We start from the raw sequence: 115,343 nt of genomic DNA on the forward strand, positions 1-115,343 counted from the left end.
GATTCCGGCTCAAGGCCGGAATGACGGGGGTTTTATGTTGCGCTAAAAAGCACAAAGCCCTTGCGATACCCCCTCAGCCGTAAACCCTGAGCGGCTCCTCAAAACCCTCATCTTCCGCCGTGGCGGCCGGCATCACGGCCTCGCATTTGCGCCAGCCGATCTTGCCCTTCAGCCGCTGATGCACGTCGTCGCCAATCGGCACCACCAGCACCCTGTTCGGGTCCACCGGTCCCGGAAAATCGAGCGCCGCATAAGCGACCTTCTCGAAACCGAGCGGCATGTAATAGGGCGGATCGCCGATCAGGATCACCGCTTCGGAGCCCTTCCGCCGGGCGGCGGCAATGGCGATCCGGACGAGCTCCCGGCCGATGCCCTTGTTCTTGTGCGAGGGCCGAACCGCAAGCGGCCCGAGCATATGGCCCTTCACCCCGCCCGCCAGAACCGGCGTCATGCGCACCGAAGCAATGGTTTCGCCATCGTCGGCGCAGACAAAGGACAGCGACCGGTCATGCGGCCCCTGCTCGCGGATGCGCGCTGCCGCACGGGTGTGCCGGCCGGGACCGAATGCTTCTTCGTTGATGACGTCGATGATGGCGTCGTGCGACGCGTCCTCGGTGAGGTAGACAAGATCGTGCTTGGACATGAAGAGACCGAAACTTCCAGAATGCGGATGCGACAATAGATGACGGCTGCGCCGGTAAGGGCGTTCAGGAGCGTCAGCGTCGTCGGAGCATCCGTGGTTCGATCATAGTCAGCAATTTCCTCAGATTTGTGAAAATTGCAGTTATCAGGAAAATTCCCACCCGTCCAGAACAAATCTCTGCGCTATCCCATTCAGTTTCCACAGGACCGGAAACGCATTGTTCAACGCCTTGCGGGTTCGCGGGAGAGTGCAGAACGGTTAGGATCGCTCAAAAGGAAACAATCAAGGAGATCGTCATGGGCATGCTGGTGGAAGGCGTATGGAAAGACGTCTGGTATGACACCAAGGAAACCAAGGGGCACTTCAAGCGCAGCGCCTCGCAATTCCGCAACTGGATCGCAGCGGATGGCGCACCCGGCCCTTCCGGAGAAGGCGGGTTCGAGGCCGAAAAGGATCGTTACCACCTCTATGTCTCTTTCGCCTGCCCTTGGGCGCACCGCACCCTGATTTTCCGCAAGCTGAAAAAGCTGGAGGACCTGATTTCCGTCTCCGTCGTCGATCCGCTGATGCTGGAAAACGGCTGGGAATTCAAGCCTGAGGGTGAGCGCACGCCGGGCGCGACCGAGGATCACCTCTTCGGCTCCTCCACACTCTGGCAGGTCTACACCAGGGCGGACCCCAAATATTCGGGGCGAGTCACCGTTCCCGTCCTGTGGGACAAAAAACGCGGCACCATCGTCTCTAATGAATCGGCGGAAATCATCCGCATGTTCAATTCCGCCTTCAACGATCTCACCGGCTCGCAGGCCGATTATTATCCCGAAGCGCTGCGCGCCGAGATCGATGCACTGAACGACGTGATCTACGACACTGTCAATAACGGCGTCTACAAGGCCGGTTTCGCCACCACGCAGGATGCTTATCAACAGAATGCCGTGAAGGTGTTCGAAACGCTGGATATGCTGGAGGACCGCCTGAAGGACCGGCGTTTCCTGTTCGGTTCAGAACAGACGGAAGCGGACTGGCGCCTGTTCACGACGATGGTGCGGTTCGACCCCGTCTATGTCGGCCATTTCAAATGCAATATCCGCCGCATTCACGACTATCCGCATCTGACGGGTTATTTGCGCGATCTTTACCAGACGCCCGGCGTGCCAGACACGGTGGATATGCGCCACATCAAGGAGCATTATTACCGCAGCCACCGCACCATCAACCCGACCGGCATCGTGCCCGTCGGCCCGGAACTGGACCTGACAATGGCCCATGGCCGCGAGGCGCTCTCCTGACGGAGAGCCGCCGCCGTTACCAGTGGTCGGCGAGCGCCGCTTCGCCGGCAAGTTCGGCAAGGCGACGGCGGGTGGCGGCCGTCACCCCTTCCGGCAGCTCCGACAGGTCGAAAAAGCCGCTTTCGGCAATTTCATGATCGGGATTTTTCGGTTTGGTCTGGGTGACATCAAGCCGGTACAGCGCCACGTGGTCGCGATTGCTGCCTTCCAGATTGAGATAGACATGGAAAAGCTCCGGCCTGGAGGCCGCTTCGAGATTGCCTTCCTCGCGGATTTCCTTGTGCAGCGCCATCAGCAGGGTTTCGCCACGTTCTACCCCGCCGCCTGGCAGATACCAGCCCGGAAGATAGGTGTGCCGCACGAGAAAAATCCTGCCCTTTTCATCGAAACAGGCCGCACGCACGCCAAGGGTTGCGCCGCGCGTGAACAGAAAAACGAAATGCAGAAAGCGGATGAAGACACGCATATGGAACGGACGGGCCTGCCGCCCGGTTGTTTCGTCATTCACCCTGGTTTCTCCCCGCCTGCCGGCTTTTATTGGACGCGCGGCATATCATAGGTTATCTCTGCCGCCATGTTCAAACTTGCGCATATTTCAGACGTCCATTTGGGGCCACTGCCAAAACTCACTTTCCGGGAACTTGCATCCAAGCGTATCACCGGTTTTGTCAACTGGCACCGCAACCGCCGCAAGCATCTCTTCACCGATACGCTGGAAAAACTGCTCGACGATCTGGAGACAAAGTCACCGGATCATCTGGCTATTACCGGCGATCTCGTCAATCTTGCGACCGGCATTGAAATCCGCGCCGCCGCCGACTGGCTGGAGGAAGTGGGCGATCCCGAAAAAACCTCCGTCGTTCCCGGCAATCACGACGCCTATGTGTCCGGCGCGCACGACAAGGCCATGCAGGCCTGGTACCCTTATGTGCGTGGCGATGGCGATCCGCTGGAATGGGACGACGACCGCAAGATTTTTCCCTATATGCGCGTGCGCGGCCCGGTCGCACTGATCGGCTGCTCCACCTCGATTGCGACGCCGCCCTTTTCGGCAACCGGCTACTTCGGCAACAGGCAGGCCCGCGCCACGGCGGAGCTTTTGAAAAAAGCCGGGGAACAGGGGCTATTCCGCGTGGTGATGATCCATCATCCGCCGATCCGGGGCGCCGCCCCCACCCACAAGCGCATGATCGGCATCCGCCGTTTCGCTGCGGCGCTGGGCGTCGGCGGAGCGGAACTCGTGCTGCATGGCCATACCCATCTCAACACGGTTTACTGGCTGAACACCCACCACGGGGAAGACCATATCCCGGTCGTGGGCATTTCCTCCGCCAGCCAGGGACCGGGCGGTGAAAAACCGCGCGCGGCCTATAATCTCTTCCATATTTCCGGTGGCCCCGGCACCTGGAATGTCGCCTGTGAGCGCCACAGCCTCAATGAGACGGGAACGGGTGTGGCGCTGGAGGATGTGCGGGTGTTTTATGAAAACGGGCGGCCGCTGGGGTTTTCGCTGCTGGGGGAGTAGAGTCCGGGGCGGTGGGTGGAGTTCACCCCCCTCAAACCAAGCTTACTTCGCCCGCTCTTCCAGCACCCGATTGGCCGCCGAAACAATCGCCTCCAGCGACGCCGCCACGATATTCGTATTGACGCCTGCCCCGAACAGCTTGCCGCCCGGATGCTCCATCTCGACATAGGCGATGGCCGAAGCGTTCGAGCCATGCTGCAGCGAATGCTCGGAATAGTCATTCACCGACAGGTCGATGCCGAGATAGACCGACAGCGCATTGATGAACCCGTCGATCGGACCGGTGCCCTTGCCCTCGATACGCTTCACCTCGCCATTATCGGTGATTTCGGCAGCCACGATGCGCACGCCCTTGAAATCGCCCGCCGGATAGGTGTGGTGATCGACGAACTTGATGCGCGCATTCGGCTGCGTCACGTAACGCTCGATAAAGCGCTCGTAGATGCGCTTGGCCGGCAGTTCCACGCCCTCTTCATCGGTGATGCGCTGGATATCCTCGCGGAATTCCACCTGCAGGTTGCGCGGCAGGTTGATGCCGTAATCCTGCTGCAGAATATAGGCGATGCCGCCCTTGCCGGATTGCGAGTTGATGCGGATGATCGCCTCATAGGAGCGGCCGACATCCTTCGGGTCGATCGGCAGATAGGGCACTTCCCAGACGGGATGGTTGGCGACCTTGATCGCCTTCATGCCCTTGTTGATCGCATCCTGATGCGAGCCGGAGAAGGCGGTGTAGACCAGTTCGCCGACATAAGGGTGGCGCTCGGGGATCGTCATCTCGTTGGAATATTCGTAGACATCCTTGATGCGCTCGATATCGCGGCAATCCAGTTCAGGGTCCACACCCTGCGTATACATGTTCAGCGCCAGCGTCACTACGTCGACGTTACCCGTGCGTTCGCCATTGCCGAACAACGTGCCTTCGACGCGGTCAGCACCCGCCATCAGGCCCAGCTCGGTCGCCGCAATGCCCGTGCCGCGGTCATTATGCGGATGCAGGGAGATGATGACGTTTTCACGATTGTCGATGTTGCGGCACATCCATTCGATCTGGTCGGCATAGATGTTCGGTGTCGCCATTTCCACCGTCGACGGCAGGTTCAGGATCAGCTTGTTGTCGGCCGTCGGTTTCACCACCTCGACCACGGCGTTGCAGATTTCCAGCGCCACTTCCAGCTCGGTGCCGGTAAAGCTCTCAGGCGAATATTCGAAGCGGTAGCCGCCGCCGGCCTTCGCCGCCATGTCGGTGATCATCTTGGCCGCATCGACGGCAATCTGCTTGATGCCGTGCACATCCTTGCCGAACACCACGCGGCGCTGCAATTCCGAGGTGGAATTGTAGAAATGGATGATCGGCTTGTTGGCGCCCTGCAGCGCCTCGAAGGTGCGGGTGATCAGCTCCGGGCGGCACTGCACCAGCACCTGCAGGGAAACATCGTCAGGCACATTGCCCTCTTCCACGCACCAGCGGGCGAAATCGAAGTCCGTCTGCGAGGCGGAAGGGAAACCGATCTCGATTTCCTTGAAGCCCATTTCGAGCAGCAGCTTGAACATGCGGGCCTTGCGGTCGTGACCCATGGGGTTGACCAGCGACTGGTTGCCGTCGCGCAGGTCCACCGAACACCAGATCGGGGCCTTGTCGATGGTCTTGCCCGGCCATGTGCGGTCGGGGATATTGATGGTCGGGTAAGGGCGATACTTCACGCTCGCGTCAGCCATGCCCTTGGAAATATTAGTGATCTTGCCGTCCATTTCGCTTCCTCCTTGCGCAGTCCGCGGGCGTCTTTCGCCATCGGCGGATGCGCGACCCTTCAGGGCCTAAATCCAGTATAAAATGAGATTTCGAGATGAGGAGCGTTTGCACCAGCGGGCTTTCGGCCGCCGGGCGCTCCTCACTGGACCCGGCAACCGCGTGTAAGGTCGAGGCTAAGAAGCGAGAGTGCACCGCACGGCGAGGCCTTCGCAGAAATCTGCGCGCTCATGCCAAAAATGGTTGCGATGCTGTTGCTCATGGCGATGTGTATAAACAGCGGCCGGCGGTCTGACAAGTGATCTTGTGCTGTGCGCCGGTTATTTTCCCGGCCTGCCGCTCTCCAGCCTTTCGGCGATCCATTCAGCCATCAGGGATTGACGTGTCCTTCCAAGGCGCGCCGCTTCCGCATCCACTCTCCGCAAAAGCTTTTCAGGCAGATCGATATCGACATGCACCATTTCCAGTCCAGGACGGCTTGCCTTGGACCAGTCGAGATAATCGTCGATGTCTTCACCGTCGTCGAATTTCCTGTCAAATTCTTCAGCGCTGATCGTCTTCATAACGCTGCCTTTCCTTGTCTCTGGAACGCCTGACGGAGATGATACGCAACCGGTCATTTCTGTAAGTATAAATGGCGCTCCAGCACTTTCCGCGTAACTGGGCGACCATAATATACCGCTCTTCCGACGTGGTTTCGAGAGGAACGACGAGTCTTTTCTCGTCCAGCCAAAGCGCTCTTGCCTCGACGAAATCTATTCCGTGTTTGTCTTTGTTACTTTCACTTTTGGTGGGATCGAATTCGAAATCCATAAATAATATTTCTTTAAAACAATAAGCTCCCTATCTAACCACGCTTGACCACCCGCTGCAACGCCATCATCAGCCCCCCACCGATCAAGCCCCAGAAGGCTCCGGAAATGCCGCCGAAGGAAAGGCCGGAGGCCGTGATGAGGAAAGTGATGGCCGCCGCCTCACGGGTTTCCGGCTCCCTGAAGGCTGCGACCGCAGAGCCGGAAAAGGCGCCGACCAGTGCCAGCCCCGCCACCGCCTGGATGAGAATGGGCGGCGCCAGCGCCACGAAGGCGGTGACCACGCCCGCCAACAGGCCGAAAATAATATAGCCGACACCGCCGATGATCGCCGCCCAGTAACGCCTCTTTGGATCAGGATGGGCGTCCTCGCCCGCGCACATGGCCGCCGTAATCGCCGCTAGATTGACGGCATGGCCGCCAAAGGGTGCGGAAAGCAGCGAGAAAAAGCCGGTCGAAGCGAAAAGCGGCCCGGGCTGCGGATCGTAATGATTGACCTTCAGCACCGCGATGCCGGGAATATTCTGCGAGGCCATGGTGACGATGAAGAGCGGCAGCGCGATAGAAACAACCGCGTGGAGACTGAAGACGGGCGTTACCCATTCCATTGGCGGCGTCAGCGATTGCGCCACGCTGTCCAGTGCACCCGCCGGAATTTCGACGCCGAAAATCATCACCAGCACGAAGGCGGCAAGGGCGGCGGGCACGGCGAACAGCCGTTTAAAGGCTCCCACCACGATCCAGGCGAGGATGATGGGCAATCCGAGCGCCGGGTTGAAGCCTATCGCCTTGATCGGCGCGAAACACAGACCGATGATGACGCCGGAGAGCATGGCATTGGCAAGCGGCGCGGGAATGGAGGCGACCGCCTTTCCCAGCGGCCTGAACAGGCCGGCGATGATGATCAAAATGGCGCAGATGATGAACCCGCCGACGGCCGCCGAAAAGCCGCCCTCAATGACGCCGGTGGTCGCAAGCAACGCCGCACCCGGCGTCGACCATGCGATGCTGATGGGTAGCCGGGTGGCGGCGGAGAGAATAATGGCGCAAAGCCCCATCGCCACCGAAAGCGCCATCAGCCCCGACGCCGCCTCGAAATCCGTCGCACCGACAGCTTTCAGGCCCTGCAGCACGACGGCGAAGGAGCTGGCGAAACCGACAAAGGCGGTGAGGCAGCCCATGAACAGGCTCTGGACGGAAAAATCTTTCAGCATGAAGCACTCTGCGGCCTGCGGCCTGTCGCAAACAACCGCAGCGGTCCGCATTGGCGACAGGCAGAAACAAAACTGAAGCGTGACGCGCGAATCCGGGGATGGCGACACGCTTTGGATGAAGCGTGATTATATTCAGGATCAAAAAAGACGCGGCTTGGCAAGATGAGCCGCCAGACTTCAGGTACGGCGGCATGGAAAACGTCATCAAAGTTTAGCGGCACGGCGCTAATCCTCCCTGCGTCACAACCGGTCATCCGCCACAAGAGGGACCCTCGCCATGCTCCGCATCGTCACTATCGTCGCCTGCTGTTTTGCGGCTCTGCCGGCAGCGGCCCAGACCCCGCCGCCGCCGGCCTTTCTCGGCCAGATCGTCGTTCCATCGGGCCTCTCCATCGATGGCGTCACCTTCGGCGGCATTTCCGACCTCGCCTTTGACAGCGAAACCGGGCGTTATCTCGCAATTTCCGATGACCGCGTGGAAAAAGGGCCGGCCCGTTATTACGAGCTGGAGCTGGCCGTGACGGAAGGCGCCGCCACGCTCAACATCGCCGCCACGCACGAATTGAAGGACGAGACCGGCGCTGCTTTTGCGCCGAAGGGCATCGATGCGGAAGGCATCGCGCTCGACCGCAAGGGCGGCAAGCTCTACTGGTCCTCCGAACGCGACCTGAAGAACCAGCCGGCGCTCTACGTCTCGGGTCTCGACGGCAGCAATGTGAAGCGGCTGGAACTGCCAAACGCCTATCTCGTCGATGACGCCAAGACCAGGGGCGTTCAGAACAACCTCGCTTTCGAAGGCCTGACGCTGATGCCCGGTCGGCTGATCGCCGCCACCGAAAATGCGCTCACCCAGGACGGCCCCAAGGCGACCCCGCAGGCGGGCAGCCCGGCCCGTATCCTCGTCATCGACACGGCGACGCTGAAACCGGTCGCCGAGCATGTCTATGTCACCGAGCCTATCTCGAAGACGCCGACGGCCGCCGAGCCGAAATATAACGACAACGGCCTTTCCGCCATCGCGGCCCTGCCGGATGGCCGTTTCGTCGCTGTCGAGCGCAATTTCGCCTCCGGCGTCGGCAATCACATCCGCTTCTTCATCGCCGACATGTCCCGCGCCGACAATATTCTCGGCAAGGACAAGATCGATCCCGCATCCGTGGCCGCCGTATCCAAATCGGCCTGGTTTGAAATCAACGAAGGCGATTTCGGTCTCGATATCGACAATATCGAAAGCTTCGCCTTCGGCCCGGTGGTGGATGGCAAGCAGCTCTTCGTCATCGCTTCCGATGACAATTTCAACACGGGCAAGCAGTTCACCCAGTTTGCGGCATTCGCAATTCCCGCCAATCTGGGTCAGTGAAATCCGCATGAAGCAGAATGCCGGCTCTGGACCATGTCCGGGCCGGCATCGGCAATCTTGCCTTCACCAGCGGAGCAGACGTGAACCGGCAAAAGCGCCGATGATGCCGGTCACCAAGATGCCCAGCGAGTACCAGATCAACACGAAAGCCATGCCGTTTTCGGTGCAGAACCACGAATAGACCCACGCCCCGGCCGCACCCGCGGCGATGCCCGCGGCAAAACCCGCAAGCGTGGGATCAGCGGGAGCCGAACGCTTGAGAGCCGCGAAATTTGCGATAAACAGCGGCAGCGCGAAAGCAACGATCAAAAACGGGCAATGCAGCGCCGACGATCCGATAATGAGGGTCCTGTAGGTGCCAGGCACGGCAAATCCAAGCTGGACGAGCGCGATGACCGCCATGGCGACAAAAATCACCGCAAGCCACGCAAACAGGCCACCCCTGTCGCCCTCCGGCCGCGCAAGACGCATGACGGCAAAAAATGCGGCCACGGCCAGCAGGGTATTATAGGCGGATTTGACCCAGAAACCCGGCTCGGTCATGGCGTCATTCATATCGCTGCGAAGCCCCAGAATGACGACCATCAGCAGCAGCGAAACGCCGAGCGCGGGCAAGGCCACGAACGCCAGCCTCCGCTCCAGCGCAAAAGCTCGTACGGGTTTCAGATCGCCCGCCAGTTGATCGATGATGTCTTCCGTCTTCCTCACGTGTCCCCCCGCAACTTTGCCGCCAGGACTTTCAGCGTTCTGTGAATACCGACCCTCGCCGCAAGCTCGGTCTGGCCGGATTTTTGCGCCGCTTCGGCAATTGAGTGACCTTCGAGCTTCACCCTTCGAATGAGATCCCGTTGCCGTTCCGGCAACTCATCAAGCAGCCGCTCCACATCCATGCGGGCCGTGACCGCATCGACGGACGGTTCCGCCTCCAGCGTTTCATCGAGTTCCACTTCCGCCAGCAGGCGCGCACCCCGACCCCGATAGTGATCGATGAGCTTGTAGCGCGCTATCGAAAAGAACCAGGCCGTGAAGGGTCGCGCACGGTCATAGGTCTCCCGCTTGGCGTGAAGCGACAACAGGGTTTCCTGCACAAGATCTTCGACATCGCCTCTGGCGGCGGCAGCCATGCGCCGGCCGTAATAGGCGATCAGCAGCCGTCTCAGGGCATGAAGCAAATGCCTGTAGGCGCCTTCGTCCCCATCGAGGGAACGCAGCATCAGCATTTTCAGTGTTTCTTCCGAAGGGCTGCCTGTCATCGTCACTATCGGGTTATTCGCAATCGGCAGGATATTGTTACATAGTGGCTTTAAAAAAATCTCGTCCGAACTTGTCGTCACAAGCGCGTGAAGATGTAACAGCCGGCCGTTCCCGGCCGAATGGACAATCGTGAGCCCCGGCACGATGCCGGCGGACATTCAACGACGTCCAGAGGAGACCCTTCATGACCCGCATTTTCACCGCCATTGCCGCCGCTTCCCTTCTGTCCGCTCTTTCCTTCGCAGGCATCGCCCATTCCGACAGCATGAAAACCGATACGATGAAGAAGGATACCATGCATAACGACACCATGAAGACGGAGACAATGAAAAAGGATGGCATGTCCATGGCCGGCAAGAAGGCCAGCAAGAAGGATTGCATGGACAAGGCCGGCATGGAAATGGACAAGATGAAAAAGGCCGACATGATGAAGGCCTGCGACATGATGAAGTAACACCGGCCTGAAAGGAAAAAGCCCGCACCGGTTTTCACCGATACGGGCTTTCTCAACTGAAAAATCGAAAAGTCAGAGTTCCGACTGGCTCTCGACGATCTTGCCGACGAGGCCGTAATCCTTGGCCTCTTCCGCGCCGAGCCAGTAATCGCGATCGATATCCTTGGCGATCTTTTCTTCGCTCTGGCCGGTGGCCTTGGAGAAGATTTTGATCAGGCGCTGGTTCATCTTGATGATTTCGCGCGCCTGGATTTCGATGTCGGACGCCATGCCGCGCGTACCGCCGGAGGGTTGGTGCAGCAGGAAGCGGGTGTTCGGCAGGCAGAGGCGGCGTTCCTTTGGCACCGAAACGTAAATCAGCGCGCCGGCGGAAGCGACCCAGCCCGTGCCGATGATATAGACCTTCGGCTTGATGAACTTGATCATGTCGTGGATGGAATCACCCGATTCGACATGGCCGCCCGGCGAATTGACGTAAACGCGAATGTCATCGTCGCTGGCGGCGGCGAGAGCCACGAGCTGCGTGCAGACCTTCTGCGCCAGTTCCTGCGTGATGCCACCATAGATGAAGATCGAACGCGACTTGAAAAGATTCGCTTCCGTTTCCTTGCCGATCGGCAGTTCCTTGCTCTTGTCGTCTTCGTCTTCGTTCATCAACGGCTCTCTCCAGCAAAATTCGTGCATGCCCTTCGGACATAGTGCGACTTGTTACGTAAGGCAATGAGAGAAAAAGGCAAGGTTTGCCCGCCAACAATAAACAGCACCCCCGGCAGATGACGCATGGACAGCTAGTCGGCCTTCGCGATATCGTTGACGCCTCATTGCAGCGCCGCCTGCCACGGGAAGCCCCAAGATTCCGTTGCGGACGGCCATAATTTAAAGAGGGAACCATGCTGAAAAGACTAAGCCTCACTGCCGCCGCACTGGGCGTTACCGCCCTGCCCGCTTTCGCCCATCTGAACCCGGAAGAACACGGCTCCTTCATGGCCGGTGTCTCCCACCCCTTCTTTGGTGCGGACCACATTCTGGCGATGGTGGCCGTCGGCATCTGGGCCTCGCAGATCGCCGTGGCGCAGGGCGACCGCAAGGCCCTGTGGATCGTGCCTTCTGCCTTCGTCGGCACCATGGCCGCCGGCTTCCTGATGGCGGTTTACGGCATCGGGCTTCCCTTCGTTGAACCGGCCATTCTCGCCTCCGTCATCGGTCTCGGCCTGCTCGTTGCCATGGCGGCAAGGCTTCCGACAGCAGCCGCTGCTGCCGTGGTCGGCGCTTTCGCCCTTTTCCACGGCCACGCCCATGGCGGGGAACTCGGCAGCGCTGGCGCATGGCAATTCGGCATCGGCTTCATGATCGCCACCGCCATCCTGCATGCGGCCGGCATCGCGCTCGGCCTCGGCATTGCCCGTTTCGGTTCGGTAGCCAGCCGCACGGTTGGCGCGTTGACGGCGATTGCGGGTCTCTCGCTCGCCTTCGGCGGTTGACGATCATTACCGAAATTTAAAATTCGGACCGCTTTGAAAAGCCGGAATTGAGGCCTACCTCCTTATCGTGGATTTTCGCTTCACGGTAAGGAGGCATCATATGTCACCGGAAGAAAGCCAGCTTCTCAAGGCCCTGTTCGACAGGACCAGAACCGCATCCGCCAGCCCGCGTGACCGCGAGGCGGAAACATTGATCGCAGACGCCGTGCGCGATCAGCCCGCAGCCCCCTATTATCTCGCCCAGGCGGTGATCGTTCAGGAAAAGGGTCTGGAGGCGGCGGCAGCCCATATCAAGCAGCTCGAAGACCGTATCCACGCGCTGGAAAGCGGCAACGGCGCCCCGCAGGGCGGCTTTCTGAGTTCTATCTTCGGCACCGGCCAGTCACAGCCGCCAGCGCCGACACCCGCCCCTGCCCCGCAAACCTCATGGCGCAACGATACCGCCGGCCAGACGGCCGGTCCCTGGGGATCGCCCGCCGATCAGCAATCCGGCGGCCCCTGGAGCCAGCAGCCCGGCGCATTCGGGCGTTCTTCCGGCGGTGGTTTTCTGCAGGGTGCGCTTGGGACCGCTGCGGGTGTCGCCGGCGGCATGTTGCTCGCCAATTCGCTGAGCGGTATTTTCGGCAGCCACATGTCGTCGCTCGGCCTTGGCTCGCCCTTCGGCGGTGGCAATGCCGCGGGTAACGCGCCTGTCGAGGAAACCGTCATCAATAATTATTACGGCGACAACGCCAGCCCCCAGAACAACGACGACGACGATATCCAGCAGGCCGATGACGACAGCGCCGACGACGCGGATTTCGATTCAGGCGACGACGGTTCGTTCGCCTGAACCTTTAATCTCGTAGAAGCCGGATCAGCCGCGACCGCGATAGGTGGGAACGCCCTGATCCGGCAGCCATACGCCCTCGGGCGCCGGTCCGGTCTGCCAGAAGACGTCGATCGGAATGCCGCCGCGCGGATACCAGTAAGCGCCGATGCGCAGCCATTTCGGCTGTAACAGGTCCACCAGCCGCCTGGCGATATAGACCGAGCAATCCTCGTGGAATGCACCGTGGTTGCGGAAGGATTGCAGGAACAGCTTCAGCGACTTTGATTCCACCAGAAAATCGCCCGGAATATAGTCGATGACGATATGGGCGAAATCCGGCTGGCCGGTCATCGGGCAAAGCGAGGTGAATTCGGGTGCGGTGAAGCGCACCACGTAATCGGTGCCGGCATTGCCGTTCGGCACCTTTTCGAGAACGGCCTTTTCCGGGCTCTCTGGCGTATCGACCTTCGTGCCCAGCTGCGACAGGCCGGAAACATCCGTCACGGACATGGAAAACTCCTGTTTTTCAAACAATCACTTTGACGCCATGCGCCTTTTCGCCTTCCGGCTCGACGTGAATGGCAAGGCTGGCGCCCGGTATGACGTCCCTTATGGCATCTTCAAGGCGGTCGCAAATATCATGCGCCTCGCGCACCGTCATGACAGCTGGAACCACGACGTGAAAATCGATGAAGGCGGCCGAGCCGGCCCGGCGTGTCCTCAGATCGTGTACGCCAATGACGCCGCCGCAATGTTCGGCGATGGCCTTCTTGATCGCCTCGTCCTCTTCCGGCTCCACGGCCCGGTCCATCAGCCCGCCAAGCGAATGCAGAATGACCTTGGATCCCTGGAACAGGATGTTGATGGCCACCAGGATGGCGAGCAGCGGATCGAGAATGGCATAACCCGTCAGCAGCGCCAGAACGAGGCCGACGAGAACGCCTGCCGAGGTCACGACATCGGACATGATGTGATGGCCGTCAGCGGCCAGCGCCGGTGAGGCGTGTCTTTTGCCGACACGGATCAGGATCGTCGCCCAGATGGCGTTGATGACGCCCGCCGCCGCATTGATGGCAAGACCAAGGGCCGGCGCTTCCGGCAGCCTCGGGTTGAAAAGACCGCCCCAGGCCTCCTGCACGATCAGCAGCGCGGCAACGACGATCAGCACACCCTCCACGACGGCGGAAATATATTCCGCCTTGTGGTGGCCGAACTGGTGGTCGTCATCGGCGGGCTTCTGCGCGTAACGAATGACGAAATAGGCGATGAAGGCCGCGACCACGTTGACGGTCGATTCCAGACCGTCGGATAAAAGCGCGACCGAGCCCGTGACCCACCAGGCCACGAGCTTGAGGCCCAGCACGCCGAAAGAAAGCGGAATGCTCCAGAATGCCAGTTTGCGGACCAGCGCCCCGGCCTGCATATTGCCTTCACTGTTCATTTTTGCCCCCGTGCGGATGCGAACGAATTGCATGACCGATTGCCAAAACGCACGAACCGCGCGCACGGGGTCTCCGTGCGCGCGGTTCGCTGTTTGCGCGTTCTATCGTTCAAACGGAGAACAAGGTCAAGGGCCTTGCGCACAGGCCCAAAACATCACTCTTCGCTTTTCTGCTCGCAGAAACGAATGCGGTTGCCGAACGGATCGGTCACTTCCATCACATCGCCCCATGGCAGTTCTTCAACACCCGGCTTCAAGAAGCGATAGTCTTTCGCCGCCAGTTCCTGTTGATAGGCGTGAACGCCGTGCATGGTGGCGAAGATGTTGGAGCCCGGCGTCGCATCGCCGTGATGGCCGCTGAGGTGAAGCCCCATTCCGGCCCGTGAAACCTGCATGTAAAGCGGGAAATTATCGCCGAAGCGATGTTCCCAGTCGATCTCGAAACCGAGAAAATCGACATAGAACTCCCGCGCCTTGGCCTCGTCGAAGATTCTGACGATCGGGAATATCCGCCCGAAGCCGATGTCTCCAACAGTCTGTTTCCCGGCATCGCCCATACTGCCCCAACCCCTTTTCCGTCCGTAAAACGATACCGGCCGCACGAGGTGCGGCCGGTAGGATCAGCTTATTCGGCTGCGACGATCTTGCCGTCCTGCCACTTGAACAGCGAGAAGGCCTGCGAGGTCAGGTCGCCGTTTTCGCCGTAGGTCACCTTGCCGATTGCGGTCGGGAAAGCGTCGCCGCTTTTCAGGGCCGTGGCGACCGCTTCGGAATCCTTGGCGCTTCCGGCCTTCTCGATGCCGGCCTTCAGCACTTCGACGGCAGCGTAAGCATTGAGCGTGAAGGCTTCCGCCGGAATGTTGGCGGCTTTCAGCGCTTCGGCAGCGGCCCTGGAATCGTCGTTCTTCAGCGCGTCGGAAGCGTTGGTGAAGATCGTGCCTTCGCCAGCCTGCGAACCGATGTTCCAGAACTCGCTGTTCGACAGGCCGTCACCGCCGATGACGGCAGCCTTGGAGCCGATATCCTTCAGCTGGCGCACCAGAAGACCCGCTTCCGGATGGTAACCGCCGAAATAGACGATGTCGGCATTGTCGGACTTCAGACGGGCCGTCAGCGCGCCGAGATCCTTTTCGCCGGGTGTCAGCGCATCGTAGAGAACTTCGGTCACGCCGCCGGCATTCAGCGTGGTCTTGAAGGCGTCCGCCAGACCTTTGCCGTAGGCGCCCTTGTCGTGAATGATGGCGACCTTCTTGTCCTTGAGGTTGGCGAGAACATATTTCGCCGCAACCTCGGCCTGCTGGTCGTCACGACCGCAGGTACGGAAAACGTTGGCAAGGCCACGGTTGGTCAGGCCCGGCGCGGTCGCCGTCGGCGTCACCATCAGCACGCCGTTTTCGGCAAAAACATCCGATGCCGGAATGGCGACGCCGGACGTCACCGGACCGACGACGAAGTGGATGCCTTCGGCAACCAGCTGGTTGGCCGCGGAAACGCCCTGCTTCGGCTCACCGCCGTCATCGGCAAGCTTCAGCACGACCTGTTCGCCGAGGATGCCGCCCTTCTTGTTGATTTCATTGACTGCCGTCTGGGCGCCGTTCTTCACCTGGTCGCCATAGGCGGCGACAGGACCGGTGAGCGGCGCAATCAGGCCGATGACGATCTCGGCATGAGCAAGGGGTGCGAATGCGAAGGACGCTGCAAGCGTCACGCTGGTCAATGTCTTCAGTTTCATCCTGGTGTCTCCTTAAAGGGGGTCGCGGGACCCGGTGAGCGCCATGGGCGCCGACCGAATGAAACTATCGGACGCCTCCCGGCGAAAACTCGTTCCATTTTTGAATTCCGAGCCTTCCACTCAACTCATACGGAAGGTTTGATGATTTATGCAAGTCACTTTGCTGGATTAGCTCTATTCGCGGTAAATCAATCGCCGGATCGGCAGTGATTGCGCCGCCTGAATGGACGCATCGACCTTCCGTAAACGCTTGGCGTTTGGCCGCCGCTGGAGGATAATACGCCATGATCGCAGCAGATGAAGAATTTCTGACGGGCCTGCCCGTCTTCCGGCATTTTGAAGACGTGGCCGACCCGGCGCTTTATCGCGCCCTGCCGCCGGGATGGGGGCTGGCCATCGCCGATATCATCGATTCGACCTCGGCAATCGGCACCGGCCGCTACAAGGCCGTCAACATGGCCGGTGCGGCGGTCATATCGGGCGTATCGAACAGCCTCGGACGTCACGACCTGCCCTTCGTTTTCGGTGGCGATGGCGCCGCCGTCGCGGTGCCACCACAGGGGCTGTCTGTCGCACGCACCGCGCTTTCGAATGTGCAGCGCTGGGTGAAGGACGATCTCGATCTTGCCATGCGCGTGGCGCTGGTTCCCGTCGAGGATATTCGTGAGAATGGCTTCGATATTCGTGTCGCGCGCTTTCAGGCGAGCGAGGATGTTTCCTACGCCATGTTTTCGGGCGGCGGCAACAGTTGGGCGGAAGCGAGGATGAAGGAGGGGCAATATGCCCTGCCCGCAGCCGAAACGGGCGAGCGCCCCGATCTCACCGGTCTTTCATGCCGCTGGAACCCCATTCCGGCCACCCATGGCAAGGTGGTGTCGATCATCGCCGTGCCGGGGCCGTCGCGGGACATGCCGGCATTTCGCCAACTGGTCGTCGATCTTGTCGATCTGGCCGAACAGGACGCAAGACACGGCCACCCCGTGCCGGAAGATGGGCCGAAACTCGGTTTCGTGCGCGAGGGTCTCGGCCTCGAAGCCCGTGCCGGCGCTGCCTATCACGATGTCTGGGGCAAGATGCGCCGCTCGTTTCGCATTCTCGGCGAATCCCTGCTCGTCAATCTCTTGAGCGTGACGGGGCTCTCGTTCGGACCGTTCAATGCGATACGCTACCGGCGTTCGGTCGCGAGCAATACGGATTTCAGGAAATTCGATGACGGCCTGAAGATGACGGTGGATATCGACGCCGCACGGCTCGAAAAAATCCGCGCGCGGCTGGAACAGGGCCGCCTCTCGGGAAGCTGTTATTACGGCCTGCACGAACAGGATGCCGCATTGATGACCTGTATCGTTCCGTCTCCGCTTTCGAGAGACCATATGCATTTCGTGGATGGTGCCGACGGCGGATATGCGGCTGCGGCAAGCCGTCTCAAGCAGCAGATGCAGACTACCGCGCCGGCCTGAAAACCGCGCCAATACGCAGCCCTGATTCCTGTACCGGATGCACCCGCAGCGAAGGCCCCTGAAAAGAAAAACCGGCGTCGTGCGCCGGTTTCAATCGAGTGATGCTGCCGGGCCTTAACAGGGCCTTGGGATCACGCAGCGGTCTTGCTGCTCTTCTGCGCCTGGCAGTAAATTTCCTCGAGGGAGGCGAGGATCTTTTTCACGGATTCAGAATTGCTGGAATAGTAGATGGTCTGCGCATCCCGTCGTGTCTTCACCAGCCGCTGGGCACGCAATTTCGAAAGATGCTGCGAGAGAGCGGACTGGCTGAGACCAACCTGTGAAGCGAGAACACCAACCGGCACTTCCGTATCCACCAGCGTGCACAAGATCATCAGGCGCTTGGGATTCGCCATGGCTGAGAGCAAGTCTGCAGCGGCGATGCTATGTTCCGACAGAGATTGGTTATCCATACGCTCAAGTCTCCTGATGACAGTCGAAAAAGACGGTCATGGTGGCTATTATAGGTGTTCCAAAAGGTGTTTTTATAATTCAGTCGATACGTTGTATATACCTAAATCTTGCTTATATCGTGTCCCTTTCAAAGACTATTCTTCACCGGTTATTTACTTAAAATATTGTGACCAAATTATCAGCTTTTTGCCTGTTTTTTGTCAATTTGATGATAAACATATGTATTAGCGGCAGTATTTATAAGCAATAAACGATCAAAAGTTGAGCGCCGAAATCTTGTTACCCAATGCCGGATTTTGAGGCTGCAATCTATTACCACCTTAAATTTAGCAGCGAGCTAAAGAATCTAGATTAACTTTGCGCAATTTTCTCTAAGTTTGCAATATGATTTTTATTAGTAATTATTTTCATGCATAACTTGTGATATCAAAAATATTCTTTGCTACCGTGGGAAGGTATAACTTGCTCCGCAAAGATCATCTGGAAACAGAAAAAGGGCCCTCCATGGAAGGCCCTTTCTTTTTCAGACAGGCGAATCACTATTTTCTGCGGTGACGCGTCAGCCCCGCCACGACTTCATCGGCGGAAATCGTGCCGACGATCGCACCGTTGTCGACGACGCCGATCGCGCCGGAATGTTTTGACAGCGCATCGAGAATATCGATCAGCGGCGATGACGGGCGGGCGGTGGCGGCGACTGTCATCTGCCCGTTGCGTTCGTCCACCCCGCGCTTCATCACATCGGCGGCCGTCAGCATGGAGATCGGGTTCATGTTCTGCACGAAATCCGCGACATAGGGCGTGGCTGGCTGCTTGACGATCTGCTGCGGCGTTCCGCACTGGATGATGCGTCCACCCTCCATCATGGCGATGCGGTTGCCGATGCGGAAGGCCTCGTCCAGATCGTGGCTGACGAAGAGAATCGTTTTCTTCAGCCGGCTCTGGAACTCCAGAAGCTCGTCCTGCAGGCGGCTTCTGATGAGAGGGTCGAGCGCCGAGAACGGTTCGTCCATCAACAGGATCGGCGCGCCGGTGGCAAAGGCTCTCGCCAGCCCCACACGCTGCTGCATGCCGCCGGAAAGCTCTCCCACCTTGCGGTCAGCCCAGGCGGAGAGATTGACCAGTTCAAGCTGCTCGGCCACCATGCGCTTGCGCTCGGCTTCCGGCACGCCGGAAAGCTCAAGCCCGAAGCCGACATTATCGGCCACATTGCGCCAGGGCAGAAGGCCGAATTGCTGGAAGACCATGGAGACCGTGTGCATGCGCAGGTCGCGCAGCGCTTTCGCCGTCGAGCGATAGGGATCGACATAGCCGGTTTTGGTCTTCACGCCGACATTGCCACGCACCACGGGCGCAAGCCCGTTGACGGCCCTGAGCAGGGTCGACTTGCCCGAACCGGAAAGCCCCATGAGCACGAGTATCTCGCCCTCGCTGACCGAGAGCGAGGCATTGGCGACACCGAGAACCAGTCCGGTTTCGGCGTTGATCTCGTCACGCGTGCTACCCTTGTCGATCAGCGGCAGCGCCGCATCGGGCCGGTCGCCGAAAACGATATCGACATTTCCGAAGATGATGGCGTCACTCATAGATCATCCTCCGCGCCGGGAAGGCGGAAAAGCCGGTCGAGAACGATCGCCAGTATGACGATGCACAGTCCCGCTTCGAAGCCCATGGCGATGTTGACGGTGTTCAGGGCGCGCACCACGGGTACGCCGAGACCATTGGCGCCGACGAGGGCGGAAATGACCACCATCGACAGCGACAGCATGATCGTCTGGGTAAGGCCAGCCATGATCTGCGGCGCGGCGAAGGGAAGCTCCACCTTTCGTAATACTTGCGACGGCGTCGCGCCAAAGGCGACGGCCGCCTCCACCAGCGCCGGCGGCGTCGACACGATGCCGAGGCGAGTGAGCCGCACGGGAGCCGGAATAGCGAAGATGACGGTGGCGATGAGCCCCGGAACCATGCCGAGACCGAACAGCACCAGCGCCGGGATGAGATAAACGAAGGTGGGGATGGTCTGCATCAGGTCCAGCACCGGGCGCATGCCGGCATAGATCCATTTGCGCCGCGCCGCCAATATGCCGAGCGGTATGCCGATGATCATGCACACGGCGCTGGCGGCGATGACGAGCGCCAGCGTTTCTGTCGTCGCCTTCCAGTAGCCCAGATTGATGATGAGCAGCAGGCCGAGCGCCGTGAAGACCGGCATGCCGACGGAGCGGCGCGTCCAGGCGGAAAGCGCCGTCAGGATGGCCACGATGATGAGCGGATGCGGCGCCTGCAGCACATAAAGCAGGGCGTTGATGACGCTTTGGAAAATGAAGGAAAGCCAATCGAAGAAAAAAGCGAGATTGCCGGTCAGCCAGTCAATGGCCTCCTTGGCATATCGGCCGACGGGCAGGCGGTTTTCAGGAGCGCTGAGCCATTCCACGGTAAGAAAAGACCTTTCGTGAACTAAAACAATTCCGGCAAAAGTGCAGAGCGGTTTTGCGTCCGGAATTGCGCAGACAACAAAGAAATAGAGCATCGTCATCCCGTTTCACCGGGATTGCTCCAATGCAGAAATGACGGCCGGCAGCGAAACTGCCGGACGCGGTGCTGGCGCATGACCTTCAATGTCTGAAAATTCACAGGCAAGGTCATGCATGGGCATCGTTATTTCCCGCTGATCCGGCCTGCCGCGCAGGCCGGATGCAGTCATGCATCGTCTTGCGGCTTAGAGGCCGAGAGCCTTCTTGGCGGCAGGCAGGGCGTCGGCGCTGCCGTCCTTGGTCTTGACGTTGGCGAGCCAGGGCTCGATCGCCGTCGGATTGGCCTTCAGCCAGGCGGTTGCAGCCGCCTCGCCCTCAAGGCCGTCATTCAGGATCTTGCCCATGATCTCGTTTTCCATGGGCAGGGAAAATTGCAGGTTCTTGAGGAAGGCGCCGACATTCGGGCACTCCTCGACGTAACCCTTGCGGACATTGGTATGGATCGTCGCGCCGCCGAGATTGGGGCCGAAGACCTCGTCGCCGCCGGTCAGATAGGTCAGCTTGAAATTCGCATTCATGGGATGCGGTTCCCAGCCGAGGAAGACGATGGGCTCACCGGATTTTTCAGCGCGGGCCACCTGGGAGAGCATGCCCTGTTCGGACGACTCGACCACCTCGAATGACTTCAGACCGAAACTGTCCTTGGCCACCATGTCGAGAATCAGGCGATTGCCGTCATTGCCCGGCTCGATGCCATAGATCTTGCCGCCGAGATCGGCGCTGTGGGCGGCGATGTCCTTGAAATCCTTGATGCCGAGTTCGGCGCCCTTGGCGTTGGTCGCCAGCGTGTATTTCGCGCCGGTCAGGTTTTCCCGCAGCGTCTCCACGGATTTGTCTTCGCGGTAGGGCGCGATATCGCCTTCCATGGTCGGCATCCAGTTGCCGAGGAAGACGTCGATGTCCTTGTTTTTCAGGGATGTGTAGGTAACGGGTACGGAGAGAAGCTTGACGTCGGTTTCATAGCCAAGGCTTTTCAGAAGCACGGTGGCGGTGGCCGTCGTGGCGGTGATGTCGGTCCAGCCCACATCGGAAAAGCGCACTGTGCCACAGCTTGCCGGTTCCGCAGCACCGGCCGCACTGAACGTCATGGAGGAGATTGCTGCGGCCAAGGCCAGACAGCGGCTTCTATTTGCAAACATATGGCTTGCTCCCTGTTTTTTCGTTCCCTTGCCATTATCAATATCTGCCGGACACAATCAACTCGCGCGCATTTGCGTGCTTTGGCGCACCGTTTGCGACAAAATCGTGAAAATCACCGGGTTTTAACGCCCGAATGCGACAAACAGTCCGGTTGCGGAAATCTGTGTTTTTCCCACTGCGGCACTTTTCAATCCGCTTCTTCGCCGTCAAAAGACGCTGGCTGCAGCATCGGCATAAACAAGAATCGGCTCCGTGAGTCGCGGTGTGCCGCTTCAACAGGTTGGAGCATTGTTAAGAAGCGTCCGAAGGACGCAAGGGCGCTCCGGGAGTGGATAATGGCAAAACTCTATTTCAATTATTCGGCGATGAACGCCGGCAAATCGACCATGCTGCTGCAGGCATCCTACAATTATCAGGAGCGCGGCATGCGCACACTGATCTTCACGGCCGCCTTTGACGACCGGGCTGGCGTCGGCCGTGTCGCCTCGCGCATCGGCCTCTCCTCCGACGCCCTGACCTTCGATGACAATACCGACCTGTTCGCCGAGGTATCGGCCCTCACTGCCGAAGCGCCGGTCGCCTGCGTTTTCATCGATGAAGCCAACTTTCTCTCCGAACACCATGTCTGGCAGCTTGCCGACATTGTCGACAGGCTGAACATCCCGGTCATGACCTATGGCCTGCGCACGGATTTTCAGGGAAAGCTTTTTCCCGCTTCGAAAGAACTGCTTGCCATTGCCGACGAGCTTCGCGAAATCCGCACCATCTGCCATTGCGGCCGCAAGGCGACGATGGTGGCCCGCTTCGACAATGAAGGAAAGGTCGTGACGGAAGGCGCGCAGATCGATGTCGGCGGCAACGAGAAATATGTTTCCTTCTGCCGCCGCCACTGGGTGGAGACGTTCAAGGGCGAGTGAACATCTGCGTCCGGTTGCCGCATTTGATTTTCCGCAAAGATGGCTCCCCCGCTCCTGGGCTAAGACGACGGCGACACATTCGCGTGGATGTGCTTTCTCTCAGGAGCAAAACTATGCAGAACAGAACTGCCAAATTCGCCGGCCTCGCCATTCTCGCAGGTCTTTTCGCCTTTCCCGCCCTTGCTGCCGAAATCGAAGTGAAGATGCTCAACAAGGGCAGCGACGGTCAGGCGATGGTCTTCGAGCCCGCAACCGTCAAGGCCGCCGTCGGCGACGTCATCACCTTCGTCCCGGTCGACAAGGGCCATGATGCGGCAGCCGTGAAGGACATGATCCCCGAGGGTGTCGCAGACTTCAAGGGCAAGATGAACGAGACGGTGAAGTTGACGGTCGAGAAGGAAGGCGCCTACGTCGTCAAATGCACACCGCATCTGGGCATGGGCATGATCGCGCTCGTTGTCGTCGGCGATGCCGCGCCGGCCAATCTGGACGCCGTCAAGAACGGCAAACTGCCGAAAAAGGCACGCGACCGGCTGAACGACGAGATCGCCAAGCTCGGCCTCTAGGCGCATATCCCTTCGGTTCCGCGGCGGCTGTTGCTCCACAATCGGTGTGGAAAGCCACAATGGCCGGCGCGGACCGCAGGTTGAGAAAAGTTTCGCAATCATGTTGTATCCCGGTTGACCGGGACATATCTGGAAGACAGTAAATGACCGCGGTTTATACGAAGCGCCGAAGGGCGCGGGCGGGCCGCGTGTTTTTCTTCCGGCGTCCAGCCCCACGGGCAGAGGAGACTATGACGACATGATCGACCGGATCACCGCTTTGATTCAGGCAGCCTTCAGCGCCATCGGCAGGGCCGCCGGTCTTCTCGTCGCCTGGCTTCTGTGGCCCTTCATGGCCGCCCATGGCTGGTACAGCGGCCGCAACTGGCTCATCAAGGGTCCGATTGCCCTCATCGTCATTCTTCTTGCCGGCTTTTACGGATATTTCATCTGGCAAACCCAGGTCTGGACGAATTTCGACCCGGATTACGTCGCGCGCTACAAGCTTGAAGAGCGCACCGTGCCTGCCGGGCAGGAATTGCCCGCCGCCGCCCCGGCGGGTGGCGCAACGGGTGCCGCCGCAAACACATCCGCGCCGGTCTGCCAGCGTTCGGCCATCGTCGACGCGGCCGCCGATCTCACCGATTTCAACGTCAACCAGAACGCATGGATTTCCTCCATGCTGCTCTATCGTCTCGGCCTTTTCGGTATGGACTGGGACAGCACGCCGTTTCTGGACAACAAGGCGTCTTTCCAGCGCGGCGTAAACCAGGCCGTGCGCCGCACCTCGGTGGAACTGGTGGATACGCTCGGCCGCGTGCGCGGAACCTCCGGCATCAACAACAATCTCCAGGAAGCGCGCGGGAACATGCAGTTCAGCGAATATTCCTGGTATTTCGGTCTCGATCCTTTCGGCCCGAAGACGCCGACGCCGGCCTATTATCGCGCCGCCATCCGCAGCTTCCAGGCCTTCAACGGCGAGCTTGCCGCCTGCAAGGCCGTCTTCGATACCCGCGCCGACAACCTCATCCAGTTCATCGACCGTATCGCCGGCGATATCGGCTCCACGTCTGCAATTCTGCGCGAGCGTTCGGAAAACTATAATGGCGGCTGGTTCGATACGCGCGCCGACGACCGCTTCTGGTTCGCCTATGGCCAGCTCTACGGCTATTACGGCGTGCTTTCCGCCGCCGGATCGGACTTCGCACAGGTCATCCGCGAGCGTAACCTGACCAACCTGTGGAACGACACGCTGTTGCAGACCCGCGCAGCCCTGCGCATCCAGCCGGCGATCATTTCCAATGGTGAGGAAAGCGGCTGGATCATGCCCTCGCACCTCGCCACCATGGGATTTTACGTTTTGCGGGTTCGCTCGAATCTCGTCGAGCTTCGCTCGGTTCTCGACCGGTAAGGCGAGGCCTGCCGAAAACGACAGGATCGATCAGTCTATCAGGCCAAGGCGTATCGTCTTGGCCACGAGCTGGGTGCGGTTGACGCAGTCGAGCTTGCGGATGGCGTTGTTCATATAGGCATTGACGGTATGTTCCGAGATGGACAGAAGCTCGGCGATCTCCACGGAGGTCTTTCCCTGCGCCGTCCAGCGCACCACATCGAGTTCCCGCTTCGTCAACGGCGATGGACCTTTTGAGTTGGTGCGGCAAAGCCGGTCATAAACCTCCAGAGCATGCAGCACGATCATGCCCAGCTCGTTGAGCGCGGCTTGCGGCAGGATATCGCGATCGCCTGCGAAATTCATCAGATGCCGGTTGCCGTACATGCCATGCACCGGCACCATCAGACCGGCCGTAATGCCCATGCTGCTCAGCGAGGCCGCCGCATCCACCAGCGGTCCGCAGGCAATATCCGGATCCTGCAGCGACCAATATTGCGGCATCATCGATGACGCGCCGCGCTTGATGACGGGACAGTCCCCAAGTGCGCCGTCCCTGGTCATCGCATTCACGACCCAGATGGGCAGGCTGCTTTCGACAACCGTCGGCAAGGCATAGGCATTCTGTCCGCCGGGCAACCGCAAAAGGGTCACATAGGCGTAACCGAAGGCGCGCATCACTTCCCGCAGCGCCTCCAGCCATTGGGATTTGTCGGCCGCAGCCGACAGATCGTCGCAAAGTCTGGCCTGACGCTCCGTCTTCACCATTCACGCACCCTCGACACGCCGGGACGCAGCGCCCGGAGCGAGAAACATGCGGCATGGCCAGAACGGGGTTGCGACCTTCATATCGGCTGGACCATCCTGATCAAAGCACCGGCTTTTCGGATTTGTCCTTCGGCTTGGCCATCAGTTTTTCCAGGAAACCGAGCATGACCGCCGAGACGACAAAAGCCAGATGAATGATGGTGAACCACATCAGCTTGCTGTCCGAATATTGACTGGCATTGAGGAAGATTTGCAGCAGGTGGATCGATGAGATCGCCACGATCGACGACGCGACCTTGATTTTCAGGCTGCCGGAATCGAGCTTGCCCAGAAAGGAAACCTCGGCATCGGCATCGTCGAAGCGGCTGACGAAGTTCTCGTAACCGGAAATCATCACCATGACGATCAGGCTGGCGACCAGCGCCGCATCGATCAGACCCAGCATGGCGAGGATCATGTCCGCTTCGTCGTAGGTGAAAACGTTCTTCGCAACTTTCAGAAACTTGAGCGCGAAGGAAAACGCATAAACCGCCAGTGCCGCGACGAGCCCGAGATAAAAAACGACGAGCAGCCAGCGGCTGGAGAGGATGATCCGCTCGACGAGCAGTTCAAGAGACTTCATTTCCGTATCCGATTAATAATCTGTTTATTGTTGGGGCATGGTTTGTTTCGCCATGTAAACTGGCTGCGAATATCCTAGCAAGCGGCAATGTCGGGACTTTGACCGTACCGTGGCGTTTTCACACCCCATTTGCCAGTGACGTTCGAGAGCGGATAAGCGTCATATTTTTGCAACATACTGTTATGCTTTAAAACATGATGCTAAAAGTCATATATAATATGTTGACAGTTATCGTCATGTTTTTTAGTCCTCGCTTATCGGCTCGCCCGTAACAATCAAAACAGTTTCAGCCGCGGCGGCAAGCGCGGCGTGCTTTCGCACGCCGTGGCCCATTCGCGCGCCTACCTGGGGGTACTTAATGTCCATTTCGCGCACGCATTCCGCGCTGCTTCTGTGCACTGCCATCTCTCTTCTGCCGCTTGCCGGCCCCGCGCTGGCACAGGATGCCGCGTCGCAGGCGGACGGCGCCACCACGCTTGAAAGGATCGTCGTCAAGGGCAAGCGCGTCAAAAGCGCCAATGCCGCCGCCGACACGCCGCTGGCGAGCCAGACCACGGCGGAAGACATCCGCAAGAAGGATATCGGCAGCATCAAGGACCTCGGCAACAGCACGGAGCCGGGCGTCGATTACGTCGATGCCAAGCCCGGCCGGCCCGGCGGCCTGTTCATTCGCGGCCTCGGCGGCGCACGCGTCGTCACTTTGATCGACAATATTCCCGTTCCTTACTTCAACAATTTCGCCCGTCAGGGTCAGGCAACCACCACCCTCAGCGACACAAGCTCGAGCTTCGATTTTTCCTCGCTCTCGACGGTCGATGTGGTGCGCGGCGCAGATTCCAGCCGTATCGGCTCCGGTGCTCTCGGCGGCGCGCTGGTGCTGCGCACGCTCGAGCCGGAAGACCTGATCGGCGAAGGCAGGGACTGGGGCGGCGTGGCCAAGACCACCTATGACAGCGAAGACAGAAGCGTGGGCGGATCGCTCGCCGTCGCCAAGAAGATCGAGAATACCTCGGTCCTGTTCCAGGGCTCCTACAAGCGCGGCAACGAGACGGACAACAAGGGCACGGCGGATGTCTACGGAACGCGCCGCACCAAGCCCAATCCCGCCGACACCTATGAAAGCAACCTGATGTTCAAGATCCGTCAGGATCTTGAAGGCGGTCACCGCATCGGGCTGACGGCCGAGCGTTATTCGCTGAGAAACCGCAGCGACATGAAGACCCTGCAGGGCGTCAGCGTTTCGGGCTCGACCTACCGGATCGGCGATTACCGGGGCTACGAGGATACCGAGCGCGATCGCGTATCGCTCGACTACGAATACGAAGCGCCCTCGACCGACGGCTTCATCGATGCCGCCAATCTATCGCTATACTGGACGCGTCTTTCCAAGGAATCCGGCGCCGGTGACCGCCTGACCAACAATTCGCTCTATATTCGCGAAGACAGCATGCGCAACAGCGCATTCGGCATCGTCGGCGGACTTGAATCCGGCTTCGAGCTTGGCGGCGTGCAGCATACGGTTCGTTTCGGCGGCAACGCCATGACGACCGATTTCAGCCAGGAGCTTTACGCCAACACGGCCGGCGTGACGTCTTCTTCCCAGTCCGACATGCCTGACGTGAGCGGCAAGAGCCTCGGTCTTTATCTCGATGACGAAATCGCCTTCGGCAACGGCTTCCGCCTGACCCCCGGCCTGCGCTTCGATTCCTATGACTACGACCCGGACGGCTCGGTTTCCAGCAATGGCGGCTACAGAACCTTCGGCCTGCCGACAGGCAACAGCGGCTCGCGCTTCTCGCCGAAGCTTCTCGCGACCTATGACGTCACACCGGAACTGCAGCTCTTCGCGCAATGGTCGATGGCCTATCGCGCCCCGACGATCAACGAACTGTACCTGAACTTCTCCAACATCAGCTCCGGTTACGCGGTGGTCGGTAATTCCTCCCTCAACCCCGAGACCAGCAACGGTTTCGAAATCGGCGCGAACTACGCCTCCGGCGACCTCACGGGAAGCCTGACGCTGTTCCACAACAAGTACAAGAACTTCATCGAGCAGTACACGACCTCGACGACGCTCTTCCCCGGCTTCGGCGGCAGGGGCAACGGATCGCTCTTCACCTATCGCAACCGTAACAACGTCGAAATCTCCGGTGTCGAAGCCAAGGTCCGCAAGGACCTCGCAAACGGCTTCTTCGCCCATGCTTCGCTCGCTTACGCCTATGGCAAGGACACCGACACCAACGAATTCATTCGCACGGTCGCGCCCTTCAAGTCCGTCGTCGGCATCGGCTACGAGCAGGACGTCTGGGGCACGGAATTTACCGGTGTCTTCTCCTCCGGCATGCGTGACGACAGGGTGGCCAACACCTTCGACGCCCCCGGCTATGGCGTATTCAACCTGACGGGCTGGTGGGAACCGGAACAGACCAAGGGCCTGCGCATTCAGGCTGGCATCTACAATCTGTTCGACAGGAAATACTGGAATGCCGTCGGCGTTCGCGACGTGAACCCGAATTCCGTCAGCACCGTCAACCAGCCGGTGGACTTCTATACGGAAGCCGGACGCACCTTCAAAATCTCTCTGACCCAGAAATTCTAAAACCGGGCAGAAACATCATCTCCAGTCGGGGCGGCCTTCGGGTCGCCCCTTTTTTATTACCGGCAATAGAGATAATCGCCCTTGCGCTCCAGCACGTCGAGATGCAGGTGATCCTGATGGGTGGCGTCGCTGCCGGGCGAAAGAACCGTGCGGAAGAACAGGCAGGCGGCGGCGGTAATCGTGCGCTGGAAAGCGCCTTCCGGCGTTCCGTCCTCACCCCGCGGCTTCATAACAAGCGGTTCGCCCTTATCGAAGGCGATCGTGGAAATATCGACGGCATTGCCCTTGGCATGTTCGGAAATCTTGCCGTTTTCCGCGCTGTTGCGGTTGCGGCAGATATAGGTCGAGGCATTGGCGATGGCCGTCACCTTCTTTTCCGGCAGCGCAAGGGCCGCCGCCGGCAGCATCATCTCCTTTGTCCAGCGGGAAAGCGCGAGCGCAGTTTCGCAACGCATGGTGCCCGATGGTTCCAGCTTGATGCCGGGCAGAACCACGGAAAGCTCGACAGGCGCTTCGATGCCGCAGCCCTGCTCCGCATCGCGGATCGGTTCAAGCTGCTTGAACTCGGCGCCGATATCCTTCAACGCGCCAAGGCATGCCTGAAGCGCGGCCGGGTCTTCCGGCCTCACCGGCTCGGGCGGCTTCTCATCCGGTTTTGCAGCGTCAACGTCCGGTTTCCGTGGTTCGCCCTCCTCTTTGCCCTCACCCGCCTTATCCTCGACGCCTTTCTTGCTGTCATCGGACCCCTTGTCTGCCGGCGTCTTGCCGTCATCCGGTTTCCCCTCTTCCGGGACCTGCGGTTTCGGGGCCGGTTTCGGCGCTTCCGTCGGACTTTGCGGCGGCTCGTCCGATGGCTTTTCCGAGGGGGTGGCGGATTGCGTCTCGCCCGGTTTCGGTTGCGGCACCGGCACCTGCGCCGGCGGTTCAGAGGCGGAAATCAATGCGAGGGTGGTTACCAGAAGACACAGGCGATGAAGCATTTTTCGGGGCACTCCTGACCGTTTCGGCAGGAGTGCAACGCCGCGACGGCCCGTAAGGTTCATTCCCTCACCGAAATCCGCTTGCCAAGGCGGATCGTGCGCGCTAACAATTTTCCCATGAACATCGTGTCTAAGAACATTGCTAACTGGTGGTGGGGCAGCTTTTCGCGGCCTTGACCAGTCATGTCTTCAGACAAAGTCCAAGCCGCCCGAATTTTCAGGCGGCTTTTTTGTTATTTTGCCGCCTGTCATCGGGCTTGAACAACAGAAAGCATGCGCGCAAAAGTGCTTGACGGTTTTGCGATAACGACATGCGAAAAAACGAGTACGAAAGAAATGGTAACGATCATTCAGGATGACGGCGCGGAAACCTACGAGACGAAGGGCGGCATCAAGGTCAGCCGAAAGCGTCGGCCCGCCGATTACGCCAGCGCCATCGATAATTATATCGAAAAGCTCGCTTCCCATCGCGGCGCGGTTTTTTCGTCCAACTATGAATATCCGGGCCGTTACACCCGCTGGGATACGGCCATCGTCGATCCACCGCTCGGCATTTCCTGTTTCGGCCGCAAGATGTGGATCGAGGCCTATAATGGCCGCGGCGAAGTGCTGCTTTCCTTCATCACCGAAAAGCTGAAGGCGACGCCAGATCTCACGCTTGGCGCTTCCACCACGCGCCGTCTCGATCTGACCGTCAACGAACCGGACCGCGTTTTCACCGAAGAAGAACGTTCGAAAATCCCGACCGTCTTCACGGCGCTGCGTGCCATCGTCGACCTCTTTTATTCGAATGCGGATTCGGCCATCGGCCTGTTCGGCGCCTTCGGTTACGATCTCGCCTTCCAGTTCGACGCGATCAAGCTGTCGCTTTCGCGCCCGGAAGACCAGCGCGACATGGTGCTGTTTCTGCCCGACGAAATCCTCGTCGTCGACCACTATTCCGCCAAGGCCTGGATCGACCGCTACGATTTCGAAAAGGGCGGCGTGACGACGGACGGCAAGTCCTCCGACATTGCGCCCGATCCCTTCAAGACCACGGACACGATCCCGCCGAAGGGCGATCACCGTCCCGGTGAATATTCCGAACTGGTGGTGAAGGCCAAGGAAAGCTTCCGCCGCGGCGATCTGTTCGAGGTCGTTCCCGGCCAGAAATTCATGGAGCGTTGCGAGAGCAATCCGTCGGCGATTTCGCGCCGCCTGAAGGCGATCAATCCCTCGCCCTATTCCTTCTTCATCAATCTCGGCCATCAGGAATATCTGGTCGGCGCTTCGCCGGAAATGTTCGTGCGCGTCTCCGGCCGCCGCATCGAGACCTGCCCGATTTCCGGCACCATCAAGCGTGGCGACGATCCGATTGCCGATAGCGAGCAGATCCTGAAATTGCTCAACTCGAAGAAGGACGAATCCGAACTCACCATGTGCTCGGATGTGGACCGTAACGACAAGAGCCGCGTCTGCGAGCCGGGTTCGGTGAAGGTTATCGGCCGCCGCCAGATCGAGATGTATTCGCGCCTCATCCACACGGTGGACCACATTGAAGGCCGCCTGCGCGATGACATGGACGCCTTTGACGGCTTCCTCAGCCACGCCTGGGCCGTCACCGTCACCGGTGCACCGAAGCTGTGGGCCATGCGCTTCATCGAAGGCCATGAGAAGAGCCCGCGCGCCTGGTATGGCGGCGCAATCGGCATGGTCGGTTTCAACGGTGACATGAATACGGGGCTGACGCTGCGCACCATCCGCATCAAGGACGGCATTGCCGAGGTGCGTGCGGGTGCAACGCTGCTCAACGATTCCAATCCGCAGGAAGAAGAAGCCGAAACCGAACTGAAGGCCTCCGCCATGATCGCCGCCATTCGCGATGCCAAAGGCACCAACGCCGCTTCCACCAAGCGCGACGCCGCCAAGGTGGGCACCGGTGTGAAGATCCTGCTTGTCGACCACGAAGACAGTTTCGTGCACACGCTGGCGAATTATTTCCGCCAGACGGGCGCGACCGTCTCCACCGTCAGAACGCCGGTTGCGGCAGAAGTGTTCGATCGCTTCCAGCCCGATCTCGTCGTGCTCTCTCCCGGACCGGGCAGCCCGACGGATTTCGACTGCAAGGCGACGATCAAGGCCGCCCGCGCCCGCGAATTGCCGATCTTCGGTGTCTGCCTCGGCCTTCAGGCACTGGCGGAAGCCTATGGCGGCGAACTTCGCCAGCTTGCGGTGCCGATGCACGGCAAGCCCTCACGCATCCGCGTGCTGGAACCGGGTCTCGTCTTCTCTGGTCTCGGCAAGGAAGTGACCGTTGGCCGTTACCACTCGATCTTCGCCGACCCCTCCACCCTTCCGCGTGATTTCATCATCACGGCGGAAAGCGAGGACGGCACGATCATGGGCATCGAACACGCCAAGGAACCGGTGGCCGCCGTTCAGTTCCACCCGGAATCGATCATGACGCTCGGCCAGGACGCCGGCATGCGCATGATCGAAAATGTCGTGGTGCACCTGACCCGCAAGGCGAAGACGAAGGCGGCATGATGGCTGCTGCCGACGCCATCAACATCGAACCCATCCGGGCGGAGCACGTTGAAAGCTTTCACCGTGCTCTCGATGCGGTGTCGCGTGAGCGGAAATATCTGAGCTTCCTGGAGGCGCCGCCGCTCGATTCGGTCCGCACCTTCGTTCTCGACATGATCGAAAACGACCATCCGCAATTCGTGGCGATTGCGGATGGCAAGGTGATCGGCTGGTGCGATATTCGCCGTGAGAGCAGGCCCACCCATGCCCATCGCGGCACGCTCGGCATGGGCATCCTGCCGGCCTATCGCGACAAGGGGCTGGGTGGACGGCTGATGCGGCAGACGCTCGATGCCGCCCGTCAATGCGGGCTGCATCGTGTCGAACTCAGCGTGCATGCGGACAATGCCAGGGCAATCGCGCTTTATGAAAAGATCGGTTTTGTGCATGAAGGCCGGGGCCGTGACACCGTTCTGATCGACGGGCGTTACATCGACAGCCTGAACATGGCGATCATCTTCGGCAACTAACCCCTCGGCAGCGAGGCGGAAATGCACAGCGCGAATTTCTTCAACAGCTGCATGTCGAAATGCCCTTCCCGCCGCAGCATCCAGGTCAGCGCGTCATTCGCCGTCCACGGCTTCTTGTAGGGCCTGACCGAGGTGATGGCGTCATAGACGTCGCAAATCGCCGCGATACGCGCATAGAGGCTGATCTGGCTGCCCGCACGGCCGCTCGGATAACCGCCGCCATCCATCCGCTCATGATGATTGAAGCAGACATCGAGCACCATCTCCGGCATCTGCGCGTTGCGCGACAATATATCCCGGCCGAATGCGGGATGGAGATTGATGATTTCCCGCTCGCTGGCGCTCAACCCTTCCGCCTTGTTGAGGATCGATGAGGGGATCTCCACCTTGCCGATATCATGCAGCAACCCGCTGATGCCGAGCAGATTGACCATTCCCCTGTCGAGCCCGAGATAATTACCGAAGAGGATCATCAGCCCGCTGACGGAGACCGAGTGCACGAAGGTCGTCTCATCTTTCGATTTCAGGCGGGTGACGCCGATGAAAATCGCGGGTTCGACTGCACGGCATCGGAAATCTTGCCGGCCGCCGCAGCCATGCCCTTCAGCGAAACAATGCCGCCGTCTTCTGCAGCAGCAAAGGTCTCGGCAATCGTATCGGCGGCCGAGCGTACGGCATGGGTGACGGCGGCGACGGTTTCCGGGCAATTGCCCGGTTGCGGCGAAACGGCCGCAGAACGCGCGCTGCCTTCGGTATCGTATCCCTTGGCCGTGTTGATGACGATGCTTTCGGCGCCGCTTGATTTCAATTGACGCATTAATTCCTCGTGCCGCAAAAGAAAGCGGTGCCGTTTTAAAAATCCCTGGTTCGAAAGCGTTCCTTCGACCGCTTCGATAAACATGCCAATCGTCAGTTGCTGGGTGGAAATTCGTTTGAGCATCAGATGCTTTTATTTTCCTTCCCGGGAATGATAACCTGAAACCGTAATTCGTAAAAATGTCGGCACGCAACCGGCTAAACTATAAAGGTGAAGTCAAGCCTTCCCAACCCTGCCTAAACTTGCACCTTGAAAGATTAGATAACACAAATATGAAAATTTTTTACTCTTGATATATTTAAAACTCAAAGAATCAATCCGAATAGACCAAGAAACAACCATAGAATGTAAATAGTGAAAATTCTCGCATACGACGTAAATCAGGAGCCGAAGAAACCCGCATGAATTCCAGACTTGAAACGCGCATCGATCAGGGTACGGGCCGTGAACCGGCGGATATGGTTCTCAAGGGCGGACGCTTCTTCGACCTCGTCACCGGAGAACTCGTCGCTTCGGATATCGCCATCTGTGGCGACACCATCGTCGGCACCTGCGAGAACTACAAGGGGCGACAGGAAATCGACATTTCCGGAAAGATCGTCGTTCCGGGTTTCATCGATACGCATCTCCATATCGAATCGTCGCTGGTGACACCGCACGAATTCGACCGCTGCGTTTTGCCCTATGGCGTTACCACCGCCATTTGCGACCCGCATGAGATCGCCAATGTTCTGGGCGTTGAGGGGCTTCGGTTCTTCCTCGACAGCGCCATGGAAACCATCATGGACATCCGGGTGCAGCTCTCCTCCTGCGTGCCCGCCACCCATCTGGAAACCGCCGGCGCCGATCTGCCCATTGAAAAGCTGCTGCCGTTTCGCGATCATCCAAAGGTCATCGGGCTTGCCGAATTCATGAATTTTCCGGGCGTCATCCACAAGGATCCGGTGTGCATGGCGAAGCTCGAGGCCTTTCAGGGCCAGCATATCGACGGGCATGCACCGCTTCTCTCCGGCACGGCGCTGAACGGCTATCTCGCCGCCGGCATCCGCACCGAACATGAATGCACGAGCGCGACTGAAGCGCTGGAGAAAATCCGCAAGGGCATGCATATTCTGGTGCGTGAAGGCTCGGTCTCGAAGGACCTGCACGCCCTGATGCCGATCATCACCGAGCGCCTGTCGCCCTATCTGGCCCTCTGCACGGATGATCGCAACCCGCTCGACATCGCTGAACAGGGCCATCTCGACTATATGATCCGTACCGCGATCGCCAGCGGCGTGGAACCGCTCGCCATCTACCGCGCCGCCTCCATTTCCGCCGCAAAAGCCTTCGGCCTGCGCGACCGCGGCCTTGTCGCACCGGGCTGGCGCGCCGATCTTGTGGTCATCGACAGCCTGCAGAACTGCAAGGCCAGCATGGTGCTTTCCGGCGGCCGGATCGTCGATGACGCCCTTTTTGCCACGCGTAAACCGGTCGCACCCGTCGGCCTCGACAGCGTCAAGGCAAGACCCGTGCTCGCTTCCCATTTCGGCGTGCCGGTCACGGAGGGCGAAAGCCCTGTCATGGGCGTGCTTCCCGGCAAGATCATTACCGAGCACCGCCGCTACAGGCTGCCGACGGATGGCAACCAGACCACCGTCGATCTTGCGAACGACATCATCAAGGTCGCCGTCATCGAACGCCACGGCAAGAACGGCAACCATGCCAACGGTTTCGTTCAGGGCTTCGGCCTGAAAAAGGGCGCCATCGCCTCCACCGTCGGCCATGACAGCCACAATATCTGCGTCGTTGGCGTGAGCGAGGACGACATGGCGCTGGCCGCCAACCGGCTCGGCGAAATCAAGGGCGGCTTCGTGGTGGTGGAAGACGGCAGGGTGACGGGCGAGATCGCTTTGCCCGTCGCCGGGCTGATGAGCCTCGAACCCTATGAGACCGTTCGCGATACGCTGCACACGCTTAGAAAAGCAGCCTATGCGCTCGGCACGACGCTGGAAGAACCCTTCCTGCAGGTCGCCTTCCTGCCCCTGCCCGTCATCCCGCATCTGAAGATTTCCGATATGGGCATGGTGGATGTGGACCGGTTTGCGCTGATCTGACGGTGGCTTGCCGACCGGAGGCAGTGGAAAACACTCAATCCGCGTTTTGAGGCCGCGAGAGCGGCCTCATGCTTTCGTCTCCGAAGGCCAGGTGACGTAATAATATTTGCCCGCGACCCGGCCAAAATAGGCGTGTTTTCCCGTCGCCTTGTCGACATAGCTGCCGCTTCCATCCTTGGAAAGCTCGCCGTCTTCGCTGCGCTTCAGCTGCGTGTTGAGGAAATCCACCCAGTTGGTCTTGGCAATGTCAGTGGCTGTCGTCGGCTTGGCGTTTTTCTGGTTCGGATCCCACGCATTGATCGTTTTGCCCTGGGTGGGGTTCGAAACCTGCAGGGCCCCACGCTCGAGAGCACTCATCATCGACCGGGCGCGCAGATATTGCGCCGGATCGTCCCCCGCCAGGGAAAGCTTGGCCCTCAGATTCCGCATGAAGGCGGGCGATGCGATATAATCGGCTGACGAGGTTTTGGGGGCTGGTTTCGGTGTTGATGCGCGGGCCGCCGATTGTCCGGAAAGGAAGACCTCTCGGATGGATGGAAGGGCGGCCTTAGCTTTGGCGCGTGGCGAAGTGGAATTCGCGGTATTGGGCTGATTGAAATTCTTGATTGAAACGGACATGACAATCCCTGCTTCACTTTATGGGTGGAGACCGAAAAATCTGTAGGTTTCAATGATTAATACTGGAAGCTTGCCCAAAACTCGCCAACAGCGAAGTAAATATGAAAAAATTACTGAGAAATATTTATTATTACGAATATACGTAAGTTTTAATCGTGAATTAATTCAAAATTTAATACATTATAAATTCATCAATACTTAAATAGCACTATTCAACATCCAAGACGCGATCATGGCGCCGCATTTGATCGGCGAAAGGCGCCCGCGAAGACTGACATCATCCACTGGCTGAACAATGCCGAGAGGTCATGAACCCAAAGGCAGAGACTTGCGAAAATAAACCACCCGCTGCGTTTCCTCAAATCCCAGCGCCGCATGCATGCGGTGTGAATCGACATTGGAAATATCGGCATCGGAAGCAAGTTCGCTCACACCCTTGCTCGTCGCCCAATGGGTTACTTCGGCAATCAATGCAGCCGCAACGCCCTGTTTGCGAAAGGCCTCCTCCACATAAACGCCTTCGAGAAACGCCACGGGCGAGGTGTCGCATCCATTGACATAATCATGCCGCAGGCTGGCTTCGGCGAAACCGATGGCCATGCCCGCCGGATCATAGGCAATAAATCCAACCTCATTGTCGGAGACGTCCTGCAATTCCGCCCGGTGTTCGGCGGGTGAAGCATCCGGCCACAAGCGGTGCCGCAGGAGGGACCACTCACCGAGCGATGCTTCACCAGCCGTCTCGATGGCAAATTGCGCGCTCATGCAACGAGCCCGCAAAACACATCCAGCCCCTCGAGCTTCACGATACCCGCATCGAATAACGGTGCGAAACCCGGCATCGGCAGTATATCGGTGACCCGCATGGCCTTCGGTATAGGGAATTCCACCGCCTCACGGGTGAGGTTGAAAACGAAGAGCAGTTTTTCATCGCCCTTCTGGCGCGTGAAGGCCAGCACATCGAGATTGGTCTTGATAAAATGCATATCACCATCGCGCAGCGCGCCGTGACCTTTTCGGAACGACAAAACCGCACGATAATGGTTCAGAACCGAGTCCGGCTTGCGCTCCTGCGCATCCACAGCCTGCATGGCATGGACATAGGGCACCGGCAGCCAGGGCTTTTCAGCACTGGAAAAACCGGCATTCGGCTTGCCTGTCTCCCACACCATCGGCGTGCGGCATCCGTCACGCCCCTTGAAGGCGGGCCAGAAGCGGATGCCGTAGGGATCGCGCAGATCCTCGAAGGCAAGTTCCGCCTCGGTCAGACCCAGTTCCTCGCCCTGATAGAGACATATGGAACCGCGCAGACTGGCAAGAACGCAGATGGCAAGCTTCGCCACCCGCACCTGCTCCTCCGCACTTTCGGAAAAACGGCTGAGGTGGCGCACCACATCGTGATTGGAAAAGGCCCAGCATACCCAGCCATCCGTCACCACCTTGCCGAAGGTCTCGACCGAGGCGCGCAGATGCTTCGCGCTGAAATCCGGCCCCAGCAGGTCGAAAGTGTAGCACATGTTGAGCTTGTCGTTGCCGGACGTATAGGCCGCCACCGTCTTCAGCGACCGCGCCCCGTCTCCCACCTCGCCCACCGTGGCGCGGCCCTCGTAGTCGTCGAGCAGCGCGCGAAAACGCTTAAGGAAGGCCACGTTTTCCGGCCGCGTCTTGTCGTAGAGATGGTCCTGCATACCATAGGGATTGACGTCGGAGGCATCGAGACCGAAACTTTCCTCGTCGAAAAGCGGCGGGTTGTCGCGCAAAAGCTTGTCATGGAAATAATGGTTGACGGTATCGAGCCGGAAACCGTCCACCCCGCGATCCAGCCAGAAACGCACGGTTTCGAGGAGCGCATCCTGAACCTCGCGATTGTGGAAATTGAGATCCGGCTGCGAGGCGAGGAAGCTGTGCATGTAATATTGCTTGCGCACGCCGTCCCATTCCCATGCCGGGCCGCCGAACACGGAAAGCCAGTTGGTGGGTGCCGTGCCATCCGGCTTCGGGTTGGCCCAGACATACCAGTCGGCCTTGCTGTTGGTGCGGCTCGCCCGGCTGTCCACGAACCAGGGATGCTGGTCCGAAGTATGCGAGATGACCTGATCGATGATGACCTTCAGCCCCAGCCGGTGCGCCTCCGCCATCAGCGCGTCGAAATCGGCAAGCGTGCCGAACATCGGATCGACATTGCAATAATCGGAAACGTCATACCCCATATCGGCCATTGGCGAGGTGAAGAAGGGCGAGAGCCAGATGCCGTCGACACCGAGCGAGGCGATATAGGGCAGGCGTTTCGTTACCCCGGCAAGATCGCCGTAACCGTCGCCGGTCGTATCCTGAAACGAACGCGGATAGACCTGATAGATCACCGCTCCCTTCCACCAGTCCGATTGCGCTTGGGGTTTGTGGACCGGGGCATGGGTTAGCGGCATGGGCGATCTCCTGATGGTGGCCGGCGCATGTCTCCCAAAAGTGTGACGCGGTTTTGGGAAAGAGACATGCGTAAAAAAGAGACACGGCGCTTTCGCGATTCGAAGAAAAGCGAAAGCGCCGTGGCACGAGAATATAAAGCCGTCGCGGCCGCGTAAACCGGAACTTCGCACATGCACAAACGGCCATAACCGCCCTTGTCAGCGGCGCGCACTCGTCGTAAGCCGCATGGCTGGAAAAAACGGGAGGATGACGGCGTGGGCGGACGGTTTCTGTCGATTGGCGAATGCATGGTGGAACTGTCGCAGGCCGGCAACGGTCTGCTGCGCAAGGGTTTTGCCGGCGATACGTTCAATACCGCATGGTATGCCCGGGCCTGCCTGCCAGGCGACTGGTCGGTCGATTATTTCACCGCGCTTGGCGACGATCCTCTCTCTGAAGACATGCTCACCTTCATCGCCGATGCCGGCATCGGCACCGAAAAAATCCGCCGCATCAAGGGCGGCACACCCGGCCTTTACCTCATCAACCTGAAGGACGGCGAGCGCACCTTCAGCTACTGGCGCAATGCCGCCGCCGCAAGGCAGCTGGCCGCCGATGCGGATCATCTGCGCAGGACGGTGGAAAGCGCTGATGTCGTCTATTTCTCCGGCATCACGCTCGCCATTCTCGCCTCCGCCCATGATGTCGATACGTTCCTTGCCGAACTGCGCCGCGCCAAGGCGGCGGGCAAGCTGGTGGTCTTCGACCCCAACATCCGCCCGCGCCTGTGGGCGGACAGGGATACGATGCTTGAGACCATCTCCAACGGCGCACGCGCCGCAACGCTTGTCATGCCGAGCTTCGATGACGAGGCGAGCCATTTCGGCGATGTCTCCGTGGAAGCGACCATCGACCGCTACCGTTCGCTTGGCGTCGAAAACATCGTCGTGAAAGACGGCGCCAAGGGTGCGACGCTCGATTTCGGCGGCAGTCGCAGTCACGCCCCGGCGGTGAAGGCCGTGGACGTGGTGGATACGACAAGCGCCGGCGACAGCTTCAACGGCGCTTTCCTCGCCCGTTATGTGACAGGCAGTTCGCCGGAGGAAGCGGCCACCTTCGCGGCAAGGGCGGCCGCAACCGTCATCGGTCACCACGGCGCGCTGATCAGCCCCGAGCTGCTGCCGCTGGTGGGATAACGTTCAGCCAAACTGGGCGATCACGGATTTTCGCGGGTAGGCTACCCCGCCCTCCCTCATTCCTGTGCTTGTCACAGGAATCCAGCCGACGCGCGTCTGCGCGGCGGGAAGAGTCTTTTCAGCTCAAGGACTTGGGCTGGCTGGATCCCTGTGACAGGCACAGGGATGAGGATAGAAGAAAACATTGCGGACAACCGCAAACTTCAAATGTACCGCGCTGATACCGATAATTACGTCACCCGCCGTGTGCCTTGAAGCTAGACACAGAGGCCGCTTCCCCGCCGTCACACACCCTGACATGATCCTGTAACACGCACGCCGCATATACGGGCAGAAGCCGGGCAATGGGGATTCGCCCGCGCGCAGATGAGCAGGATCAGTGTTTCATGACGAGAATCACGATTGTCACAGATGCCTGGCACCCGCAGGTCAACGGCGTGGTTCGCTCCATAGAAAACACCAATACCGAACTCGCGCGGCTCGGCGTCGATGTGCGCATGGTCACGCCGCAGAGTTTTTACAGCATCCCCTGCCCCACCTATCCGGAAATCCGCCTTTCGGTTGCCGGTTATCGCCGTGTGGCGGCGGAGATCGAAAAAAGCCAGCCTTCCTTCGTGCATATTGCGACGGAAGGGCCGCTGGGTTTCATGGCGCGGCGCTGGTGCGTGAAGAACCGCATGCGTTTTTCCACCAGCTATCACACCCGCTTTCCCGAATATGTGGCGGCGCGTTTCCCTGTGCCGGAAAGCTGGCTTTATGCCTTCGTGCGCTGGTTCCACAATGGCGGCAACACCTGCATGGTGGCGACGCCGAGCCTTGAGACCGAACTGGAAGCGCGCGGCGTGCGCAACCTGAAGCGCTGGAGCCGCGGCATCGACGCCGAGCTTTTCCATCCCCGCCCGAAAGCAAAGCTGCCTTTCGACCTGCCGCGCCCGATCTTCATGACGGTGGGACGTGTGGCGGTGGAGAAGAACCTGCCGGAATTTCTGGAACTGGACCTGCCGGGTTCGAAGGTCGTCATCGGCGACGGCCCCGCCCGCCATGAATTGCAGGAGAAATATCCGAACGTTTTGTTCACCGGCGTCAAGACCGGTGAGGAACTGGCCGATGCCTATGCGCAGGCCGATGTCTTCGTTTTCCCCTCGAAGACCGATACGTTCGGCAACACCATTCTGGAGGCGCTGGCAAGCGGCGTGCCCGTGGCCGCCTTCCCCGTCACCGGACCGATCGATATTCTCGGCGGCAACCCGGCAGCCGGTGCGCTGGACGACAATCTTCGCGATGCCTGTCTCGCGGCGCTTCATTGTTCGCCGCAGGAGGCGCTGGCGCTTTCCAGAAGCTACAGCTGGGAAAAAGCCTCGCGGCAATTCCTCGACAATGTCATTCACGCGGCGGGAAAATCCCTGCCGCTGCTGTCGCGTTCTCAACTTGCATGAGGCCGATCCCCGAGATTCTGTTCGGGAACGGTGGACGAAACGAAGCGGGAATGTCACAAGGCAATCAGGACGCGACTGCCGTTATTTTTAGAACGGGGTCGGGCTGCTGATTGACGTCAGGCGGCTGCCGCGAGAACACGCTGGCCGTCCTCTGTTTCCGGACGATACCGCCATTTTCAGATACCGCTTCAGGATAAGGGCAGAAGCTCTTTCTGCTGGGCTGCGCACCATTGATTGATTTTCTCGATGATGTCCTTTGCAGCAATCGGCAGGGCGCTGTTGGGTATGACAGCCACCGTCCCGTGGAAAACCAGCACCAGGCTGTCCGGCGGCGTGAGTGCGAGATGGTAGCGCGCCCAGCTCAGCTGCACGGTGTCCAGTCTTGTGACCTGCTTGTAACCCTCGGGTCCTATCTCGACCTCCGTGTGAGGCGAATACATCCGATCATTGGCAATATTCCAATGTGCCAGGACCTCGTAATAGGATTTCATCTCCTTTCTCGAGCCCCGCGCGATAATGAACCATATGGCGAGGGCCACAAACGGTGCGGGTGCAAACACCCAATAACCGACCACAGGCCAGACGCCCGGAAACCACGGCAGGCTTAAGGAATAGATGAAACCGGCAGCAAGTCCCGCAAACGAGGATAGATGCGCTCTGGCCGAGGCAAAATGGCGCTTCCACGACTTGTCGAAAATCATGCTGTAATTTTCATAGGCCTGATGTTGATAGCCGTGGACATACTCAGGCACATGTTTCGGATCGGGCGTGAAGCTTATTGAAATGGTGTCATCGGCCATAGGAACACGTCACTCCCGTCGCTGTTGAAGCCCAGTCTGCGTAGCAACATTGGCCTTATAAATCAAAAGACCTTTTGCTGGCAAAACCTTCGGGATCGACACTGCGCGGCGTAGTCTGCCTTCACCATGCTCCGGTGAGCATCTGGCCGGAAAGAGGCGCGGTCCGCGCCTTGCCGTCGCGATCCGTTACCGAAAGCGATGCGGCCATCTGTTTCGGCGACTTGCGGAACCAGTTGGCGGCAACGCTCGCCATATCGCCGATCATCGCCTGCCTGTGCCAGTCGGCAAAGCGCTTGGCCGTGGCTTCGGGTTCGGAGCGATAGAAGAAATCGCCGGATTGTCCGAGATCGTTGATGGATGCCGCCATGGCGGCAAGCGGCCGCTGGAACATTTTCGCCGGCACGGAAAGCCCATCGGCGCCTTCCGAAAATGCCGGCGCCATGAAATCGATGGCCCAGCCATCGGCCTCCACCCAGCAGTGGAAGTTCTCGCCCGCACCCGTCACATAACCGTCTTCGCGGTGATCGGCGAATAGCAGCACGGTTCCACCGAAATTATAGGCCGCAAGCCCGCCCTTCGGCACCGCCTTCACCTTGTAATGCTGCTGCAGGATGAATGCGCCGAAGGTGCTGAAATACATGGAGGCCGAGGCGGGATCGGCATTCTGGCTGATGAGCAGGCTGTTGATGACGCGGTAAATCCGGTGATAGTCGGTCTGCTTGATCAGCATGGTCTTTTACTCTTCAAAACCGTGAAATTGGGACGAGCGGGTGCCCCTTGTTTCTTCTCCCCGAGGGGGAGAAGTCCGCGGCAGCGGGATGAGGGGGCAAGGCCAACGATATGCGGAGAGGTTGCCCCCTCATCTGACCCTTCGGGCCATCTTCTCCCCGGCGGGGAGAAGAAACAGGCCGCGACGCCCTGCGTCAGATCATCGCCGCTTCTTCGCCTTGCTCTCGAACGGATTGTCAGACCCACGATAATGCACACGGATCGGCACGCCCGGCATGTCGAAATCCTTGCGCAGACCGTTCACCAGATAACGCGTATAGCTTTCCGGAATAGCTTCCGGCCGCGTGCAGGAAATCATGAAGGCCGGCGGGCGGGCCTTTACCTGCGTCATATATTTCAGCTTCAGGCGGCGGCCGGAAACGGCCGGCGGCGGATGCTGAGTCGTCTGCGAATCCAGCCAGCGGTTGAGGCGGGCGGTGGAGATGCGGCGGTTCCAGACCTTGTCGGTATCGATGATATTCTGCATCAGCCGGTCGAGACCATAACCCGTCTGGCCAGAAATCGGCACGGCGCGAATGCCGCGCGCCTGCGGCAGCAGCCGCTCGGTCTTCTCGCGCAGATCGGCCAGATAGGCCTGCGGGTCTTCCACCAGATCCCATTTGTTGAAAGCGAGCACGGCAGCGCGGCCTTCGCGAATGACGAGGTCGACCAGCTGCAAATCCTGCTTTTCGAAGGGAATGGTGCTGTCGAACACGATCACCACGGTTTCCGCAAAACGGATCGAGCGCAGCGAATCCGCCACCGAGAGCTTTTCCAGCTTCTCCGTCACCTTGGCCTTGCGGCGCATGCCGGCCGTGTCGAACATCTTGATGGTCCGGCCGCGCCAGTCCCATTCGACCGAAATACTGTCGCGGGTAATGCCGGCTTCCGGGCCGGTCAGCAGCCGGTCTTCACCGAGAAAACGGTTGATCAGCGTCGACTTGCCCGCATTCGGCCGGCCGATAATGGCGACGCGCAGCGGCTTGGTCTCGTCATAAACCGGCTCTTCGTCTTCTTCGTCCTCGCTGCCCGGCTCGCTGCGCGGCAGAACGATATCCGTCTCTGCCTCATCCACTTCAGGCGGGAAAGCGACGTCTTCGCCGATTGCCTCGACAATGGCGTCGCGCAGGTCGATCATGCCCTGGCCGTGTTCGGCCGAGATCGGGCAAGGGTCACCGAGGCCGAGCGTGAAGGCGTCGTAGAAACCGGCATCGGAACCGCGCGCTTCGGACTTGTTGGCCACCAGCACCACCGGCTTGCCACGACGGCGCAGCATTTCGCCCAGCGTCTCGTCAGCGGGCGTCAGGCCGGCCTTGGCGTCGACGACGAACAGCGTCACATCGGCTTCGTCGATTGCCGCTTCCGTCTGCGCCCACATGCGGCCCTGAAGCGTTTCCGGTCCGGATTGCTCCAGACCGGCGGTATCGATGATGGTGAAACGCAGGTCGACCAGCTTCGCCTCGCCAGGGCGGCGGTCGCGGGTCACACCCGGCGTATCGTCCACCAGCGCCAGCTTCTTTCCGACAAGACGGTTGAAAAGCGTGGACTTGCCGACATTGGGGCGCCCGACTATGGCGACGGTGAAGCTCATTGATCCTGGTTCCTTGAAGCACGTCTGCCCAAAACGTTACCTGTTTTGGGCAAAGGACATGCGTAAAATAATGAGTTGGATCGCTTTGGCAATGCGGAGAATGCCGGCGCGATCCTGCGTGGCGCAGCGGCGTTAGGCAGCCTTGCCCGAAGCGGTGATGTTGTCGAGCATGATCTGTGCGCGGTTCGTCACATTGCGCGGTGCCTGCGCGTCGCCGACGATCTGCTCGAACCATTGTTTGGCCTTGACGAAATCGCCGGCCTTGTAGGCGGCAAGGCCCAAGGCCTCACGGGCCGACGCCCGCATGGTCTGGCCCTCGGCGCTCAGCGGCTCGGCCAGTGCAACGACCTGATCATAGGTGCCGTTATCCACCAGCAGCCAGGCCGCGCGCACCTTGGCGGTATCGCGGAAGACCTGCGGTGCAGATGTGTCGTTGCCGATGGCGGTGAAGGCGGCGATGGCGCCGGCCGCATCGCCCTTCTGCGACAGCAGCGTGGCCGAGCGGAACTTCGCCAGAACCGGATAATTGCCATGACCGGAGGTTTCGAGATCGGCAAAGGCCTTCAGCGCCTCATCCGTCTTGTTGTCCGAAGCGAGCTTCAGCGCCGCAAGGAACTGGTCGCCGGAATTGGAAGCGCGGCTGGTGTTCCAGTATTCGTAGATACCGGCGCCAGCGGCGCCCAGAACCACGAGAACGGCCGCACCCACGACTACGATACCGTAACGGCCCCAGAAGCGCGACAGCTGCTCGGAGCGGATCTGCTCGTTCACTTCGCGGATAAAGGTATCATTTTCGTTTGCCATCAAATTCTCCGTTACCCGCGCGGAGATCGTCGCCGATCCATCCGTTCGCGGACATACCAAGCCGCTTACCCGGGTCAGCAAAAGCCAGACCGACCGGGTCATGGTCGGCCTTCTAGCCTATTTTGCCTGATATGTAAGGGGGAAACGTTGATTTCCTACAGGACGATGGGCTGAACGCCGATCAACCATTCGTGCAGTTTCAGGATGAATGCACCCCACAGAACGATGCCGCCGACAATGGCCACCAGATCGTAGCGGCTTGAAACGAAGTCCCGGACCACTTTTTCGCCCGCTCGTTCCCGGCGCTTCAGCGAAATCCGCATCACCACGCCCCAGGCAAGGAACGATGCGAAAAGAAGGATCGAAGACGTCTCGCCATTGGCAAGAAGATGCGCAAGCGCCCAGATCTTGACCGAAAGGATGAGCGGATGTTTCGTCTTCGTCGCGATGTGGCCAGCCGGGATGAGGCTGGCGATAAGACAGATCATCGCCGGCAGCATCAGGGTTACGGCGATATGGCTCATCCAGACCGGAGGATACCACAACATTCCGGTTTCCTGCCGCGCTTCACCGAAGGCATAGATGACGAGGCCGAGGGTGATGAGGCTGACGAGCGAATAGACGCCCTTGAAAGGCCCCTCCCCCATCGTCGCGACCATCCGCGCGCGAAATTGCGGTGCGACCACCTTCAAAAGATGCGTCAGCAGGAACAAGGCAAGACAGAGTGCGAGAAAAAGCATGGAACACGGTCCCCCGGTGGAACGAAGCGGCCCTATCACCGCAAGCTGCAACAGGAATTAGGCCGAAAGTCACGAAAACGCCAGACTATTCAAAGCTTCGCCTTATTCCACCCGCAAAAGGCCACGGTGTTTCATATGACGGATAACTGATGTTTCGCTCACTTGCCGCCTTTTCCCTGTCGCTTCTCGCCGCCCTTCCCGCTTTTGCCGAAGAGGCTGAGAAGCCGAAGCAGCTCGTCATCGTGTCCTTCGACGGTGCGGGCGACAATTCGCTGTGGGAAAGAAGCCGGGCGACGGGCAAGCAAGTCGGCGCGCATTTCACCTATTTCCTGGCCTGCACGCTGGTGATGGACAGGAAGACCAGCGCCAAGACCTATCAGGGACCCGGCCAGAAGGCGGGTCGTTCCAATGTCGGTTTCGGCCAGTCGCCGGAAGAGGTGGAGGCAAGGCTCAGAAACATCTGGGCGGCCTATCGCGAAGGTCACGAGATCGGCAACCACACCTGCGGCCATTTCGATGGCGGGCAATGGACCGCCGAACAATGGGACGGCGAATTCACCACCTTCACCAGCACGCTGGAAAATGCCTGGCAAATGATCGGCAAGAAGGGCGAGGAGCCCGAAGGCTGGCGCGAGATGGTGAAAAAGATCGATGGTTTTCGCGCGCCCTATCTCTCGCAGGGGCCGGCGCTGACCGAAGCGCAGAAAAAGCACCGTTTCGTTTATGACGCCACCAGCATCACCAAGGGACCGGAATGGCCGGTGGAGCGCGACGGCATAGAGCATTTCGGCCTGCCGCTCATTCCGGAAGGTCCGGGCAACCGCCCGATCATCGCCATGGACTACAATCTCTTCATCCGCCACTCCATCGGCGTCGAGACGCCGGATCGTTCGAAGGAATTCGAGGAGCGCGCCTATACGGCCTTCCGCAATGCATTCGACAGGCAATATAATGGCGAGCGCATTCCGCTACAGATGGGCTTTCACTTCGTGAAGATGAATGGCGGCGCCTATTGGAACGCCTATGAGCGGCTGCTGCGCGAAGTCTGCGGCAGGCAGGATGTTGCCTGTGTAAGCTATGCCGAGGCGATGCCGATGATCGAGGCGCGGAAGAAACAGAAGACCGAGGGGTAAACTTCCTCATACTCTCCTGTTCGTGACAAAGGTCGAACACCCCTCCTCCGTCATGCCGGGCTTGACCCGGCATCCAGCCACGGCGCGTCTGCGCCGTGAGAAGAGTCTCTTGCGATCAAGGACTTGATCGCGCTGGACCCCGGATCTAGTCCGGGGTGACGGGTGCGGATGAGGCAGTTCACCAAACAGACCGTCTCCATAGGACGTGCTCAAGACCTGAAGGCGGCCAATCGACCGCCTTTTTTCAGGGCTTGTTAGCCGCCAGCTCGCCGGCCTCCGCTTCGCGCTGAAGATAGCGCTCGTCAATATCCGGCAAGGGCTTGTCGTCAATCGCGGCCTCGAAGGCCACAAGACGTTTATGGATGGACAGCAGCTCGATGATCGTTGTCCAGGAATTGACCAGATACTGGAACGAATTGCTGACCTGACCGAAGGCCGTGGCGATCTGCTGGTAGATACCGTAGGTGATCTTGCCCGCCACGATGGTCGGAACGAGCATCAGAAGCAGGAACACCGCATCGGCCTGAATGTAGAAATACCGTGCGACGTTGAAATAGAGATAGTGCCAATACATGCGGAAATAGTTTTTCCGCACATTGGAATAAAGCTCCTTGACTGTCGGCGGCTGGGCACGGTCGGCGTGGTCCTCGCCATAGACGAGTTCCTTGCGGTAGGCGGCTTCCACACGCTGGTTGCGGAAGTTCAGGCCGGGCAGCTTGATGCCGACTGTCGCCAGAAGGACCGTGCCGAAGATAGACCAGACAATCGCCAGCCAGAACAACGCATGCGGCACTTCGCCCAAGATCGGCAATTCGGAGACATAAGACGACAGCGCAAACAGGATCGGCAGGAAGACGACGAGCGTCATTACCGAATTGATGAGCGTAATACCCAACCCCTCAAGCGTTGAGGAGAACCGCATCGTATCTTCCTGAACGCGCTGGGAAGCACCTTCGATGTGGCGCAGCTTTTCCCATTTGGACATGTAGAAGTCGTTCATCGCGGTGCGCCAGCGGAAGATATAATGGCTGGTGAAGAAATCCGTCAGGATCGAAACCGCCATGCTGAGAAAGGCGATCTTGGCGAAGACGATCTGGAGGCTGTAAAAATCCCAGACTTCGATGCCCGGCTGTTTCGACAGGGCATTTTGCAAAAGGTCGCCGAAAGGCCGCCGGAAATTGTTGATGACGACGGAAATCTGAACGCCGAAATAGGTCACCGCGATAATCAGCAGCGATCCCCAGATGGACCAGAATTTCCAGGGATGATCCTTGGCGATAACGGTCCACACGCCGCCGAACGCCGCCAGACACAATGCCAGATAGGCGTAAAAGAACAGGTTAGCCGGGACCAGGAAGTAGCTGAGATCGTAGGGTTCCTGTTCAGGCATTACATAGCCCCAAGACCGACCTAACCCTTCAACGATGAAGTACCATCCGAGAATGGCGAAAAAAGCCCAGATAATGGCCGACGTGAAGAAGATTTTCGGTTTGGGAAAAAAGGAATGAAACACGTTTCGAACTCACGCGCGTTTGAAATCAGCCATTATTGGCGAAGCACTAGATGGCCCGAACCTAGGGCAGAAATTTGTGCACAGCAACGGAGAAGCGACGACCTTAACAAGATGTAAGGCGCAGATCGTGGCGCGATCCCCGCAAAACAGCGTGAATTCGGACCGGTCAGGACGCCGTCAAAGACTTAACGCCGTTGCTCCGTGGCAAGCACCGGCAACATCAGAACAATACTGACGACAAGCACGGCGGAAGCGAGAATGCTGGGCGCGGTAAAACTTCCCGTCACCTCGGCAATCCAGCCGGCGGCGAGTGGCCCAACGATCTGGCCCGTGCCGAAAGCGGCCGCCATCAGCGCAAAGGCGCGACGCGGGCTCGGCCCGGCAAATTCCCGGCCGAGCTGCAGGCCATAAGCGGTGATGACCATGAAGGTCAGCCCGAGAAGCAGGCCTCCGGCGAGAACACCCGGCACCGGCGGCAGCATGACGGAAGCGAAAACACCGACGGCTTCGACGGCAAGAACGATGACGAAGGCGCGTTTCAGCCCCTGCGATTTCAAGACCGGTTTCCAGAGGAAAAGCGAAATGGCGGCGGCGCAGCCGGTGATGAACCAGGCCAGAAACTCCACGAAAGCACCGGCGGCGGCCATGCGGGCGATTGCCACGATGAAGGTGGCGGTGATGACGTAACCGAAACCGAAAAGCCCATAGGCCAGTGTCGTCAGGAAGAGCGGCCGCGTCCAGTGGAGCGGCGGCTCCGCCACAGAGGATGCATGTCGCGGCGGGCCTGGGGGCAGCACCCGCCAGACGAGAATGAATGTGATGAAGGAAAAGACAGCGCCTGCAATCCACTCCTCCCGCCATGAGGAACCGCCGCCGTCAAAAACGACGCCGATCAGATAGACCGCAAGCGAGGAGATCGCGATGCCCGCACCGACACCGCCATAATGCAGCGCCTGAATGCTATCCCTGCCCGCCTTGACGGCATGGCCGATAACGATTTGCGAGGTGAAGATCATGGTGAGCGCGCTGGCGACCCCGGCCAGAAACCGGATGACGGTGAAGGCCGCGACGGAGTTGAAAGCCGCCATGGCAAGCAACAATGCCCCGGTGGAAAACAGGCCGCAAAGCGCCACCGGCCGTTCCCGCCCCGAACCCCATGAATAGGCCGCTAGAACCGCCCCGGCCAGATAACCGGCGAAGTTACCCGCCGCCACGATCCCCGCATCCCCCGCCGAAAGCGGAACATCCGCCATCATGCCCGGCAGAATGGGGGTGAAGGAAAAACGGCCGAAACCCATGGCGGAGGCCATCATCAGCGCCCCGGAAAATCCAAGTGCGGTCAGATGTTTGGCGGAAAGTGGCTTGTCGATGCTCATGCATGGCTTATCGCAACGGGGCGGATAAGGGACAAGCGAGTTATTTTGATCGGCGTTATAAGCGGTCGTTATCTGTCATGAATGTTCGGATGTTGCCGCTTGTTCTTCTCCCCGCCGGGGAGAAGGTGGCCCGAAGGGTCGGATGAGGAGGCTAGCTCTCCGAATATCTCTACCGTAGCCCCCTCATCCCGCTGCCGCGGACTTCTCCCCCTCGGGGAGAAGAAACAAGGGGCGCCCGCTCGCCTCACTCAGGGGCCAAGACGAGGCAATGGACGTTTGTAACTTGCCCTTGATGAACGGAACTCAGTCCCCGCCCCTCACTCAGCCAGCGTCAGCACCAGCGGCCCGTTCTTCGTCGCAACCACGGTGTGCTCATACTGCACCGTCGGCGCACTCGGATCGCTATAGAGCGTCCATGGATCGTCGTCGCCGTCTTCGGCCCAATAGGCGCCCGTCGAGAGAAACGGCTCGACGGTAAACACCATGCCTTCCTGCATGATGCGCCGCTCGTCCTTGTCCGGCCAGGTCGCCAGTTCCTTCGGCTCCTCGTGCAGCGAGCGGCCGATACCGTGGCTGGCGAGATTGGTGATCAGCGTATAGCGGTTCTTCTTGGCGAAAGCACCGATGGCATTGCCGATATCGGCAAAAGGCCTGCCGGTTTTCACCTGCTGCAGGCCCGTCCACATGGCGCGCTTGCCATCGCGGCAGAGGCGCTCGATTTCCTTCTTCACCGGTGGCACGGCGAAAGACGAGCCGGTATCGCCGAAAAAGCCGTTCTTCGCCGCCGAGACATCGATATTGACGAGATCGCCCGCCTTGATGATGCGGGGACCCGGAATGCCGTGGGCCACTTCCTCGTTGACGCTGATGCAGGTCGCGCCGGGAAACTTGTAGCAGAATTCCGGCGCCGATTGCGCGCCGTTATCCTCCAGCACCTTGCGGCCGATGGCATCCAGCTCGGCCGTGGTGATGCCGGGTTCCAGCGCGTCCGCCATGGTCTGCATCGCGACGGCGCACAAACGGCCGATATCCTTCAGCAGAACCAGTTCTTCTTCGGTGGAAATGACCATGTCTCTGTCCGTCGTTCTGTATGGCGGGTCTCAAAACGCCCGCCTTGGCAATCATCAGGCCGTGGCTTTCACCGGATCGGCGCTCCCCGTCAATTCTTTTCTGACGATCGGGGCGACTTTCGTACCATAAAGCTCGATGCCGCGCATGATCTGATCGTGCGGCATCAGGCCGATGGCCATCTGCAGCAGGAAGCGGTCATTCCTGAAAACGCCATGCGCCTTGATGATCTTTTCCGCCACCAGTTCCGGCTCGCCAAGGAAGAGATTGCCCTCCGGCCCGCGCGCGGCGTCGAAATGCGCGCGGTTCGTCGGCCCCCAGCCACGCTCGCGGCCGATGCGGTTCATCACCTCCGCCTGCGGTCCGTAAAACTGGTCCGCCGCCTTGTCGGTGGTGTCGGCAATGAAGCCGTGCACATTGATGCTGGTGCGCAGCTTGGTCTTTTCCTGCCCGGCGCGGCGCGCAGCCTCATGATAGAGATCGAACAGCGGCGCAAAGCGGCGATATTCGCCGCCGATGATGGCAAGCGCCACCGGCAGACCCATGGCGCCTGCCCGCGCCACCGATTGCGGCGTGCCACCGACGGCGATCCACACCGGCAGACGCTCCTGCAGCGGCCGCGGATAAACGCCGCGCCCGTTAATGGCAGGATGCTTGGTGCCGGACCAGGTGACGATTTCCTGCTCCCGCAGCGCCAAAAGCAGATCGAGCTTTTCGGCGAAGAGCACGTCGTAATCCTCAAGATCGTAACCGAACAGAGGGTAGGATTCGATGAAGGAACCGCGCCCGGCCATGATTTCGGCGCGGCCGTTCGACAGGAGATCGACGGTCGAAAACTGCTGGAACACCCGCACCGGATCGTCCGAACTCAAAACCGAAACGGCGCTCGTCAGGCGGATATTCTTCGTCTTCACCGCCGCCGCCGCGAGAACGGTGGAGGGCGAGGAGACGACATAATCCGGACGGTGATGCTCCCCGAGGCCAAAGACATCGAGCCCGACCTGATCGGCAAGCTCGATCTCTTCGATGAGTTCGCGCAGCCGGCGCGCGCCTTCCGGCCCACGGCCATCGGCGGGGTTGGGATTGACATCCGCGAATGTGTAAAGACCGAGTTCCATAGATGATACCTCTGTTTGCTTGCCTCAGAGATAGGGACGGAAGCCCCCGCAGGCAAATGCAGAATCTGGCGCAAAATCTGGATGCTTAGCTTCGAAAAAATGGATGGGCGCGGCCTGTTTCACTGCGCAACCGAGCTCCCCTTAAATGGCGCCCGAAATGGCGATTGCCAGCCCGCCCCCTTTGGGCATACCTTGCTTAAACATGTGCGAAGTAATGCAAAAAGGGGAAAGCATGCATCGGACAGTTATCGTGACGGGCTCTACAAGCGGTATCGGCCTTGCGATTGCGCAGCGATTTGCGCGGGAGGGCGCCAATATTGTGCTGAACGGTTTCGGCGATGAGGACGAGATCGAAAAATTGCGCCTTTTGCTGGAAGCGGAAAGCGGCGGGCGCGTGCTTTATCACCCCGCGGATATGACGAAACCGGACGAGATCGCCGATCTCATCAATTCCGCCAACGAAAAACTCGGCTCTGTGGATGTGCTCGTCAACAATGCCGGCATCCAGCATATCGCGCCCATCGAGGAATTTCCGCCGGAAAAATGGGACTGGATCATCGCCATCAATCTGACCAGTTCCTTCCATACCATGCGCGCGGCGATACCGCTGATGAAGAAGGCCGGCAAAGGCCGTATCATCAACATCGCATCCGCCCACGGTCTCGTCGCCTCGCCGTTCAAATCGGCCTATGTGGCGGCCAAGCACGGCATCATGGGCCTGACGAAGACGGCGGCGCTCGAGCTGGCGCAGACCGGGGTTACCGTCAACGCCATCTGTCCGGGTTATGTGCTCACACCGCTCGTCGAAAAGCAGATACCGGAAATGGCGAAGGTGCGCGGCATCAGCGAAGAGGCGGTGAAGAACGACGTGATGCTGGAACTGCAGGCAACCAAGCAGTTCGTCACCGTCGATGACGTGGCCGCCGCCGCACTGTTTCTGGCAAGCGATGCCGCAAGCAACATCACCGGCACCCATATTTCCGTGGATGGCGGCTGGACGGCGCAATAATTGCCGAACTTTCTTTCCGTTTTGGAAACAATGAATTGCCAAAACGGAAATCGATATACGCCTGCGGGCGTGCATATGATGCGCAGGGATAATGACAAGAAATCGGCTCGGCAGCCGGTCAAAAAAGCAGGGCATTGCATGAACGACGCGATCAGCTTCATCCTCAACAGCGAAACCATGTCGCTGAAGGATTTCGGACCGACAGACACGCTTCTCGATTATCTCCGCATCAGCAAGCGGTTGACCGGGACCAAGGAAGGCTGCGCCGAAGGCGATTGCGGCGCCTGCACGGTGCTGGTCGGGCGGCTGCTGGATGGCTCGCTGCGTTATGAAAGCGTCAATGCCTGCATCCGCTTTTTAGGCTCGCTGCACGGCACCCATATCGTGACGGTCGAACATCTGGCCGCGCGCGACGGTACGCTACACCCCGTGCAGCAGGCGATGGTGGATTTCCACGGTTCGCAATGCGGTTTCTGCACGCCGGGCTTCATCATGTCGCTTTACGGCCTCTGGCTTGCCAGTGAAAACCCCGGCCGCGCCGACATTGAAAAGGCGCTGCAAGGCAATCTCTGTCGATGCACGGGTTATGAGCCGATCGTGCGCGCCGCCGAAAAGATCGCCGCCGCGCGCCCGAGCGCGCTGTTCGACCCGCTGCAACGGGACCGCACCGATATCATGGCAAGGCTCTGGGCGATCCGCGCCAATGAAACGATCACCGTTACCCACGGCGAGGACCGCACCATCATTCCAGCGACACTGGCCGAACTGACCGAGATTTACGCTGCTGAACCGAAGGCGACCATCGTGGCCGGTTCCACCGATGTCGGCCTGTGGGTGACGAAGCAGATGCGGGCGCTGAACCCGGTCATCTTCATCAACAATCTCGGGGATCTGCAAACCATCACCGTGGATGAGGACGGCGTGACACTCGGCGCCGGCGTCACCTACAGCCAGGCCTTCAAGACCATTGCGGAACATTTCCCGCCGCTTGCCCGGCTGTTCGACCGCCTCGGCGGCGAGCAGGTGCGCAATATGGGCACCATCGGCGGCAATATCGCCAACGGTTCGCCCATCGGCGATACGCCACCGGCGCTGATCGCGCTCGGGGCGACGCTGACCTTGCGTTCGTCCTCCGGCAACCGCAGCCTGCCGCTGGAAAGCTATTTCATCGACTATGGCAAACAGGACCGGCTGAGCGGCGAATTCGTCGAAAAGCTCTTCATTCCGTTCCGGAAGCCGGAAAGCCTCTACGCCGTCTATAAGATTTCCAAGCGCCGCGACGAGGATATTTCCGCGCTCTGCGGCGCCTTCAACCTGACGCTCGATGCCGATGGCGCGGTCGACGACATCCGCATCGCCTTCGGCGGCATGGCTGGCACGCCCAAACGCGCCGCGCATCTGGAGGCAGCCCTACTCGGCAAGCCCTGGCGCCAAGAAACGATCGATGCGGCGCGCGATGTGCTGGACGAGGACTTTACCCCGCTGACCGACTGGCGGGCGACTGCCGAATATCGGCAACTGACGGCCAAGAACCTGCTGACGCGATTTTTCCTCAAGACTTCGGGGCAAAAGCAGGAACTCAGCCGTTTCTCGCTGGAGGAGGCGTGATGATGGCGATGGCGACACCCGCACCCTCCCTCATTCCTGTGCTTGTCACAGGAATCCAGCCGACGCGCGTCTGCGCGGCGAAAGACTCTTTTCAGCCCAAAGACTTGGGCTGGCTGGATTCCTGTGACAAGCACAGGAATGAGGGACTATTATCGCTGTCATATGCCGTAATTCACCAAGGAGGAGCTTGAACCATGGACACCACAAGCTTCGACAAGACCAAGACAGAAATCGACGGCCCGATGCACGCTTCGCTCCGGCACGATTCCGCCCATAAGCATGTGACGGGCAGCGCCGAATATATCGACGATATTCCCGAACCCGCCGGACTGATCCACGGCGCTCTCGGCCTTGCTGACCGGGCACATGCCGAAATCGTCTCGATGGACCTCTCGGAAGTGGAAAAAACACCCGGCGTGCTCTGGGTCATGGTTGCCAAGGACGTGCCCGGCGAAAACGACATCTCTTCCGGCGGCCGTCACGACGAGCCGCTGCTTGCCGAAACCAAGGTGGAATTCCACGGCCAGCCGATCTTCGCGGTTTTTGCCGAAACCCGCGATATCGCCAGAAAGGCGGCCCGCAAGGCGAAGATCACCTATAAGGACCTGCCGCATTTCACCGATATCGACACGGCGATTGAAAATGGCGGCGCGCTGGTCATCGACCCCATGACGCTGAAACGCGGCGATGCCAAGCTGGAAATGGATGTCGCGCCCCGCCGCCTCACCGGCACCATGCGGATCGGCGGACAGGAACACTTTTATCTCGAAAGCCACATCGCCATGGCCGTGCCGGGCGAGGATGACGAGGTAACGCTGTGGAGCTCCACCCAGCATCCGAGCGAAATCCAGCACATTGTCAGCCATATGCTTCAGGTGCCGTCCAATGCCGTCACCGTGCAGGTACGCCGCATGGGCGGCGGTTTCGGCGGCAAGGAAACGCAGGGCAACCAGTTCGCCGCCCTCTGCGCCATCGCCGCCAAGAAGCTGAACCGGGCCGTGAAAATCCGCCCCGACCGCGACGAGGACATGACCGCCACCGGCAAGCGCCATGATTTCCGTGTCGATTACGAGTTGGGTTTCGATGAGGAAGGCCGCATCCACGCCGTCGACGCCACCTATGCCGCCCGCTGCGGCTTTTCCTCCGATCTCTCCGGTCCGGTCACGGATCGCGCGCTGTTCCATGCGGATTCCAGCTATTTCTACCCGCATGTGCATCTCACCTCGCGGCCGTTGAAAACCCATACGGTTTCCAACACCGCCTTTCGCGGTTTCGGCGGCCCGCAGGGCATGCTGGGCGCGGAACGTTTCATCGAGGAAATCGCCTATGCGGTGGGCAAGGACCCACTCGATATCCGCAAACTGAATTTCTACGGCGACACCGGCTCTGGCCGCACCACGACGCCCTATCATCAGGAGGTCGAGGACAACATCATCGCCCGCGTTGTCGAGGAGCTGGAGACGTCAAGCGACTATCGCGCGCGACGTGAGGCGATCATCGAGTTCAACAAAACGAGCCCGATCATCCGCAAGGGCATCGCGCTCACGCCCGTCAAATTCGGCATCTCCTTCACCATGACCGCCTTTAATCAGGCGGGTGCACTGGTGCATATCTATAATGACGGCTCCATCCACCTGAACCATGGCGGTACCGAAATGGGCCAGGGCCTTTACACCAAGGTGGCGCAGGTGGTGGCCGATGCCTTCCAGGTGGATATCGGCCGGGTGAAAATCACCGCAACGACCACCGGCAAGGTGCCGAACACCTCGGCCACCGCCGCCTCCTCCGGCACTGACCTTAACGGCATGGCGGCCTATGACGCCGCCCGCCAGATCCGCGAGCGGCTGGTCAAATTCGCCGCCGAGAACTGGAATGTGCCGGAAGAGGAAATCGTCTTCCTGCCGAACCGGGTGCGCATCGGCCTTGAGGAAATCGCCTTCAATGACTTCATCAAAAAGGCCTATTTCGCCCGCGTGCAGCTTTCTGCCGCCGGTTTTTACAAGACGCCGAAAATCCACTGGGATCGCGCCGCCGGCCGTGGCACGCCGTTTTATTATTTCGCCTATGGTGCGGCCTGCTCGGAAGTGTCGATCGACACGCTCACCGGCGAATATATGATGGAGCGCACCGATATCCTCCACGATGTCGGCAAGTCGCTGAACCCGGCCATCGATATCGGCCAGGTGGAAGGCGCCTTCGTGCAGGGCATGGGCTGGCTGACGACCGAGGAATTATGGTGGGACGGCAAGGGGCGGTTGCGCACCCACGCGCCCTCCACCTACAAAATCCCGCTCGCCTCCGACCGGCCGAAGAGTTTCAACGTCAAGCTGGCGGAATGGGCGGAAAATGCCGAACCCACCATTGGCCGCTCCAAGGCCGTGGGCGAACCGCCCTTCATGCTGGCGATCTCTGTTCTCGAAGCCCTCTCCATGGCCGTCGCCTCCGTCGCCGATTATAAGGTTTGCCCGCGCCTTGACGCGCCGGCAACGCCGGAGCGGGTTCTGATGGCGGTGGAACGGCTGAAGAAGGTGTGAGAGGGAGGTTTCCATGCGGCCAAGCCCCCTCATCCGGCCCTTCGGGCCACCTTCTCCCCGGCGGGGAGAAGAAATCTGCCGCACCGTCGCGGCAATTCAAAAGTGTTGCGGTCGTAGTGCGGAGCTTGCGGGAACTTTCTTCTCCCCGCCGGGGAGAAGGTGGCCCGAAGGGCCGGATGAGGGGGCCAGCGTCAATGCCTGACACCTCCCTGCCCTCTTTCCTCACCCGCTCCCCCGCCACGATCCTCGTGGAAATCGAGGCCGTGAAAGGGTCCTCCCCGCGTGAGGCAGGAACCTTCATGCTGGTCTCGCAAGACGGCCTGTGGGAAACCATTGGCGGCGGGCAATTCGAATATATGGCCATAGACCACGCCCGGGCGATGCTGCGGAGCGGTTCTACCGAAGACCGCATGGATATTCCGCTTGGCCCGGAAATCGGCCAGTGCTGCGGCGGCCGCACCCTGCTCCGGTTCCGGCTGATAACGGCGGAAATCGCGGCAGCGCTGGAGGCGAGACTAAAGGGCGAGGCCGAGCAACAGCCCTCCGTCTTCATTTTTGGGGCGGGCCATGTCGGCAAGGCGCTGGCCGAGGCGCTGTCGCTGCTGCCCCTGACGCTGACAGTGGTGGAAACCCGGGAAAACGAGCTGCACGATCTTCCAGTGAACATCGCATCCGTGCTGACCCCCATGCCGGAGGCGCTCGTCGCGAAAATTCCTGCAAACGGGGCTGCCATCATCGTCACCCACGATCACGCGCTCGATTTCCTCATCGCGAAGGAAGCGCTTGCCCGCGACGATCTCGCCTATGTCGGCATGATCGGCTCGAAGACCAAACGCTCCACCTTCGCCCATTGGCTGGAGCGGGAAGGAGAGCCCATGTCCCGCCTTGCAAAGCTCATCCTGCCCATCGGCGGCAACAGCGTCAGGGACAAGCGGCCTGCGATCATAGCGGCCCTTGTGGCAGCCGAGTTGTTGCAAGCATTTTCCGCTGCCGAAATCCGTCGCAGCGAAAATCGACACGGCCATCCTCAAGGCCAAGATCACGCCTGAGCCCGTCCGGCAGGCTTTCATCCGCCAGATTGTCCGGTGCAAGGCTTTCAAGGGTAAACCGTTCCGCTGTCCGCAGGCCCGCACGCAGGCGGGACCACGCGCGCAAGAGTGCTGTGCGCATGTTCGTCTCCATTCAAAAATGTCAGAAGCTCAGTTGATGAATTGAGCTAAAAATGCTCTGTTTTCCGGAGAAAAACCAATGAAACCTTCGGCAATTGGCATAAAGAGAACTTATCCATGAAAATGTCCCGCCAGTTTCCCCTGAACGCCCTGCGGGTGTTCGAAGCTGCCGCAAGGCATCTGAGCTTCACCAAGGCCGGCGAAGAACTGGGCATGACCCAGACGGCGGTGAGCTATCAGGTGAAACTGCTGGAGGAGAATATCGGCGAGCCGCTCTTCATCAGAAAGGCGCGGCAGGTCTCGCTGACCGAGGCCGGGCAGAAACTCGCGCCGAAAGTCGCGGAAGCCTTCAACAATCTGCGGGAGGCCGTCGACAATGTGCGCGACACATCCGATGCGACCCTGACAATCCATTCCACCGCTACCTTCGCCTCACGCTGGCTTTCGCGGCATCTGGGTGCTTTCCAGCTTGAACATCCCTCGATTGCCGTGCGGCTCGACACATCAAGCGCTTTGATCGATTTTTCCCAGTCGGACTGCGATGTCGCCATTCGCTGGAGCAAAGATAATGGCAAAGGGCTGATCTACCATCAATTGCTGCGCGGCGTTTATACGCCGATGCTGCATCCGGGCCTTGCCGAAAGCATCGGCGGATTGCACAAACCGGAAGACCTGCTGCGCCTGCGCATCATCGATCCCGGCGATATCTGGTGGAGCCAATGGTTTCGGGAAGTGGGTGTTGAAAATCCCGGCCTCGACCGTTATCCCCGCAGCCGCCTCAATGTGCAGGCCTTCGAAGCCGCCGCAGCAATCGCCAGCCAGGGGGTGGCCATGCTCACCCCTGAACTCTATGCCGATGAGATTGCGCTCGGCCGCCTTTATCAACCCTTCGAGCACCTTAGCAGCGAAGGAAAGAACTATTGGCTGGTCTACCCCGAAAACCGCAGGAACATTCGCAAGATAAGGCTGTTCCGCGACTGGATATTGAAGCGGATCGAGGAAAGCCGGCCGCAGCAACTGCCTCAAAACCCCATGTCCGGCGCATAAAAACAGCGTGGCGTGTCCTCATCCGGAAACAGGCAGAGATGATATTCGCCATCCTCGGATCGTCTTGCCTCGCGCTGCGACCAGTTGAAGACATGGCGTCGGGTGACCATGCGGTGATCGCCGGGTGCGAGCGAGACCTCGTAACCGTCAGGCGTGACACGAACACTGCGCGTGGGAATCATCTGGCAGTCGCCGGTTTCGGCGTCGCCATTGCAGCAATAGCTTTCATATTTGAACCCCTTGTGGGATTCATGGGCAAGCGCGGTGGCGCTGAACGCCAGAGAGAAGAAGAGGACCGTCAGAACAAGGCGCATCGGCATGGTCTCCGTTGAAACAACGGCGGCTGCCGGAAGATCATTGCGTCCCTTTATTCAAATTTCACATCAACACCCACCCGGACACAACGGCACCGGGAACTGCGATACCTGCCCCCTGATCTGCCCCCACCCAGGGTTCGCAGCGCCCGCTTTCGGAAGAACCGCCAGCGAAACATGTCATGGAAGCCCTGCGCATCGGCGTAAAACCGGAATGGATTTCCGGCAAGGCGCCCCGCAGGACTTCGCAGCCTTATATTTTAGCACATCGGCAGACTGCACAAAGGATAATAGCTGAGTCGCGTTAGCCAGCTAAGCACAAACTATGCGACAGGAATGCGCGGCTGCAACTTTACCGGGCCAACCCACATACACGGGCGAACTGAAACGAGATTGAGGACACAAAGGCGTCAGATTGTGAACAATCACCTCCTGCCCTCTGCTTTTCCCTTTCCTAAAGGTCAAATTTCTCGCAAGGTGCGCTGCACAAGGATCAGGGGAACCGCATGTACGAATACGCCATTGCGTGGGAATGGATGGCCTTTGCCGTCCGCTGGCTCCACGTCATCACCGCCATCGCCTGGATCGGCTCATCCTTTTATTTCATCGCGCTCGATCTCGGGCTGGTCAAACGGCCGCATCTGCCGCCGGGGGCCTATGGCGAGGAATGGCAGGTGCATGGCGGCGGCTTTTACCACATCCAAAAATATCTGGTCGCGCCTGCCCAGATGCCCGAGCACCTGACATGGTTCAAATGGGAAAGCTACGTCACCTGGTTGTCCGGCTTCGCCATGCTCTGCATCGTTTATTATGGCGGCGCGGATCTCTTCCTCATCGACCATTCCGTGCTGGCGCTCACCCAGTTCCAAGCCATCTGTCTGTCGCTCGCTTCGCTTGCCATCGGCTGGCTGTTTTACGATTTCCTCTGCAAATCGCCGCTCGGCAACAATACCTGGGGCCTGATGATCGTGCTTTACGTCGCGCTGGTGGCGATGGCATGGGGTTATAGCCAAGTCTTCACCGGCCGCGCCGCCTTCCTGCATCTCGGCGCCTTTACCGCCACCATCATGTCGGCGAATGTGTTTTTCATCATCATCCCGAACCAGAAGATCGTCGTCGCAGACCTGATCGCCGGGCGCACGCCGGACCCGAAATATGGCCGCATCGCCAAGCAGCGCTCGCTGCACAACAACTACCTGACGCTGCCAGTCATCTTCTTCATGCTGTCGAACCATTATCCGCTGGCCTTTGCCACGCAGTTTAACTGGATCATCGCAGCGCTGGTCTTCCTGATGGGCGTCACCATTCGCCACTGGTTCAACACCACCCATGCCCGTAAGGGGAAACCCACATGGACCTGGCTGCTGACCGCCCTCATCTTCATCGTCATCATGTGGCTTTCCACCGTGCCGAAGGTGCTGACCGGCGAAGAAGAACAGAAGGCAGCGACGCTTTCGCCGATGCAGCAGCAATTCGTCGCCGACGCCCATTTCGCCAAGGCGCGCGATGTGGTTCAGGGCCGCTGTTCCATGTGCCATGCAGCCGAACCTGTGTGGGAAGGCGTGCCCTTCACGCCAAAATCCGTGAAGCTCGAAACCGACGAACAGATCGCCGCCCATGCGCGTGAAATCTATTTGCAAGCCGGGCGCAGCCATGCCATGCCTCCCGGCAACATCACCGCCATCACTCCGGATGAGCGCAAGCTGCTGACCGCATGGTACGAAAGCGCGGTTTCCGGGGCAGGAAAAGCCGAAGGAAATACTGAATGAGCATGGTTCTGCTGCGTGGCCGCCTGCTGAGCTTCCGCCGCGCGCCGCTCGCAATCGACGATACGCAAAGCTATCTCTATATCGAAGACGGTGGCCTGCTGATCGAAGACGGCCGGATCGCCGCCATCGGCGAATACGCCGATATCCGCAGACAAGCGCCCGAAGACATCGAGGAAAAGGACCACCGGCCCCATCTCATCGTGCCGGGCCTCATCGACATGCACCTGCATTTCCCGCAGATGCAGGTTATCGGCTCCTATGCCGCCAACCTGCTGGAATGGCTGAACACCTATACTTTCCCGGAAGAATGCCGTTTCGTCGAAAGCGCCCATGCTGAGCGCATCGCCACGCATTTCTACGACGAGCTTCTGCGCCACGGCACCACCACGGCCGCCGCCTATTGCTCCGTGCACAAGACCTCCGCCGACGCCTTCTTTGCTGAGGCCATGAAGCGCAACATGCTGATGGTGGGCGGCAAGGTGATGATGGACCGCAACGCTCCGCAGGGCCTGCTGGACACGCCGGAAACCTCCTATGACGAGACGCGCCAGGTGATCGCCGACTGGCACGGCAAGGGCCGCAACCACGTCGCCATCACCCCCCGCTTCGCCATCACCTCCACCCCGAAGCAGATGGAAGCCGCACAGGCGCTGGCGCAGGAATTTCCCGATCTCTTCATCCAGACGCATCTCTCGGAAAATCTCGACGAGATCAAATATACCTGCGAGCTTTACCCCGAAGCGACCGACTATACCGACATCTATGTGCGCTACGGACTGATGGGAAAAAAGACCCTGCTCGGCCACGCCATCCACCTCTCCGAGCGCGAGGCGGACGTGCTGTCGGAAACCGGCGCAGTCGCCGTGCATTGCCCCACCTCGAACTTGTTCATCGGCTCCGGCCTGTTCCCGATGAAAAAGCTGCAACGGCGCGAAAAGCCTGTTCGTATCGCGGTTGCGACCGATATCGGCGGTGGATCGAGCTACTCCATGCTGCGCACCATGGACGAGGCCTACAAGATCCAGCAATTGCTGGGCGAGCGCCTCAACCCGCTGGAAAGCTGGTATCTGATGACCCGCGGCAATGCCGAGGCCCTTTCCATGGTCGACCGCATCGGCACGCTGGAGGCCGGCACAGATGCCGACATCACGGTGCTGAATGCTTCCTCGACACCCGCCATGGCGCTGAAGATGGAAGTGGTGAACAGCCTGACGGAAGAACTCTTCCTGATGCTGACCATGGGCGACGACCGCACGGTGGTGGAAACCTATGTGGCCGGCAGGGCGATGAAGAGCACGCTTGCATAGTTCGGCTGCGGCCGAAACATTTGCTCATGGCCTCATGTATCAGTGGCCTATCAAATCGAGCGGGTGCCGCTTGTTTCTTCTCCCCGCCGGGGAGAAGTCCGCGGCAGCGGGATGAGGGGGCCAGCTCTCGATTTATCACCGACGTTGCCCCCTCATCCGACCCTTCGGGCCACCTTCTCCCCGGCGGGGAGAAGAAACCGTGTCGCACCCGCTCGCTTCAAATGACTGGCTGGCATCACCCGGCCGAAATGCGAATGACCTCTGGAGTGCCCGGTGCCGAACTTAGACACAACCACCCTGCTCATGATCCTCGCGACCTTCATCGTTGCCGGCATCGTCAAGGGCGTGACCGGCATGGGGCTGCCCACTGTCGCCATGGGCGTGCTCGGCCTCTTCATGCCCCCGGTCATTGCCGCAGGGCTGCTCATCCTGCCCTCCTTCATCACAAATATCTGGCAATTGCTGGCGGGGCCTGATTTTCGGGCCATCGTGAAGCGGCTGTGGCCGATGATGATCGCCATCGCGGTCGGCACACTCATCGGCATCCGGCTGATGACGGCGGGCACCGGCGTCTGGACCACCTCGGCACTCGGCCTGTGCCTTGCGGCTTACGCAGCCTACAGCCTGCTTGCCAGACCGGTCTCGATTCCGGCAAGGCTGGAACCAAAACTCTCTCCCGTCATGGGACTGATAACGGGCCTTTTGACCGGCGGCACCGGAATCTTCGTCGTGCCCGCCGTGCCCTATATCCAGTCGCTCGGTTTCAACCGCGACGATCTCGTGCAGGCGCTCGGCCTTTCCTTCACCGTTTCGACCGTTGCGCTTGCAGCCGGCCTTGCGTCTCAAGACGCCTTCCGCGTCGAGCATCTGTCGCTTTCGGCACTCGCCGTGCTGCCCGCGCTTCTCGGCATGTGGGTCGGCCAGAAGATCCGTAACATCGTCAGCCCGGCAACATTCCGGCGCTGGTTCCTCATCTGCCTGCTTTTATTGGGAGCCGAGCTATTTTTGCGGGCTTTCTGGTGATCACCCCCGTCGATTTTAATGTCGCAGCCGTCCCATTCATGTTATGTGAAGCCATCATTCAAATGTGAAGGCTTTATCCATGGGCAAAATCCTGACCATAGCGGACCTGAAGCAACAGGCTCAGCGCCGTGTGCCAAAAATGTTTTTCGACTACGCCGATAGCGGCGCATGGACGGAAGGCACCTACCGCGCCAATGAGGATGATTTTTCCAAGATAAAGCTGCGCCAGCGCGTGCTGGTGGATATGACCGACCGGTCGCTTGCCACCGAAATGGTCGGCGAGAAGGTTTCAATGCCGGTAGCCCTCTCCCCCACCGGACTGACCGGCATGCAACACGCCGATGGCGAAATGCTTGCCGCGAAAGCAGCCGAAGAATTCGGCGTGCCTTTCACGCTTTCCACCATGAGCATCTGCTCCATCGAGGATGTCGCTTCCGTGACCTCGAAACCCTTCTGGTTCCAGCTCTACGTGATGAAGGATCGGGACTTCGTCAATAATCTCATCGACCGGGCGAAGGCCGCCGGCTGCTCGGCGCTGGTGCTGACGCTCGACCTGCAAATTCTCGGCCAGCGCCACAAAGATTTGCGCAACGGCCTCTCCGCACCGCCGAAATTCACCCCGAAACATATCTGGCAGATGGCGACCCGGCCGAAATGGTGCATGGACATGGCCCGCACCAAGCGCCGCAGCTTCGGCAATATCGTCGGCCACGCCAAAAATGTCTCCGACCTCTCCTCGCTCTCCTCATGGACGGCGGAACAGTTCGATCCGCGCCTGTCGTGGAAGGATGTCGAATGGATCAAGGAACGCTGGGGCGGCAAGCTCATCCTCAAGGGCATCCTTGACGAGGAAGACGCCCGCGCCTCGCTCGATACCGGCGCCGATGCCATCATCGTCTCCAACCATGGCGGCCGCCAGCTCGACGGCGCGCATTCCTCGATCGCCATGCTGCCGAAGATCGTCGATGCCGTCGGCGACAGGGTCGAGGTGCACATGGATGGCGGCATCCGCTCCGGTCAGGATGTGCTGAAGGCCGTGGCGCTCGGCGCCAAAGGCACCTATATCGGCCGGCCCTTCCTCTATGGTCTCGGCGCCGATGGCAAACAGGGTGTGACGACGGCGCTGGAGATCATCCGCAAGGAAATGGATGTCAGCATGGCGCTTTGCGGCAAAAGGCTGATTACGGATGTGGACCGCAGCGTTCTGGCGTGATGGTGACGCTGTAGCAGGTGAGGTGATGCCTCAGAGCCGGCGTCTCGGAAAGTCCCGTACGCTGCCTCCCTCATCCCTGTGCCTGTCACAGGGATGAGGTGGAGAGGCCTTCAATGCCCCACCGTCTTCGAAAACACATTCACGATCACCACCCCCGTCACGATAAACCCGAGGCCGACAACGGCGGCGATATCCAGCGTCTGGCGGAACACGAAATAACCGATGCCGGAAATCAGCACGATGCCGAGCCCGCTCCAGATCGCATAGGCCACGCCGACCGGCAGCGCCCGCAGCGTGAACGACAGCAGATAAAAGGCCGCACCGTAAAACAGCGCCATCAGCACCGTCGGCAACAGCCGGGTGAACTGCTGCGACTGCTGCAGGAACGAGGTGGCGATGACCTCGCAGACAATGGCCGCGACGAGCGCCCCGTAGGTGAAGATTGCCGCGTTCATTGTTCCATTTCCTTTTTCGTCTGCGCGATCATCCGGGCTCTGAGAGCCGCCCTGTCGCCACCTGCCCTACCGTCATCAGCCAGAAGATCGGCAAACCAGATACCGTCAGCCGCTAGCCTTACGAGTTCCAATACCACCCCCTCATCCGTTTCCTTATGACGGATGAGACGTCCTTCGAACCAGCTGGTCCACATGCGCCTGAGCGACGGTTCACCGACCATCGACACCGATAACGCCGCCCATTGCCTGCCCGATTCCCGGTCTCGATCGGCGAAAACCGCGTTCACATAGGCCCTCGTGAAGCATCCGTAAGCTTCACAATCCTGTGAGATGAGCGCATCGATTTCCGCGTCCAGCGCCGAAAGAAGGTCCGCCATCACCCCTCCAGCAAAGCCTGCTTGGAAGCGAAATGATGAAACAACCCGCCCTTCGTCACCCCGGCGGCATCCGCCACCGCCTGCACGGAAAGTGCTGCAACACCCTGTTCGGCAGCGAGTTTCGCCGCGCAATCGAGAAGACTGCGGCGAACGATCTCAGGCTGCTTTTTCCGTTCATGTGCATTTTTCATGTTCCGTAACATACCGGACGGTTGGTTTCTTTGCAAGGAAATTGTGAGGGCTGCCGCCAGCTTGAAATTCATACTTAATTAAGCATGAAAGCGATCTCTAAAGTTTTAGCGGTTTTGTTGCCGGAAAGTGTCAGTAAAACTTCGCTCATCGCGGCGGCCGAACAAAAGGGGTGAATTATGTCGGGAACGATCAAACGGGGAATGGCGGGCGCATGGGTCTTCGCACTCGCCTTCTTTTGCGCGATCCTCTCATTGCAGGTATCGCCTGCCCAGGCCGGCTACGCCCATTTCATCATGGATGCCAATACCGGCAAGGTTCTGGCCGCCCGCAATGCCGATGTGCTGAACCACCCGGCCTCGCTCACCAAGATGATGACGCTTTACATGACCTTCGAGGCGCTGCATTCCGGCCGGCTTCGCTGGGACCAGAAGATAAAGATGTCCAAGAACGGTGCGGCCGTTATCCCCTCGAAGCTTTATGTGCGCCAGGGGCAAACCTTCACCGTGCGCGAGGCGGTCTACGGCATGATCGTCAAATCCGCCAACGACATGGCGGAAGGCATGGGCGATCATCTCGGCGGCTCCGAGGCAAGGTTCGCCGAGATGATGACCCGCAAGGCCCGCCAGCTCGGCATGACGAAAACGGTGTTCCGCAACGCTTCCGGCCTGCCCAGCAAATCGCAGGTGACGACGGCGCGCGACATGGCGAAACTCGGCCTGGCGCTGCAGCGCGACTTTCCCAAGGAATACGGCCTCTTCGCCATGAAATCCTTCAGCTTCCGGGGAAAACGCGTCCGCGGCCATAACAATCTGATGTATCGCTATCAGGGCATGGACGGCATCAAGACCGGTTATACCAATGCTTCCGGCTTCAACCTCGTCAGCGCCGTCAATCACAATGGCCGCCGCGTCGTCGGTGTCGTGCTGGGCGGCAAGACCGCGCGTAGCCGCGATGCGCAGATGGCCGCCCTTCTGGACAAGGCCGTGCCGCAGGCATCGAGAAGCCGCAACACCGAACAGCTCGTCGCCAGCGCCAATGTCAGCCGCACCTTTGCTGTGACGCCCGCAGCCGCGCCCACCGCTTCAGTACCCCCCGCCTCTGTACCATTGCCGATGTTCGCCGAACGCCGCCAGGATCCGGTCGCCATGCAGATCGCCACGGCGAATAACCAGATGGCCGACATGATGCAGGTTTCGGCCATCCCGCGGCCGGCCCCCGCTGCCGTCTCCGCCGGCCAGAGAAGCCGCTGGGAAGTGCAGATCGCCGCCACCGACAGCGAAGCCGCCGCCCGCACGCTGCTCGCCAATGCCCGCTCCAACATCGCCGGAAATTATGCCGGGATCGCTCCCTATACCGAAGCGGTGCAAAGCGGATCGGCAACCCTCTACCGCGCCCGTTTCACCGGCTTCGAAGACCAGTCTTCGGCGGTTTCCGCCTGCAAGGAACTGAAGGCGCAATCTTATTCCTGCGTGGTGATGACCAGCGAGGGGTGAGGATCAGCGCTTGAGCCAGCCGCCCGCCAGCGCATCGGAGAGACGAGGCATGCCGTTGACCTTCGCCATCTCGGCCATCGCCATATTGTCGTAACGGATGTTGCGGAAATAGACCTGCCAGCCGCGCCCGGTCTCTTCCAGCACGGCATAGGTGGCAAGCGGGTGGCCGGCCTCGACGTGATGGTCGAAAGGCGTGTCGTCCTTCCAGCCGGGGCAGCCGACGCTGCCGGGATTGACGATCAGCCGGCCGTCGGAAAGCTGCACGGTGCGGGGAATATGGGTATGGCCACACAGCATCAGCGGCTGCGTGATGCCTTCAGCCATGGCTTCGATTTCGGCCAGCGGCCGCAATTTCAGAACGCCTTCCGGCGACAGCGTTTCCAGCCAATATTCCAGATCGTCACGCGGCGAGCCATGGCAGCAATAGGCGACATCCTTGAACACCATGCTGAATGGCAGGGTTTGCAGCCAGTCCAGATGGGCGGCGCTCAGCTGCGCATACGCCGGCCTCTCCCAGCTCCCCATCTCCTCCGGCGCGCGGTCGATCAGTTCCCGATCATGATTGCCGCGAATGCTGGGAATCCAGTTGCTAACAAGCACATCGCCGGTAAACCCCGCTTCCAGCGGGCCGCTGAAACAATCGCCGAGATTGACGATGTCCTTGATACCAAGCCTCGCGATATCCTCCAGCACGGCTTCGAGCGCGGCGCAGTTTCCGTGAATATCGGCAATCGCGGCAAAGATCATGGCAATCAGCTTCCTCGATAGGTGGAATAGCTATAGGGCGAAAGCAGAAGCGGCACATGGTAGTGGCCGCTCTCATCGGCAATGCCGAAGCGGATCGGGATAATATCGAGAAAGGCCGGCTCCGGCAGCGCCACACCCTTGCCGCGCAGATAATCGCCGGCATGGAAAACCAGCTCGTATTGACCCACCTTGAAACTGTCGCCGGCGAGCAGAGGCCCGCCATCGACACGGCCGTCGCTATTGGTCTTCACCGTCTTCAGCTTCTCGCGGCGATCGCCGGAGAGCCGGTAGAGCTCGATCGTCAGCCCTTCAGCGGGCGTGCCCTGGGCGGCATCGAGGACATGGGTGGTCAAACCGGTCATGGCTTGGGCTCCGCGATCATATAGGGCTCATCGAAAAAATACTCTTCCAGATTGTTACCCGGCCCATCGCGGTCGGCAACCAGAAAATCCGAAACCGCCTGCAACGGCATCAGCGGATAATGCCAGACATTGCGGCGGTAATTCACGCCCTGATCGCCCTGCGCCAGAAACACCTGCGGCCGGCCGGGCCGGCCGCCATCGTCATCGGCGACGACCACGAGGAAAGGCCGGCCGGAAAGCGGCGAAAAACTCTGGCTGCCAAGCGGATGCCGCTCCATCATTTCGATTTGATGCGGAAAGGCGCGCGGCTGCCCGCGGAAAATATTGAGGATGACACGCGCACCCTCACCCGCCGCCTCCGGAGCTGCAAGCGCATGATGCCGCTCGGTCTGGCCGCCATTGATATGCCGCATGGAAGAGGGTGTCGTTTCGATCACATCACCGAAGGATCCGAAAGCCTCCTTTGTGAGAGGTTTTATGTCGAGAAAATCAGTCAAATGTCATTCACCTTGGGCATGCCAGTTTCGCAGAAGAGAGAGTTTGTCCAGAAGGTCCGGTATAGCCGTCTGTGTCGTATCCCAGACCGTTTCAAGATTGATGCTCATATAACCATGCGCGATCCTGTTCCGCATGCCGCGCATCTTGACCCACGGAATATCGGGAAAATCCGCCACGAAAGCGGGGAACTCTTCCATTATCCGCGCGGTCGTTTCGCCGATAATCAGAAGGTTCATCGCGACCGCCCGTTGGCGGACGAGATCAGCCAAAAATTCATCCTTCGTTTTCAGTCGAACGAAGTCGATGGTTTCCGAAGCAACTTGCCTGATATCTTGAAGATAAACGTGCAGCCGCTCGACGCTCATACAGGCTTCGCTTCCTGCAAAACCTTCACACGGACGCGCTCGGGAAAGTCCCCCGGCGTCAGCAGATGAATTTCTGTGCCGCGCATGATGGCCGATAGCTCTTCCAACAGGCCGCCCAGATCGAACAAGGTTGCCCCCGGCAGCGCATCCACCAGAATGTCGAGATCGCTGTCCGGCCGGTCCTCGCCGCGGGCGACGGAACCGAACACGCGCGGGTTTGCCGCGTTGAAGCGTTTCGTCGCTTCGCGGATCGCTTCCCTGTTCTTTTCCAGCACCTCGGAAGGTCTCATGGTATCAATCTCCAGACGGCGCGATTCTAGCAGAACGGCCACCACTCGCCAATTCAGCCTTCCGGCAGCATCGAGCAAAGGCGAAGCCAGGCGATCTTTTCCACCTGCGCCGTCGCCGTCTCAAATTCTTCGGCTGCACCGTTGCCGATGCGCGTCTCGAAGGCAGCTAGAATATCGTGCCTGTTCAGCCCCTTGACCGCGATGATGAAGGGAAAGCCGAATTTTTCGGTATAGGCGCCGTTCAATTCGGTAAAACGGGCGTGCTCTCCCGGGGTAAGACGGTCCAGCCCCGCACCGGCCTGTTCGTTACGGCTGTCAGCCGTCAACTCGCCCGCAATCGCCAGCTTGCCGGCAAGATCGGGATGCGCCCGCAATACGCCGAGCCTTTCCGCCTCGGAAGCGGCGCGAAACTGCGCGCTAAGCGCGGCGTGAACCGCCTTCGCCGTCAGTTCCAGGCCGGCTCCGCCGGCGTCATAGGCTCGCTCGGCGATGAAGGGCGAATGTTCGAACACGCCGCCGAAACGGCTGACAAAGTCCTCACGCGTCACCATCAAAGCACCTCCGGCTTATGATGTTCATGCCAGTGACGGGCGATCTCGATGCGCTGCGGAATCCACACTTTCTCGTGGCCGAGCACATATTCGATGAAACGGCGAAGGGCTGCGGCGCGGCCGGGACGGCCGACAAGACGGCAATGCAGGCCGACGCTCATCATCTTCGGCGCGCCCTCGACACCTTCCTGATAAAGCACGTCGAAAGCGTCCTTCAGATAGGTGAAGAACTGGTCGCCGGAATTGAAGCCCTGCGGCGTGGCGAAACGCATATCGTTGGTTTCGAGCGTATAGGGAATGATCAGGAAAGGCTCGTCCTTCGCACCCTTCACCCAATAGGGCAGATCGTCGGCATAGGAATCCGACGAATAGAGGAAACCGCCCTCTTCCATGACGAGGCGCAGCGTATTATCCGAAGGCTTGCCCTGATACATGCCGTAAGGACGCTCGCCGGTAACCTCCGTGTGCAGACGCACGGCTTCGACTATGTGCTTGCGCTCTTCCTCTTCGGAAAAATCCTTATATTCCAGCCAGCGATAACCGTGGCTGGCGATTTCCCAGCCCGCTTCCTTCATCGCCGCAACGGCTTCCGGGTTACGGGCCATGGCGGCGGTCACGCCATAAACGGTGGTGGTAACGCCAAGGCCGGTGAACATGCGCCACAGCCGCCAGAAACCGGCGCGCGAGCCATATTCATAGATCGATTCCATGTTCAGGTTGCGCTGGCCGGGCCAGGGCTGGGCGCCGACGATTTCCGACAGCAGCGATTCCGACGCCTTGTCATTGTCGAGAATGCAGCTCTCGCCGCCCTCCTCGTAATTGATGACGAATTGCACGGCGATGCGCGCGCCGCCCGGCCATTTCGGATCGGGAACATTGCGGCCATAGCCCACCAGATTGCGGGAGTAATTTTCGGAAATCATGCAGCCACCCAGAACATCTCTCCCAAGGCGGAAACCGATTTCGGGAGACATAAAACAGACCTCCGAAGCGCGATGACCCGGAAGGGGCGCAACACACGCTTCAGATATGCGATATCCGAACGGTAGCATCCGCATCCGGAATGTCGAGATCAATCTTGCCGACATTCCGATGCTTTTTTGTATACGATTGCGCCGACGTGCCCTTCAGGCGATCTTTCGGGCGGAAACGCGACCCATGGGGTGAAGCGAGTGTACCCGGAAAGGCGCGCCCGGCTCATCCTCGATGAAAAGCGCAAGGCTGGAAAATTGCAGGGATCGGGTGAGCAGCGGCTCGAAAACCTTGCGCACGGCCCGCTCTATCCTCTGGCTGCTGGAAGCTTCCACACCGCCGGTCAGCGACATCTGGAACCGGAACTCGTCCATCACATGCGGGCTGCCCCAGCGATGCAGATTGGTGAGCTGCGAGGCCGAAAGCCGGTCCGGATCCGCGCGCTCGATTTCCGCGTCGGAGAGCGGCGCCCGGTAACGGTCGAATTCCTGCACCACGCGGGCGGCAAAGAAATGCAGCACTTCGCAGGGGCGCTCGGGAACGAGGCTGAAGACATTCTCCTGCCTTGCCACCACCAGTTGCGGCAGTGTGAAGGGCTCCTGCCTGCCGGAAAAATACATCAGGTCGCGCAGAAGCGCGGCCTCGGAATGGCCCTCCGCAAGACGGAAGGGAGCCTTGATCGTGCCGTGGAAACCGTAACGGCGCGGCAGCGCCGTATGGTAGGAAATCTCCTGCATGCCGAGATCGATCATGCCCGGCGGCTCCACCGCCTGACCGGAATAGGCATCGCGCCCCAACCACGCGGCGGCCGCCTGCGTCAGGGGGTCATTGGGGGAAGGCGTGAAATGAATGGCGTATCGCATGCGCTGTCACCTCGCCGCAAAAGCGGACAAACCGGCCTCGTTGCAGGCCAGCAGATAAGTGATTTGCGTGACAGATTAACGACGTGGGCGGCCTGATCAGAACTTTCTAAAGTCCGCGACGGCAATACTCACGTGTTGTTGAAGGTGAAAGCCCGAGGGGATGACAGGCGTGTGACCGCACACAGTTTGCAACGCCGCATCGGCAAGAAAATGCGCAAGCCCGAAGCTGACCTTGAAGCCGCCGGTCAGCGCAACGAGCCTCGGATGGCCGGGGATCGTGCCCACCATCGGGTCCCTCCCCACCGCCTTCGGGCGCAGCCCCGCCCAGCGTTCCAGCACCGGCGCGCCGGCAAGCGAGGGAACAACGGCAGACGCGTCCGCCAGCAGTTTTTCGAGCTTTTCATCGGTACTGAAGGGATCGGAAAAACAATCTTCGCTGGTACTGCCGATCGCGACCGTGCCATCCTCATGCGGCACGATATAAAGACCGTTCAGGAACACGACCGGCATCGCCGGGTCAGCCGCCGCGTCAAGAAGTGCCGCCTGCCCCTTCACCGCCTGCCCCAGCGTCAGGCCGGCCTCCAGGCCGAGGGCGTCGCGGATCAGGGGGAAGGAACCATGGCCGTTGGCGACGATGACATGGCCGAAAGAAACCTCGTCGCCCGACGACAGCACCGCCCGCCCGGCGTCCGCGTCGAGCGAAATGACGCGGCAACCTTCCGCCAGCCGCACATGCCGCGCCTTGCCGAGAAAAGCCGAAAGAAGGGCGATCATCGCACGTGGCGAGACCCGCGCCGCCAGCGTATCGAACACGAAACCCGCCTCACCCGCCGCATCATCCACCCAGCCCGCGACCGAAGGGCTTTCGCCGACATGCCAATGGAACCGGCGCTCGCCCGACACCCAGTTCTCCAGCGCATCCCGTTCGTGCCGTTCGGCAATGGTGCGCAGATGCGGCTTCGGCAGCGGAATGATACGGCCGGAACGGCGATAGCCGGCGGAAAGCCCGGTTTCCGCCTCCAGCCCGGCAATCTCTTTTTCCAGCGCAACGAGGGCATCGAACTGGAACTGCTTCTTGTCCGACCAGCGGTCCGGCATATGCGGCATCAATGCGCCCAGCAGCCCGCCGCTGGCGCCGCCACCGGGGCGATCCGCCTCCACCAGCAACGTATCGATGCCGAGCCGTTCCGCCTTGACGGCGGCCCACAGCCCCATGATGCCGCCGCCGACGACGAGAAGCGGCACGGAGGCCGGCAATCTTGGAGATTGACCCTGTTCGAAAGCGGGATTATCGGCTTTAGCCATGAAACATTCCAACGAAAATATCACAGAGACCGGCGCAGCGGCCGGTTCACCGGCCGGGCAAGCCCCCACCGCGCTCGACTGGCGTGACGGGGATATGCCCTATTCACTGGCCTTTGACGACCATTTTTATTGCCAGACGGATGGCCGGCTGGAATGCGGCCATGTCTTCCTCTCCGGAAACGGCCTGCCAGAGCGTTGGCTCGAACGGGAGAGCGCCTTTCGCATCGGCGAACTGGGCTTCGGCACCGGGCTTAACCTCTGCGAAACATGGCGCCAGTGGAAAGAAATGCGCAACGGCCGCTCCAGGCTGCATTTCATCTCCTTCGAACTCTATCCAATGAAGGCGGAGGAAATCGACCGGGCGCTTTCCCGCTGGCCGGAAGTGGATGCCGAACGCAAGGCGCTCGCCGCCCTCTGGCCTGCCGAGCCGAAAGGACGGGTCGAAATCCAGCTCGATGACGAAACGCAGCTGACAGTGGTTTGCGGCGAAGCGCTCGCCGGCATTTCCGCAAGCGAGGAAAGTTTCGACGCCTGGTTTCTCGATGGCTTCGCACCCGCGCGCAATCCGGACATGTGGTCGCTGGAAATCATGCAGGCGCTTTTCGCAAAGACGGCGCCGGGCGGCACATTCGCCACCTATGCCGCCGCCGGCTTCGTTCGCCGCAACCTCATCGCCGCCGGTTTTGAGCTGGAGCGCCGGAAAGGTTTTGCCGGAAAGCGGGAAATGCTCTGCGGGACCAAAGCATTTTCAGCAAAACTGTGAAGCGGTTTTGCGTCTGAAAAAGCGTCATGGAAGATAGCGCTCCGGCTGAAGCAATTCGGAGACCCGCAGTCGCGGCGGATAGTCACACGCCCGGCACGTCGCGGCGCGGCATGTTTTCGCCCAGCCATTGCGCGATCTTGTCTTCGAGCGTTTCCGGGCTGATGGGCTTCGACAGATAATCATCCATGCCCGCCTCCAGGCATAGTTCCCGATCCGCCTCCTGCGTATGGGCGGTAACGCCGATGATCGGCACATGCCGGCCGTCGGCGGCGGTCTGTTCCGCGGCGCGGATGGCCTGCGTCGCCTGATGTCCGTTCATGACCGGCATCGAGACATCCATCAGGATGATGGCGGGATTGTTCTCCTGCCATGCCTGCACGGCTTTCTTGCCATTGCCGACGATCAAAAAGCGCAGACCCGCCTGCTGCAATATCTGGGTGAAGACAATCTGATTGACGTCATTGTCCTCGGCCACCAGCACATCGACAAGGCTCGGCCGGTGCCGCGCCGGCACCGGCGTCGATGCGGCATCGCGCTGCTTTCTTTCGGCGGAGCCTTTTTCCGGCCGGACGGCGCCATCACCGCGACCTGTTTCACGCGGGACCGGCGCTTGCCGGGCACGTTTCAACCGTACATCCCGCACCACGTCGAACAGGGTGGAGCGCAGGAGCCGCGCCCGCGCCGGCTTCATCAGATGCGCCTGCACATTGAGATCGGTGAACAGCGTCTCGTCGCCGACGACATCCATGGAGGTCAGGAAAACAATGGCGATGTCGTCAAAGCGCGCATCCGCCCGGATCCGCTCCACCACATCCAGCCCGTTCATCACAGGCATATGATAATCGAGAACGATGGCGTCGATGGAAAAACCGAGCGACGCCGCCTCCTCAAGCACGGCGATGCCGGAAGGCCCATCCTCCACCGCGTGGCCGTCTATGCCCCAACTGCGCAACTGCTCCGTCAGGATGCGGCGATTGACGTCGTTATCGTCGATGACGAGCACGCGGATATCGTCGATCGCCACGGAAAGAAGCGGGAGGTCGCGCTGTCTCTCGGTCACCTGAAACGGAATATTGACCTCGAAGGTCGATCCCCTGCCGACATCGCTGACGACCTTGATCGCGCCGTCGAACAGGCCGACGAGACCGACCGTGATCGCCAGCCCCAGCCCCGTTCCCTCGTGCCGGCGCGTGGCAGAACCGTCGACCTGGCTGAACTTGTCGAAGATGGTTTCGAGCTTGTCGGCCGGAATGCCGATGCCGCTGTCTTCGACGCGCAGCGACAGGATAGCCTCGGAAGCTTCCGCCGAACGCGCCGAAAGCTCGACCAGCACATGCCCCATTTCGGTGAACTTGACGGCGTTTCCAACGATATTGGTAACGATCTGGCGAAAGCGACCAGCATCGCCGATGACCTTGCCGAAGACGGAAGCATCGATCCGGACGATCAGCTCTATGTCCTTTTCAAGCGCCGCCGAAGACAGCAGAGACACCACATCCTCGACCGCCTCCGCCGGATCGAAGGGCACGCTGCGCAGCCTCATCTGCCCGGCCTCGATCTTCGAGAAATCGAGAATGTCGTTGATGATCGTCAGAAGCGCATTGCCGGATTTGACGATGATATCGGTGAAGGTCTTCTGGCGCGTATCGAGATTGGACTTGGCCAGAAGCTCCGCCATGCCGAGAACGCCGTTCATCGGCGTGCGGATTTCATGGCTCATATTGGCGAGGAATTCCGATTTGGCCCGATCCGCCGCTTCCGCACGCGATAGCAGCCGCTGCAATTCCTCTTCACGCAGCTTCATCTCGGTCACATCGGTGACTATGATGAGCCAGTAATTGCCGGAACTGTTGGTGGCCTCCAGATTGAGCCAGCTTTTGCCGGCGACATGGATGAGCCAGGAAAACGGTCGGTTGGCGGCGATATTCTCCCTCCATGCGCGCAGCGTCTCCGCAGCCTCCCCCGCCGTGCCGAAATCGCCGCGCCCGGCGCAATGGGCGAAGAACCCCGACCAGTTGCAGCCCTTTTCCAGAAGATGCGGCGGCACGTCGAACATGCGCGCCATCGCCTCGTTGGACATGATGATGGTGCCCTGCTCGACCAGCACCAGCCCCTGCGCCATGGCGCGCGTGGCGCCCTGCATATATTCGCCGACCCGCTCCAGTTCGGCCTTCGCCTTGCTGATCTCAACATCGCGCATGCGCACATCGGTGACATCGGCATAGGTGCTGAGGATTTTCCCGCCTTCGAGCCGGGTTTTCGAAATGACCGTGACCTTGCCGCTTTTGCTGCGCACCTCGCGGGGCGCAAAGACCTCCTCCTTCAGAAGCCGCTGCACCCGCTCGCCATAGACCTCATCGAAAGGCCTGTCGCCATAGTCATAAAGGCCGCTGTCGAAATTCATCTCCATGAATTCGCGATAACTTTTGCCGACAAGCGACTTCTCGCCGCCGATCTCGCCCCAGACCTCATAGAAGAACGGATTGACATATTCGATGACGAGATCGGCGCTGAGCAGCAGCACGCCCACCGGCAGGGCATGGAGAACCGCTTCGAGCTGGCGGTGCAGCGCCTCAGCCTCGGCCTGCGCGGCGATCAGCGCCTTTTCCCGGTCCTGCAGCAGGCTGGCATCGGTGACCGAGCCCACCAGATAATAGTCGTCATCCGGCGTCGCGACCCGGCCGAGCCTTGTGATGACGGGAATGGCGCCGCCATCCGAAAGCGGAACGCTTCCGGTCTTTTCAATGGCTTCACCGGTTTGCAGAATATGCTCGTTTTCCCGCTGGAACTGCGGGCCTTCCTCCGGAAACATCTCGCATTCGGTCTTGCCGATATGGTCGGCGAGGCTGCCGCCCAGAAATTTCTCATAGGCCGCATTGGCAAAGGTCAGCCGCCTGTCCTGATCTCTCAGGAACACGCCGACCGGCAATTGCTCAAGCGCGGCGCGCAGAAGCCAGGTCTCGCGGATCTGCGTGCTCAGAAGCGTCTCATGCGCCTTGAACTCGGTGACATCCACCCGCAGCCCCACCAGCATGCCGTTTTCCAGCCGCTTGTTGACCATGCGCACCCAGCGGCCATCGGCAAACTGCTCCACCCTTTCGAGATAGGGCAGTGAAAAATCCCGTAGCTGCTCCTGCATCCACCCTTCGAACGCCGGATCGCCGTCCTTCGCATCGTGGTAACCGCTCGAAAAATAAATCGCCCTCATCAGCGTCTCGAGCGGAACGCCGGCCTTCAGGTCGACACCGAGCGCGCTGTAGAATTCCCTGAAGCGAGTATTACAGTAGACCAGCCGGTTTTCGCGGTCATAGATCACGATACCCGCATCGACGAGATCGATCACGCCGCTGCCGAACAGCAGGTCCGAAGCGCTGTCGGCTTGCGGAAAAACCTCCACGGTGGCGGACGGCATGTCCTCGAACGCTTCGAACAGGAACAGATTGCCGTCGTCACCGGTGAAACGTTCGCAGCGAAGCGTGTATGGCCCGGACGCGCCCCCACCATGGCAGGCAATCATCTCATCCGTGGCGAAGACCAGCGAACGGCGCTCCCTGTCCTCACGCTCGGCATCGCGAATATCGGCGGAAAGGGAAAGGCTGGTGTGTCCTTTGAATGCCCCGGACGGACGCCCCATGATCCGGGCATAGGCGGAATTGACCGCGATATAGCGAAGTTCGCTGTCCTTGATGCACGCGGGCAGGTCCAGGGCGGCCACGGCCCTGCAAGCCTTTTCCAGCAACCCGCAGCCTTCGGTCAATCGATACTCCACACCTTGCAGTCCATTCCTGTCGAATCAAATATTTCCGGACGCCGTCGCAAAAAACGTTATGTGAGAAAATCGATCTTTGCTATGTATCCGAGCGTGCCGTTACCCTTTTTTAACCATAATTCTTCGCTGGCACCCACGCCGTCCCGGCAATCGCCGGCTACCGGTGCGCATGGCTGCCATGCACCCTCCGGCGGCGGCGTTACAAAACTATCGCTTGACTTTGACGCACAAAACGCCCACATGGCCCTCAAGCTTTCACCTTCGGCAGCCGCGTGAGCTGCAGCGTATGACCGGAAAGACGTCCTTAAAAAGGAATCTGGCCCGCATGAAGGAAAAGCGCAGAGAATACAGAAGACGGCATGTGCCGCACTGATGCGCAGAAAGTTATTCCAACCCACAAGTTCCCAATTCACGCGGGGTTCTTGACGCCGAAACCGCCGGACAGCAGCCCTGTTCCGGACGATTGGTTTTTGGCGCCCCGAAAGGCATTATATTGACCAGTTTTAGCGAACTCGGCCTCTCCGAAAAGATCGTGGCCAGCGTTACCCAGCTTGGCTATACGACCCCTACTCCCATTCAGGCAAAGGCCATTCCGCTGCTGCTCGAAGGCCGTGACCTGATCGGCCTCGCACAGACCGGCACCGGCAAGACCGCCGCTTTCGGCCTGCCCATCATCGAAATGCTGATGAAGCAGGCGGACCGCCCGGCAAACCGCACCTGCCGCACCCTCATCCTCGCCCCCACCCGCGAGCTGGTGAACCAGATCGGTGAAAACCTGCGCTCCTTCGTGAAGAAGACGCCGCTGCGCATCAACCAGGTGGTTGGCGGCGCATCGATCAACAAGCAGCAGCTCCAGCTCGAAAAGGGCACGGACATTCTCGTGGCGACCCCCGGCCGCCTGCTGGACCTCATCGCCCGCAACGCCATCTCGCTCTCCAAGGTCACCTATCTGGTGCTCGATGAAGCGGACCAGATGCTCGATCTCGGCTTCATCCACGATCTGCGCAAGATTTCGAAGATGGTGCCGGCCAAGCGCCAGACGCTGCTCTTCTCGGCCACCATGCCGAAGGCGATCGCCGATCTCGCCCACAGCTACCTGACCGATCCGCTCAAGGTGGAAGTGACCCCGCCCGGCAAGGCAGCCGACAAGGTGGAACAATATGTTCACTTCGTCGCCGGCAAGAACGACAAGACCGAGCTTCTGAAGAAGTCGCTCAACGAAAACCCGGATGGCCGCGCCATCGTGTTCCTGCGCACCAAGCACGGCGCCGAGAAGCTTTACAAGCATCTCGAACATATCGGCTTCAAGGTCGCCTCCATCCACGGCAACAAGAGCCAGGGCCAGCGCGAGCGCGCTCTCAAGGGCTTCAAGGACGGCGAGATCAAGGTGCTGGTGGCAACCGACGTCGCTGCCCGCGGCATCGACATTCCGGCCGTCACCCACGTCTTCAACTATGATCTGCCGGAAGTGCCCGACGCCTATGTTCACCGCATCGGCCGTACCGCCCGCGCCGGTCGCGACGGCATCGCCATTGCGTTTTGCGCCCCGGACGAAACCCGCCTGCTGCACGACATCGAAAAGCTGATGAAGATCGATATTCCGGTCGCCTCCGGCGAACGCCCGGCTGGTCTTGCCAGCCCGACGCGCCCCAACAACAACCGCGGCGGCCGCAACAACAATGGCGGCCATCAGCGTGGTCCCCGCGAAGGCGGCCGTCACAACGGCGAATCCCGCCCGTCGCGCCACCATGCTCCGCGCGACGCGGACAACGATCTGGAAGTCACCTCCGACTTCAAGCGCGTCAAGCAGGCTGAAGGCGACGCAGGCCGCCCGGCCGGCCCGCGCAAGCACCGTCGCCCGGCCCGCAAGCCCGGCGGCAGCGGCGCCAACCGCCACGCCCCTGCGGGCGGCAACGGCCAGGAAAAGCGCGCTTCCGGCAACGGCCATCGCGGCCGCAACCGCTAAGTTGCTCTGAGTGGATTGAGGACGCCCGGCATTGCCGGGCGTTTCTTCTCCCCGCCGGGGAGAAGGTGGCCCGAAGGGTCGGATGAGGGGGCAACGTTGCCGTATCTCACCACCCTTGCCCCCTCATCCCGCTGCCGCGACCTTCTCCCCGGCGGGGAGAAGAAACAAGCGGCACGCACTCGCCAATAATCAAGCCCCGCAGCCACAGCCGGCCAGCGGGGCTTTGCTTTCCCCTCACCCGCCCTGTGCGACCGCACGACGCCGTGACGGCAGGGTCATGGCCAGCACGCCGGCAATGACGCAGACGAGCCCCACCCACATTGCAGGTGTCGGCATTTCTCCCAGAAACGCCATGCCGATGGCGACGCCGACCGGCACCCTGAGATAGGCCTGCGACGTGGTGCCGACGGAGCCCAGCGTCTGCATCAGCCTGAAATAGATCATGAAGGCGAGCGCGGTCGAAAAGACGCTGAGGCACAGGAGCGCCGTCAGTGACGCCGCCGAAGGCGACAGCGTCCAGGGCCGGTCGACGATAAGGCTCACGGGCAACAGGAAAACAGCGCCGCAGATAAGCGAGCCGGCGGCCGGCATGATCGGATCGAGCCCTTTGAAATTTTTACTGAAAATGGCCGCGCAGGCATAGGAAAAAGCCGCCGTCAGCACGGCGAGCTGGCTCCATATCGCCTCTCCCGCGCCGCTCAGCGCTTCGACGCCGATAATGAGGCACACACCCGTCATGCCGGCAATGGTGCCGAACAGCTTGCGCCCGCTGACCGGCTCGTGCCGGATCACAAGCGCGGTGAGAAGAAAGGTGAAGATCGGCGTCGTTGCATTGAGAATGACGGCAAGACCGGCATCGATGCTTTGTTCCGCCCAGGCGATCAGCGTGAAGGGCAGAACGCTGTTGATGCAGGCCTGAATGAAGAACAGCCGCCACGTCGCCAAATCCGTCGGCAGGCGCAGCCCGCGCAGCCGGATCACCGCAAAGAGCAGCAGACCGGCGATCAGCGTTCTCGATGCGATGAAGGTGATCGGCGGTATCGTCTCCACCCCGATCTTGATGAAAGTATAGGATGCGGCCCACAGCGTGGACAGCAGGGCGAGAAACAGCAATTCGCGGGCGATGGGGTTCTGGGAGGTCACGGATCGATTTTCCAACTACGTTCAGGATGACCCGTTCTTAACCCGAAAACAAGCATCTATGCTTCGGCCACGGCCGAAGTTTCAATCATTCTCTAAAAAAAGCTCCGCACGGCGTGACCATGCGGAGCTTCGGCAAAAGAGATCGATGACGGGTCGGGCAATCAGGCCCGGCGCTCATCCACCGAGAAGGCGCCCGGACCGGCAACGAACAGATAGAGGAAGATGAAGCAGAACAGGATGGCGGCGTCGCCACCGTTCAGGGCCGGGAAGAAATTGCTCGGCGCATGCGCCATGAAATAGGCGACCGCCATCTGGCCGGACAGGATGAAGGCGACGGGTCGTGTGAACAGGCCGATCAGCACGAGAATGCCGCCGACGAATTCCAGCAGTGCGGCTACAAGCATCAGGGTCGGCAGCGAGCCTTCCATCTGCGATGCCGGAAAGCCGAACAGCTTCTGCGTTCCATGCGCCATGAAAAGCAGCGCCGTCATGATGCGCAGCGCCCCGAGTGCCTGCGGGCGATAGCGGGAGAGAGAGTTGAAAGTTGCCATGTTCATGTGTCCCCGTTGAAGTGGTGCCGCGCTCGATACAGTGCATTTAACCCTTTATGGATACACGTCTCGAACACCGGAAATCACGTTTCCGATATAGCAGAACTCCCTTAAATACAGAAAGGGAGGCATTCTACACATGGTTGATTTTCAAGCATAAAATTGACCGTCTGCCGAAAAAATCAACTCAAGGATACAGGCATTTTCTGGCGTGGCAAAGGCGGAAAAATCCGCCTCTTCCTCACGCCTGCAAGACGACGACCTTCGAACCGACCGGCACGCGGCTGTAAAGATCGATGATGTCGTGGTTCAGCATGCGGATGCAGCCGCTCGACATGGCGTGGCCGATGGATTGCGGCTGGTTGGTGCCGTGCAGACGGAACATGGTGTCGTTGCCGCCGCGATAGAGATAGAGCGCGCGGGCGCCGAGCGGATTGTTCGGGCCGCCCGCCATGCCGCCGGCGAATTTCAGATTGCGCGGATCGCGGCGCATCATGTTCGCGGTCGGCGTCCAGGACGGCCATTCCGCCTTGCGGCCGATATAGGCATCGCCCTTCAGCGCAAGACCCTGCCGGCCGACACCGACGCCGTAACGCATGGCGCGACCATCGCCCATAACGTAATAAAGCCGCCGCGCCGGCGTATCCACCACAACCGTTCCGGCCGGGTGCCTGGTATCGTAGGTAACTTCCTGCCGGCGGAGTTCCGGCTTGACCTTGTCGAGATGCATGGCGGGAAGCGGGAATTTCTCCTCCGGCTTTGCCGCATAATTCAGCCTCTGCTGGCCGATGCCGGTATTCGCGCAGCCGGCCAGAAACAGCGGCAATCCGAACAGAACACCACGACGTGAAATAGACATGTAACCCCCGCCAAATCTTTGGATTAACGAGAGGTATAATTTTATGGTTAACAAACCCCTAATATGAGGTTGTGGTAATTAGAGCATTTCCAGGAAAAGTGGAGCCCGGTTTTCCGTCCGGAAATGCGGCAAAACAAGGAGTTAGAGCGCTTTCGCTACGCGACGAAAAGCGAAAACGCTCTAACGTGCGACAACCGCTGCGGCAGGTCTGCGATTGGCGAGATAAACCCCCGTCACCGCCAGAACGGTGCCGGCAATCATGGCAGGTGTCAGCGTTTCGCCGAAAAGCAGTGCTGCTTCCACGGCCGCAAGCGGCGGCACGAGATAGATCAGCGAGGCGGCCCGCGAGACCTGCCCGCGCCGGATGAGATAAAGAAGCAACGCCACGGCGCCGATGGAGATCGCACCCACCGACCAGGCGAGCGTGGCGGCAAGGCCGAGGCTCCAGTCCACATGCCCATCCTCCAGCAGAAGCGCGAAGGGCACGGTGACCAGCAGCGCACCGACATATTGCAGCGTGGCCACCGCCATGATGTTTCCGCTATGGACATATTTCTTCTGGTAGAGCGTGCCATAGGTAACCGAAGTCATGCCCAGCACATTCACCGCCACGGCATAAAGCGGCACCGACAGGCCGACAGCACCGGTGGCCATGACCTTCGGCAGCACGGCAATGGCGATGCCGGCAAAGCCGATGAGCAGGCCGGCGCGCTGCAAGGGCGAGATCCTTTCGCCGATCATGTAGCGGGCGGCCACCGCCGTCATCAGCGGCTGCAGACCGGCGATGATGCCGCCGATCGCCGCCGGCACGCCCTGCCCTATCGCCCACCAGATCATGCCGAGATAAAGACCGTGCAGGAAAACGCCGGACAGGATCGCCCGGAAGAGATCGGCACGCCGCTCAGGCCACTGAATGGAGGAAAAGCGGCAGATCGCCCACAGCAGTGCGCCCGCCAGCAGATAGCGCAGACAGAGAAAGGTCAGCGGTCCGGTATAATAGACCGCATATCTGGCGGTGACCCAGCCGGTCGACCAGAGAAAGACGAAGATGGCCGGAGCCAGACGGTCGAGCGACATGGGAACATCCCCTGTGCCGCACGATGCCCGTAACCTGACACGGTGCGGGAAAGGCGGCGAATTGATATTTCTGCGGCTTCACGCAAACCGGCGAAGGATCGAACCGGGCATTCAGCAAGGCGGTATCCGCATCCCGACGAAAGGTCAAAGGCGTTTTCGTGATCGCATCTTTCAGATTTTCTGATGCGACGCCCGATATTCATCAACCGAAAGCGACCGACTAAAATTTATGCATTCGCCCACGGCGCACACAGCACCGCCACCCCAATACGCGCCTCATCCCCGCGCAACCAATTTGCCAATGCCGCATTTATAGGCTGAAACCGAAAAAACGCTTCTTTTTTAAAACTCTAGAGTGGTGAAAAATCTTCGCAAGGAGCTCCGCATAGTTCTTGCATTGCATTTGGCGTTGTATTCATATGGCAAAAAAGGGGACATCGAAGTTGGCATTTGACGAAATGATAAATGCGGACGACACGCCGCGAAGCCCATATGAAAACTATAACGAGTGGTACAGCCGACAGGACAGGGCGCACCTGATCCAGAAATCAAAAGACGCGGAAAACATCTTTCGAAAAACCGGTATTACTTTCGCAGTCTACGGCCATGCCGACAGTTCAGAAAAACTGATCCCCTTCGATATCATCCCGCGCATCATCTCCGGACGGGAGTGGCGCAAACTGGCCCAGGGCATCGAACAGCGCGTCCTCGCCCTCAATGCTTTCCTCGACGATATCTACCATAAGCAGGAAATCATCCGCGCCGGCCGCATCCCCCGCGAAATCATCGAGAAAAACGAAGCCTTCCTGCCGGAAATGATCGGCTTCACCCCGCCCGGCGGCGTCTACACCCATATTGTCGGCACGGATATCGTCCGCACCGGCGAAGACCAGTTCTACGTTCTGGAAGACAATGCCCGCACGCCCTCCGGTGTCAGCTACATGCTGGAAAACCGCGAGACGATGATGCAGATGTTCCCGGAACTCTTCCACGAGAACCGGGTGCGGCGGGTGGAGGATTACCCCTATCTGCTGCGCCAGTCGCTCGCCTCGCTCGCACCGCCCGGCTGTTCCGGCAAGCCGCGCGTCGCGGTGCTGACGCCCGGCATCTACAATTCCGCCTATTACGAACATTCCTTCCTCGCCGACATGATGGGCGTGGAGCTTGTGGAAGGCTCCGACCTGCGCGTCATGGACGGCAAGGTCAAAATGCGCACCACCCGCGGTTATGAGGCCATCGACGTGCTTTACCGTCGCGTCGATGACGACTTCCTCGATCCACTAACCTTCCGGCCGGATTCGGCGCTCGGCGTGCCCGGCATCATGGATGTCTACCGCGCCGGCAACATCACCATCGCCAATGCCCCCGGCACCGGCATTTCCGACGACAAGGCGATCTATTCCTACATGCCCGAAATCGTCGAGTTCTATACCGGCCGCAAGCCGCTTCTGGAAAACGTGCCGACCTGGCGCTGTTCGGAGCCGGACAGCCTGAAATACGTGCTCGACAACCTCGCCGACCTCGTCGTCAAGGAAGTCCACGGTTCGGGCGGTTACGGCATGCTGGTCGGCCCCACGGCGACGAAAAAGGAACGGGCGCTGTTTGCGGACAAGCTGAAAGCCCGCCCCTCCAACTACATTGCGCAGCCGACGCTTTCGCTTTCCACCGTGCCGATCATGGTGAAGAACGGCATTGCGCCGCGCCATGTCGATCTGCGTCCCTATGTGCTCGTCTCGGACAAGGTGAAGATCATTCCCGGCGGACTGACCCGCGTTGCCCTCAAGCAGGGCTCGCTGGTGGTCAATTCCAGCCAGGGCGGCGGCACCAAGGATACCTGGGTACTGGAGGATTAAGGCATGCTGGGCAGAACGGCAAACGGGCTCTACTGGATGTTCCGGTATATCGAGCGCGCTGAAAACATCGCCCGGCTGATCGATGCGGGCCTGCGCGTTTCACTGACGCGCAGCGGCAGCGGCGATGAGGACTGGGACGGCGTGTTGCAAAGTGCGGGCGTTCATGAAGCCTTTCTCGAAACGCGCGAGAAGGTAACGGCGGCCAATGCCATCGATTACCTCCTGCGGGACAAGGCGAACCCGTCCAGCGTCATGTCCTGCATCGAGGCGGGCCGCAACAATGCCCGCATGGTGCGCACGGCGCTGACGCGCGAGACATGGGAAGCCACCAACGAATTCTGGATCGAGCTGAAGAACATTCTCGGTCGCAAGCTCAACCATGCCGAGCTGCCGCAGACCATCGATGTCATCAAACATCGCGCCGGTCTGGTGCGCGGCGCCTTTCACGGTTCGATGCTGCGCAACGATCTCTATAATTTCTCCCGCATCGGCACTTTCATCGAGCGCGCCGATAACACCGCCCGCATTCTGGACGTGAAATATTACGTGCTGCTGCCGGCGGTCGCGCATGTCGGCTCCTCGCTCGACAATGCGCAGTGGGAATCCATCCTGCGGTCGGTCTCGGCCCACCGTTCCTATGGCTGGGTCTACGATGCGGAATACAAGCCCTCCAACATTGCCGACTTTCTCATTCTCAATGGCCGCATGCCGCGCTCGCTGGCCTATTGTTATGAAAAGATCGCCAGCAACCTCAATTACATCGCCGAGGATTACAGCGAGAGGCACAAGGCGCACGACACGGCCGAGAGCATTCGCGACAGCCTGCGCGCGACCACCATCAGCCGGGTGATGGATGAAGGCTTGCACGAATTTCTGGAGAGATTTGTCAACCGCAACGGACAATTGGGACAGGAAATCACGGAAGGCTACCGCTTTTATCAATAAGCGCGTGGACGGGGACAGCTTATGCGTCTGAAAATCACCCATACGACGGAATATGTCTATGACGAGCCGATGCCCTATGCGTTGCAGCGGCTGCGCCTGACGCCGCAGACCGGCCCGGGCCAGACGGTGGAGAACTGGGATGTCTCGGTCGATGGCGCCACCGTCGAAGTGACCTATGACGACCATTTCGGCAACCGCGTTGCGCTGGTGGAAACGGAAGGCCCGCAGCAGCGGGTGAAGGTGGTGGCGAGCGGCACCGTGAACACCGAGGACAAGGCCGGCGTGTTCGGTTACCACATCGGCAATGCGCCGCTGTGGCTTTTCCTGCGCGAGACGCCGCGCACCAAACCGGGAAAGCTCGTGCGCGAACTGGTGAAGGTGAGCGCCGGCGACAGCGAGCTGGCCCGCCTGCACGACCTCATGGAAAATATTCACCGCAAGGTGGAGTATGTGCCCGGCGCGACCGATATCGAAACCACGGCGGAAACGGCGCTGGAAGCGGGCAAGGGCGTCTGCCAGGACCACGCCCATATCCTGATTTCCGCCGCCCGGCTGATGGGCCTGCCGGCCCGTTACGTTTCCGGTTATCTGATGATGGAAGAGGTGGAGGAACAGACGGCCACCCATGCCTGGGCCGAAGTGCATCTTCAGGGGCTGGGCTGGGTGGGCTTCGACGCCGCCAACAATATCTGCCCCGACGACCGCTATGTGCGCATCGCATCGGGCCTCTGCTACCGCGATTGCGCGCCGATATCGGGTATGCGCATCGGCCCCGCCGGTGAGACCCTGAATGTGTCGGTCACCGTGCAACAATCGCAGGGCCAGAACCAGTCGCAAAGCTGAGACGATGGCCGGCAGGGACGACGACACAATCGGCTTTTATACGGGTAACGCCGCGGCCTATACCTCGCGCGGGCAGGCGGCGGATCGCCCGCATCTGGAAACATTCCTGGCGCGGCTGCAAGAGGGTGCAAGCGTTCTCGAACTGGGATGCGGCGGCGGGCAGGACAGCGAATTCATGCTGGCCGCCGGTTACGATGTCCACCCCACCGACGGAACGCCTGAAATCGCCAAAGCGGCGCAAGCCCGGCTCGGCATTCCCGTCCGGACATTGCTGTTCGAGGATATCGACGAGAGTGCGCGATATGACGGCGTCTGGGCCAATGCCTGCCTGCTGCATGTGCCTCGCCCTGCCCTGCCGGGCATTATCGGCCGCATCCACACGACGCTGAAACGGGGCGGTGTTTTTTATGCCAGCTTCAAGGCGGGAGAAGCGGAAGGCCGGGACGTGTTCGGCCGTTATTACAATTACCCTTCGAAGCCCTGGCTGGAAGACGCTTACGGACGGTTTGACTGGGCGGCGGTGGAGATCGAGGCAAGGCAGGGCAGCGGTTACGACCAGCTCCCGACCGCATGGCTGCATGTGACGGCAACGAAACCCTGATCCGGCGCGACAACTTGACGGTTGCGAAACCCCGTCCCACCCGGTTTAATCCCCGCATCGATTTGAAAGCATGATCCGGCTTCAGCCTGCGGGAAGAAAGCCGGCCGGGAGACGGCCTTGTACAGCATTTCCGACTATCGCGACTGCCAGTCGCATGGCCCCGTCATCGCCGAACGGGTCTGGACGGCATGGTGGCAGGATAGCGGCCTTCAGGTGGGCGACGTCGCCGAGCACCTGAAGGGCATGACCAACCCTCATACGCTGCCCACCGGCTTCGTCGCCCATGACGGCGACGATTATGTCGGCTCCGCCTTCCTCATCCATTGCGATCTGGAAGAGCGTCCGCAATATCTGCCCTGGGTCGCGGCCCTGTGGGTGGAAGAAGACCGTCGGCGCTCGGGCGTGGCGCGAGCCTTGATGCAGGCCGCGACGCAAAGGGCGGCCGAACTTGGCCACGAGACCAGCTATCTCTGCTGCCAGCGGGGTCTCGAAGCCTATTATGTCAACTGCGGCTGGACCGTTCTGGAACGTGGCGTCGGCAAATACGACCTGACGGTGCTGACCTACACAACAGGCAAATAGGTTTCCGCGATCCGCCGCCGGAAACCCCTGAACCGCCGGGAGGAACCATGCGACCGCCAGCCGCCATTATGGAAACCGCACTCTACGCCGACGATCTCGACGCCGCCGAAGCCTTTTACCGGGATGTCTTCGGGCTGGAAGTGGTGCGCAGGCTGCCGGGGCAATTCATCTTCTTCCGATGCGGGCAGCAGATGCTGCTGATCTTCGACCCCGAGCAATCCCGCCGGGCCGACCCCGACAATCCGATCCCCCGCCACGGCGCGGTGGGGCAAGGTCATTTCTGCTTTTACGCCAAGGACAAGTCGGAGGTGGATGGCTGGAAGGCGCGCTTCGAAGCGCTCGGAATTCCCATCGAACATTATCACCGCTGGCCGAATGACAGCTATTCCGTCTATATCCGCGATCCGGCGGGTAATTCGGTGGAGGTTGGGGAAGGAAAGCTTTGGGGGTTCGGGTGAGGGAAGCGCCTGAAAGTTGCCCGACGCGCTAAGGGATAACGGGATGAAAGAGCTATCATCTTGCGTCATCCTCGGGCTTGTCCCGAGGATCTATCCACGTCGCGTAAAATCAATCGGTCGCAGATGCTCGGGACAAGCCCGAGGATGACGTCGAGGGAGGGATGACCCACCCCCGACCATTTTTCATGCGCAGTCCGCAGATCAGATCTGCCGAACGGTGATCTCTTCTTCCGCATCCACGGCCAGCGGGTTCTTCAGCGGCAGGCCGAAACCGGCAGCTTCGATCTCGAAGACGTCGCCCGCTTCCGGCTTGATGCCTTCTGCAAAGGAGAGCGTCGCAGTGCCGAACATGTGCACATGCACGTCGCCGGGCGCGCGGAACAGGCCGTATTTGAAGTGGTGATATTCGAGGTTCGCAAAGGTGTGGGACATGTTGTCCTCACCCGAAACGAACGGCTTTTCGAAAATGACCTTGTCGCCGCGGCGGATGCGCGAGGTGCCACGAATATCCGACGGCGGAGCGCCGACGCGGATTTCCGGACCAAAGCTTGCCGGGCGCAGCTTGGAATGGGCGAGGTAGAGATAGTTGATCCGCTCGGTGACGTGATCGGAAAATTCGTTGGAGACGGCAAAACCGATACGAACCGCTTCGCCCTTGTCGGAGATCACGTAGATGCCGGCCATTTCCGGCTCTTCGCCACCATCGAGCGCGAAGGAGGGAGAGGTGAGAGCCGCACCCGGTGCTGCCGCCACATGGCCGTTGCCCTTGTAGAACCATTCGGGCTGAACGCCTTTTTCACCGGCCTTCGGCTTGCCGTTTTCGAGACCCATGCGGAACATCTTCATGGAGTCCGTCAGGCTTTCTTCCGCCGCTTCCGTGGTCTTCTTGTGCATGCTGTCGCGGGTCGCGGCCGAACCGAGATGGGTAAGGCCCGTGCCGGTCAGATGCAGATGCGCCGGATCGGGATGGGTGATCGGCGGCAGGAAACGGCCTTCGGCATAGGCCTTTTCGAGATCGACGGCATCGCCGAGACCATGCGCGGAAATGACATCGGCAAGGCTCTTGCCACCATTGGCGGCTTCCATGGCGAGCGCATAAACCGACGCCGCACCCTTGACGGCGTGCGCCTGCCCGCCTTCTTCGCGAACGGCTACGGTGATCTTGCCACTGGCATCCTTGATCTGTGAAATAAGCACGGGATTTCCTTCCTCCGGCGCAACGCGCCTTGTCTCTTCTAAGCGGCGCATAACGCCTGCACCTTATGAAAGTGGCCGGAAACCGGCCACCTTTTTGACTTGCTATGTGGGTTGGGCAATCAGCCCTTGTTCTTGTTGTAGACGTCGAAGAACACGGCGGCGAGCAGCACGAGGCCCTTGACCATCTGCTGGAAGTCGATGCCGAGGCCGACGATCGACATGCCGTTGTTCATGACACCCATGATGAAGGCGCCGATGACCGCACCGGTGATCTTGCCAACGCCTCCGGATGCCGAAGCGCCGCCGATGAAGCAGGCCGCGATAACGTCAAGCTCGAAGCCCACACCCGCCTTCGGCGTCGCCGAGTTGAGGCGTGTCGCGATGATCATGCCGGCAAGACCGGCCAGCACACCCATGTTGACGAAGGTGAGGAAGCTCAGGCGCTCCGTATTGATACCGGAAAGCTTGGTCGCCTTTTCATTGCCGCCCATCGCGTAGATGCGACGGCCGATGGTCGTGCGGCGCGTTACGAAGCTGTAGAGCGCAACGAGAACAAGCATCACGATCAGCACGTTGGGCAGGCCGCGATAGGTTGAAAGCTGGTAGCCGAGGAACAGGATCGCGGCCGAAATCAAAAGGTTCTGGGCGATGAAGAAACCGAAAGGCTCGACATCGATACCGTGCTTCACGTTCACGACGCGACGGCGCCATGCGAGATAGAACAGCACGACCGTAATCAGCACCGTCAGGATCATCGAGGTGGTGTTGAGACCTTCAATGCCGCCGATATCGGGCAGAAAGCCGGTGCTGATGATCTGGAAATCGGTCGGGAACGGACCGATGTTCTTGCCGCCAAGCACGAACAGCGTCAGACCGCGGAACACCAGCATGCCCGCCAGCGTCACGATGAACGACGGGATGCGGTGATAGGCGATCCAGTAACCCTGTGCAGCACCGATGATACCGCCGATGACGAGACAAATCAGCGCCGCAAGGAACGGGTTCATGCCCCATTGCACGGTCAATATGGCCGCTATCGCGCCGACGAAGGCGACGATGGAACCGACCGAAAGGTCGATATGCCCGGCCACGATGACGAGCAGCATGCCCAGCGCCATGATGACGATGAACGAGTTCTGCAGGATGAGGTTGGTCAGGTTCACAGGGCGGAACAGGATGCCGCCGGTGTAGAACTGGAAGAAAACCATGATGGCGACGAGCGCGATCAGCATGCCGTATTCGCGGATATTGGAGCGAATATACGACCCGACCGAGATGACGTTACTTTCTTCGTTTGTTGTGTTTGCCGAACTCATGAGTTCTTCTCCCCTGAGCGCATGATAGCGCGCATGATGCTTTCCTGGCTCGCCTCTCCCTTCGGCAATTCAGCGACGATGCGGCCTTCGTTCATGACGTAGATGCGGTCGCAATTGCCGAGCAGTTCGGGCATTTCCGATGAGATCATCAGAACGCCTTTGCCGTCGGCAGCGAGCTGGTTGATGATGGTGTAGATTTCATATTTCGCGCCGACATCGATACCGCGGGTCGGTTCATCGAGGATCAGCACGTCGGGATTGGAGAACAGCCACTTGGAGAGCACCACCTTCTGCTGGTTGCCGCCCGAAAGATTGACCGTTTCCTGAAAAATCCCCGACGAGCGGATGCGCAGGCGCGTGCGAAAATCGCTCGCCACCTTCATTTCCTTGATGTCGTCGATGATGCTGGCACTCGACACGCCGGCCAGATTGGCAAGCGTGGTATTGTGCAGAATGTTGTCGTTGAGCACGAGACCGAGATGCTTGCGGTCTTCCGTGACATAGGCCAGACCGGCATCGATGGCCTTGCGCACGGTGCTGACATCGACCGGCTTGCCGTCGATCAGCACTTCGCCGCTGATCTTGTGGCCATAGGACTTGCCGAACACGCTCATCGCAAATTCGGTGCGCCCGGCACCCATCAGACCGGCAATGCCGACGACTTCGCCCTTGCGCACGGTCACGTTGATATCGTGCAGAACCTGGCGGTCGCGGTGCTGCTGGTGATAGGCGTTCCAGTTCTTCACTTCGAGAATGGTCCCGCCGATCGGCACATCGCGCGGCGGATAACGATCCTCGAGATCGCGCCCCACCATGTTGCGGATGATGACATCCTCGCTGATTTCTTCCTGATGACAGTCGAGCGTCTTCACCGTCATGCCGTCGCGCAAAACGGTGATCTGGTCGGCCACCTTGCGCACTTCGTTGAGCTTGTGGGTGATGATGATCGAGGTCATGCCCTGCTTGCGGAATTCCATCAGCAGGTTCAGCAGCGCCTCGGAATCGCTTTCGTTAAGCGAAGCCGTCGGCTCATCGAGAATGAGCAGCTTCACGCTCTTCGACAGCGCCTTGGCGATTTCGACGAGCTGCTGCTTGCCCACACCGATATCGGTGATCAGCGTCTCCGGCGATTCCTTCAGGCCCACCTTCTTTAGAAGTTCGCGGGTACGGTTGAAGGTCTGCTGCCAGCTGATGACGCCGCTCGAAGCGACCTCGTTGCCGAGGAAGATGTTTTCCGCAATCGACAGAAGCGGCACGAGCGCCAGCTCCTGGTGAATGATGATGATACCAATATCTTCACTGTCGTTGATGGCGCGAAAATTCCGCACTGCGCCTTCATAGTGGATTTCGCCCTCATAGGTGCCGGCGGGGTAAACACCGGAAAGGACCTTCATCAAGGTCGACTTCCCCGCGCCGTTCTCACCGACGAGTGCGTGGATCTCACCCTCTTTAACCTTGAGGTTGACGTTCTCAAGCGCTTTCACGCCCGGAAACGTCTTGGTGATGTTCCGCATTTCGAGAATGGTATTGGCCATATCGCAATCCAGCGCCCGATTAATTCCGGCGTTTTTATTTTTATGGAAAAACGGGGATGACGCCAAGTCATCCCCGCATGTGTGTCGAGCTTATTTCAGCTGGTCTTCCTTGTAGTAACCGCCATCGACGAGAACCTGCTTGTAGTTCTCCTTGGTCACTGCAACCGGCTTCAGCAGGTAGGACGGAACGACCTTGACGCCATTTTCATAGGTCTTGGTGTCGTTCACTTCCGGCTCCTTGCCCTGCAGAACGGCGTTGACCATGTTCACGGTCACCTTGGCGAGTTCGCGGGTGTCCTTGAAGATGGTGGAGTACTGTTCGCCGGCAATGATCGACTTGACGGAAGGAACTTCAGCGTCCTGACCGGAAACGACCGGCAGCGGCTGGTCCTTCGTGCCATAACCAACGCCCTTCAGCGAGGAGATGATGCCGATGGAGAGACCGTCGTAAGGCGACAGAACGGCGTCAACCTTGGCGTCGGTGTAATAAGCGGACAGCAGGTTGTCCATGCGTGCCTGGGCTGTTGCCGGGTCCCAACGCAGCGTACCGACCTTGTCCATGCCGGTCTGGCCGGACTTCACGACGAGCTTGCCGCTGTCGATGTAAGGCTGGAGAACCGACATCGCGCCGTCATAGAAGAAGAAGGCGTTGTTGTCGTCCGGGGAGCCGCCGAAGAGCTCGATGTTGAACGGACCCTTGCCGTCCTTCAGGCCGAGCTTGTCGACGATCGAAGTCGCCTGCAGAACGCCAACCTGGAAGTTGTCGAAGGTGGCGTAGTAGCTGACGTCGCCGCTGTTGCGGATCAGGCGGTCATAAGCGATGACCTTGATGCCCTGCTCGCCGGCCTGCTTCAGGACGTCCGACAGCGTCGTGCCGTCGATCGATGCGATCACGAGGACCTTGACGCCCTTGGTGACCATGTTTTCGATCTGGGAAAGCTGGTTCGGAATATCGTCATCGGCATATTGCAGGTCGGTCGTGTAACCGGCTTCCTGCAGCTGCTTCACGATGTTGTTGCCGTCGTCGATCCAGCGTGCGGACGACTTGGTCGGCATGGCGATACCAACGGAACCCTTGTCCTGTGCGAAAGCCGGCACTGCGAAAGAAGCAGCACCGATGGCACAAGCTGCCATCAGCGAAATAATGGACTTCATTAACTCTCTCCCTTGAGCCCTTCTCTGGAGCCCGCATGCTGCGGTGCACCATGAAATTCATGCCGTCAGAGGAAGAAGCCGCATTGCGCTCACTCCGATTTCGCAATTGCGAAATGGAACAGCTGCCGCTCCTCCCCGGCATTCCGCAAATTGTTCTGAATCCATATAACTGTCAAATAGAATAAATCAGTTTCCATATATCAATTATGATATATTAAATCGATACAAAAACCGATGAGGGGTATAAAACCACGGATGAACAACCAAAAAGTGTATGAGCAGGCGCAAACAACGGATGCCCTTTTCGTCTTTGAGGACAACCCTTTGCTGCGGGCCGGATTGAAGATGAGCCACCTGCGCATGCTGGTCATGATCGAGGAGCACGGGCAGGTCAGCGCGGCCGCCGCCGCCATGAACATGACGCAGCCCGCAGCCTCACGCATGCTCTCGGAAATGGAGGCGATCGTCAAATCACCCCTTTGTCAGCGGGCCTCGCGCGGCGTGGTGCTGACGAAATTCGGCGAGGCGCTGGCGCGGCGCGCGCGCACCATATTGCTGGAACTGCGCGAGGCGAGCCGCGAGCTGAACCAGATGAAATCCGGCAGCGGCGGCTCGGTCTATATCGGTGCCGTCACCGCGCCGGCCATTAGCCTCGTGGTTCCCGCCATAAGGCGCGCCATGGACACCTATCCCGGCATCGAAATCAACGTGCAGGTGGAAAGCAGCAACGTGCTGGCCCGCGAACTGCTGGCGGCCCGGCACGATTTCATCATCGGCCGGATACCGGACGATTTCGATCCCGGCCTCTTTTCCATCCATGAAATCGGCATAGAGCGCGCCTGTCTTGTGGTGCGCGAAGGCCACCCGCTGCTTCGCGGCGAGCCCGTGACCCTGCAGGATCTCTCCGGTTACGACTGGGTCTTCCAGCCGCCCGGCGCGCTTTTGCGCAGAACCATGGAGGATGTCTTCCTCACCCACGGCGTCGCCATGCCGCGCAACGTCATCAATACGCCATCCGTGGTGCTCACCCTTGCGCTTGTCTGCAACACGGATGCCATCGCCCCAATCGCGCAGGACATGGCCGAATTCGTTGCCGGCCAGCAGGCCGATATCGGCCGAACCCGGATATTGCCGACGGATTTCGAACTCGTCGTAAAGCCCTACAGCATCATCACCACCAAGGGCCGTGTTTTGCCGCCCAGCGCCCGCCTGCTCTACGATCTGGTTCTGGATGAAAGCCGCAAGCTGACCGGCCCGTGACGGCGGCAAGCCAGACACCACCTTCATGATCCATAAAGGCCGGATAGTCAGACCGGCGAGGGAAAAGCCGCATGCTCTTCGGACAATCCGTCTTCCAGTCGGTCGTCGACAGGCTGAAACACGAAAAAGAAACGGAAGAGGAAGGCGCGGAGCCGCCACCGCCCGCCGGTCACCGCATTGCCGGTTTCAGCTCGGGCTTCGTTATCGATACACATATTGAAACGCCGCCGCCCGCGAACGGCAATCTCGATGCCTATCTCGCCTTCCTGGCCGACCCCGCGCCACCGCCGGAACCGGAGCGGGAGCCCGAACCGGAACCGATGCCGGCCCATCTCGAAAAGACGTCGCTTGCCGATGTTTCGGCGGAACTGGCGATCCACGACACCGACACGGCTGCAACGCTTGCGGAAAAGCGCCGCGCCTTTGCCCGCCTCAATCATCCCGACCGGGTGAAACCGCAGTTCCGGCACAATGCGACGCTGCGCATGACCGCGGCCAATCTCCTGATCGACCAGGCGATCCGCATGCTGCGGGCGCGGGAGCATTTCCGGTAAAAGTGCCGGATAGCCTTAATCTCGCAAAATACATGAATGAAACGAAAGACAGGAGGCGCTTCAGCCCGCATCGTTCTTGTCGGTGGGCGCGCTTTCGGCGGCAGGCTCATCCGCGCCATTTCCGCTTTTGGGAGCATCGCTTGCGGGTTTGAACTTCAGCAGCAGTTCATAGGCCGCATAAGCGCCGATACCGGCAACGATGGTTCCCCAGAAAAACTCGCGATTGACGAATTCGATGACGGCCCATGCGGCGCAAAAGCCGACGATGAGCAACCGGACCCACAGGGGACGATAAAGCGGATGACTCGTATCGATATTCAGCATGGCGTTCCCGTCCCGGGCCTTTCCAGTCGATCGCATGATTGCGGTTCCACACCCAAAGGCGTGAAGATGCTTATGCGTCTTGGCGGTTTCACAGGAAAATTGCAACGCAATTCAGCCCCGCTGCCGATCAGGCTGGCGTGAAAGACCCGCGCAGGAAGACCGTCGCCGGTGCCGAAGGCAATGGCAAGACGCAACATCTGCGTCACAGGCAGCACCCTGCGGCGGCCTGTGCCTGGATTGCCCCCGCTCTCGCCGAAGGTCAGTCGCGCAGGCGTCCGAGCAGCGCCAGAAGCTGATCGCGGGCCTTCTTGCCGCCGATCCTGTCGATCAGCTTTTCCTCACGATCCCGCCAGGTGTTGGAAAGCCGGTCGAGAAGGCTGCTGCCCTCCTCCGTCATGTCGAGGAAATGAACGCGCCTGTCCTCTTCCGATTTGCGGCGAACGAGCAGTCCCTTCTCTTCCATGCTGTCGACGATGGCGACGAAATTGGCGCGCTGTATGCCGAGCGCTTCGGCCACATCGCTCTGCTTGAGACCCGGATTGCCGCCGACGATGACGAGAACGGAAAAATCGGCCGGCCGCAATCCCTGCTCCGCCAGCACATCGGCAAAACCGTTTGCCACGGCAAGTTGCGAGTGCCGCAAATGATAGCTGATCGCAGTCGTCAGCAACCCATAGTCGATAGCCGTGATATGCGCTGCTTCCGCGCTGCCGCTTTCGGCCTTTTCCGTCCGCGGCCCGTTGCTGTGTGCCAATCGCAAAGCCATCCGATCCCCCGCCTGATTCGTTCCTTTACCTTGTCGAAATCATAACCGACAACGTCACGAAACTGTATCCCAAATAAATGTAGATGATACTAATATTGTATAATAATTTGACAGTTAATCGCCGGCAAAGCAAACCCGGACTCCGGATCGCCACCCGGCGAACAAAAAAAGTATGACTATTTACCCGCCAATTTTAAGGGGATAAAATCGTGTACCGCGCCGTATTTGAAAGGCGTTGCCCTCATCCGATCGCCTCTTCGTGAAAGCGGCAAAACAGCGGCCCGACCCGGCAATAACATACTACTTATAAGGGAAACCCTATTGCGGCAAAAAGACAATACGTCAAACGACGCATCGCCCCACCATCGCACAAAGGCCCGGAACCACCCCAAAACAGGCCTCGCGCCCCACCCCGCCCAAAAACAGACAACGTTTCGCAAATCTCTGATTTTTAGACATTGATGCGAAAACAAAGCTGGGGTATGAACCAACCGCTGCACGCGATTCAAGCGTGACCGCTGCACCCGTAGCTCAGCTGGATAGAGTGTTGGATTCCGATTCCAAAGGTCGCAGGTTCGAATCCTGCCGGGTGCGCCACTGAACTAGTTGATTTTGTTGACTTATCAGTTTTTTCTTGTCCTCATGCGCACTGGAAATAAGCTAGCTCAGTCCTAGCTCAGTAGCGCATATCCTTCGGAATTTCTCAATGATTTCAATGTAGCGTTTCCGGGCTCGGTCTCGGAGCTAGCGCAGTTCCAGCGCAGTGCTCCGACCGAAGTAACTCCATTGGAGCCCAGGTTATGTTGCAGCGCACCCCCGAACCGACAAACGCCCCTTTCACGCTTTTTCAGCGTGAGGGCACCCGAAACTGGTCCATGCGCTATTCGCTCGGTGGCAGGCAAATCAAGAAGTCGCTCGGTATTGCCGACTACGATGCCGCCCTACAGCGGGCGAACGAGATTTATCACGAGCAGAAGTATCGGCATAAGCAGGGCCTATCGCTGGTCCAGCATCCTTTCAATGAGGTCGCCGAGGAGTTTATCGAAAAGGTCTGTGCGGAAGCGGAGCGTGACGAACGCAGCCAATATCACCCGACCTTTTGGCCTCCGATCATCCGGCGTTTTCCTGTCGCCTATTTCGAGGATAAGGCAATCGACCTCATCACGACTGCGGATGTCGAACGTTATCTGGAATGGCGAAAGACCTATTGGACAACGGGGCCGGGATCAAAGATCGAGAAAATCCGTTGCGAGCGGGAAGACGGTCGCGTCTTCTCCCGCGCTGCCCCGCGCAAAGTCGCTGCTTTGGCAACCATGAAAGGCGAAATGGTCATCATCCGCGAGCTTTTCCGTCAGGCATCACGATGGGGCTATTGTAAGCCTTTGGAGTTGCCAACTGTCGAAGCGAAGAAAAAGCCCGACAATCGCCGTCCCGGATTCAAACCGGAGGAATACGAGAAGCTGATCGCCAAAAGCATCGAGCGGATTAACGAGCATCATGCGAAACTCAAGGTCATCAAGGCGAAGGATGGCCGTGTCTGGACACAAAAAGCTGTCACAGAAGGCATTCGCGCGGATCGTGTTCGGCTGCACGCTTATATCGAACTGAGGCCAATTCCGGCTTACGCCCTACAGAAGCCAAGAACCTTACATGGGGCGATATCTCACTGTTTCGTGAAACGCGACACCTCCCTCTCTATCAACAGGACGCTCGTTTGGCGGTTCACGGCAAAAGCAAGCATGGCAGCGCAGTACCGCTTTACGGTGCATTATCTGCACTCGGCATGCTTTGGGACCTGTTCGTTAATGACATGGGACGCGAGCCGCAGGACGGCGACCCGGTTTTCGTGGATGAGAAAGGCAACCGCATCCTGTCGTTCAAGAAAAGCCTCAACGCCTTGCTGATTGCGGCAGGGTTGGAAAAGGACAATCGCGGCATTCGCCGCACGTCTTATTCGTTCCGACACTTCTATATCTCGCAGATGCTCGCCAACAACGTCTCGGTCCACCACGTCGCCCGCAATACCCGCACCTCACTTGCAATGATCGACAAGCACTATGCGCAGGTTAATACCGAGCAAATCAAGGACTTCCTCCGGCCCGGACAAGAGGACTATGCCAATGAGCCTGTCCTGCTGGATGACGATTCCTATGCTGAAATCAAGCTTCTCGAAAAGCGCATCGAGGAATTGAAGCGGGGCAGCAAGGACGGGTCCACGGAGCAACAAATCGTCAAGCGATATCAAGGGATGCGAGCCGGATAGGTCAAGCTTTATGGCGGATAGCTTGCGGCCATTCCGCTTACTCTGCCGGAAAGTTCGTTCGAACGAACTTTTTTGCATGGGACACCTACCGATGCTCATGCCGCGAACGCTTGGAAGCGCCCGCTAATCTGGCCCTCGTGCACTCTATAAGCGACCGCACCATTCGCAACGATAACAGTAACCGAACAGATGGCGCTGTCGAAGCTGATCTCGCTGACAAGTTCTCGGATCGCGGCATGGGCCTCCGAGCGAAGCGCATAGCGGGCGTCAGCGTCTTCGGCGGCCTCCCATGCTGTACGCAAAACTCTGATATGGTCGCCGGCCAGTTCGGGATCGTTGTTTCTCGCTGACAACCGTTGGCGCTCATTTTGATGGTGCCGTAGTTCGGCTTCAACGGCGTGCCGTTCGGCCTGCCTTACCTTGAGTAGATCGAAGATGACTTCCAGCGGCTGGCTTTCATCTTCGATTGCCAACGCCAACCTCTGTTCCCTGCGGCGAAGCTCCTCCAGCCTGATCGTCAATCCGACAATCGTTTCGTTGATGTCACTGATGGCCTGATCGACGCGAGCCGTTTGCAGCGCATCGGCCAGATTGAGTTCCTTGACGTGATCGAGAATTGCAGCCTCAAGCGGTTCGTAGCGGAAATGCCGGTTGCCATCGGAACAACGATGGCCGCGCACATAGTTTGCGCATACGAGATAGCGCCCATTTTCGTTGCCCTTCACACGGCTCATCTTCATCGTCATCGGCCCGTCGCAATGGGCGCAGTAGCACAGGCCAGTGAGCAGATTGGCGAATGTGTGACCTTTGCGGCCCGGTCTACCGGGATTGTTGCGCATTGTCTGCACACGCAAGAATAAGTCCTTGTCGATGGCGGCGGGGAAATAACCCTCGATGGGATCACCGTCCGGCACCCGCTTGCCGTTCTGCATGCAATGCGGCTGGAATATGCCAATGACATCGTGCCGGGTGAGTAGCGCCTTGATGATGCTCTGATACCATCCGTCCTTGCTCTTAAAGGCCGGAACGCCGTCCGCATTGAGTTTGCGTGCGATTACCGTCGCGCCGAGCCCGCGCGTTGCCAGCTCGTAGATTACCCTCACCGTCTCCGCGTGATGGTTCAGCGTGAACTCGTATCGGTTCGCGTCGATCCGTTTTGCATCGATCCATGCGGGGGTGATGCTGGTGATATGGCCCTTGCCTTCGCGGGCTTGTTCTCGCTTCCGCTTGGCAACAGCACTGATGCGTTCGCTCTTCGTCTGGCTTTCCTCGTGACCGCGCGACATCACCGCAAGCCCGATAATCAGCTTGGTCCAATCCCCGTTAAGCCGGTCGCGGCTGTAAATCTGCCGGTCCTCGCCGAGCGTCACGATGACGATCCCGGCATTAATGATCGCCATGAACAGCGTCAGCGCATCCGGCACCGCTTCTCTTGATAGCCGGTCGAGGCTTTCGATCAGCAGATAGCTGCCTTTGGGGATTTCGCCACTCTCGACCATGGCCAGAAACTTGCCGAGCGCGCCGGTCTTGAAGTTTCTGCCCCTCCACGCGCTGACGCCCAAGTCCTGCAAGCTGTCGTCCAGAAGCAGAGAGTGCTCGTCCGCGAACGCTTTCGACCGCTCAAGCTGTCGGCGCAAGCTATCGCCACGAAGCTGCTTGCGGGTGCTCATACGCACATAGGAATAGGCCCGCACCGGACCCGATGAATGTTGATTGCCGGGAAAATCGTCCTGCATAACCGCCTCCTTTGCGTCGAACCGCTAACACCAGAGGCGGTGAGGTTCGAGCGCGAGGGGAGCGGGGTGTAAATGGCTAAGCCGGCGTAATGCTTCGGCTTGCGGGAGTAGGTTGAGAAGACGCGGCGCAAATCACCGCTTTCTACATTGAGATTACTGCGGCTCACTCGGTTAACAAGATATAAATTTTCCGCCGAGTGCAAAAACACTTGACGGGACGCGAATTCGGCTGACGGATGCAGAAACGCCTGACGGGAGGCCAAGCTTACTGACATGAGCAAAGGACGCTCTGAAACGCACGATCTGGCCCGACAGCTTTTTCGGGATCAAAAGAAAGTGCTGGATCTCATCAAGAGAGATCGCCTCGACGCGGGTTTTGCAGTCGCTGTTTTTCGTTTGTTTGGCGACAAGCCCGAGCGAGGGAAGACCGTCAGGATCGGCAAGCACGAATTCAAATATTCAAGCCATGAGAAAAGCCTTGTGAGTTTTCTGCCTGCGCGGTGGCGAGAAGAACTGGATAAAACCCAGGACGCATGGTCCGGCTGCGAAAACTGGTGGGCAGGCTATCCGCTAATCGCGTGGGTGGAGATACGGGCCAGCAATGACGGAACGGCGGCGCACCTCAAACTGCATGCGGAAGTTGGTCCCGTTTCAAACCATAAAGTTCGAAAGGGGATTATCGAGGCGATCAGGACGGCAGCATCTGCGAAAGGCTTGGAACGAATTCAGTTCCCGGTCGGTGCCTCTGACAGGGGGCGCCTCTATTCACGGTTCCTACGGGAGAACTACATCGCTGTTAGCGATATTCGCAACGCAGACGAAATCGAGAAAAGGTTCGTGGAGCTCATCGCTGGCTTCGAGCCGGAGTTCGAATTGGTTTCGAGCATCATACCGAAGTTCCCGACCGCCAATGCTCCGTAGATTTCATCGTCGTTAACTTCCCGTTAATCCTCTTTAATGCAATAACGTTGGTGAAAATGCTCGATTCCTGTCGGGCAGCCCTGAGGTAAGAGTATCCTCGCTCTTAGGGTGACGGTCCCGCCATTATAGCGGGCACCCTTTGTGGTTAACCGTGAGAAGTGTCCTTTCATTGCTGGCTCAAAGCAGACCGTTAGCGCGGACTGCAAGCCAGCGCATGGGCTCGGACGGTTACCATGACCAGCATCTTGACGAATATGGCAGCCATGGCCGCGCTGCAAACCCTGCGAACAATCGGCGCGAACATGGTCGACATGCAGCGGCACGTGAGTTCGGGACTTCGTGTACAGAGCGCAGCCGACAATGCCGCCTACTGGTCGATCTCCACGACGATGCATTCGGACAATATGGCACTCTCCGCCGTGTCGGACGCTTTGGGCCTTGGTGCGGCCAAGGTCGATGTCGCTTACGCGGGCATGGAAAGCACGATTGATGTTCTCAGCGAGTTCCGGGCGAAACTCGTTGCCGCCAAAGAGGACGGCTTGGACAGGGGTAAAATCCAGACCGAGCTTGAGCAACTCAAGGATCAACTGGTTTCGATTACCACATCAGCCAGCTTCAACGGGGTCAACTGGCTCAACACGGACGCGCCGGAAAGCCTTTGGGAATTGTCGTCGCTACCGACGAGCATCACGTCGTCATTTATCCGATCGGCTGACGGCTCCGTGCGGGTCGGCACTACGGATATCGACGTAGCGGATATCAGCCTGTTCAACGTCGGCGGCGGCGGTGCTTTGCAGAAAGACCCACGTTCGCTCGGTGATATCGGCGGCTTTCGCAACTCCAATCTCAGTTCAACCTCGTCCTGGGGGTATCAACGCTGGCAGATGACAGGACCGGTCACGCTGACTGGCACGGACGAAATCACCTTCGACATCACCATTGATGCAAGTGCTTTATCGGCCGGGGACACCCATGCGGTCACGATTACCAAATCTACGATTGATGCCGCACTCGGCGCCTCGGATGGCAAGATCAACGATGCCATCGATTATTATCACGTGTTGATACAGGCTTTTGCCGAAGCGGGAATATCCAGCAAAATCGGCGGAGGTGGTGGCGGAGCTTCCGGTAGCTTCTTTATCATGACGGCCGAGGCGAGCGGTCATCAGGGCTCCAGCATCGCTATCACCAACGTCCAATCCGACCTATCAGGAAACTATGCAGGTGGCTTGGAATTATCCTCGGTCGCGGATGTTCTTGGGGGCTATGCAACGGATCAATTTGCCTTCACCGCGCCGTTTCAGGTCTACCGTGACGTCGCCTTCGCCTTCGATTTCAATATCGACGGCGATACCCAGCGTACCGTCACGATAGACCGCGATCTGGTGGATTCAACGCTCGGCACGTCGGATGGCTGGATAAACTCGGCTTCCGATCTCGCATCGGTGCTCAACGCAGCAGTCAGCGGCATGGGACTGATCGTTTCGCAAAGCGCGGGAGCCATTGTCTTCACCGTTGATCCGGCGCTTTATCCCGATATGGGTTATCGCTCCTCGCTGGTCGTCGGCAACGTCACCGACAATATCGGCCCTGCGCCGAATTTCGACATTCTCGACGTGGATATCACGGATCCTGCCAAAAGCCTCGAAAGTTACCTGTCCGGCGTCGATGCTATGCTGCAAAAGGTCATTTCCGGCACAAGCACGCTCGGCGCGGTCACGACACGCATCGATATTCAGGAGAGGTTCGTGCAGACCCTCATGGATAGCATCAGTAAGGGCATTGGCCGTCTTGTCGACACTGACATGAATGAGACCTCGACGCGGCTCAAAGCCCTTCAAGCAAAGGAGCAGCTTGTGATCCAGTCGTTATCCATTGCCAACACGAGCACCGAAAGCATCATGCAATTGTTCCGATGAAGCTTCGTGATCGGCATTTCCGCTTCACGCCAACAGCGGACAAAAGAAACCGTCCAACTCGGTGAAAAAAGCGGCTTACCCCAATGAGCAAAATCAAATCTGCTGATAGGTGGTTTTCATAGAGTACTCCCTGAAACAGCATCTTCGTTCCCATGGCCCCGCCAAAGCAGTGGTTGCATATGTTTCTGAAAACTAGAGAATCCAGAGCTGGGATAACGCAGAGAGGGGATAATCCGGAAACCGATCTATTTTCTGCGTTATCGGATACAGATTTTGTTCGAATGCTTTTCCCTATTTGAGCCCCGCAAACGCGCCAAGCCCTTGTCTTTTCCTATCGTCTAGGCAACTATCTGGCTTCAAAACTGTCAGGAGGGAATAATGTCGGACCAGGCAAAGCTTGATGCTGAAATGGCAGCACTACGCTTAAAGATTAAAACTGATCCTATGTTGGCTATTGAGTTGTTAGGCGCGATCTCGCAGGTTTGCAGGCAAAACAATATTACTTTAAGTAAAGATCTAATTGGTCGGCTGGTTCTTGCTCGTTATGATGAGCTAGTTCAGGGCCTTAGTGTTCCTGTTCTTCCCGGTGGAGCTATGAATCCTACAGGGTGCTAAGAAATTGACGCAACTTACAGAATATCGAGAAATTGCTCCCGGTGTGATTTCAACGCGTGTTCTTGAACACGATGTTTGCGCGCAGATGCTGGATGAGGCGCAGTTTGGCGCATGGCTACAAGCTGAAATAACAAACTACGATGATAAAAAGACTCTATCTCAGTACGTCGATTTGCAATCGCGCAATGTTCAAGTAAAAGGCCCGAAGCAGATACCGAATCTGTGCGATTTTTATTCTGGCTTATTAAATCGCATTGGCATGCCGTTGATCGATCAGTATTGGGGTATCAGAGGACTCCATCTTGGCGGCTCAACTCAACTAGCAAAGTATGAAGTTGGAAGTCATATTCGCGCCCATAATGATACGGCAGCTGAATTTTCTGCGCGATGCGTTACGGCTCTTCTTTATCTTAACGACGACTATGAGGGTGGGGAGCTTTTCTTTCCGCGCCTTGAAGTGAATTATCGTGCTAAAGCTGGTGAATTAGTTTTGTTCCCTTCGGAGTATTTGCACGCAGTTTGGCCTGTTACTAAAGGCACAAGATATTGCTTCGTTGGCTTCTTTCTCTCTGCGGTTTTTGGCAACTGGGTAGATTTAATTCAAGCTTGATGATTGCTTCTGACGTCGAGAAAAACGAGTAATTTTCCGACAACCCCAAGCCCGGATAGTTCGGGCTTTTTGGACGCGTGGTCCCCGACTGGACAAGTGATCGTGACTGGAGACGGCCGCAAGGCTGACTCGGTGCCAAGGGTATAGAGCGCAGCCGGCCGGAACGGACGGTGGTCTATGTTTGTACGCGAAGCCCGTACAAAGGGGCCTCGAGTCGGGGCGGCACGCATCGCACAAACTTGCTGCTAGCGTGATTAGTTGTCGCGAAACTCTCTCGAAAAATGGGAGTTTCGCGACCAACTTATGCGACGGAAGAAATGTCCGCTTCGGGCCGAATGCGGACATGTTCCGGAAAACTCTTCACTCGCCCTTTGGGCCAACGGCTGTATCCGGGAAACACGTTCAATGGTTTGCAAAGGATCACAGCATGTCTCACCTCAAGGCTCTCAAGCTCACCTCCGCAGTTCCGGTTCGCGCAACCGCCGATCCGGTGCAGCGCGCGCGGGAAAAGATGATTGCCGCATTGGCCGAGCAGAAGCAGATGGCGGAAGCAAAGATCGCCGGTCAGACATTCACGCCGACGCATGTCGTGCGCAAGAAGAACGCCGAAGGTGTCCGTGTCGAGGTCGAAGCACCCAAGCGCGTGCGTCAGGGTTGGTTCACCGACGGCAACGGAAAGGTGTTTTTCACCCTGCGTTATGCGGGCAAGACCATCGAGTTCGCGAAGGACAAGAACGCCATCGAGGCCGGCGAACTTTCGGCATTGCCGAAGATCATCGACACACTGATCGAGGCTGTGCGCGCGGGCGAGCTTGACGCGCAGTTGACCGCTGCTGCCGTCGAGCGCGGTAAGATGCTGCGCAAGTCCGCATAAACAGCGCAGTTTTTACCGGGTAAGCATCCGAAGGGCATGGGATCATTTGATCCCATGCCCTTTGTGTGTTCCGGCGTTGCCGGAACGCTGTCAAGGAGCGTCATGGACGAGCTTTTGGTTCGGTGCGCTGCGCAACACTGTTTTCGGGCTGGGCCGCATCCCTTGATGCTTCTGTGCTTCTGCTTGATATGCGTCGCCCGCCGGGCTTGACCCCGAAAGCACGCGCACCTCCGCCATTTGTTCGGTCGTGTCTTTGAACTCGCCCTTTGCGCAATCTGGAACTTTGTTTCCGCCGAAACCGAGCGGAGACCTGATGCAAGACCATTCACCCGGCGATCACGACGACAAACTTACGCAGGTGCAAATTGACCTGGCCATGCTGTTCATGACCGACCTACACGTGGGGGCCGAACGGCTCTACAAGATCAAACGCAAAGGTACGTCGCTGAGCTTGCACTATGAAATCGACGGAGAAATGCACCAGCGCAGCTATCTGTCGGCGTTGTCGTGGCGGGCGATTTTGCTGTTTGCGCTGACCGAGGACAAAACTGCCACCGTCCACGAAATGGACGAGCCGGGACGATACCGGCAGATGTTCCCGAAAACTCTGCTGCGCCGCCTTCAATGGCATGCACGACCGAATGCAAATTTCCCGCCGGTCGCAAAGCTGTACGAGCCCAATGGCAAAGCCGTCATGCTACTGACACGGAGCCGGCTCTGCGGGCATGCCGTCGATACGTTGCATAATCTCACTGATGGAGGGCCGGTGTTTCAACCGCTGTGGATTTCCGACATCATGGCGTTGCGTCCGATGCTCGGCATCGATCTGGTGCGCGACCAGACTTTCGCGCCAACGTTGCCGATCAGCGCGTATACGGAAGCAGTCGCGATGACGGGACGAATTGTCGAGGAGCCGGAGCTTTCAGCTTTGCCTCTCACCGGCAATGTGCCCCGGCTTGCAACGCAGCCGTCATCGAAGGCGGTTCGCAGTATCTTCGATCAAGCGTGCCGAGAAAATCCTGCATGGGAGGCGCTGCGGGGGGTGACCATCTATGATGATTATTCGTTTGTATGAACGGAGGCAAAAGTTCGGTGAACGAACTTTTGTCAATACGTCGCACCGCTGCATTGATCACCACTGGCTTGCCTTATATCCGCGATAGTACGCAGTCGCTCGGCAAGGCTGATGACGTTTCCCGCGTATCTGGATGTCTTGCTGACAGCAAATAGATCGGCAAGCGCCGTCTCGGCTTCCGGCACGATCATTGGGGTATCGAAGCTAGTATCTGTCCAGTTAGTATCCTGTACAATATTATTATACACACAACGCGTTACGCCATTCCCCACATCGAAGATATCCGCATTACTCCTTGAAACACCGCGATTGTCTTCGACAACGAAAATCCCATTCATATTCGATACAACGGAATTGACTTTCATTTCACAAATATGATTTCGAGTACCAGAACGGTCAGGCATTGCATTTGTCGATTTCTCACCGTCTTCAATCTCTTCATCAATTGAAATGCTCGAAGACGTGACACGTTGAACACCGCTAGCCGATTTGTCTTTGGCTTGCCCGATAACAACGCGGAGCGATTGAAAGCCGGATCGCTCCAGACATAGCCAGTCCACATATGCGCGGATATCTTCGGCTGGCCACCAATTGCGTTCGGTTGGCTTCGCCTCATCGGCTTGTTCTGCCTCAATGAAGTCCTGAGCATCTGGCCGCTTGTAGTCGCACTCGATGCGGAATTTCAGGCAATAGCGAACGATATTCTGAATATTGTCGCCGGCATCGCGATATGCGCGAAATGGCTGGATATCCACCTGATATTTTGCCGTGTGGGTTTCCTTGCGTAAGGCGCTGGCGATTTCTTCCGTGGTCAATCCGCCCTTGCGGACAATTGCATGAAGATGCGGACGCCAGATTGTTTTGTCCGGGGCTTCCATCAGCGGAAAGCCCAGTGCATCCAAAGCCAATCGCGTGTTACGGCCACAGGTCTCGAAATCACCAAAGCTCATGCGGTCGATTTCCCACCAACCCAACAAATGAAAGTCATCCCAGCGAGCATCTTTCTTGCGCTGGCGATCTATGAACGTGCGAAGACGACGCTTTTCATTCTCCACGAGATCGGTCATGCTGGAGAAGTCCAGTTGCGGCAGCAGTAGGATGGTTGCAAAAGCAAGCTCCTCATTCGCCGCATCGCAGAATATCTTCTTGATAGCCTTCCCCGTTTGCACTGCGCGTTCCCGCATATGGCAGCGCGGACAAAGCGGGACACCGCAATAATCGATGTTGCCGTAATCATCGACCCCGCCACAGGTCTCCATCCAGCGTCGTGCCAGATGGTTTGCCGGAAGCGCCGCCTTTACATATTGGCGCTGGGCTTCATTTGCTTTCGTCAACGTTTTGATTTGGCGGCGCTCATGACGGGTGAAGACACCCTTCGTCATCATATCCGCCTGTAGCTGTTCCATCCTTGTCTTCATTGAAAATCCCCTGCTGAAATAACGTGCTATTTATCCAGCACCATTTTAGCGCCGTGCCTCCTTGGAAATAAATATTTGTTTCAAGGAGATAGCAGAATGAAGATCAAAGACATCTACGAGGCATTGCGGGCGGATGGGTTGACCAGTACACAGATAGAGTTCTCGCGAATATGGCTCGGACGTAGCCCACGCTATTATTCGCACCTCATCGCCGTCGGCCGAGAGCCGGGGCTTGCCACGCTTTGCGGAATCTCATGGCGGCTGAAACGAATGCGATTGGACAACTACCCGGCGCTGCTAGATTTCCAGCGGCAACTCGCCAATGAGATCGAGCGTCGCGCTATTACAGATATACGCGTGCATCGATCTTAACGTTTGGCCAATAGCCACCCAATACAGTCACCGCGTTTAGCTATCGCATCTTTCCGTATCAGGAATTTCCAATGAACGCGCATATCTCATCCGGCAAGGCAGCGATTGTTGCCGCGCTGGCAATCTCCGCAGTCTCCATCGCTTCGCCCGCCTATTCCCTCGATAAAGTCCGCTTCGGCACCGATTGGCTCGCCGAGGCCGATCATGGCGGCTTCTATCAGGCCGTCGCCGACGGCACCTATGTCAAATACGGCCTCGACGTTGAAATCCAACAGGGCGGTCCCGGCGCACAGAACCGCGCCCTTCTCCTAACCGGCAAGCTGGACTTTTATCTGGGCACCCAGCAGGAACAGCTTGTCGGCATCGAGCAGGGCATTCCCTTGGTTGATGTCGCCGCCTTCTATCAAAAGAACGCTCAGGTCATCTTGGCCCACTCCGACAGTGGCGTCGAAAAGTTCGAGGACTTGGCCAAGCTCGAAACGATTTTTATGACGCAGGGTGGGTTCGGCGCTTATTTCGAGTGGATGAAGGCCAATTTCGGCGGCTTCCGTGATGAGCAGTACAGGCCATACAATTTCAGCCCTGCACCGTTTCTCGCCGATAGGAACTCTGCTCAACAGGGCCTGGTCACTGCCGAGCCCTATGAGATCCAGAAGCACACCGGCACCGAACCGAAGATTTTCCTGCTCGCTGACAGTGGGTACAAGCCCTACGCGACCATGATTACCGTCCAGCAAAACCTCATCGACACAAAACCCGATCTCGTGCAGCGGTTTGTCGATGCCTCAATTGAAGGTTGGTACAACTACCTGTACGGCGACAACAAAGCAGCCAATGCGCTTATCAAAGCGACCAACCCCGAGATGACGGAGGGCCAGATCGAATATGCCATCGACAAGATGAAGCAATACGGGATCGTGGATAGCGGCGATGCGCTGGACAAGGGCATCGGCTGCATGACTGCCGAACGCTACAAGCAGCTTTTTGATGAACTGGTAAAGGTGAAGCTGGCAAAGCCAGAGACCGACTATACCAAGGCATTCGACACCCGCTTTTCATGCAAGGGCGTGGGGCTAAATTTGAAGAAGTCTTAACCTTTCTTCAAGCCTAACGCAAAACCCAGTCGTAACGTCTGGGTTTTGCATGGGAGGTGCCGAGGCTCTTGTTGCTGCCGGGCGAAATATCAGTGTGGAGACGTTTTCATTTCTCGTTGGAAATCAACATGCAGGCGCACTAGGCGGTAAGTTGGCGTACAAAATCGAGAAATGCGCTCACCTTGGCGGACATTAGGTTTGAAGCGTGGTGATAGGCGTATAGGGGGAAAGTCTCCTCCGACCATTCCGGCAATAGCTGGACCAGCCTGCCTTCCGCCAGGAAGTTTTTGGCGTAAAGCTCGAGCAATTGGCCGATCCCGATGCCACCGAGACAGCCGCCAATCAGCGAGCCGGTATCGTAGACCATAAGGCGCCCGGTTGCCTGAAACGGAATGATCTCGCCCTGCCGCTGGAACTCCCATTCGAACGGCCGCCCGGTTGACGGATTACGAATAAGAACACATTGATGCCCGCTCTCCAGCTCTCGGGGATGCGATGGCGCTCCATGGCGCTCGATGTAGTTTGCGGATGCGCAAGTCAACACGCGCGTTTCCAACAGCAGTTCTGCCCTGAGGTTTGACGGCTCCGGAAAGCCGAAGCGAATTGCGACATCGAAGCCGTCGCCGACAAGGTCTCCCATCGCGTCACGAACGGCGACATCAACGGCCAATTCCGGGTAACGGTCCAGGAATTCGCCAAGTCGTTGCGTCAACACGAAATGCCCAAAGGCTCCATCGACGTTGACCCTCAACCGACCTCGAACCAATGCCTTAGTGTTGCCGGCGCTGAGGGTGGCATCTTCGATCCCCGCCAGAAGAGGTGTGACCGCCTCGTAATACCGGCGCCCTTCATCTGTCAGAGAGATTGCCCGGGCCGTCCGGTTGAAGATCCGGATGCCAACCCGCTCTTCCAGTCTCGCCACTGCCCGGCTTACAGCAGGCTGCGTCAGTCCAAGCGCCTCGCCGGCGCGCGCAAAGCTGCCCGCTTCAACGACCGCCGAGACGACACCAATCCCATTCAACAATCGACTATCGAACGCCATGACCCATACTTTCCGTCATTCTTAGCTTGATCACTATGCATTATTTTTAGCGATTCCAAATCGATAATCTCATCCTGCTGCGAATGGAGCAGCGCAAGCAGGAAAGGCACTCATATGAGCAACAACGGAAAAACTGCACTGATCACAGGTGCATCTCGCGGTATCGGCGCATTGCTCGCCCAGCACCTTGCGGCAGACGGTTTCAAGATCGTCGTAAACTACGCTGGAAACAACGCCGCCGCTCAGGACGTTGTGAACAAGATCGTTCAAAATGGTGGCGAAGCCATCATCGCACAAGCCGATGTGGCCGACACCAAGGCTGTCGGCGCAATGTTCAACGCCGTGGACATGGCATTTGGCGGCGTTGACGTTGTCGTGAACAACGCCGGCATTATGAAGCTAACGCCTGTCGCTTAGTTCAGCGACGAGGACTTCGATCAGATCGTTGGCATCAATCTCAAGGGCACGTTCAACGTATGCCGGGAGGCTGCCAAGCGGCTGCGCAACGGTGGACGCATCATCAACCTCTCATCGAGCGTCATCGGCATGCGTTTGCCGACCTATGGGCCATACATTGCCACAAAGGCGGCCGTCGAGGGTCTCACTCAGGTTCTCGCCCAGGAAATGCGTGGTCGTGGGATTACCGTCAATGCCGTCGCCCCTGGCCCTGTCGCCACCGACCTGTTTCTGGAAGGCAAGAGCCAGGAACTGATCGAACGGATGGCCAAGATGAATCCGCTCGAACGCCTTGGTCAGCCGGAAGACATCGCAAGGGTTGTCGCATTCCTGGCTGGCCCGGAGGGTGCGTGGATCAACGGCCAGATTCTGCGGGCGAACGGAGGAATGTGTTGAGCCTTTGAGCCTGGACCCGAAATTAGAACCGGAATAACAAGGAGATTTCGACATGTCGCATGATGCGAACACACAGGCGTCGGCAGCGCACGGAACCGGCAACACAGGTGCCGGCCTTTATATCGCGCTGACGGTGACCGCGGCGATCACCGCCGCTACTGCTGCCCATACCAGTCTGCTTTTGACCCTTCCTCCGTGGGCAATGTTTATGGGCTGGGTCGCATACTTCAGCCGTCGCCCTTCGGTCAAGGAAGGTTTCCAAAGCTGGGTGTGCACCATTCTGGGCCTTTGTCTGGGCGCACTCGCCACTTTGGCAATGGGTGTATTGGGGCCGATCCTCGGCGGCGTCACGTTTCCCGCCGTCGTTCTCTGTGTTGCGCTCACGGTGATCTCTACCCGAGGTTTGCCGATCCTCAGCAACCTGCTCGGCTACTTCATAGGGCTGATCACCTTCTTCGCCGCTCACCTTGACCCCGAGCTTCTGTCGATCGGGAAACTCGGAAGCGCCACCGCCATCGGTTCCGTCGCGGGCTGGGTCGTTCAATCCGTGGAGCAAAAGGTTCGCAGTATCGCAGCCGCTTGATCCAGCTACCAATCACTTTAAGCAATAGCCATTTAGAAGGTAAGACAATGACAAAGGTCATCATCATCACGGGAGCCGGCACTGGCATGGGCCGGCTCATGGCGAGAACTCTCGCGCAGGCAGGCCATACGGTCTACGCCACCATGCGCTTCGTCGAAGGCCGCAACAAAGCAAAGGCCGACGAGGTTCGTGCATTTGCCGACGAACACAAACTCAATCTGAGACCGCTCGAACTCGATGTCAATTCCGATGCCTCTATCGATGCGGCTGTCCGCACGGTGGTGGAGCAGCAGGGCCGGATCGATGTTCTTCTCCACAACGCGGCGCATCTGTTTTTCGGGATCACGGAAGCCTTCACCCCGGAACAAATTCTCACAAGTCTGAACACGAACACTGTTGGAGCCCTGCGAGTAAACCGGGGCGTGCTGCCGGTCATGCGCAAGCAGGGCTCGGGCCTTCTCCTGTGGATCGGCAGTGGCACGTCGCGCATCGTACCACCGTTTCTCGCTCCGTATACGGCCGCAAAAGCCGCGATGGACTCCTTCGCAGATAGTGTCGCTTACGAAGTCGCCCGCTTCGGTATCGAGACGTCGATCCTGATGCCGGGACCGTTTGTTGAAGGAACGGCGCATTTCCCTCACGCCGAATTCCCTGCGGACGAGGCGATTCAGAAAGAATATCTCGCACTCTACGAGGATGCCATTTCCGGCAACGAGAAGGCGACCATGGCACTTTTCCCGAAAGAAGTCGTTGCTGACGTGCAGGCCGTCGCCGACGAGGCTTTGAGAATTGTCAATCTCCCGCACGGATCACGACCCTATCGTTCGGAAGTGGATTTCAGCGACTTCGGGGACGCTCCGATAAATGCCGTCGCGAGCGCAATGCGTGTACGGCTGCTGAAACGCTTCGGCCTTGAAGACCTTCTCCACCCAAGAGTGCTCGACGGAACTACTCGTTAACATGACCGCTTCCAACCGAAACAATAAGATTGGTGAGAACGGCCGACTGCCAATCGCGATCAAAGAGTTCTTTTCCAGCACGAACGCGGAGGATCACGACCGGCTACTGGAATGCTTCACGCCGGACGCCATTCTGGTTGACTGGGACCGCAGATACGAGGGCCGAAGCGGTGTCGCAAATTGGGATCGGACCGACAACATCGGTGTCCAGTCCCGAATTGAGGTCGTGGCTCATGTGCCGCATTTTCAAGGGCATCGTGTTGCAGTGAGCGTTAGCGGAAACGGCTTCAACGGAGCGGGAGAAATGAACTTCCAGCTACTGGATGGCAAGATCGCTCTGCTTCGTATCACATAGTGAAGCAAAGAGCTGAAAGGCTGTCGGTTGAAAAATCGACAGCCTTTTCGTTTGCACTGGGCCGCTATCGGTGATGACGGATCTCGGCGGTGCGATCCATACCGCCCTTTCCTCGGTCAACGAACATTGCTGGTGGATGCTATGAGGCCTGCGGTCAGCAATGCACTTGCAGCACCAAGCCAGAGCGCGCTCGGCACGCCGAAATTGTCGACTGCGAGGCCGCCGACCAGTGCGCCAAGCCCGATCGCCAGTTGCGCGATTGACACGAAGAGCGCGGCGATGCTTTCCAGCCGGTCGGGCGCGGAACTGAACAGGAAGGTTTGCATGGCGATCGGCAGCATGCCGAAACCAAAACCCCAGGTGACAACCCAAGCGACTGCGGCAAGCGTGTTGCTGCCGGCCAGCAACAATCCCGCGACAGACAAGGCGATCAGAAAAGCAGTGCCGGCAAGGGCAAAAACGAAGTTCCGGCCAGCAGCCCAGCCCCCGAACAGGTTTCCGGCGAACCCCGCCGCGCCATAGCCGAGCAGCACCATGCTGAGTGTGCCCGTATCAATCCCGGTTGCGCCGATGAGGAAGGGAGTAATGTAGGTATAGGCCGCGAATTGCCCGACGAAGATAAGCACGGCTGCCGTCAGGCCGATCTGGACTCGTTGCAATCGCAACACGTCTGGAACCTGTTTCAATCCCGAGCCCTTCTGCGCCCGGATGGCCGGCAGCAGAAACTGGAGCGCCGCCACGACAAGCAGTGCGACACCCGACACAAGCAGGAATGCGGTGCGCCAGCCGAACAGGTCACCGATCAGAGCGCCTGCGGGAACCCCGGCGACAGTGCCCAGCGAAACACCGGAGAAGATCAAAGCCGTTGCGCGCGGTCCTTCCGCGCCGGGGCGCAGACGCGGGCCGAGCGAGCCGCCGATTGTCCAGAAACCACCGACCGCAATTCCGAGCAGCACCCGGCCGAACATCAGCGCGGCAAAGCCGTGAGCGGTTGCCACGATGGCGTTGGAGACGACGAGCAACATCAGCAGTGCGACAAGCACACGCTTGCGATCGAAGCGTGCGGCAAATCCAAGGGTCATCGGCGCGGCAAGTGCTGCGAGAAAGCCGGGTACGGTTACCATCAGTCCGGCCGTCCCCTCACTGATGCCAAGGTCAGCCGCGATCAGCGGCAGAAGACCGACGGGCAGGAATTCGGTGGTAACAAGAGCGAAAGCGCCGATGCCGATGCTGGCGACTGCGGCCCACGAGGCGAGCGGCTTGCTGTCCGCCTGCGCTGAGGGAATGGTTCGGGAGACTGGCATGTCCATGGAAGGTGTCCTTTGGTGGAAAGCAGGGCGAACCGGCAAAGGGGATATCTTCCCCGGCTCGCCTGCGATGTTTCAACCGAACTTGACGAGGTTGAGGGCGGGTAGTGGGCCACCGGGGAACTGCACCAGTTTGCCGCCGACCGAGACCGGGCCGAGATCGATGCCGGTGAAGCCGAGTCTGGAGATCAGCGCACCGACTTCCGCCTTCGCGCGCGCGTCGTCACCGGAATAGAACAGGACGCGTGAGCCACCTTCGGCTTTAGGATCGCCGGATAGCAGGTGCGGTTGCAGATGATTGAAGGCTTTGACGACGCGGGCGCCGGGAACGAGATCGGCGAAGATCTCGGTGGAAAGACGGCCGTTCAGTTCGGCAGGCTTGAACAGCGGCGCTTCGATGGGATTGTTGGCATCAATGACGATGCGACCACCAAAGTCCGGCAGGCCGGCCAGCGCCTTGGGCAGCTTCGACCAGTTGACGGCGACGAGCACGATGTCCTTTGACGCTGCTTCTTCGCGCGTGCCTGCCTCGATTGTCGGACCGATAGCAGCGACCACCTCTTTCAGGCTGTCCGGGCCTTGGCTGTTGGAAAGCGTGGCGCGGATATTATTGTTGGCGAGAGCTGTGGCGAAGGCGCGGCCGATATTGCCGGCACCGATGATACCGATAGACATGCTG

108 protein-coding genes, 1 tRNA gene and 3 pseudogenes are annotated in these 115,343 nt (G+C 59.2%); 51 read left to right on the top strand and 61 right to left on the bottom strand.

What is annotated here, in order from left to right; genetic code table 11:
- Positions 1-73: 73 nt before the first annotated feature.
- Entirely contained in the window at positions 74-643 is a 570-nt protein-coding gene (locus L901_RS05280; protein WP_035220162.1) for a GNAT family N-acetyltransferase, read from the bottom strand.
- Positions 644-939: 296 nt separating this feature from the next.
- Between L901_RS05280 and L901_RS05285 the strand changes: the two genes are divergently transcribed.
- Positions 940-1,932 carry a glutathione S-transferase family protein gene (locus L901_RS05285; RefSeq protein WP_059754152.1) on the top strand — a complete coding sequence of 331 codons (993 nt, stop codon included), beginning with the start codon at positions 940-942 and terminating at the stop codon, positions 1,930-1,932.
- Between the two features lie 16 nt (positions 1,933-1,948).
- Here the strand turns inward: L901_RS05285 and L901_RS05290 are convergent, their stop codons facing one another.
- Positions 1,949-2,440, bottom strand: coding sequence for an NUDIX domain-containing protein (locus L901_RS05290; protein WP_059754155.1), 492 nt, complete (start codon positions 2,438-2,440; stop codon positions 1,949-1,951).
- Between the two features lie 66 nt (positions 2,441-2,506).
- On the opposite strand from L901_RS05290, the gene L901_RS05295 reads away from it, so the two are divergent.
- Positions 2,507-3,457 (top strand): metallophosphoesterase, encoded by a 951-nt coding sequence (locus L901_RS05295; protein WP_059754158.1) that lies wholly within the window; start codon positions 2,507-2,509, stop codon positions 3,455-3,457.
- A gap of 42 nt (positions 3,458-3,499) precedes the next feature.
- Here the strand turns inward: L901_RS05295 and leuA are convergent, their stop codons facing one another.
- The 4 genes from leuA to L901_RS05315 form a co-directional block, all read right to left on the bottom strand.
- Positions 3,500-5,209 (bottom strand): 2-isopropylmalate synthase, encoded by a 1,710-nt coding sequence (leuA, locus tag L901_RS05300; protein WP_059754160.1) that lies wholly within the window; start codon positions 5,207-5,209, stop codon positions 3,500-3,502.
- A gap of 318 nt (positions 5,210-5,527) precedes the next feature.
- Complete coding sequence (gene brnA / locus L901_RS05305; protein ID WP_082710481.1) at positions 5,528-5,770, bottom strand: type II toxin-antitoxin system BrnA family antitoxin; 243 nt, start codon at positions 5,768-5,770, stop codon at positions 5,528-5,530.
- On the bottom strand, positions 5,751-6,020 hold the full coding sequence (locus L901_RS05310) for a BrnT family toxin (RefSeq protein WP_059754163.1): 270 nt from the start codon (positions 6,018-6,020) through the stop codon (positions 5,751-5,753). The genes brnA and L901_RS05310 overlap by 20 nt, the downstream gene beginning before the upstream one ends.
- A 34-nt stretch (positions 6,021-6,054) precedes the next feature.
- Complete coding sequence (locus L901_RS05315; protein WP_059754164.1) at positions 6,055-7,233, bottom strand: benzoate/H(+) symporter BenE family transporter; 1,179 nt, start codon at positions 7,231-7,233, stop codon at positions 6,055-6,057.
- A gap of 277 nt (positions 7,234-7,510) precedes the next feature.
- Between L901_RS05315 and L901_RS05320 the strand changes: the two genes are divergently transcribed.
- Entirely contained in the window at positions 7,511-8,593 is a 1,083-nt protein-coding gene (locus L901_RS05320) for an esterase-like activity of phytase family protein (RefSeq protein ID WP_059754168.1), read from the top strand.
- Between the two features lie 63 nt (positions 8,594-8,656).
- Here the strand turns inward: L901_RS05320 and L901_RS05325 are convergent, their stop codons facing one another.
- Together L901_RS05325 and L901_RS05330 are read right to left on the bottom strand one after the other, a co-directional pair.
- On the bottom strand, positions 8,657-9,301 hold the full coding sequence (locus L901_RS05325) for an NrsF family protein (RefSeq protein ID WP_059754170.1): 645 nt from the start codon (positions 9,299-9,301) through the stop codon (positions 8,657-8,659).
- The gene (locus L901_RS05330) at positions 9,298-9,846 is read right to left on the bottom strand and encodes a sigma-70 family RNA polymerase sigma factor (protein ID WP_120357025.1); all 549 of its coding nucleotides are present in this window, start codon (positions 9,844-9,846) and stop codon (positions 9,298-9,300) included. Before L901_RS05330 ends, L901_RS05325 begins: the two co-directional genes overlap by 4 nt.
- 185 nt (positions 9,847-10,031) lie before the next feature.
- Between L901_RS05330 and L901_RS05335 the strand changes: the two genes are divergently transcribed.
- Complete coding sequence (locus tag L901_RS05335) at positions 10,032-10,301, top strand: pentapeptide MXKDX repeat protein (protein WP_059754173.1); 270 nt, start codon at positions 10,032-10,034, stop codon at positions 10,299-10,301.
- Positions 10,302-10,373: 72 nt separating this feature from the next.
- Here the strand turns inward: L901_RS05335 and L901_RS05340 are convergent, their stop codons facing one another.
- The gene (locus L901_RS05340; RefSeq protein ID WP_003523060.1) at positions 10,374-10,955 is read right to left on the bottom strand and encodes an ATP-dependent Clp protease proteolytic subunit; all 582 of its coding nucleotides are present in this window, start codon (positions 10,953-10,955) and stop codon (positions 10,374-10,376) included.
- Positions 10,956-11,191: 236 nt separating this feature from the next.
- Here L901_RS05340 and L901_RS05345 point away from each other — a divergent pair, with 236 nt between their 5' ends.
- Positions 11,192-11,782, top strand: coding sequence for a HupE/UreJ family protein (locus L901_RS05345; RefSeq protein ID WP_059754176.1), 591 nt, complete (start codon positions 11,192-11,194; stop codon positions 11,780-11,782).
- 100 nt (positions 11,783-11,882) lie between these two features.
- Positions 11,883-12,614, top strand: coding sequence for a DUF2076 domain-containing protein (locus L901_RS05350; RefSeq protein WP_059754178.1), 732 nt, complete (start codon positions 11,883-11,885; stop codon positions 12,612-12,614).
- A 24-nt stretch (positions 12,615-12,638) separates the two neighbouring features.
- Here L901_RS05350 and queF read toward each other — a convergent pair whose 3' ends face one another.
- The 4 genes from queF to L901_RS05370 all read right to left on the bottom strand — a co-directional run bounded on the left by queF (position 12,639) and on the right by L901_RS05370 (position 15,766).
- The gene (queF, locus tag L901_RS05355; protein ID WP_059754181.1) at positions 12,639-13,103 is read right to left on the bottom strand and encodes a preQ(1) synthase; all 465 of its coding nucleotides are present in this window, start codon (positions 13,101-13,103) and stop codon (positions 12,639-12,641) included.
- Positions 13,104-13,119: 16 nt separating this feature from the next.
- Entirely contained in the window at positions 13,120-14,016 is an 897-nt protein-coding gene (locus tag L901_RS05360; protein WP_371259705.1) for a cation diffusion facilitator family transporter, read from the bottom strand.
- Between the two features lie 173 nt (positions 14,017-14,189).
- A complete protein-coding gene (locus L901_RS05365; RefSeq protein WP_059754187.1) occupies positions 14,190-14,591 on the bottom strand; it encodes a glyoxalase superfamily protein in 402 nt (133 codons plus the stop codon).
- A 68-nt stretch (positions 14,592-14,659) separates the two neighbouring features.
- Positions 14,660-15,766 (bottom strand): branched-chain amino acid ABC transporter substrate-binding protein, encoded by a 1,107-nt coding sequence (locus tag L901_RS05370; protein ID WP_059754190.1) that lies wholly within the window; start codon positions 15,764-15,766, stop codon positions 14,660-14,662.
- A 284-nt stretch (positions 15,767-16,050) separates the two neighbouring features.
- Between L901_RS05370 and L901_RS05375 the strand changes: the two genes are divergently transcribed.
- Positions 16,051-17,226, top strand: coding sequence for a DUF3095 domain-containing protein (locus tag L901_RS05375; protein WP_059754192.1), 1,176 nt, complete (start codon positions 16,051-16,053; stop codon positions 17,224-17,226).
- Between the two features lie 131 nt (positions 17,227-17,357).
- On the opposite strand, the gene L901_RS05380 is transcribed toward L901_RS05375, so the two are convergent.
- The 4 genes from L901_RS05380 to L901_RS05395 form a co-directional block, all read right to left on the bottom strand.
- Complete coding sequence (locus L901_RS05380) at positions 17,358-17,678, bottom strand: helix-turn-helix transcriptional regulator (protein ID WP_003524068.1); 321 nt, start codon at positions 17,676-17,678, stop codon at positions 17,358-17,360.
- Positions 17,679-18,218: 540 nt separating this feature from the next.
- A complete protein-coding gene (gene choV, locus L901_RS05385; RefSeq protein WP_059754195.1) occupies positions 18,219-19,265 on the bottom strand; it encodes a choline ABC transporter ATP-binding protein in 1,047 nt (348 codons plus the stop codon).
- Positions 19,262-20,113: a choline ABC transporter permease subunit gene (gene choW, locus L901_RS05390; RefSeq protein WP_059754593.1), complete on the bottom strand. Its 852-nt coding sequence runs from the start codon at positions 20,111-20,113 to the stop codon at positions 19,262-19,264. Before choW ends, choV begins: the two co-directional genes overlap by 4 nt.
- 285 nt (positions 20,114-20,398) lie before the next feature.
- The gene (locus tag L901_RS05395; protein WP_371259706.1) at positions 20,399-21,301 is read right to left on the bottom strand and encodes a choline ABC transporter substrate-binding protein; all 903 of its coding nucleotides are present in this window, start codon (positions 21,299-21,301) and stop codon (positions 20,399-20,401) included.
- Between the two features lie 387 nt (positions 21,302-21,688).
- Between L901_RS05395 and L901_RS05400 the strand changes: the two genes are divergently transcribed.
- The 3 genes from L901_RS05400 to L901_RS05410 all read left to right on the top strand — a co-directional run bounded on the left by L901_RS05400 (position 21,689) and on the right by L901_RS05410 (position 24,226).
- A complete protein-coding gene (locus tag L901_RS05400) occupies positions 21,689-22,270 on the top strand; it encodes a thymidine kinase (protein ID WP_059754197.1) in 582 nt (193 codons plus the stop codon).
- A gap of 113 nt (positions 22,271-22,383) precedes the next feature.
- Entirely contained in the window at positions 22,384-22,836 is a 453-nt protein-coding gene (locus L901_RS05405) for a pseudoazurin (protein WP_003524080.1), read from the top strand.
- Between the two features lie 238 nt (positions 22,837-23,074).
- Positions 23,075-24,226 carry a DUF2333 family protein gene (locus tag L901_RS05410; protein WP_059754200.1) on the top strand — a complete coding sequence of 384 codons (1,152 nt, stop codon included), beginning with the start codon at positions 23,075-23,077 and terminating at the stop codon, positions 24,224-24,226.
- A 30-nt stretch (positions 24,227-24,256) separates the two neighbouring features.
- Here the strand turns inward: L901_RS05410 and L901_RS05415 are convergent, their stop codons facing one another.
- Together L901_RS05415 and L901_RS05420 are read right to left on the bottom strand one after the other, a co-directional pair.
- Positions 24,257-24,973, bottom strand: coding sequence for a helix-turn-helix transcriptional regulator (locus tag L901_RS05415; protein WP_059754203.1), 717 nt, complete (start codon positions 24,971-24,973; stop codon positions 24,257-24,259).
- Between the two features lie 100 nt (positions 24,974-25,073).
- Positions 25,074-25,595, bottom strand: a complete 522-nt coding sequence (locus L901_RS05420; RefSeq protein WP_003524933.1) for a TIGR00645 family protein — start codon at positions 25,593-25,595, stop codon at positions 25,074-25,076.
- Positions 25,596-25,953: 358 nt separating this feature from the next.
- Here L901_RS05420 and L901_RS05425 point away from each other — a divergent pair, with 358 nt between their 5' ends.
- The gene (locus L901_RS05425; RefSeq protein WP_059754206.1) at positions 25,954-28,194 is read left to right on the top strand and encodes a TonB-dependent hemoglobin/transferrin/lactoferrin family receptor; all 2,241 of its coding nucleotides are present in this window, start codon (positions 25,954-25,956) and stop codon (positions 28,192-28,194) included.
- Between the two features lie 56 nt (positions 28,195-28,250).
- On the opposite strand, the gene L901_RS05430 is transcribed toward L901_RS05425, so the two are convergent.
- A complete protein-coding gene (locus L901_RS05430) occupies positions 28,251-29,174 on the bottom strand; it encodes an extensin family protein (protein WP_059754208.1) in 924 nt (307 codons plus the stop codon).
- 336 nt (positions 29,175-29,510) lie between these two features.
- Between L901_RS05430 and L901_RS05435 the strand changes: the two genes are divergently transcribed.
- Both L901_RS05435 and L901_RS05440 read left to right on the top strand, forming a co-directional pair.
- Positions 29,511-31,700 (top strand): anthranilate synthase, encoded by a 2,190-nt coding sequence (locus L901_RS05435; RefSeq protein WP_059754595.1) that lies wholly within the window; start codon positions 29,511-29,513, stop codon positions 31,698-31,700.
- A complete protein-coding gene (locus L901_RS05440) occupies positions 31,697-32,209 on the top strand; it encodes a GNAT family N-acetyltransferase (RefSeq protein WP_059754211.1) in 513 nt (170 codons plus the stop codon). The genes L901_RS05435 and L901_RS05440 overlap by 4 nt, the downstream gene beginning before the upstream one ends.
- Here L901_RS05440 and L901_RS05445 read toward each other — a convergent pair.
- Positions 32,206-33,149 (bottom strand): annotated as a pseudogene (locus tag L901_RS05445) (HD-GYP domain-containing protein). The gene L901_RS05440 and the pseudogene L901_RS05445 sit on opposite strands and share 4 nt — an antisense overlap.
- A gap of 278 nt (positions 33,150-33,427) precedes the next feature.
- Between L901_RS05445 and ade the strand changes: the two are divergent.
- On the top strand, positions 33,428-35,122 hold the full coding sequence (gene ade / locus L901_RS05450; protein WP_059754214.1) for an adenine deaminase: 1,695 nt from the start codon (positions 33,428-33,430) through the stop codon (positions 35,120-35,122).
- Between the two features lie 66 nt (positions 35,123-35,188).
- Here ade and L901_RS05455 read toward each other — a convergent pair whose 3' ends face one another.
- The 3 genes from L901_RS05455 to L901_RS05465 all read right to left on the bottom strand — a co-directional run bounded on the left by L901_RS05455 (position 35,189) and on the right by L901_RS05465 (position 38,166).
- On the bottom strand, positions 35,189-35,740 hold the full coding sequence (locus tag L901_RS05455) for a hypothetical protein (protein ID WP_059754216.1): 552 nt from the start codon (positions 35,738-35,740) through the stop codon (positions 35,189-35,191).
- 306 nt (positions 35,741-36,046) lie between these two features.
- A complete protein-coding gene (gene aac(6') / locus L901_RS05460) occupies positions 36,047-36,505 on the bottom strand; it encodes an aminoglycoside 6'-N-acetyltransferase (protein ID WP_059754219.1) in 459 nt (152 codons plus the stop codon).
- Positions 36,502-38,166, bottom strand: coding sequence for an alpha-glucosidase family protein (locus tag L901_RS05465; protein WP_059754220.1), 1,665 nt, complete (start codon positions 38,164-38,166; stop codon positions 36,502-36,504). The genes aac(6') and L901_RS05465 overlap by 4 nt, the downstream gene beginning before the upstream one ends.
- A 255-nt stretch (positions 38,167-38,421) precedes the next feature.
- Here L901_RS05465 and L901_RS05470 point away from each other — a divergent pair, with 255 nt between their 5' ends.
- Together L901_RS05470 and L901_RS05475 are read left to right on the top strand one after the other, a co-directional pair.
- Entirely contained in the window at positions 38,422-39,342 is a 921-nt protein-coding gene (locus L901_RS05470) for a sugar kinase (RefSeq protein ID WP_059754223.1), read from the top strand.
- A 386-nt stretch (positions 39,343-39,728) separates the two neighbouring features.
- Positions 39,729-40,778: a bifunctional monoglucosyl/glucuronosyl diacylglycerol synthase gene (locus L901_RS05475; protein WP_082710505.1), complete on the top strand. Its 1,050-nt coding sequence runs from the start codon at positions 39,729-39,731 to the stop codon at positions 40,776-40,778.
- 188 nt (positions 40,779-40,966) lie between these two features.
- Here the strand turns inward: L901_RS05475 and L901_RS05480 are convergent, their stop codons facing one another.
- The 5 genes from L901_RS05480 to L901_RS05500 all read right to left on the bottom strand — a co-directional run bounded on the left by L901_RS05480 (position 40,967) and on the right by L901_RS05500 (position 45,481).
- Positions 40,967-41,578, bottom strand: a complete 612-nt coding sequence (locus L901_RS05480; protein WP_059754229.1) for a hypothetical protein — start codon at positions 41,576-41,578, stop codon at positions 40,967-40,969.
- Between the two features lie 121 nt (positions 41,579-41,699).
- The gene (locus L901_RS05485) at positions 41,700-42,308 is read right to left on the bottom strand and encodes a DUF2026 family protein (RefSeq protein ID WP_059754232.1); all 609 of its coding nucleotides are present in this window, start codon (positions 42,306-42,308) and stop codon (positions 41,700-41,702) included.
- Positions 42,309-42,506: 198 nt separating this feature from the next.
- Positions 42,507-43,937 carry a ribosome biogenesis GTPase Der gene (gene der, locus L901_RS05490; protein WP_059754235.1) on the bottom strand — a complete coding sequence of 477 codons (1,431 nt, stop codon included), beginning with the start codon at positions 43,935-43,937 and terminating at the stop codon, positions 42,507-42,509.
- A 132-nt stretch (positions 43,938-44,069) separates the two neighbouring features.
- Positions 44,070-44,741, bottom strand: a complete 672-nt coding sequence (locus L901_RS05495; RefSeq protein ID WP_059754238.1) for a tetratricopeptide repeat protein — start codon at positions 44,739-44,741, stop codon at positions 44,070-44,072.
- Positions 44,742-44,896: 155 nt separating this feature from the next.
- Positions 44,897-45,481: an NnrU family protein gene (locus L901_RS05500; protein ID WP_059754241.1), complete on the bottom strand. Its 585-nt coding sequence runs from the start codon at positions 45,479-45,481 to the stop codon at positions 44,897-44,899.
- Positions 45,482-45,630: 149 nt separating this feature from the next.
- Between L901_RS05500 and L901_RS05505 the strand changes: the two genes are divergently transcribed.
- Entirely contained in the window at positions 45,631-46,614 is a 984-nt protein-coding gene (locus tag L901_RS05505) for a polysaccharide deacetylase (protein ID WP_059754244.1), read from the top strand.
- Positions 46,615-46,858: 244 nt separating this feature from the next.
- On the opposite strand, the gene sbmA is transcribed toward L901_RS05505, so the two are convergent.
- The 4 genes from sbmA to L901_RS05525 form a co-directional block, all read right to left on the bottom strand.
- Positions 46,859-48,127 carry a peptide antibiotic transporter SbmA gene (gene sbmA / locus L901_RS05510; protein ID WP_035261556.1) on the bottom strand — a complete coding sequence of 423 codons (1,269 nt, stop codon included), beginning with the start codon at positions 48,125-48,127 and terminating at the stop codon, positions 46,859-46,861.
- A 185-nt stretch (positions 48,128-48,312) separates the two neighbouring features.
- Positions 48,313-49,503 (bottom strand): MFS transporter, encoded by a 1,191-nt coding sequence (locus L901_RS05515; RefSeq protein ID WP_059754247.1) that lies wholly within the window; start codon positions 49,501-49,503, stop codon positions 48,313-48,315.
- 317 nt (positions 49,504-49,820) lie between these two features.
- The gene (map, locus tag L901_RS05520; RefSeq protein WP_059754250.1) at positions 49,821-50,573 is read right to left on the bottom strand and encodes a type I methionyl aminopeptidase; all 753 of its coding nucleotides are present in this window, start codon (positions 50,571-50,573) and stop codon (positions 49,821-49,823) included.
- Between the two features lie 54 nt (positions 50,574-50,627).
- The gene (locus L901_RS05525; protein ID WP_003524232.1) at positions 50,628-51,689 is read right to left on the bottom strand and encodes an LLM class flavin-dependent oxidoreductase; all 1,062 of its coding nucleotides are present in this window, start codon (positions 51,687-51,689) and stop codon (positions 50,628-50,630) included.
- A gap of 232 nt (positions 51,690-51,921) precedes the next feature.
- On the opposite strand from L901_RS05525, the gene L901_RS05530 reads away from it, so the two are divergent.
- The 5 genes from L901_RS05530 (at position 51,922) to L901_RS05555 (ending at position 59,056) form a co-directional block, all read left to right on the top strand.
- Positions 51,922-52,698 (top strand): 3-hydroxybutyrate dehydrogenase, encoded by a 777-nt coding sequence (locus tag L901_RS05530; protein WP_059754597.1) that lies wholly within the window; start codon positions 51,922-51,924, stop codon positions 52,696-52,698.
- A 138-nt stretch (positions 52,699-52,836) separates the two neighbouring features.
- Positions 52,837-54,306, top strand: a complete 1,470-nt coding sequence (gene xdhA / locus L901_RS05535) for a xanthine dehydrogenase small subunit (RefSeq protein ID WP_059754600.1) — start codon at positions 52,837-52,839, stop codon at positions 54,304-54,306.
- Between the two features lie 194 nt (positions 54,307-54,500).
- Positions 54,501-56,840, top strand: a complete 2,340-nt coding sequence (gene xdhB, locus L901_RS05545; protein ID WP_059754253.1) for a xanthine dehydrogenase molybdopterin binding subunit — start codon at positions 54,501-54,503, stop codon at positions 56,838-56,840.
- A gap of 194 nt (positions 56,841-57,034) precedes the next feature.
- Entirely contained in the window at positions 57,035-57,889 is an 855-nt protein-coding gene (gene xdhC, locus L901_RS05550) for a xanthine dehydrogenase accessory protein XdhC (RefSeq protein WP_059754256.1), read from the top strand.
- A 237-nt stretch (positions 57,890-58,126) separates the two neighbouring features.
- On the top strand, positions 58,127-59,056 hold the full coding sequence (locus L901_RS05555; RefSeq protein WP_020810938.1) for a LysR substrate-binding domain-containing protein: 930 nt from the start codon (positions 58,127-58,129) through the stop codon (positions 59,054-59,056).
- Here the strand turns inward: L901_RS05555 and L901_RS05560 are convergent.
- Positions 59,032-59,370, bottom strand: coding sequence for a hypothetical protein (locus tag L901_RS05560; protein WP_059754605.1), 339 nt, complete (start codon positions 59,368-59,370; stop codon positions 59,032-59,034). The genes L901_RS05555 and L901_RS05560 overlap by 25 nt on opposite strands.
- A gap of 506 nt (positions 59,371-59,876) precedes the next feature.
- Here L901_RS05560 and puuD point away from each other — a divergent pair.
- The 4 genes from puuD to L901_RS05580 all read left to right on the top strand — a co-directional run bounded on the left by puuD (position 59,877) and on the right by L901_RS05580 (position 64,682).
- A complete protein-coding gene (gene puuD / locus L901_RS05565) occupies positions 59,877-61,139 on the top strand; it encodes a urate hydroxylase PuuD (protein WP_059754258.1) in 1,263 nt (420 codons plus the stop codon).
- Entirely contained in the window at positions 61,136-62,446 is a 1,311-nt protein-coding gene (guaD, locus tag L901_RS05570; RefSeq protein ID WP_059754261.1) for a guanine deaminase, read from the top strand. Before puuD ends, guaD begins: the two co-directional genes overlap by 4 nt.
- Before the next feature lie 303 nt (positions 62,447-62,749).
- Positions 62,750-63,469 (top strand): sulfite exporter TauE/SafE family protein, encoded by a 720-nt coding sequence (locus L901_RS05575; RefSeq protein ID WP_082710484.1) that lies wholly within the window; start codon positions 62,750-62,752, stop codon positions 63,467-63,469.
- A 79-nt stretch (positions 63,470-63,548) separates the two neighbouring features.
- The gene (locus tag L901_RS05580) at positions 63,549-64,682 is read left to right on the top strand and encodes an alpha-hydroxy acid oxidase (protein ID WP_059754267.1); all 1,134 of its coding nucleotides are present in this window, start codon (positions 63,549-63,551) and stop codon (positions 64,680-64,682) included.
- 110 nt (positions 64,683-64,792) lie between these two features.
- Here the strand turns inward: L901_RS05580 and L901_RS05585 are convergent, their stop codons facing one another.
- Both L901_RS05585 and L901_RS05590 read right to left on the bottom strand, forming a co-directional pair.
- The gene (locus L901_RS05585) at positions 64,793-65,137 is read right to left on the bottom strand and encodes a multidrug efflux SMR transporter (protein ID WP_059754268.1); all 345 of its coding nucleotides are present in this window, start codon (positions 65,135-65,137) and stop codon (positions 64,793-64,795) included.
- Positions 65,134-65,717, bottom strand: a pseudogene (locus L901_RS05590) (TetR/AcrR family transcriptional regulator). Before L901_RS05590 ends, L901_RS05585 begins: the two are co-directional and overlap by 4 nt.
- A gap of 189 nt (positions 65,718-65,906) precedes the next feature.
- On the opposite strand from L901_RS05590, the gene L901_RS05595 reads away from it, so the two are divergent.
- On the top strand, positions 65,907-67,199 hold the full coding sequence (locus L901_RS05595) for a D-alanyl-D-alanine carboxypeptidase family protein (RefSeq protein ID WP_059754271.1): 1,293 nt from the start codon (positions 65,907-65,909) through the stop codon (positions 67,197-67,199).
- Positions 67,200-67,202: 3 nt separating this feature from the next.
- Here L901_RS05595 and L901_RS05600 read toward each other — a convergent pair whose 3' ends face one another.
- The 9 genes from L901_RS05600 to L901_RS05640 all read right to left on the bottom strand — a co-directional run bounded on the left by L901_RS05600 (position 67,203) and on the right by L901_RS05640 (position 73,152).
- Positions 67,203-67,946 (bottom strand): metallophosphoesterase, encoded by a 744-nt coding sequence (locus L901_RS05600; protein ID WP_059754273.1) that lies wholly within the window; start codon positions 67,944-67,946, stop codon positions 67,203-67,205.
- Between the two features lie 5 nt (positions 67,947-67,951).
- Positions 67,952-68,308: a hydroxyisourate hydrolase gene (gene uraH / locus L901_RS05605; protein WP_059754275.1), complete on the bottom strand. Its 357-nt coding sequence runs from the start codon at positions 68,306-68,308 to the stop codon at positions 67,952-67,954.
- Positions 68,305-68,805, bottom strand: coding sequence for an ureidoglycolate lyase (locus tag L901_RS05610; protein ID WP_059754279.1), 501 nt, complete (start codon positions 68,803-68,805; stop codon positions 68,305-68,307). The genes uraH and L901_RS05610 overlap by 4 nt, the downstream gene beginning before the upstream one ends.
- A 3-nt stretch (positions 68,806-68,808) precedes the next feature.
- Positions 68,809-69,171 carry a DUF86 domain-containing protein gene (locus L901_RS05615; protein WP_059754283.1) on the bottom strand — a complete coding sequence of 121 codons (363 nt, stop codon included), beginning with the start codon at positions 69,169-69,171 and terminating at the stop codon, positions 68,809-68,811.
- A complete protein-coding gene (locus tag L901_RS05620) occupies positions 69,168-69,461 on the bottom strand; it encodes a nucleotidyltransferase family protein (RefSeq protein WP_003509513.1) in 294 nt (97 codons plus the stop codon). Before L901_RS05620 ends, L901_RS05615 begins: the two co-directional genes overlap by 4 nt.
- A 53-nt stretch (positions 69,462-69,514) precedes the next feature.
- Positions 69,515-70,012, bottom strand: a complete 498-nt coding sequence (uraD, locus tag L901_RS05625) for a 2-oxo-4-hydroxy-4-carboxy-5-ureidoimidazoline decarboxylase (RefSeq protein ID WP_059754285.1) — start codon at positions 70,010-70,012, stop codon at positions 69,515-69,517.
- On the bottom strand, positions 70,012-70,935 hold the full coding sequence (puuE, locus tag L901_RS05630; protein ID WP_003524262.1) for an allantoinase PuuE: 924 nt from the start codon (positions 70,933-70,935) through the stop codon (positions 70,012-70,014). Before puuE ends, uraD begins: the two co-directional genes overlap by 1 nt.
- Positions 70,936-71,139: 204 nt before the next feature.
- Positions 71,140-71,847, bottom strand: coding sequence for a DUF1045 domain-containing protein (locus tag L901_RS05635; protein ID WP_003524263.1), 708 nt, complete (start codon positions 71,845-71,847; stop codon positions 71,140-71,142).
- A 96-nt stretch (positions 71,848-71,943) separates the two neighbouring features.
- Positions 71,944-73,152: an FAD-binding oxidoreductase gene (locus L901_RS05640; RefSeq protein ID WP_059754288.1), complete on the bottom strand. Its 1,209-nt coding sequence runs from the start codon at positions 73,150-73,152 to the stop codon at positions 71,944-71,946.
- Between L901_RS05640 and mnmD the strand changes: the two genes are divergently transcribed.
- A complete protein-coding gene (gene mnmD / locus L901_RS05645; RefSeq protein ID WP_059754290.1) occupies positions 73,151-73,915 on the top strand; it encodes a tRNA (5-methylaminomethyl-2-thiouridine)(34)-methyltransferase MnmD in 765 nt (254 codons plus the stop codon). The genes L901_RS05640 and mnmD overlap by 2 nt on opposite strands.
- Before the next feature lie 82 nt (positions 73,916-73,997).
- On the opposite strand, the gene L901_RS05650 is transcribed toward mnmD, so the two are convergent.
- Entirely contained in the window at positions 73,998-77,672 is a 3,675-nt protein-coding gene (locus tag L901_RS05650; protein ID WP_059754293.1) for a response regulator, read from the bottom strand.
- A gap of 505 nt (positions 77,673-78,177) precedes the next feature.
- On the opposite strand from L901_RS05650, the gene L901_RS05655 reads away from it, so the two are divergent.
- Positions 78,178-79,650, top strand: a complete 1,473-nt coding sequence (locus L901_RS05655; protein WP_035261393.1) for a DEAD/DEAH box helicase — start codon at positions 78,178-78,180, stop codon at positions 79,648-79,650.
- A 234-nt stretch (positions 79,651-79,884) separates the two neighbouring features.
- On the opposite strand, the gene L901_RS05660 is transcribed toward L901_RS05655, so the two are convergent.
- The 4 genes from L901_RS05660 to L901_RS05675 form a co-directional block, all read right to left on the bottom strand.
- Positions 79,885-80,793, bottom strand: coding sequence for a DMT family transporter (locus L901_RS05660; protein WP_059754296.1), 909 nt, complete (start codon positions 80,791-80,793; stop codon positions 79,885-79,887).
- A gap of 161 nt (positions 80,794-80,954) precedes the next feature.
- Positions 80,955-81,344, bottom strand: a complete 390-nt coding sequence (locus tag L901_RS05665) for a DoxX family protein (RefSeq protein WP_059754608.1) — start codon at positions 81,342-81,344, stop codon at positions 80,955-80,957.
- Positions 81,345-81,585: 241 nt separating this feature from the next.
- On the bottom strand, positions 81,586-82,203 hold the full coding sequence (locus L901_RS05670; RefSeq protein ID WP_003520529.1) for a L,D-transpeptidase: 618 nt from the start codon (positions 82,201-82,203) through the stop codon (positions 81,586-81,588).
- A 180-nt stretch (positions 82,204-82,383) separates the two neighbouring features.
- Positions 82,384-83,280 carry a DMT family transporter gene (locus L901_RS05675; RefSeq protein WP_059754299.1) on the bottom strand — a complete coding sequence of 299 codons (897 nt, stop codon included), beginning with the start codon at positions 83,278-83,280 and terminating at the stop codon, positions 82,384-82,386.
- A gap of 443 nt (positions 83,281-83,723) precedes the next feature.
- Between L901_RS05675 and L901_RS05680 the strand changes: the two genes are divergently transcribed.
- The 6 genes from L901_RS05680 (at position 83,724) to L901_RS05705 (ending at position 88,562) form a co-directional block, all read left to right on the top strand.
- Positions 83,724-85,133 (top strand): circularly permuted type 2 ATP-grasp protein, encoded by a 1,410-nt coding sequence (locus L901_RS05680; protein ID WP_003520532.1) that lies wholly within the window; start codon positions 83,724-83,726, stop codon positions 85,131-85,133.
- A gap of 3 nt (positions 85,134-85,136) precedes the next feature.
- A complete protein-coding gene (locus L901_RS05685; protein ID WP_059754302.1) occupies positions 85,137-86,078 on the top strand; it encodes an alpha-E domain-containing protein in 942 nt (313 codons plus the stop codon).
- Between the two features lie 21 nt (positions 86,079-86,099).
- A complete protein-coding gene (locus tag L901_RS05690) occupies positions 86,100-86,921 on the top strand; it encodes a transglutaminase family protein (RefSeq protein WP_059754305.1) in 822 nt (273 codons plus the stop codon).
- Between the two features lie 4 nt (positions 86,922-86,925).
- On the top strand, positions 86,926-87,522 hold the full coding sequence (locus tag L901_RS05695) for a bifunctional 2-polyprenyl-6-hydroxyphenol methylase/3-demethylubiquinol 3-O-methyltransferase UbiG (protein WP_059754308.1): 597 nt from the start codon (positions 86,926-86,928) through the stop codon (positions 87,520-87,522).
- A 117-nt stretch (positions 87,523-87,639) separates the two neighbouring features.
- Positions 87,640-88,104 carry a GNAT family N-acetyltransferase gene (locus L901_RS05700; RefSeq protein ID WP_059754312.1) on the top strand — a complete coding sequence of 155 codons (465 nt, stop codon included), beginning with the start codon at positions 87,640-87,642 and terminating at the stop codon, positions 88,102-88,104.
- A 47-nt stretch (positions 88,105-88,151) separates the two neighbouring features.
- On the top strand, positions 88,152-88,562 hold the full coding sequence (locus L901_RS05705; RefSeq protein WP_059754315.1) for a VOC family protein: 411 nt from the start codon (positions 88,152-88,154) through the stop codon (positions 88,560-88,562).
- Between the two features lie 201 nt (positions 88,563-88,763).
- Here L901_RS05705 and araD1 read toward each other — a convergent pair whose 3' ends face one another.
- The 4 genes from araD1 to chvE form a co-directional block, all read right to left on the bottom strand.
- The gene (gene araD1 / locus L901_RS05710; protein WP_059754611.1) at positions 88,764-89,759 is read right to left on the bottom strand and encodes a 2-keto-3-deoxy-L-arabinonate dehydratase AraD1; all 996 of its coding nucleotides are present in this window, start codon (positions 89,757-89,759) and stop codon (positions 88,764-88,766) included.
- 119 nt (positions 89,760-89,878) lie between these two features.
- On the bottom strand, positions 89,879-91,075 hold the full coding sequence (gene gguB / locus L901_RS05715) for a sugar ABC transporter permease GguB (protein WP_059754318.1): 1,197 nt from the start codon (positions 91,073-91,075) through the stop codon (positions 89,879-89,881).
- A complete protein-coding gene (gguA, locus tag L901_RS05720) occupies positions 91,072-92,610 on the bottom strand; it encodes a sugar ABC transporter ATP-binding protein GguA (RefSeq protein ID WP_059754320.1) in 1,539 nt (512 codons plus the stop codon). The genes gguB and gguA overlap by 4 nt, the downstream gene beginning before the upstream one ends.
- Before the next feature lie 90 nt (positions 92,611-92,700).
- Positions 92,701-93,765: a sugar ABC transporter substrate-binding protein ChvE gene (gene chvE, locus L901_RS05725; protein ID WP_003520542.1), complete on the bottom strand. Its 1,065-nt coding sequence runs from the start codon at positions 93,763-93,765 to the stop codon at positions 92,701-92,703.
- A 255-nt stretch (positions 93,766-94,020) separates the two neighbouring features.
- Here chvE and L901_RS05730 point away from each other — a divergent pair, with 255 nt between their 5' ends.
- Together L901_RS05730 and L901_RS05735 are read left to right on the top strand one after the other, a co-directional pair.
- Positions 94,021-95,025 (top strand): LysR family transcriptional regulator, encoded by a 1,005-nt coding sequence (locus L901_RS05730; protein ID WP_020808912.1) that lies wholly within the window; start codon positions 94,021-94,023, stop codon positions 95,023-95,025.
- 71 nt (positions 95,026-95,096) lie between these two features.
- Positions 95,097-95,579, top strand: a complete 483-nt coding sequence (locus tag L901_RS05735) for a hypothetical protein (RefSeq protein ID WP_059754323.1) — start codon at positions 95,097-95,099, stop codon at positions 95,577-95,579.
- Between the two features lie 60 nt (positions 95,580-95,639).
- On the opposite strand, the gene L901_RS05740 is transcribed toward L901_RS05735, so the two are convergent.
- Positions 95,640-95,903, bottom strand: coding sequence for a hypothetical protein (locus L901_RS05740; protein ID WP_020808914.1), 264 nt, complete (start codon positions 95,901-95,903; stop codon positions 95,640-95,642).
- A gap of 259 nt (positions 95,904-96,162) precedes the next feature.
- Positions 96,163-96,669, bottom strand: coding sequence for a MarR family winged helix-turn-helix transcriptional regulator (locus L901_RS05745; RefSeq protein WP_003520548.1), 507 nt, complete (start codon positions 96,667-96,669; stop codon positions 96,163-96,165).
- A 520-nt stretch (positions 96,670-97,189) separates the two neighbouring features.
- Here L901_RS05745 and L901_RS05750 point away from each other — a divergent pair.
- A tRNA-Arg gene (locus L901_RS05750) sits at positions 97,190-97,266 on the top strand.
- A 1,069-nt stretch (positions 97,267-98,335) separates the two neighbouring features.
- Positions 98,336-98,932, top strand: coding sequence for a hypothetical protein (locus L901_RS26005; RefSeq protein ID WP_245289588.1), 597 nt, complete (start codon positions 98,336-98,338; stop codon positions 98,930-98,932).
- Between the two features lie 95 nt (positions 98,933-99,027).
- On the opposite strand, the gene L901_RS05765 is transcribed toward L901_RS26005, so the two are convergent.
- A complete protein-coding gene (locus L901_RS05765) occupies positions 99,028-100,668 on the bottom strand; it encodes a recombinase family protein (protein WP_059754332.1) in 1,641 nt (546 codons plus the stop codon).
- 273 nt (positions 100,669-100,941) lie between these two features.
- Here L901_RS05765 and L901_RS05770 point away from each other — a divergent pair, with 273 nt between their 5' ends.
- From L901_RS05770 to L901_RS05785, 6 genes are all read left to right on the top strand, one after another.
- Entirely contained in the window at positions 100,942-101,589 is a 648-nt protein-coding gene (locus tag L901_RS05770; protein WP_059754335.1) for a hypothetical protein, read from the top strand.
- A gap of 233 nt (positions 101,590-101,822) precedes the next feature.
- Positions 101,823-103,508 carry a flagellin gene (locus L901_RS05775; RefSeq protein ID WP_059754337.1) on the top strand — a complete coding sequence of 562 codons (1,686 nt, stop codon included), beginning with the start codon at positions 101,823-101,825 and terminating at the stop codon, positions 103,506-103,508.
- 378 nt (positions 103,509-103,886) lie between these two features.
- Positions 103,887-104,123, top strand: coding sequence for a hypothetical protein (locus L901_RS26900; RefSeq protein WP_147401570.1), 237 nt, complete (start codon positions 103,887-103,889; stop codon positions 104,121-104,123).
- Between the two features lie 4 nt (positions 104,124-104,127).
- Positions 104,128-104,733: a 2OG-Fe(II) oxygenase gene (locus L901_RS26010; protein ID WP_147401571.1), complete on the top strand. Its 606-nt coding sequence runs from the start codon at positions 104,128-104,130 to the stop codon at positions 104,731-104,733.
- Positions 104,734-105,160: 427 nt separating this feature from the next.
- The gene (locus tag L901_RS05780) at positions 105,161-105,607 is read left to right on the top strand and encodes a DUF6641 family protein (protein ID WP_059754339.1); all 447 of its coding nucleotides are present in this window, start codon (positions 105,161-105,163) and stop codon (positions 105,605-105,607) included.
- Between the two features lie 313 nt (positions 105,608-105,920).
- Complete coding sequence (locus tag L901_RS05785; protein WP_059754343.1) at positions 105,921-106,682, top strand: DUF2958 domain-containing protein; 762 nt, start codon at positions 105,921-105,923, stop codon at positions 106,680-106,682.
- A 32-nt stretch (positions 106,683-106,714) separates the two neighbouring features.
- Here L901_RS05785 and L901_RS05790 read toward each other — a convergent pair whose 3' ends face one another.
- The gene (locus L901_RS05790) at positions 106,715-108,100 is read right to left on the bottom strand and encodes a hypothetical protein (protein WP_197419691.1); all 1,386 of its coding nucleotides are present in this window, start codon (positions 108,098-108,100) and stop codon (positions 106,715-106,717) included.
- A gap of 96 nt (positions 108,101-108,196) precedes the next feature.
- On the opposite strand from L901_RS05790, the gene L901_RS05795 reads away from it, so the two are divergent.
- Positions 108,197-108,472, top strand: a complete 276-nt coding sequence (locus tag L901_RS05795; RefSeq protein WP_059754348.1) for a DUF6626 family protein — start codon at positions 108,197-108,199, stop codon at positions 108,470-108,472.
- 71 nt (positions 108,473-108,543) lie between these two features.
- The gene (locus tag L901_RS05800; RefSeq protein WP_059754350.1) at positions 108,544-109,566 is read left to right on the top strand and encodes an ABC transporter substrate-binding protein; all 1,023 of its coding nucleotides are present in this window, start codon (positions 108,544-108,546) and stop codon (positions 109,564-109,566) included.
- Positions 109,567-109,705: 139 nt separating this feature from the next.
- On the opposite strand, the gene L901_RS05805 is transcribed toward L901_RS05800, so the two are convergent.
- The gene (locus L901_RS05805; RefSeq protein WP_059754353.1) at positions 109,706-110,608 is read right to left on the bottom strand and encodes a LysR family transcriptional regulator; all 903 of its coding nucleotides are present in this window, start codon (positions 110,606-110,608) and stop codon (positions 109,706-109,708) included.
- 114 nt (positions 110,609-110,722) lie between these two features.
- Here L901_RS05805 and L901_RS05810 point away from each other — a divergent pair.
- The 4 genes and pseudogenes from L901_RS05810 to L901_RS05825 all read left to right on the top strand — a co-directional run bounded on the left by L901_RS05810 (position 110,723) and on the right by L901_RS05825 (position 113,357).
- A pseudogene (locus L901_RS05810) lies at positions 110,723-111,460 on the top strand (SDR family oxidoreductase).
- A gap of 52 nt (positions 111,461-111,512) precedes the next feature.
- Positions 111,513-112,043: a DUF1097 domain-containing protein gene (locus tag L901_RS05815; RefSeq protein ID WP_059754356.1), complete on the top strand. Its 531-nt coding sequence runs from the start codon at positions 111,513-111,515 to the stop codon at positions 112,041-112,043.
- Between the two features lie 47 nt (positions 112,044-112,090).
- Positions 112,091-113,002 (top strand): SDR family oxidoreductase, encoded by a 912-nt coding sequence (locus L901_RS05820; protein ID WP_059754359.1) that lies wholly within the window; start codon positions 112,091-112,093, stop codon positions 113,000-113,002.
- Position 113,003: 1 nt separating this feature from the next.
- Positions 113,004-113,357: a nuclear transport factor 2 family protein gene (locus tag L901_RS05825; RefSeq protein ID WP_059754362.1), complete on the top strand. Its 354-nt coding sequence runs from the start codon at positions 113,004-113,006 to the stop codon at positions 113,355-113,357.
- A gap of 116 nt (positions 113,358-113,473) precedes the next feature.
- Here the strand turns inward: L901_RS05825 and L901_RS05830 are convergent, their stop codons facing one another.
- Both L901_RS05830 and L901_RS05835 read right to left on the bottom strand, forming a co-directional pair.
- A complete protein-coding gene (locus tag L901_RS05830; RefSeq protein WP_059754364.1) occupies positions 113,474-114,667 on the bottom strand; it encodes an MFS transporter in 1,194 nt (397 codons plus the stop codon).
- A gap of 72 nt (positions 114,668-114,739) precedes the next feature.
- Complete coding sequence (locus L901_RS05835; RefSeq protein WP_059754365.1) at positions 114,740-115,339, bottom strand: NADPH-dependent F420 reductase; 600 nt, start codon at positions 115,337-115,339, stop codon at positions 114,740-114,742.
- Positions 115,340-115,343 lie beyond the last annotated feature (4 nt).

Origin of the sequence: Agrobacterium sp. D14 (assembly GCF_001526505.1) — a bacterium.
Lineage (GTDB): Bacteria > Pseudomonadota > Alphaproteobacteria > Rhizobiales > Rhizobiaceae > Agrobacterium > Agrobacterium leguminum.

Coding starts and splice junctions, on each gene's coding strand:
- L901_RS05330 (WP_120357025.1), bottom strand. CDS start 9,846: ATGACAGGCAGCCCTTCGGAAGAAACACTGAAAATGCTGATGCTGCGT.
- L901_RS05740 (WP_020808914.1), bottom strand. CDS start 95,903: ATGCTGAATATCGATACGAGTCATCCGCTTTATCGTCCCCTGTGGGTC.
- brnA (WP_082710481.1), bottom strand. CDS start 5,770: ATGAAGACGATCAGCGCTGAAGAATTTGACAGGAAATTCGACGACGGT.
- L901_RS05505 (WP_059754244.1), top strand. CDS start 45,631: ATGTTTCGCTCACTTGCCGCCTTTTCCCTGTCGCTTCTCGCCGCCCTT.
- L901_RS05675 (WP_059754299.1), bottom strand. CDS start 83,280: ATGTCGCTCGACCGTCTGGCTCCGGCCATCTTCGTCTTTCTCTGGTCG.
- leuA (WP_059754160.1), bottom strand. CDS start 5,209: ATGGACGGCAAGATCACTAATATTTCCAAGGGCATGGCTGACGCGAGC.
- L901_RS05435 (WP_059754595.1), top strand. CDS start 29,511: ATGGTAACGATCATTCAGGATGACGGCGCGGAAACCTACGAGACGAAG.
- L901_RS05705 (WP_059754315.1), top strand. CDS start 88,152: ATGCGACCGCCAGCCGCCATTATGGAAACCGCACTCTACGCCGACGAT.
- L901_RS05745 (WP_003520548.1), bottom strand. CDS start 96,669: ATGGCTTTGCGATTGGCACACAGCAACGGGCCGCGGACGGAAAAGGCC.
- L901_RS05375 (WP_059754192.1), top strand. CDS start 16,051: ATGATCGCAGCAGATGAAGAATTTCTGACGGGCCTGCCCGTCTTCCGG.
- L901_RS05830 (WP_059754364.1), bottom strand. CDS start 114,667: ATGGACATGCCAGTCTCCCGAACCATTCCCTCAGCGCAGGCGGACAGC.
- L901_RS05690 (WP_059754305.1), top strand. CDS start 86,100: ATGCGTCTGAAAATCACCCATACGACGGAATATGTCTATGACGAGCCG.
- L901_RS05395 (WP_371259706.1), bottom strand. CDS start 21,301: ATGACGTTCAGTGCGGCCGGTGCTGCGGAACCGGCAAGCTGTGGCACA.
- L901_RS05735 (WP_059754323.1), top strand. CDS start 95,097: ATGCTCTTCGGACAATCCGTCTTCCAGTCGGTCGTCGACAGGCTGAAA.
- L901_RS05580 (WP_059754267.1), top strand. CDS start 63,549: ATGGGCAAAATCCTGACCATAGCGGACCTGAAGCAACAGGCTCAGCGC.
- L901_RS05785 (WP_059754343.1), top strand. CDS start 105,921: ATGCAAGACCATTCACCCGGCGATCACGACGACAAACTTACGCAGGTG.
- L901_RS05685 (WP_059754302.1), top strand. CDS start 85,137: ATGCTGGGCAGAACGGCAAACGGGCTCTACTGGATGTTCCGGTATATC.
- L901_RS05640 (WP_059754288.1), bottom strand. CDS start 73,152: ATGGCTAAAGCCGATAATCCCGCTTTCGAACAGGGTCAATCTCCAAGA.
- L901_RS05600 (WP_059754273.1), bottom strand. CDS start 67,946: ATGATCTTTGCCGCGATTGCCGATATTCACGGAAACTGCGCCGCGCTC.
- L901_RS05285 (WP_059754152.1), top strand. CDS start 940: ATGGGCATGCTGGTGGAAGGCGTATGGAAAGACGTCTGGTATGACACC.
- gguA (WP_059754320.1), bottom strand. CDS start 92,610: ATGGCCAATACCATTCTCGAAATGCGGAACATCACCAAGACGTTTCCG.
- mnmD (WP_059754290.1), top strand. CDS start 73,151: ATGAAACATTCCAACGAAAATATCACAGAGACCGGCGCAGCGGCCGGT.
- L901_RS05805 (WP_059754353.1), bottom strand. CDS start 110,608: ATGGCGTTCGATAGTCGATTGTTGAATGGGATTGGTGTCGTCTCGGCG.
- queF (WP_059754181.1), bottom strand. CDS start 13,103: ATGTCCGTGACGGATGTTTCCGGCCTGTCGCAGCTGGGCACGAAGGTC.
- L901_RS05835 (WP_059754365.1), bottom strand. CDS start 115,339: ATGTCTATCGGTATCATCGGTGCCGGCAATATCGGCCGCGCCTTCGCC.
- L901_RS05415 (WP_059754203.1), bottom strand. CDS start 24,973: ATGGTGAAGACGGAGCGTCAGGCCAGACTTTGCGACGATCTGTCGGCT.
- L901_RS05825 (WP_059754362.1), top strand. CDS start 113,004: ATGACCGCTTCCAACCGAAACAATAAGATTGGTGAGAACGGCCGACTG.
- L901_RS05315 (WP_059754164.1), bottom strand. CDS start 7,233: ATGCTGAAAGATTTTTCCGTCCAGAGCCTGTTCATGGGCTGCCTCACC.
- L901_RS05430 (WP_059754208.1), bottom strand. CDS start 29,174: ATGCTTCATCGCCTGTGTCTTCTGGTAACCACCCTCGCATTGATTTCC.
- L901_RS05425 (WP_059754206.1), top strand. CDS start 25,954: ATGTCCATTTCGCGCACGCATTCCGCGCTGCTTCTGTGCACTGCCATC.
- L901_RS05800 (WP_059754350.1), top strand. CDS start 108,544: ATGAACGCGCATATCTCATCCGGCAAGGCAGCGATTGTTGCCGCGCTG.
- L901_RS05455 (WP_059754216.1), bottom strand. CDS start 35,740: ATGTCCGTTTCAATCAAGAATTTCAATCAGCCCAATACCGCGAATTCC.
- ade (WP_059754214.1), top strand. CDS start 33,428: ATGAATTCCAGACTTGAAACGCGCATCGATCAGGGTACGGGCCGTGAA.
- L901_RS05615 (WP_059754283.1), bottom strand. CDS start 69,171: ATGAGCGTCGAGCGGCTGCACGTTTATCTTCAAGATATCAGGCAAGTT.
- L901_RS05480 (WP_059754229.1), bottom strand. CDS start 41,578: ATGGCCGATGACACCATTTCAATAAGCTTCACGCCCGATCCGAAACAT.
- xdhA (WP_059754600.1), top strand. CDS start 52,837: ATGAACGACGCGATCAGCTTCATCCTCAACAGCGAAACCATGTCGCTG.
- L901_RS05620 (WP_003509513.1), bottom strand. CDS start 69,461: ATGAGACCTTCCGAGGTGCTGGAAAAGAACAGGGAAGCGATCCGCGAA.
- der (WP_059754235.1), bottom strand. CDS start 43,937: ATGAGCTTCACCGTCGCCATAGTCGGGCGCCCCAATGTCGGCAAGTCC.
- L901_RS05280 (WP_035220162.1), bottom strand. CDS start 643: ATGTCCAAGCACGATCTTGTCTACCTCACCGAGGACGCGTCGCACGAC.
- L901_RS05495 (WP_059754238.1), bottom strand. CDS start 44,741: ATGGCAAACGAAAATGATACCTTTATCCGCGAAGTGAACGAGCAGATC.
- L901_RS05765 (WP_059754332.1), bottom strand. CDS start 100,668: ATGCAGGACGATTTTCCCGGCAATCAACATTCATCGGGTCCGGTGCGG.
- L901_RS05780 (WP_059754339.1), top strand. CDS start 105,161: ATGTCTCACCTCAAGGCTCTCAAGCTCACCTCCGCAGTTCCGGTTCGC.
- L901_RS05815 (WP_059754356.1), top strand. CDS start 111,513: ATGTCGCATGATGCGAACACACAGGCGTCGGCAGCGCACGGAACCGGC.
- uraH (WP_059754275.1), bottom strand. CDS start 68,308: ATGACCGGTTTGACCACCCATGTCCTCGATGCCGCCCAGGGCACGCCC.
- L901_RS05365 (WP_059754187.1), bottom strand. CDS start 14,591: ATGGGCGATGCCGGGAAACAGACTGTTGGAGACATCGGCTTCGGGCGG.
- L901_RS05525 (WP_003524232.1), bottom strand. CDS start 51,689: ATGGAACTCGGTCTTTACACATTCGCGGATGTCAATCCCAACCCCGCC.
- xdhB (WP_059754253.1), top strand. CDS start 54,501: ATGGACACCACAAGCTTCGACAAGACCAAGACAGAAATCGACGGCCCG.
- L901_RS05530 (WP_059754597.1), top strand. CDS start 51,922: ATGCATCGGACAGTTATCGTGACGGGCTCTACAAGCGGTATCGGCCTT.
- L901_RS05310 (WP_059754163.1), bottom strand. CDS start 6,020: ATGGATTTCGAATTCGATCCCACCAAAAGTGAAAGTAACAAAGACAAA.
- map (WP_059754250.1), bottom strand. CDS start 50,573: ATGGTCATTTCCACCGAAGAAGAACTGGTTCTGCTGAAGGATATCGGC.
- guaD (WP_059754261.1), top strand. CDS start 61,136: ATGAGCATGGTTCTGCTGCGTGGCCGCCTGCTGAGCTTCCGCCGCGCG.
- L901_RS05345 (WP_059754176.1), top strand. CDS start 11,192: ATGCTGAAAAGACTAAGCCTCACTGCCGCCGCACTGGGCGTTACCGCC.
- L901_RS05465 (WP_059754220.1), bottom strand. CDS start 38,166: ATGCCGCTAACCCATGCCCCGGTCCACAAACCCCAAGCGCAATCGGAC.
- L901_RS05475 (WP_082710505.1), top strand. CDS start 39,729: ATGACGAGAATCACGATTGTCACAGATGCCTGGCACCCGCAGGTCAAC.
- L901_RS05795 (WP_059754348.1), top strand. CDS start 108,197: ATGAAGATCAAAGACATCTACGAGGCATTGCGGGCGGATGGGTTGACC.
- L901_RS05440 (WP_059754211.1), top strand. CDS start 31,697: ATGATGGCTGCTGCCGACGCCATCAACATCGAACCCATCCGGGCGGAG.
- L901_RS05585 (WP_059754268.1), bottom strand. CDS start 65,137: ATGAACGCGGCAATCTTCACCTACGGGGCGCTCGTCGCGGCCATTGTC.
- L901_RS05775 (WP_059754337.1), top strand. CDS start 101,823: ATGACCAGCATCTTGACGAATATGGCAGCCATGGCCGCGCTGCAAACC.
- L901_RS05295 (WP_059754158.1), top strand. CDS start 2,507: ATGTTCAAACTTGCGCATATTTCAGACGTCCATTTGGGGCCACTGCCA.
- puuD (WP_059754258.1), top strand. CDS start 59,877: ATGTACGAATACGCCATTGCGTGGGAATGGATGGCCTTTGCCGTCCGC.
- L901_RS05820 (WP_059754359.1), top strand. CDS start 112,091: ATGACAAAGGTCATCATCATCACGGGAGCCGGCACTGGCATGGGCCGG.
- L901_RS05370 (WP_059754190.1), bottom strand. CDS start 15,766: ATGAAACTGAAGACATTGACCAGCGTGACGCTTGCAGCGTCCTTCGCA.
- L901_RS05770 (WP_059754335.1), top strand. CDS start 100,942: ATGAGCAAAGGACGCTCTGAAACGCACGATCTGGCCCGACAGCTTTTT.
- L901_RS05320 (WP_059754168.1), top strand. CDS start 7,511: ATGCTCCGCATCGTCACTATCGTCGCCTGCTGTTTTGCGGCTCTGCCG.
- L901_RS05350 (WP_059754178.1), top strand. CDS start 11,883: ATGTCACCGGAAGAAAGCCAGCTTCTCAAGGCCCTGTTCGACAGGACC.
- choV (WP_059754195.1), bottom strand. CDS start 19,265: ATGAGTGACGCCATCATCTTCGGAAATGTCGATATCGTTTTCGGCGAC.
- chvE (WP_003520542.1), bottom strand. CDS start 93,765: ATGAAGTCCATTATTTCGCTGATGGCAGCTTGTGCCATCGGTGCTGCT.
- L901_RS05635 (WP_003524263.1), bottom strand. CDS start 71,847: ATGCGATACGCCATTCATTTCACGCCTTCCCCCAATGACCCCCTGACG.
- L901_RS05695 (WP_059754308.1), top strand. CDS start 86,926: ATGGCCGGCAGGGACGACGACACAATCGGCTTTTATACGGGTAACGCC.
- puuE (WP_003524262.1), bottom strand. CDS start 70,935: ATGATTTCCGAAAATTACTCCCGCAATCTGGTGGGCTATGGCCGCAAT.
- L901_RS05410 (WP_059754200.1), top strand. CDS start 23,075: ATGATCGACCGGATCACCGCTTTGATTCAGGCAGCCTTCAGCGCCATC.
- L901_RS05360 (WP_371259705.1), bottom strand. CDS start 14,016: ATGCAGGCCGGGGCGCTGGTCCGCAAACTGGCATTCTGGAGCATTCCG.
- L901_RS05595 (WP_059754271.1), top strand. CDS start 65,907: ATGGCGGGCGCATGGGTCTTCGCACTCGCCTTCTTTTGCGCGATCCTC.
- L901_RS05380 (WP_003524068.1), bottom strand. CDS start 17,678: ATGGATAACCAATCTCTGTCGGAACATAGCATCGCCGCTGCAGACTTG.
- uraD (WP_059754285.1), bottom strand. CDS start 70,012: ATGGTGACGCGTGAGGACTTTGTCAGCCGTTTCGGCGGCGTGTTCGAA.
- L901_RS05340 (WP_003523060.1), bottom strand. CDS start 10,955: ATGAACGAAGACGAAGACGACAAGAGCAAGGAACTGCCGATCGGCAAG.
- L901_RS05500 (WP_059754241.1), bottom strand. CDS start 45,481: ATGCTTTTTCTCGCACTCTGTCTTGCCTTGTTCCTGCTGACGCATCTT.
- xdhC (WP_059754256.1), top strand. CDS start 57,035: ATGCCTGACACCTCCCTGCCCTCTTTCCTCACCCGCTCCCCCGCCACG.
- L901_RS05790 (WP_197419691.1), bottom strand. CDS start 108,100: ATGAAGACAAGGATGGAACAGCTACAGGCGGATATGATGACGAAGGGT.
- L901_RS05730 (WP_020808912.1), top strand. CDS start 94,021: ATGAACAACCAAAAAGTGTATGAGCAGGCGCAAACAACGGATGCCCTT.
- L901_RS05400 (WP_059754197.1), top strand. CDS start 21,689: ATGGCAAAACTCTATTTCAATTATTCGGCGATGAACGCCGGCAAATCG.
- L901_RS05665 (WP_059754608.1), bottom strand. CDS start 81,344: ATGGCAACTTTCAACTCTCTCTCCCGCTATCGCCCGCAGGCACTCGGG.
- gguB (WP_059754318.1), bottom strand. CDS start 91,075: ATGAGTTCGGCAAACACAACAAACGAAGAAAGTAACGTCATCTCGGTC.
- L901_RS05670 (WP_003520529.1), bottom strand. CDS start 82,203: ATGTCTATTTCACGTCGTGGTGTTCTGTTCGGATTGCCGCTGTTTCTG.
- L901_RS05485 (WP_059754232.1), bottom strand. CDS start 42,308: ATGCTGATCAAGCAGACCGACTATCACCGGATTTACCGCGTCATCAAC.
- L901_RS05420 (WP_003524933.1), bottom strand. CDS start 25,595: ATGAAGTCTCTTGAACTGCTCGTCGAGCGGATCATCCTCTCCAGCCGC.
- L901_RS05335 (WP_059754173.1), top strand. CDS start 10,032: ATGACCCGCATTTTCACCGCCATTGCCGCCGCTTCCCTTCTGTCCGCT.
- L901_RS26900 (WP_147401570.1), top strand. CDS start 103,887: ATGTCGGACCAGGCAAAGCTTGATGCTGAAATGGCAGCACTACGCTTA.
- L901_RS05555 (WP_020810938.1), top strand. CDS start 58,127: ATGAAAATGTCCCGCCAGTTTCCCCTGAACGCCCTGCGGGTGTTCGAA.
- L901_RS05405 (WP_003524080.1), top strand. CDS start 22,384: ATGCAGAACAGAACTGCCAAATTCGCCGGCCTCGCCATTCTCGCAGGT.
- L901_RS05515 (WP_059754247.1), bottom strand. CDS start 49,503: ATGAGCATCGACAAGCCACTTTCCGCCAAACATCTGACCGCACTTGGA.
- L901_RS05575 (WP_082710484.1), top strand. CDS start 62,750: ATGATCCTCGCGACCTTCATCGTTGCCGGCATCGTCAAGGGCGTGACC.
- L901_RS05560 (WP_059754605.1), bottom strand. CDS start 59,370: ATGCGCCTTGTTCTGACGGTCCTCTTCTTCTCTCTGGCGTTCAGCGCC.